97 protein-coding genes, 1 tRNA gene and 2 pseudogenes (1 of these 100 running past the window's edge) are annotated in these 115,343 nt (G+C 59.2%); 41 read left to right on the top strand and 59 right to left on the bottom strand.

The genetic code is table 11. The features are described 5' to 3' along the window. A protein-coding gene (fdhA, locus tag F568_RS0111635; RefSeq protein ID WP_019018902.1) for a formaldehyde dehydrogenase, glutathione-independent crosses the window boundary here: on the top strand, positions 1–645 show its 3' portion. It extends 543 nt beyond the left edge of the window; 645 of the gene's 1,188 nt are visible here — the last part of the coding sequence; its start codon lies off the left edge, out of view; it ends in the stop codon at positions 643–645. 148 nt (positions 646–793) lie between these two features. On the opposite strand, the gene gbcB is transcribed toward fdhA, so the two are convergent. Continuing rightward, positions 794–1,900 (bottom strand): glycine betaine monooxygenase reductase subunit, encoded by a 1,107-nt coding sequence (gene gbcB / locus F568_RS0111630; RefSeq protein WP_019018901.1) that lies wholly within the window; start codon positions 1,898–1,900, stop codon positions 794–796. A gap of 360 nt (positions 1,901–2,260) precedes the next feature. On the opposite strand from gbcB, the gene gbca reads away from it, so the two are divergent. After that, positions 2,261–3,547, top strand: a complete 1,287-nt coding sequence (gbca, locus tag F568_RS0111625) for a glycine betaine monooxygenase oxygenase subunit (RefSeq protein ID WP_019018900.1) — start codon at positions 2,261–2,263, stop codon at positions 3,545–3,547. 62 nt (positions 3,548–3,609) lie between these two features. Here gbca and F568_RS0111620 read toward each other — a convergent pair whose 3' ends face one another. Beyond that, positions 3,610–3,855, bottom strand: coding sequence for a hypothetical protein (locus F568_RS0111620; protein WP_019018899.1), 246 nt, complete (start codon positions 3,853–3,855; stop codon positions 3,610–3,612). Positions 3,856–4,064: 209 nt separating this feature from the next. Here F568_RS0111620 and F568_RS0111615 point away from each other — a divergent pair, with 209 nt between their 5' ends. The 3 genes from F568_RS0111615 (at position 4,065) to F568_RS0111605 (ending at position 8,538) form a co-directional block, all read left to right on the top strand. Next, positions 4,065–5,657: a BCCT family transporter gene (locus F568_RS0111615; protein ID WP_019018898.1), complete on the top strand. Its 1,593-nt coding sequence runs from the start codon at positions 4,065–4,067 to the stop codon at positions 5,655–5,657. A gap of 166 nt (positions 5,658–5,823) precedes the next feature. Next, a complete protein-coding gene (locus tag F568_RS0111610; protein ID WP_019018897.1) occupies positions 5,824–7,566 on the top strand; it encodes a sodium:solute symporter family protein in 1,743 nt (580 codons plus the stop codon). 78 nt (positions 7,567–7,644) lie between these two features. Then, on the top strand, positions 7,645–8,538 hold the full coding sequence (locus tag F568_RS0111605) for a DMT family transporter (RefSeq protein WP_019018896.1): 894 nt from the start codon (positions 7,645–7,647) through the stop codon (positions 8,536–8,538). Positions 8,539–8,584: 46 nt separating this feature from the next. Here the strand turns inward: F568_RS0111605 and etfB are convergent, their stop codons facing one another. From etfB to F568_RS0111530, 13 genes are all read right to left on the bottom strand, one after another. Further along, positions 8,585–9,394, bottom strand: coding sequence for an electron transfer flavoprotein subunit beta (gene etfB / locus F568_RS0111600; RefSeq protein ID WP_019018895.1), 810 nt, complete (start codon positions 9,392–9,394; stop codon positions 8,585–8,587). Continuing rightward, positions 9,384–10,667 (bottom strand): electron transfer flavoprotein subunit alpha, encoded by a 1,284-nt coding sequence (etfA, locus tag F568_RS0111595; RefSeq protein WP_019018894.1) that lies wholly within the window; start codon positions 10,665–10,667, stop codon positions 9,384–9,386. Before etfA ends, etfB begins: the two co-directional genes overlap by 11 nt. After that, positions 10,664–12,658: a (Fe-S)-binding protein gene (locus F568_RS0111590; RefSeq protein WP_019018893.1), complete on the bottom strand. Its 1,995-nt coding sequence runs from the start codon at positions 12,656–12,658 to the stop codon at positions 10,664–10,666. The genes etfA and F568_RS0111590 overlap by 4 nt, the downstream gene beginning before the upstream one ends. A gap of 175 nt (positions 12,659–12,833) precedes the next feature. Beyond that, positions 12,834–14,906, bottom strand: a complete 2,073-nt coding sequence (gene dgcA / locus F568_RS0111585) for a dimethylglycine demethylation protein DgcA (RefSeq protein WP_019018892.1) — start codon at positions 14,904–14,906, stop codon at positions 12,834–12,836. An 11-nt stretch (positions 14,907–14,917) separates the two neighbouring features. Continuing rightward, entirely contained in the window at positions 14,918–15,451 is a 534-nt protein-coding gene (locus F568_RS0111580; RefSeq protein ID WP_026300497.1) for a 4-vinyl reductase, read from the bottom strand. A 45-nt stretch (positions 15,452–15,496) separates the two neighbouring features. Then, positions 15,497–16,474 (bottom strand): dipeptidase, encoded by a 978-nt coding sequence (locus F568_RS0111575; protein WP_019018890.1) that lies wholly within the window; start codon positions 16,472–16,474, stop codon positions 15,497–15,499. Positions 16,475–16,717: 243 nt separating this feature from the next. Beyond that, positions 16,718–17,860 (bottom strand): choline metabolism transcriptional regulator GbdR, encoded by a 1,143-nt coding sequence (gene gbdR, locus F568_RS0111570; RefSeq protein WP_019018889.1) that lies wholly within the window; start codon positions 17,858–17,860, stop codon positions 16,718–16,720. Between the two features lie 527 nt (positions 17,861–18,387). Beyond that, the gene (coxB, locus tag F568_RS22805; protein ID WP_156817428.1) at positions 18,388–19,227 is read right to left on the bottom strand and encodes a cytochrome c oxidase subunit II; all 840 of its coding nucleotides are present in this window, start codon (positions 19,225–19,227) and stop codon (positions 18,388–18,390) included. Positions 19,228–19,954: 727 nt separating this feature from the next. Next, positions 19,955–21,712 (bottom strand): bifunctional diguanylate cyclase/phosphodiesterase, encoded by a 1,758-nt coding sequence (locus F568_RS22800; RefSeq protein WP_019018885.1) that lies wholly within the window; start codon positions 21,710–21,712, stop codon positions 19,955–19,957. An 828-nt stretch (positions 21,713–22,540) separates the two neighbouring features. Continuing rightward, the gene (locus F568_RS24985) at positions 22,541–22,801 is read right to left on the bottom strand and encodes a hypothetical protein (RefSeq protein WP_156817427.1); all 261 of its coding nucleotides are present in this window, start codon (positions 22,799–22,801) and stop codon (positions 22,541–22,543) included. A 361-nt stretch (positions 22,802–23,162) separates the two neighbouring features. Continuing rightward, positions 23,163–23,294 (bottom strand): putative transporter small subunit, encoded by a 132-nt coding sequence (locus F568_RS25420; RefSeq protein WP_019018883.1) that lies wholly within the window; start codon positions 23,292–23,294, stop codon positions 23,163–23,165. Between the two features lie 58 nt (positions 23,295–23,352). Next, positions 23,353–25,044, bottom strand: coding sequence for a sodium:solute symporter family protein (locus F568_RS0111535; RefSeq protein WP_019018882.1), 1,692 nt, complete (start codon positions 25,042–25,044; stop codon positions 23,353–23,355). Between the two features lie 604 nt (positions 25,045–25,648). Continuing rightward, a complete protein-coding gene (locus F568_RS0111530) occupies positions 25,649–27,610 on the bottom strand; it encodes a hybrid sensor histidine kinase/response regulator (RefSeq protein WP_019018881.1) in 1,962 nt (653 codons plus the stop codon). 610 nt (positions 27,611–28,220) lie between these two features. On the opposite strand from F568_RS0111530, the gene F568_RS0111525 reads away from it, so the two are divergent. Then, positions 28,221–30,794: a bifunctional diguanylate cyclase/phosphodiesterase gene (locus F568_RS0111525; protein WP_019018880.1), complete on the top strand. Its 2,574-nt coding sequence runs from the start codon at positions 28,221–28,223 to the stop codon at positions 30,792–30,794. 248 nt (positions 30,795–31,042) lie between these two features. Here the strand turns inward: F568_RS0111525 and F568_RS22795 are convergent, their stop codons facing one another. The 5 genes from F568_RS22795 to F568_RS0111495 all read right to left on the bottom strand — a co-directional run bounded on the left by F568_RS22795 (position 31,043) and on the right by F568_RS0111495 (position 38,474). After that, complete coding sequence (locus F568_RS22795) at positions 31,043–31,744, bottom strand: helix-turn-helix domain-containing protein (protein WP_019018879.1); 702 nt, start codon at positions 31,742–31,744, stop codon at positions 31,043–31,045. Between the two features lie 215 nt (positions 31,745–31,959). Next, complete coding sequence (locus tag F568_RS0111515; protein WP_019018878.1) at positions 31,960–32,250, bottom strand: hypothetical protein; 291 nt, start codon at positions 32,248–32,250, stop codon at positions 31,960–31,962. Between the two features lie 498 nt (positions 32,251–32,748). Then, complete coding sequence (locus F568_RS23940) at positions 32,749–36,117, bottom strand: cellulose binding domain-containing protein (protein ID WP_019018877.1); 3,369 nt, start codon at positions 36,115–36,117, stop codon at positions 32,749–32,751. An 851-nt stretch (positions 36,118–36,968) separates the two neighbouring features. Continuing rightward, positions 36,969–37,172, bottom strand: coding sequence for a cold-shock protein (locus F568_RS0111500; RefSeq protein WP_019018876.1), 204 nt, complete (start codon positions 37,170–37,172; stop codon positions 36,969–36,971). A 480-nt stretch (positions 37,173–37,652) separates the two neighbouring features. Beyond that, positions 37,653–38,474: a M48 family metallopeptidase gene (locus tag F568_RS0111495; protein WP_019018875.1), complete on the bottom strand. Its 822-nt coding sequence runs from the start codon at positions 38,472–38,474 to the stop codon at positions 37,653–37,655. A gap of 212 nt (positions 38,475–38,686) precedes the next feature. Between F568_RS0111495 and F568_RS0111490 the strand changes: the two genes are divergently transcribed. The 6 genes and pseudogenes from F568_RS0111490 (at position 38,687) to F568_RS0111470 (ending at position 42,387) form a co-directional block, all read left to right on the top strand. Further along, entirely contained in the window at positions 38,687–38,905 is a 219-nt protein-coding gene (locus F568_RS0111490; protein ID WP_019018874.1) for a hypothetical protein, read from the top strand. Positions 38,906–38,938: 33 nt separating this feature from the next. Continuing rightward, positions 38,939–39,166, top strand: a pseudogene (locus F568_RS24430) (lyase family protein); the annotation flags it as partial. A gap of 335 nt (positions 39,167–39,501) precedes the next feature. Next, positions 39,502–40,536 (top strand): ABC transporter substrate-binding protein, encoded by a 1,035-nt coding sequence (locus F568_RS0111485; protein ID WP_019018873.1) that lies wholly within the window; start codon positions 39,502–39,504, stop codon positions 40,534–40,536. Next, on the top strand, positions 40,533–41,297 hold the full coding sequence (locus tag F568_RS0111480; RefSeq protein WP_019018872.1) for an ABC transporter permease: 765 nt from the start codon (positions 40,533–40,535) through the stop codon (positions 41,295–41,297). Before F568_RS0111485 ends, F568_RS0111480 begins: the two co-directional genes overlap by 4 nt. An 11-nt stretch (positions 41,298–41,308) precedes the next feature. Further along, positions 41,309–42,061: an ABC transporter ATP-binding protein gene (locus F568_RS0111475; protein WP_051087963.1), complete on the top strand. Its 753-nt coding sequence runs from the start codon at positions 41,309–41,311 to the stop codon at positions 42,059–42,061. A gap of 26 nt (positions 42,062–42,087) precedes the next feature. After that, positions 42,088–42,387, top strand: coding sequence for a hypothetical protein (locus tag F568_RS0111470; protein ID WP_019018870.1), 300 nt, complete (start codon positions 42,088–42,090; stop codon positions 42,385–42,387). Positions 42,388–43,082: 695 nt separating this feature from the next. Here F568_RS0111470 and F568_RS0111465 read toward each other — a convergent pair. The 5 genes from F568_RS0111465 to F568_RS0111445 all read right to left on the bottom strand — a co-directional run bounded on the left by F568_RS0111465 (position 43,083) and on the right by F568_RS0111445 (position 47,079). Then, entirely contained in the window at positions 43,083–44,069 is a 987-nt protein-coding gene (locus F568_RS0111465; RefSeq protein WP_026300493.1) for an MBL fold metallo-hydrolase, read from the bottom strand. 227 nt (positions 44,070–44,296) lie between these two features. Further along, the gene (locus tag F568_RS0111460; protein WP_019018868.1) at positions 44,297–45,316 is read right to left on the bottom strand and encodes a zinc-binding alcohol dehydrogenase family protein; all 1,020 of its coding nucleotides are present in this window, start codon (positions 45,314–45,316) and stop codon (positions 44,297–44,299) included. A gap of 10 nt (positions 45,317–45,326) precedes the next feature. Further along, a complete protein-coding gene (locus F568_RS0111455) occupies positions 45,327–45,620 on the bottom strand; it encodes a putative quinol monooxygenase (protein WP_019018867.1) in 294 nt (97 codons plus the stop codon). Between the two features lie 186 nt (positions 45,621–45,806). Then, complete coding sequence (locus F568_RS25415) at positions 45,807–45,971, bottom strand: hypothetical protein (RefSeq protein WP_019018866.1); 165 nt, start codon at positions 45,969–45,971, stop codon at positions 45,807–45,809. 16 nt (positions 45,972–45,987) lie between these two features. Further along, on the bottom strand, positions 45,988–47,079 hold the full coding sequence (locus tag F568_RS0111445; protein ID WP_019018865.1) for an NADH:flavin oxidoreductase/NADH oxidase: 1,092 nt from the start codon (positions 47,077–47,079) through the stop codon (positions 45,988–45,990). A gap of 85 nt (positions 47,080–47,164) precedes the next feature. Between F568_RS0111445 and F568_RS0111440 the strand changes: the two genes are divergently transcribed. Continuing rightward, entirely contained in the window at positions 47,165–47,467 is a 303-nt protein-coding gene (locus F568_RS0111440) for an ArsR/SmtB family transcription factor (protein ID WP_026300492.1), read from the top strand. A gap of 230 nt (positions 47,468–47,697) precedes the next feature. Here the strand turns inward: F568_RS0111440 and F568_RS24420 are convergent. The 3 genes and pseudogenes from F568_RS24420 to F568_RS0111430 form a co-directional block, all read right to left on the bottom strand. Continuing rightward, positions 47,698–47,944, bottom strand: a pseudogene (locus F568_RS24420) (aldehyde dehydrogenase (NADP(+))); the annotation flags it as partial. A 207-nt stretch (positions 47,945–48,151) separates the two neighbouring features. Continuing rightward, complete coding sequence (locus tag F568_RS0111435; RefSeq protein ID WP_019018863.1) at positions 48,152–48,481, bottom strand: four-helix bundle copper-binding protein; 330 nt, start codon at positions 48,479–48,481, stop codon at positions 48,152–48,154. A gap of 440 nt (positions 48,482–48,921) precedes the next feature. Continuing rightward, a tRNA-Arg gene (locus F568_RS0111430) sits at positions 48,922–48,998 on the bottom strand. A gap of 247 nt (positions 48,999–49,245) precedes the next feature. Between F568_RS0111430 and F568_RS0111425 the strand changes: the two genes are divergently transcribed. Then, entirely contained in the window at positions 49,246–50,034 is a 789-nt protein-coding gene (locus tag F568_RS0111425) for a c-type cytochrome (protein WP_156817426.1), read from the top strand. A gap of 71 nt (positions 50,035–50,105) precedes the next feature. Here F568_RS0111425 and rep read toward each other — a convergent pair whose 3' ends face one another. The 4 genes from rep to pyrE form a co-directional block, all read right to left on the bottom strand. Then, positions 50,106–52,136: a DNA helicase Rep gene (gene rep / locus F568_RS0111420; protein ID WP_019018861.1), complete on the bottom strand. Its 2,031-nt coding sequence runs from the start codon at positions 52,134–52,136 to the stop codon at positions 50,106–50,108. A 5-nt stretch (positions 52,137–52,141) separates the two neighbouring features. Next, positions 52,142–52,660, bottom strand: coding sequence for a tRNA (uridine(34)/cytosine(34)/5-carboxymethylaminomethyluridine(34)-2'-O)-methyltransferase TrmL (gene trmL, locus F568_RS22780; protein ID WP_019018860.1), 519 nt, complete (start codon positions 52,658–52,660; stop codon positions 52,142–52,144). Between the two features lie 64 nt (positions 52,661–52,724). Beyond that, positions 52,725–53,276 (bottom strand): YfaZ family outer membrane protein, encoded by a 552-nt coding sequence (locus F568_RS0111410; RefSeq protein ID WP_019018859.1) that lies wholly within the window; start codon positions 53,274–53,276, stop codon positions 52,725–52,727. Positions 53,277–53,303: 27 nt separating this feature from the next. Beyond that, the gene (pyrE, locus tag F568_RS0111405; RefSeq protein ID WP_019018858.1) at positions 53,304–53,975 is read right to left on the bottom strand and encodes an orotate phosphoribosyltransferase; all 672 of its coding nucleotides are present in this window, start codon (positions 53,973–53,975) and stop codon (positions 53,304–53,306) included. 104 nt (positions 53,976–54,079) lie between these two features. On the opposite strand from pyrE, the gene F568_RS0111400 reads away from it, so the two are divergent. Beyond that, positions 54,080–54,847, top strand: a complete 768-nt coding sequence (locus F568_RS0111400; protein ID WP_019018857.1) for an exodeoxyribonuclease III — start codon at positions 54,080–54,082, stop codon at positions 54,845–54,847. Positions 54,848–54,931: 84 nt separating this feature from the next. Here F568_RS0111400 and rph read toward each other — a convergent pair whose 3' ends face one another. Beyond that, a complete protein-coding gene (gene rph / locus F568_RS0111395) occupies positions 54,932–55,669 on the bottom strand; it encodes a ribonuclease PH (RefSeq protein WP_019018856.1) in 738 nt (245 codons plus the stop codon). A 202-nt stretch (positions 55,670–55,871) separates the two neighbouring features. Between rph and F568_RS0111390 the strand changes: the two genes are divergently transcribed. The 7 genes from F568_RS0111390 to F568_RS0111360 all read left to right on the top strand — a co-directional run bounded on the left by F568_RS0111390 (position 55,872) and on the right by F568_RS0111360 (position 67,598). Further along, entirely contained in the window at positions 55,872–56,735 is an 864-nt protein-coding gene (locus tag F568_RS0111390) for a YicC/YloC family endoribonuclease (protein ID WP_019018855.1), read from the top strand. Between the two features lie 192 nt (positions 56,736–56,927). Then, positions 56,928–58,154, top strand: a complete 1,227-nt coding sequence (locus F568_RS22775; RefSeq protein ID WP_019018854.1) for a tyrosine-type recombinase/integrase — start codon at positions 56,928–56,930, stop codon at positions 58,152–58,154. Between the two features lie 215 nt (positions 58,155–58,369). Further along, positions 58,370–60,091 carry a class I SAM-dependent DNA methyltransferase gene (locus F568_RS0111380; protein ID WP_019018853.1) on the top strand — a complete coding sequence of 574 codons (1,722 nt, stop codon included), beginning with the start codon at positions 58,370–58,372 and terminating at the stop codon, positions 60,089–60,091. Then, positions 60,081–61,511, top strand: a complete 1,431-nt coding sequence (locus F568_RS0111375) for a restriction endonuclease subunit S (RefSeq protein ID WP_019018852.1) — start codon at positions 60,081–60,083, stop codon at positions 61,509–61,511. The genes F568_RS0111380 and F568_RS0111375 overlap by 11 nt, the downstream gene beginning before the upstream one ends. Continuing rightward, positions 61,504–63,717: a DUF8451 domain-containing protein gene (locus F568_RS0111370; protein ID WP_019018851.1), complete on the top strand. Its 2,214-nt coding sequence runs from the start codon at positions 61,504–61,506 to the stop codon at positions 63,715–63,717. The genes F568_RS0111375 and F568_RS0111370 overlap by 8 nt, the downstream gene beginning before the upstream one ends. Before the next feature lie 3 nt (positions 63,718–63,720). Continuing rightward, complete coding sequence (locus F568_RS0111365) at positions 63,721–66,876, top strand: type I restriction endonuclease subunit R (RefSeq protein ID WP_019018850.1); 3,156 nt, start codon at positions 63,721–63,723, stop codon at positions 66,874–66,876. A gap of 203 nt (positions 66,877–67,079) precedes the next feature. Next, positions 67,080–67,598, top strand: coding sequence for a tyrosine-type recombinase/integrase (locus tag F568_RS0111360; RefSeq protein WP_019018849.1), 519 nt, complete (start codon positions 67,080–67,082; stop codon positions 67,596–67,598). 683 nt (positions 67,599–68,281) lie between these two features. Here F568_RS0111360 and F568_RS0111355 read toward each other — a convergent pair. From F568_RS0111355 to F568_RS0111340, 4 genes are all read right to left on the bottom strand, one after another. After that, entirely contained in the window at positions 68,282–68,926 is a 645-nt protein-coding gene (locus tag F568_RS0111355) for a YagK/YfjJ domain-containing protein (protein WP_019018848.1), read from the bottom strand. A 244-nt stretch (positions 68,927–69,170) separates the two neighbouring features. Further along, positions 69,171–70,562, bottom strand: a complete 1,392-nt coding sequence (locus F568_RS0111350) for a Mu transposase domain-containing protein (RefSeq protein WP_019018847.1) — start codon at positions 70,560–70,562, stop codon at positions 69,171–69,173. 41 nt (positions 70,563–70,603) lie between these two features. Continuing rightward, positions 70,604–70,882 carry a helix-turn-helix transcriptional regulator gene (locus tag F568_RS26365; RefSeq protein WP_083933032.1) on the bottom strand — a complete coding sequence of 93 codons (279 nt, stop codon included), beginning with the start codon at positions 70,880–70,882 and terminating at the stop codon, positions 70,604–70,606. A 65-nt stretch (positions 70,883–70,947) separates the two neighbouring features. Then, the gene (locus tag F568_RS0111340) at positions 70,948–71,457 is read right to left on the bottom strand and encodes a hypothetical protein (RefSeq protein ID WP_019018845.1); all 510 of its coding nucleotides are present in this window, start codon (positions 71,455–71,457) and stop codon (positions 70,948–70,950) included. A 514-nt stretch (positions 71,458–71,971) separates the two neighbouring features. On the opposite strand from F568_RS0111340, the gene F568_RS0111335 reads away from it, so the two are divergent. From F568_RS0111335 to F568_RS0111325, 3 genes are all read left to right on the top strand, one after another. Then, positions 71,972–72,724 (top strand): glutathione S-transferase family protein, encoded by a 753-nt coding sequence (locus F568_RS0111335; protein ID WP_019018844.1) that lies wholly within the window; start codon positions 71,972–71,974, stop codon positions 72,722–72,724. Between the two features lie 85 nt (positions 72,725–72,809). Then, on the top strand, positions 72,810–74,012 hold the full coding sequence (locus tag F568_RS0111330; RefSeq protein ID WP_019018843.1) for a YbfB/YjiJ family MFS transporter: 1,203 nt from the start codon (positions 72,810–72,812) through the stop codon (positions 74,010–74,012). 76 nt (positions 74,013–74,088) lie between these two features. Next, the gene (locus tag F568_RS0111325; RefSeq protein ID WP_019018842.1) at positions 74,089–74,922 is read left to right on the top strand and encodes an inositol monophosphatase family protein; all 834 of its coding nucleotides are present in this window, start codon (positions 74,089–74,091) and stop codon (positions 74,920–74,922) included. A gap of 1 nt (position 74,923) precedes the next feature. Here the strand turns inward: F568_RS0111325 and F568_RS0111320 are convergent, their stop codons facing one another. After that, positions 74,924–76,135 carry an MFS transporter gene (locus F568_RS0111320; RefSeq protein ID WP_026300489.1) on the bottom strand — a complete coding sequence of 404 codons (1,212 nt, stop codon included), beginning with the start codon at positions 76,133–76,135 and terminating at the stop codon, positions 74,924–74,926. A 182-nt stretch (positions 76,136–76,317) separates the two neighbouring features. On the opposite strand from F568_RS0111320, the gene F568_RS0111315 reads away from it, so the two are divergent. Further along, on the top strand, positions 76,318–76,902 hold the full coding sequence (locus F568_RS0111315) for a histidine phosphatase family protein (protein ID WP_019018840.1): 585 nt from the start codon (positions 76,318–76,320) through the stop codon (positions 76,900–76,902). On the opposite strand, the gene pyrC is transcribed toward F568_RS0111315, so the two are convergent. Together pyrC and F568_RS0111305 are read right to left on the bottom strand one after the other, a co-directional pair. After that, positions 76,889–77,935: a dihydroorotase gene (pyrC, locus tag F568_RS0111310; protein WP_019018839.1), complete on the bottom strand. Its 1,047-nt coding sequence runs from the start codon at positions 77,933–77,935 to the stop codon at positions 76,889–76,891. The genes F568_RS0111315 and pyrC overlap by 14 nt on opposite strands. A gap of 18 nt (positions 77,936–77,953) precedes the next feature. After that, positions 77,954–79,162 (bottom strand): MFS transporter, encoded by a 1,209-nt coding sequence (locus F568_RS0111305; protein WP_019018838.1) that lies wholly within the window; start codon positions 79,160–79,162, stop codon positions 77,954–77,956. A gap of 114 nt (positions 79,163–79,276) precedes the next feature. On the opposite strand from F568_RS0111305, the gene gmk reads away from it, so the two are divergent. The 6 genes from gmk (at position 79,277) to F568_RS0111275 (ending at position 84,180) form a co-directional block, all read left to right on the top strand. Continuing rightward, the gene (gene gmk, locus F568_RS0111300; protein WP_019018837.1) at positions 79,277–79,909 is read left to right on the top strand and encodes a guanylate kinase; all 633 of its coding nucleotides are present in this window, start codon (positions 79,277–79,279) and stop codon (positions 79,907–79,909) included. Positions 79,910–80,010: 101 nt separating this feature from the next. Further along, entirely contained in the window at positions 80,011–80,271 is a 261-nt protein-coding gene (gene rpoZ, locus F568_RS0111295; protein ID WP_019018836.1) for a DNA-directed RNA polymerase subunit omega, read from the top strand. Between the two features lie 132 nt (positions 80,272–80,403). Next, positions 80,404–82,539: a bifunctional GTP diphosphokinase/guanosine-3',5'-bis pyrophosphate 3'-pyrophosphohydrolase gene (gene spoT / locus F568_RS0111290; protein ID WP_019018835.1), complete on the top strand. Its 2,136-nt coding sequence runs from the start codon at positions 80,404–80,406 to the stop codon at positions 82,537–82,539. A 103-nt stretch (positions 82,540–82,642) separates the two neighbouring features. Further along, positions 82,643–83,032, top strand: a complete 390-nt coding sequence (gene ridA, locus F568_RS0111285; RefSeq protein ID WP_019018834.1) for a deaminase RidA — start codon at positions 82,643–82,645, stop codon at positions 83,030–83,032. A gap of 16 nt (positions 83,033–83,048) precedes the next feature. Next, positions 83,049–83,582, top strand: coding sequence for an RNA 2',3'-cyclic phosphodiesterase (thpR, locus tag F568_RS22770; protein WP_019018833.1), 534 nt, complete (start codon positions 83,049–83,051; stop codon positions 83,580–83,582). Between the two features lie 79 nt (positions 83,583–83,661). Then, on the top strand, positions 83,662–84,180 hold the full coding sequence (locus F568_RS0111275) for an acyloxyacyl hydrolase (protein WP_019018832.1): 519 nt from the start codon (positions 83,662–83,664) through the stop codon (positions 84,178–84,180). Positions 84,181–84,231: 51 nt separating this feature from the next. Here F568_RS0111275 and F568_RS0111270 read toward each other — a convergent pair whose 3' ends face one another. After that, positions 84,232–85,110 (bottom strand): SDR family oxidoreductase, encoded by an 879-nt coding sequence (locus F568_RS0111270; RefSeq protein ID WP_019018831.1) that lies wholly within the window; start codon positions 85,108–85,110, stop codon positions 84,232–84,234. Between the two features lie 68 nt (positions 85,111–85,178). Between F568_RS0111270 and F568_RS0111265 the strand changes: the two genes are divergently transcribed. Together F568_RS0111265 and recG are read left to right on the top strand one after the other, a co-directional pair. Next, the gene (locus F568_RS0111265; RefSeq protein WP_019018830.1) at positions 85,179–86,105 is read left to right on the top strand and encodes a hydrogen peroxide-inducible genes activator; all 927 of its coding nucleotides are present in this window, start codon (positions 85,179–85,181) and stop codon (positions 86,103–86,105) included. After that, complete coding sequence (gene recG / locus F568_RS0111260; protein WP_019018829.1) at positions 86,102–88,189, top strand: ATP-dependent DNA helicase RecG; 2,088 nt, start codon at positions 86,102–86,104, stop codon at positions 88,187–88,189. The genes F568_RS0111265 and recG overlap by 4 nt, the downstream gene beginning before the upstream one ends. Before the next feature lie 12 nt (positions 88,190–88,201). On the opposite strand, the gene yccS is transcribed toward recG, so the two are convergent. The 4 genes from yccS to F568_RS0111235 form a co-directional block, all read right to left on the bottom strand. Then, complete coding sequence (yccS, locus tag F568_RS0111255; RefSeq protein ID WP_019018828.1) at positions 88,202–90,415, bottom strand: YccS family putative transporter; 2,214 nt, start codon at positions 90,413–90,415, stop codon at positions 88,202–88,204. A gap of 110 nt (positions 90,416–90,525) precedes the next feature. Beyond that, positions 90,526–90,885: a hypothetical protein gene (locus tag F568_RS0111250; RefSeq protein ID WP_019018827.1), complete on the bottom strand. Its 360-nt coding sequence runs from the start codon at positions 90,883–90,885 to the stop codon at positions 90,526–90,528. A 170-nt stretch (positions 90,886–91,055) separates the two neighbouring features. Further along, on the bottom strand, positions 91,056–91,331 hold the full coding sequence (locus F568_RS0111245) for an HU family DNA-binding protein (RefSeq protein WP_019018826.1): 276 nt from the start codon (positions 91,329–91,331) through the stop codon (positions 91,056–91,058). Between the two features lie 124 nt (positions 91,332–91,455). Continuing rightward, positions 91,456–92,616 (bottom strand): NAD(P)/FAD-dependent oxidoreductase, encoded by a 1,161-nt coding sequence (locus F568_RS0111235; RefSeq protein WP_019018825.1) that lies wholly within the window; start codon positions 92,614–92,616, stop codon positions 91,456–91,458. 77 nt (positions 92,617–92,693) lie between these two features. Here F568_RS0111235 and F568_RS0111230 point away from each other — a divergent pair, with 77 nt between their 5' ends. The 4 genes from F568_RS0111230 (at position 92,694) to phoR (ending at position 96,307) form a co-directional block, all read left to right on the top strand. Next, the gene (locus tag F568_RS0111230; RefSeq protein WP_019018824.1) at positions 92,694–93,227 is read left to right on the top strand and encodes a chorismate--pyruvate lyase family protein; all 534 of its coding nucleotides are present in this window, start codon (positions 92,694–92,696) and stop codon (positions 93,225–93,227) included. Between the two features lie 29 nt (positions 93,228–93,256). Beyond that, positions 93,257–94,147 carry a 4-hydroxybenzoate octaprenyltransferase gene (gene ubiA / locus F568_RS0111225; RefSeq protein ID WP_019018823.1) on the top strand — a complete coding sequence of 297 codons (891 nt, stop codon included), beginning with the start codon at positions 93,257–93,259 and terminating at the stop codon, positions 94,145–94,147. Positions 94,148–94,248: 101 nt separating this feature from the next. Continuing rightward, positions 94,249–94,938, top strand: a complete 690-nt coding sequence (gene phoB, locus F568_RS0111220; protein ID WP_019018822.1) for a phosphate regulon transcriptional regulator PhoB — start codon at positions 94,249–94,251, stop codon at positions 94,936–94,938. 10 nt (positions 94,939–94,948) lie between these two features. Beyond that, positions 94,949–96,307: a phosphate regulon sensor histidine kinase PhoR gene (phoR, locus tag F568_RS0111215; protein ID WP_019018821.1), complete on the top strand. Its 1,359-nt coding sequence runs from the start codon at positions 94,949–94,951 to the stop codon at positions 96,305–96,307. Here phoR and fhuF read toward each other — a convergent pair. From fhuF to F568_RS0111180, 7 genes are all read right to left on the bottom strand, one after another. Continuing rightward, positions 96,250–97,011, bottom strand: a complete 762-nt coding sequence (gene fhuF / locus F568_RS22765) for a siderophore-iron reductase FhuF (protein ID WP_169338674.1) — start codon at positions 97,009–97,011, stop codon at positions 96,250–96,252. The two genes, phoR and fhuF, sit on opposite strands and share 58 nt — an antisense overlap. A 71-nt stretch (positions 97,012–97,082) precedes the next feature. Then, the gene (cysZ, locus tag F568_RS0111205) at positions 97,083–97,808 is read right to left on the bottom strand and encodes a sulfate transporter CysZ (protein WP_019018819.1); all 726 of its coding nucleotides are present in this window, start codon (positions 97,806–97,808) and stop codon (positions 97,083–97,085) included. Between the two features lie 25 nt (positions 97,809–97,833). Further along, positions 97,834–98,562 (bottom strand): phosphate signaling complex protein PhoU, encoded by a 729-nt coding sequence (phoU, locus tag F568_RS0111200; protein WP_019018818.1) that lies wholly within the window; start codon positions 98,560–98,562, stop codon positions 97,834–97,836. Positions 98,563–98,584: 22 nt separating this feature from the next. Further along, on the bottom strand, positions 98,585–99,358 hold the full coding sequence (gene pstB, locus F568_RS0111195; RefSeq protein WP_019018817.1) for a phosphate ABC transporter ATP-binding protein PstB: 774 nt from the start codon (positions 99,356–99,358) through the stop codon (positions 98,585–98,587). Positions 99,359–99,414: 56 nt separating this feature from the next. Further along, positions 99,415–100,983, bottom strand: coding sequence for a phosphate ABC transporter permease PstA (gene pstA / locus F568_RS0111190; RefSeq protein ID WP_019018816.1), 1,569 nt, complete (start codon positions 100,981–100,983; stop codon positions 99,415–99,417). Beyond that, positions 100,980–103,148 carry an ABC transporter permease subunit gene (locus F568_RS0111185; RefSeq protein WP_019018815.1) on the bottom strand — a complete coding sequence of 723 codons (2,169 nt, stop codon included), beginning with the start codon at positions 103,146–103,148 and terminating at the stop codon, positions 100,980–100,982. The genes pstA and F568_RS0111185 overlap by 4 nt, the downstream gene beginning before the upstream one ends. Positions 103,149–103,219: 71 nt before the next feature. Further along, positions 103,220–104,182, bottom strand: a complete 963-nt coding sequence (locus F568_RS0111180) for a PstS family phosphate ABC transporter substrate-binding protein (RefSeq protein ID WP_019018814.1) — start codon at positions 104,180–104,182, stop codon at positions 103,220–103,222. A 114-nt stretch (positions 104,183–104,296) separates the two neighbouring features. On the opposite strand from F568_RS0111180, the gene F568_RS0111175 reads away from it, so the two are divergent. Continuing rightward, positions 104,297–104,701, top strand: coding sequence for an acyl-CoA thioesterase (locus tag F568_RS0111175; RefSeq protein ID WP_019018813.1), 405 nt, complete (start codon positions 104,297–104,299; stop codon positions 104,699–104,701). A 34-nt stretch (positions 104,702–104,735) separates the two neighbouring features. Here F568_RS0111175 and F568_RS0111170 read toward each other — a convergent pair whose 3' ends face one another. The 4 genes from F568_RS0111170 to hexR form a co-directional block, all read right to left on the bottom strand. Beyond that, complete coding sequence (locus F568_RS0111170) at positions 104,736–105,821, bottom strand: TRAP transporter substrate-binding protein (RefSeq protein WP_019018812.1); 1,086 nt, start codon at positions 105,819–105,821, stop codon at positions 104,736–104,738. A gap of 165 nt (positions 105,822–105,986) precedes the next feature. Next, positions 105,987–106,454: a phosphate-starvation-inducible PsiE family protein gene (locus tag F568_RS0111165; protein WP_019018811.1), complete on the bottom strand. Its 468-nt coding sequence runs from the start codon at positions 106,452–106,454 to the stop codon at positions 105,987–105,989. Between the two features lie 10 nt (positions 106,455–106,464). Next, positions 106,465–108,687, bottom strand: coding sequence for a DNA helicase II (uvrD, locus tag F568_RS0111160; RefSeq protein ID WP_019018810.1), 2,223 nt, complete (start codon positions 108,685–108,687; stop codon positions 106,465–106,467). Positions 108,688–108,792: 105 nt separating this feature from the next. Continuing rightward, entirely contained in the window at positions 108,793–109,647 is an 855-nt protein-coding gene (hexR, locus tag F568_RS0111155) for a transcriptional regulator HexR (protein WP_026300485.1), read from the bottom strand. A gap of 173 nt (positions 109,648–109,820) precedes the next feature. Between hexR and F568_RS0111150 the strand changes: the two genes are divergently transcribed. Continuing rightward, entirely contained in the window at positions 109,821–110,021 is a 201-nt protein-coding gene (locus F568_RS0111150; RefSeq protein ID WP_019018808.1) for a PA3496 family putative envelope integrity protein, read from the top strand. Positions 110,022–110,058: 37 nt separating this feature from the next. Here F568_RS0111150 and F568_RS0111145 read toward each other — a convergent pair whose 3' ends face one another. Both F568_RS0111145 and F568_RS0111140 read right to left on the bottom strand, forming a co-directional pair. Next, positions 110,059–111,399 carry a sodium-dependent transporter gene (locus tag F568_RS0111145; protein WP_026300484.1) on the bottom strand — a complete coding sequence of 447 codons (1,341 nt, stop codon included), beginning with the start codon at positions 111,397–111,399 and terminating at the stop codon, positions 110,059–110,061. Positions 111,400–111,831: 432 nt separating this feature from the next. Continuing rightward, entirely contained in the window at positions 111,832–112,689 is an 858-nt protein-coding gene (locus F568_RS0111140) for a DUF72 domain-containing protein (protein ID WP_019018806.1), read from the bottom strand. A 144-nt stretch (positions 112,690–112,833) separates the two neighbouring features. On the opposite strand from F568_RS0111140, the gene F568_RS0111135 reads away from it, so the two are divergent. Continuing rightward, a complete protein-coding gene (locus tag F568_RS0111135; RefSeq protein WP_019018805.1) occupies positions 112,834–114,837 on the top strand; it encodes a RecQ family ATP-dependent DNA helicase in 2,004 nt (667 codons plus the stop codon). Between the two features lie 147 nt (positions 114,838–114,984). Here the strand turns inward: F568_RS0111135 and F568_RS22760 are convergent. Next, positions 114,985–115,343, bottom strand: a 359-nt coding sequence (locus F568_RS22760; RefSeq protein WP_026300607.1) for an SIS domain-containing protein, incomplete at its 5' end; no start/stop codon positions are given.

Raw genomic sequence — 115,343 nt, 5'->3', positions numbered from 1 at the left:
GCCAAGGTCGGCGTGGGCTCGACAGTGTATGTGGCAGGGGCCGGCCCGGTGGGCCTGGCGGCGGCAGCTTCAGCTCGTCTACTGGGTGCCGCCGTGGTCATGATCGGCGATTTCAACCAGCAACGCCTGGCACATGCCCGCAAGATGGGGTTCGAGCCAGTCGACCTCAGCAAGCACGATCGTTTGGGTGAAATGATCGCTGCGATTGTCGGCGAGCCTCAGGTGGACAGCGCCATCGATGCGGTCGGCTTCGAGGCGGTGGGCCATGGTGGCAAGGAGCAGCCCGCCGTAGTCCTCAACCAGATGATGGAAGTCACTCGCGAGGCCGGTTCCATCGGCATCCCCGGGCTGTATGTCACCGAGGATCCCGGTGCGACGGAGAAGGCGGCACAGACCGGAAGCCTCAGCCTGCGTTTCGGCCTGGGCTGGGCCAAGGCCCACTCCTTCCACACCGGACAGACGCCGGTGGTGCAGTACAATCGCCAGCTGATGCAGGCGATCCTGCATGGCAGACTCAACATCGCCGAGATCGTCAATGCCCAGGTGATTTCACTGGAAGATGCGGCGCAGGGTTATCAGCAGTTCGATTCCGGTGCTGCCAGCAAGTTCGTACTCGATCCGCACGGCCTGCTGGGCGCGGCGTAACCGCGCCAACACCCCCGTTCAGCACTGACATACCGGTCGATATCGAAACAGCCCCCATGGCTATTGCCATGGGGGCTGTTTCGTTTGCCTACTCGCCAGGCAGAGCATTGCCAAGCTCATGCACGAATCGATAAGGCCTCAATGATTCCTAAAAGTCGACGACCAAATTTCCCTTGGGCCGACTGCAGCAAGAAAGAATATAGCCCTCTTCGATATCTTCTTCGGTAATGCCGCCGTTATGGTCCATCTCCACTTCACCGGATTTGAGACCGACTCGACAGGTACCGCAGATGCCCATGCCACACGCCTTGGGAATATGCAGGCCGAGCTTCGATGCAGCCGCATGCACCGTCTCGCTGGGCTGGATGCGCACACTTTTGCCAGACCCGACGAACTCGACACTAAGCATTTCGGCGTAATCGATATCTTCGGCAGCCGCCTCGGCCTGATCGGCCAGCTCCTGCACATCTTCACGCACATCAAGCGGCGTAGCCCCGAAGAGCTCTTCATGATAGTGACTCATGTCGAAGCCGTTGTTTTGCAGGATCCGCTTGATCGCGTTCATGTAGGGCGTAGGGCCGCAGCAGAAAATTTCACGCTCCAGATAATCGGGCGCCATCAATTCCAGCATCGGCTGAGTAAGATAGCCCCGATATCCGGCCCAAGCCTCGCCAACGTCATCCTTGTTTTCGCAAACGATATGCAATTTAAACTCGGGTATCCGAGAAAACATATGCACAAGTTCACGATGATAAATAACGTCACGTGGCGCCCTGGCACTATGAATGAACTCGACATCGACATTGGCATTGGTATCAAAGAACCAACGTGTCATCGACATCAAGGGCGTGATGCCCACGCCACCAGAGAGAAACAAGACTTTATCGGCGGGAAAGTCGATAGAATTGAAGTTGCCGACCGGTCCATGCACTACCAGCTTGTCGCCCGTTCTCAAGTTTTCATGTAGCCAGTTGGAAACTTTTCCACCCGGTATCCGCTTGACGGTAATCGAAAAGCTATAGGGGATCGATGGCGAACTCGAGATGGTATATGAGCGCATGACCGGCTCACCGTCGATCTCAAGCTCCAGGGTAACGAACTGGCCGGGCTTGAAGAAAAACAGCACGGGCTGCTCAGCCATAAAACAGAAGGTGCGTACATCCCAGGTTTCCTGGATCACCTTGACACAGCGTACCGAGTGGCGACCGTTGGTCCAGGTCTGGGTCGTGACCGGATTGAAAAAGTTCATTGTCATCGTCGTCTCTGCCTGGCAGTGCCGTGGCTATGCCTTCACCGGCCCGTTGCGTCCAAACGGTCCAGCGCCCTTTCACGCTCGCATTCTGGGTACGCGCAAAACGGCCGGCTTGCCTGTCAGCGACACACACATGCCTCCCACCCCCACTCCCTGACAAAGACCCAACCAACAGGTCGCCGTTACGCCACCTGAGGTCGTGAATAGGCAATTGACATCAGCGGGCATCTACCACAATCAGCCAACCATTACAGATGCCAGATCACGCCATGCGTCAATGCCAGGCCTCTCACGACAAGAACATCAACCCATGACCGTATCGCCGCTCTCGCGGGGAGGCGGCGAACAAAAAGGATATTTGGTATGGACCTGATAGCGACTCACGAACTGGACGATCCTTTGGGCAAGGCACGCGAGGCGACTGCCGACATGCTACAGTCAAGGGCGCGTACTTTTTCGCTTCCCCAGCCGTTCTACAACGATGCCAGGCTGTTCGCTCTCGACATGCAGGAAATCTTCGAGAAAGAGTGGCTATTTGCTGGCATGACGTGCGAGATCCCCGCCAAGGGCAACTTCATGACGCTCGATGTGGGGGACAACCCGATCATCATCGTGCGCGGCAACGAGGGGCAGATCCATGCCTTTCACAATGTCTGCCGTCATCGCGGTTCCCGCCTTTGCATGAAGGACAAGGGCAAGGTGGCCAAGCTGGTCTGCCCCTACCATCAGTGGACGTACGAGCTCGATGGCCGACTGCTGTTCGCCGGCAGCGACATGGGCAGCGACTTCGACCTTGCCAGCTATGGCCTGAAACCCGTCAATGTGCGAACGGCCGGCGGCTTCATCTTCATCAACCTGAGCGAGACCTCGCCGGCCATCGACGACTTCCTGGTAACGCTGGAGCATTATCTCGAGCCGTATCAGATGGACAACGTCAAGGTGGCGGCGGAGTCCAGCATCGTCGAGCAGGCTAACTGGAAGCTCGTGATCGAGAACAACCGTGAGTGCTATCACTGCAATGGTGCCCATCCGGAACTGCTCAATTCGCTGCAGGAATTCGATGACACCGACGACCCGCGTGCCACGCCAGCCTATAAGTCGCTGGTTGCTCGCAAGCAGGCGGACTGGGACAACGAGCAGGTACCTTGGCAGCTCAAACGCTTCGGCAACCGCAACCGCCTGACCCGCACACCGCTTCTGGACGGCATCGTCTCGATGACCATGGACGGCCAGCCGGGCTGCAAGAAACTCATGGGACGCTTGACGAGTCCGGACATGGGCTCGCTACGCATCCTGCATCTGCCCAATTCCTGGAATCATTTCATGGGGGATCATGCCATCGTGTTCCGCGTGCTGCCGCTGGGCCCGCAGCAGACGATGGTCACCACCAAGTGGCTGGTCCATAAGGATGCCGTTGAAGGCGTCGACTACGACCCTGAACAGCTGCGCCGGGTATGGGACGCTACCAACGATCAGGATCGGCGCCTGGCCGAGGAGAACCAGCGGGGCATCAACTCGAAGGCCTACCAGCCTGGGCCTTACTCCGAGACCTACGAGTTCGGGGTCATCGGCTTCATCGACTGGTATTCCGAACGCATGCTGGACAACCTGGGCTATGACGCGCCTACGCTGCACCTGGCGCAAGGCTGATGATGTCATGCATTTCACCCCCTGGCCCGCTCAAGCGGGCCAGGCTTCTTTCGGACATGAACCTAGCGCTGGCGCAATTCAGGTAGCAGAAAGGTGTCAATCGCCTGACGTACCGACGGCAACATGACATCGGTCTGCTCCATCAGTTCATTAACCAGCGTCTCCAGCCCCGGCACACCGACCTCGACATGCTTGCGCAGCGCCAATCGCGCACACGTCTCGGGACAGGCATCCTCGGGAATACGGACATCGAGCGCCACCAAGCGCGCCCGGAAATCATCACCATCGATCAACTCGACAATCATCATGGTTGGGGTCCTCTTGTAGTTGTCACCGCTGGGCTGCCACTCCCTGGAGTTTAACGGCAAGTGATAGACGGTGCGCTTCACAACGCGGCGGTAGCTACGTCGACGTCGGTTTCAAACAATCGCGTCATGCCGTCACATCCAAGAATGCAATACAGCCGTACTTGCCGTAATGGCATGCGGCTGACTGCACAACAACAAGAGGACCATTTATGGACCGTGAAGACCCAGTCCTGGCCCCTGGTCAGGACAACAAGCAGGTCATGGGGCTGGATTTTCATAGCCCCGTATTCCCACTTTCTGCCGCTGCCATCCTAGGTTTCATCATCTATGCCCTGGTCTATCCAGATGCCGCCAGTGCTCAGCTAGGGTTGGCCAAGAGCTGGTCAATCGAACACTTCGACTGGCTGTTCATGATTGCCGGTAATGTCTTCGTGGTGTTCTGCATCGCTTTGATCTGCCTGCCGGTGGGACGCATTCGTCTGGGTGGCAACGACGCCAAGCCGGAATTTTCCCGCATGTCATGGTTTGCCATGCTATTCGCCGCAGGCATGGGCATCGGGTTGATGTTCTGGAGCGTTGCCGAGCCGGTCGCCTATTACACCGATTGGTACGGCACCCCCTTGAATACCTCTGCCGGTACGCCGGAAGGTGCCAGTGCGGCCATGGGAGCGACAATGTTCCACTGGGGATTGCACCCCTGGGCTATTTACGCCGTGGTGGGGCTGTCGCTGGCGTTTTTCGCCTATAACAAGGGACTGCCGCTGACGCTGCGCTCGGCGTTCTTTCCCCTGCTGGGCGAACGTACACGCGGCTGGGCAGGCCATATCGTCGATATCCTTGCCGTTCTTTCGACAATCTTCGGCCTGGCCACCTCGCTCGGCTTCGGCGCCTCCCAGGCTGCTGGCGGCCTGGCCTATCTTTTCGACGTACCCAACACCATCGGCACGCAACTGGCAATCATTGTTGTCGTGACCGTCATCGCCCTGATCTCTGTTTGGCGCGGCATCGACGGCGGGGTCAAGCTGTTCTCGAATATCAACATGGTCATCGCCGCGGCGCTGCTGCTGTTCGTGATCGCCGCCGGCCCCACTCTCCTGATCATCACCGGCTTCGGCACCACTGCAATGGACTACCTGAGCCACATCTTACCGCTGTCGAACTGGATCGGCCGTGATGATGATACGTGGTACCACGGCTGGACGATCTTCTACTGGGCATGGTGGATTTCCTGGTCGCCGTTCGTCGGCATGTTCATCGCCCGGGTGTCGCGTGGCCGCACGGTACGCGAGTTCCTGATTGCCGTACTGCTGGTACCCACGTTGGTGACTCTGGTGTGGATGAGTGCCTTTGGCGGTACAGCGCTGTATCAGGCAGCCAACGGTATCGGTGAGCTGTCCAATGGCATCAGCGACGTCTCGCTGGCGATGTTCCATATGCTCGAACAGTTGCCATTGACCATCCTGACATCGACGCTGGCCATTATCTTGGTCCTGGTGTTCTTCATCACGTCATCGGACTCGGGATCGCTGGTCATCGACAACATCACCGCTGGCGGCAAGACGGATGCGCCCAAGAGCCAACGCGTGTTCTGGGCCACTCTGGAAGGCGCCATCGCCGGTGTCCTGCTGTATGGCGGCGGCAGTACTGCCCTGGGTGCACTGCAGGCTGGCGCCGTGGCAACGGGACTGCCCTTCACCTTGGTGCTTCTGGTGATGTGCTTCAGCCTGTACGTAGGGCTTCACAAGGAGCACCGGCAACTTGTGAGCTCGCCAAAAGCCGCCTCGTTGCAAGAAACCAAGTAAGTTCGGAACGTAAAGGGATCGCCCAATCCGTGGCGATTCCTTTCCTGTCTGGAGCCATTCCCATGTCGTAAATGTTTTATCCCGTGACGTTGTTAGCGATGACACCATTAGCGGCTCGCGGCATTATTATCGCCGTTACAACATTAACAACTCCACGGCTGCCTCCATGATCTACACAATCGCAATATTATTCAGCTTGGTCGGTTACTTTCTCATCGGTCATCTGGCTGGACGCCGGGTCAAGCATCTTGATGACTACCTGGTTGCCGGCCGCAATGCGCCGACCTTTTTTATCTTGGGTACCCTGGTCGCAAGCTATTTAAGTACCAGCGCCTTTCTCGGCGAAACCGGTTTCGCCTATCAAGGCTATCCCTTTGTAATGTTGATCTTTGCCGCTGTCAGCACCTCGGGGTGTTTGCTGGGAGCGCTGGCCTTCGGACGGTACTTGCGGCGCAGCGGTGCAAGAACGGTTCCTGAGTATTTCGGTAAGCGCTTTGCTTCCCGGCGTGTCCAGATCATCGCCGGCCTGACTACGATCCTCGGTCTCGGCGCCTACTTGTTAGGTGTCATGCAGGGGGCGGGCATCATGTTCGCCGAGCTGACAGGGATGCCGTATTGGGTCGGCCTGGTGCTGGTATGGCTCACCTATACCGGATTCATCCTTTATTCAGGCTCACCGGGCGTCATGCTGACCGACACGGTGATGTTCGTGATTTTCTCGCTGGCGGCCCTGGGTGGCTCGCTGTATATCCTGCAGGACTTAGGCGGCTGGCATGGGGTCATTGAGGGGCTACTGAGCCAGCAGGATAAGCCCGGCATTGCACTTTGGCACGGCGTCATTGATGGCCAGGAAGCCAGCTTTTCCACCCCCGGCGAAGCGCTGACCTGGGGCCTGACACTAGGCTTGGTATGGGCCGCAGTACTGGCAGCCAGCCCGTGGCAGTCCAGTCGCTACCTGATGGCACGCAACGAACATGTCGTCATGCGTTCGGCTATGCTCACCGCAGTGGCGCTGGCCATATTCTACGCACTGATGATGATGACCGGCGCAGCCATAAACCTCTACAACGATCTACTCGACCCCGAACGCGCCATGGTGTGGGTTGCGCTTAATATATTGCCGACATGGCTCGGGGTAATCATCCTTACAGGCGTTTTCGCCGCCGGGCTCTCGTCCTGCTCGACCTTCCTGTCAATCATCGGCTTCAGCCTCTCCAACGACATTCTTCCACCCTCACTGAACGAGGCATCGGCCATGCGGACCAGCCGCATCGCCGTGCTTGCTGCGGGCCTGATTGCCTTGGGGCTTGCCCTGTTCCAGCCGCCAGCGGTGATGTCTGTCGTATGGTTCGCAGCAACGTTGTTCGCTTCCTCCTGGGGCCCGGTAGCCCTAATGAGTATCTGGAGTCGGCGGATTACCGCGGCTGGGGCGGGCTGGGGCCTGGCGATAGGCTTTTTGAGCAACTTAGGTCTGTCACTGATGGTTCAGGCCGAATGGGTCAGCTTGCCGGTCTATCTGCACCCGGTGGTGCTCAGTACGCTCGCGGCGCTGGTAGCCATCTTGATAGCCTCACGATTGACTCACGTCAGCCAGGCCGAGAGGGATTATCGGGCTTTCCTGCATGAGCGCGACACGAGTCTGGAGGCCAAGTGGGTTTCCGGCACGCGCTGGGTGGCAGTGTGTACCATGCTGGCCGGAATCGCCGTGGGGTTATTTCTTTGGCGCCAGTATGCAGTCACTCTGGACGAACTCGCCGGGCGCTTCGCTATTCCCTACGGGACCACCTTGGGTGCCTACGTATTGGCCATCGGGTGTGGGGGGATGTTACTCATTGCCGGCGCCGTGGGGTATTGGGTTGTTCGCCCGAGGAAACTGAAAACGCAAGGAATGCGTGTTGCCAAGTACTGATTGTTCCCGCCAGTGATTTACTTGCCACCGCTAGCCTATTGCTCGCGGTGGCTTTTTCAGCCGACCAGGAGCCATGCAATGCCAATGCGTCCCTACCGGCGTGGTCTCGCCATGGTTTTCACAGGTATCGTCTTCCTCAGCTTCGATGGCCTGCTGATACGGCTTGCCGGCACGGAAGGCTGGACGATCGTATTCTGGCGCGGCATATTCATGTTCTGTGCACTCGGACTGCTGAGCTGCCTTGGAGGCCGGCTGGCCACGCTACGCAGCCATCCTGAAGCCTCGCTGGCATCCGCCGTGCTTCTCGGGTTGATTTCCAGTCTTTTCGTGCTTGCCATCATGCACGCCAGCGTAGCCAACGTCGTCGTGATCCTGAGTTCGGCACCGTTGTTTGCCGCCCTGTTCTCCCGTCTGTTCCTGCGTGAGCGAGTGCCGTATCGCACCGTGCTGGCGATTGCTGCCTGCATGGTCGGCATGCTGCTGGTATTCATGGGCTCGGAGACCGGCGGCATGCTTGCAGGTAACATTTATGCCCTGGCAGCTGCCGCCGCCGTGGGCGGCAACCTGACCTTGCTGCGCCGCTACCCCACGATCGATCGCATACCGCTCATTGCCGGAGGCGGCATCCTGGCAGCGGTGGTTGCCTTGCCCATGGCCAGCCCCCTGACACTCAGCGGGCACAGCTACGGTGTGCTGGCCCTCATGGGGTTGCTGCAGATGCCGCTGGCGACCGTACTCATCAACAACGCGACTCGCTATCTTCCCTCGGCCGAGGTGGCGCTGTTTTACCTCGTCGAGACCGTGCTTGGCACGCTCTGGGTCTGGTGGCTTTTGGGAGAGTCACCCACGGCAGCGAGCCTGCTCGGAGGTGCCGTGATCATCATGGCGCTACTGGTTCATGCCTGGCTTGGATTGCGCAGCGAAGGCAAAACCGCACCCACAGACAGTGTTCTAACAAAAAGCCCCACCTGAACCACGGCGGGGCACCATCATTCTTTGCTTAGCCAGTCTATCGACGTCAGCGCAGTACGCCTTCCTCCTTGAGCAGTGCAAAGATCGCTTCGGCACCCTGCTCAGGCGATACATCGCTAAGCAGTTGTCCGCTGCCGCTATCGGCCTTGGCCGCTGCCGCCTTGAAACGATCGCGGGCCGAGGCCGACTTGATGATCTTGAGCCGCTTGGGCCGCTTGCGGGCTGGCTGGACTTGCCACTGTGCCTGCAGTTCATCGGGCACACTGGCACAGGCGCGAGCCGCGAGCTCACCGCGTCGCGCCGGGCCGAACGCGCTCTGACGTGCAGCCGGCGCACTGCTATCCACCGTCGCAACGGCCGGCAGCCGCACCCGCAGGCGACGGCGCTTTCCTCGCGGCAACGCCTGCAGCACCGTAGCCACGCCTTGCTCGATGCTTTCTACCTGGGCCAGGCCATTGATCACCGGCCAACCCAATGCCTCGGCCAATAAATACGGCACCAGGCCCGAGCCCTCTCCCGTCTCGGCACGCGTACCGGTGAGTACCAGTTGCGGCGCCGTGTCTCGCAGTGCATTGATCAATGCCGGGACGACATCGGCTCCCGACGACTGCTTGATCAGGTTGACCTCGCCGATGCCCATGCCGAGATAGCCGCGCAGGGCCTCCTCATTGTCGGACCCATTGCCACCCGCATGGATAAGGTGCACGGCGGCGTCACTCATGGACAGTGCCATTTCCACCGCCCGGGCATCCTGATCGGCGCGCCGCGCACGTGCGGTCAACGGATGGCGCCCCACCGACACCAGAACGGCAACGTTGAGCCCGGCATGACTCGACGACTTGGCGTTATGCGGCATCGCGATTCTCCTGCTGTTGTTCTCGATAACGCTCGATACGGGTAACCAGCGCGGCGAGAATCTCACCGGCATCGCCGATCACGGAAAGGTCGGCGCGCTTGGCCATGTCGCACCCTTCATCAAGGTTGATGGCCACGACCTTGTCGCAGCTCTGAATGCCCTGAAGGTGCTGTATGGCGCCGGAGATACCCACCGCCACGTAGACCCGCGCGGAAACCCAGGTGCCGGTGGCACCGACCTGCCGATCCCGCGGCATGAAACCGTCATCGACCGCGACACGCGACGCGCCTTCGGTCGCGCCGAGGACCTGGGCGGCGTGGTGAAAGCCATCCCAATCCTTGACGCCGTTACCGGCCGATAGAATGAATTCCGCCTCGGACAGCGACACACTGGCCGGATCGACGGCGACCTCGCCCATGTCCTCGATGCGTCCCAGCACGTCAGGCAGCGCCTGGGCCAGTTCAACCGGCTGGGCGGCATGGCGCGTCTCGCTGACCGGTTCGGCGCACTCCGCCAGTGCCAGCACCACGCGCGGCAGGTGACGTATAATATCGCTCGTGCCTGCGGCACCGCGTGCCGTACAGCGCCATCCGGTCTCGCTGGCGGCATCCGCTTCGATCTGCCAGACCTGGGTCGCCGGACGCTCACCCAGCCGCACGGCCAGTCGTCGGCCCAGTTCGCCCCCGCCGAGCGGGGAGTCGGGCAGTAGCCAGTGGCGCGGCGCCAGCTCGCGTTCGACACTTTGCAGAGCGGCGATACGCGTTTCGGGCAGATAGCCGGAGAAGGCGTCTCCCTGCAGCTCCAGCAAGCGGTCCACGCCGGCCTCGTCGAAGACGGTTTCCTTGTGCGCTCCGAAAACAATTGCCAGCACCGCCCCTGGCCGTTCGGGATCGGCATCGGCCAACTGGCGCGCCAGCCCCAGCAGATCGCGATCGTGCGACGACAACCGCCCCCCCGGGAGGACAGGCACCACGGCGACCAAAAACGCTGGCGTCTCGATCTCGACACGGCGGCGCGTGTCCTTGGGCTGCGCCTGGCGGCTGCCGGGCTGGGTCGCGGCCTGTTGCGCGCCACTGCGATCGATGCGCTTGATACCGTTGGGACCAATGAAGCCCACGGCATGCGGATTGCGGCGCGTCAGCCCACTGGGGCCTATCCATTCGCTGTGCAAATCGCCACCGCCCATTTCCGCGAGCACCTCGAGATGCTCGGGATGCAGGCGATTGCGGGCAATCCATTCCTTGCGCGGATCACGACGGACAATATCGTTCATAGCGTCACCTCTTCCGCGGCGCGGCGTGTCTTTTCAGCCGCCTCATCCCGTGATGCGCTTTCCGCCGTGGCATCGACGATCAACGCATCGGCGACCAGTTCGGCAATGTCCTTGATCTCGGCCCTGGGTTCGACCACGCCTTCGAGCATGGCGGTGCATTGCGGGCAGCCCACGGCGACCAGCTCGGCGCCGGTCTCGCGCACGTCATTCATGCGCATATCGGGAATACGCTGCTTGCCGGGAATATCGGTAATGGGCGCCCCGCCGCCGCCGCCGCAGCAGCGTGAGCGGTAGCCCGAGCGAGCCATTTCCTCGACCTCGATCCCGAGCGCCTTGAGAACATCGCGCGGCGCTTCGTACTCGCCGTTGTAGCGCCCCAGATAACACGGATCATGATAGGTCACGGTACCGCCCTTCCATGCCCTCAGGGACAGTTTTCCGTTCACTAACAGGTGGTTGAAATAGGTACTGTGATGGAACACTTCATAATGACCGCCCAATTCTCCGTACTCGTTCTTGAGTACATGGAAGCTGTGCGGATCGCAGGTAACGATGCGTTCGAAGCGATACTGCTCCAGGGTGGCGATGTTGCGCCTGGCCAAGGACTGGAAAGTCGCCTCGTCGCCCAGGCGGCGCGCCACGTCACCGCTGTCGCGCTCCTCGTTGCCCAGCACGGCGAAGTCGACCTTGGCGGCATGCAGTACCGACACCAGCGCACGCAGCGTTCTCTGGTTGCGCATGTCGAAGACACCGTCGCCCAACCATAAGAGCACCTCGGCTTCGTGCTTGTCGGCCATCAGCGGCAGGTCGAGATCCGCTGCCCAGTGCATGCGCGAGCCGGGATCGAAGCCGCCGGGGTTATCGGTAGCAATCAGGTTATCGAGCACCTCGGCGCCCTTGTTGGGGGTATTGCCGTGCTCGAGCGTCAGGAACCGGCGCATGTCCACGATGGCGTCGACGTGCTCGATCATCATCGGACACTCTTCGACACAGGCACGGCAAGTCGTGCATGACCACAGCGTCTCGGCATCGACCAGCGCCGTACCCTGTCGCGCCACGATCGGCCCGTGCGGTTCGCCGGCGTGCTCACCTACCGGCTTGCCCGGATAGGGAGAGCCCGCATAGCGGGCATCGCTGCCGCCAGCCATGCCGACGACCATGTCCTGGATCAGCTTCTTGGGGTTGAGGGGCTGCCCGGCAGCGAAGGCCGGACACGCCGCCTCGCAGCGTCCGCACTGTACGCAGGCATCGAAGCCAAGCAACTGATTCCAGGTGAAATCGGCCGGTTTCTCGACGCCTAACTTCGTCGCGGGATCTTCCAGACGCAGCGCCTTGAGCCCCGTGGAACGCCCTTCGCCACCATGTTTGTCCGAAAAACGTTCGGGGCGGCGATGAAAGGCCAGGTGCAGGGCGCCGGCGAAGGCATGCTTCATCGGCCCGCCCCAGGTCATGCCGAAGAACAGCTCGCCCAGCCCCCAGGCCACCACGCCGGCCAGTACCAAGGCCAGAAACCAATTTCCGAAGTCTTCCGGCAGCACGCCGGCCGTCGGCAGTGTGACCAGGAACACGCCCAGCGAAAAAGCGATCAGGCTCTTGGGCAACCGCATCCATGGGCCCCTGGACAAGCGTGGCGGCGGATTGCGGCGCCGCTTGGCGACGAACAGGCTACCGACGAACATGCAGGTCGTGGCGGCAAGTAATGCCCAGGCCAGTATCGTACTGTCCAGCCCCAGGCCATGCACGGCGATAGCCAGCAAGGCCGCCAGCACGAAGCCACCGGCCGTGGCGACGTGGGTGTTGGACATCGCCTTGTCGCGTGCGACGACATGGTGCAGATCGACCAGGTAGCGCCGTGGCATCGCGGCCAGGCCCCGGATGAGCGGGACCGGCGAGGGCCGCCCCTGACGCCACAAGCGAACGCGGCGTACGGCACCGATCGCCGCCAATGCCAGGGCAGAAAAGAAAAGTATCGGCAGGAGGGTGTCGAGCATGATGCTCACCTCGTCTCAGGAGCAACCGTTGGCTTTGGCATCGGGGCTGTCCCGGCGGCAGGCCTCTGCGAGGGCGCTATGAACCCATCTCTGGGCGCTACATTTGCCATCCTTGGCAAATGACCCTCGCTGCGGCCTGCCCCCGGCGCCCCTCATCGTTGCAGCTATCGCTCAGTCAGAAGTCTTTGCATAACCGAAGCGCGTCATAGATTGCGGCGTGCGTATTGCGCGGCGCCGTGCAGTCGCCCAACCGGAACAGCAGGTAACCTTCGCCACTCTCGGACAGGCATGGCTGCGGCTGGATCGCGTACAGCGCCTCGATGTCGGTCTGCCCCTTGTTGCGGGACTGTCCCTTGAGGGCGTAATACAGCGACTCGTCGGGGCGCACGCCATTCTCGACGACGATCTGGTCGACAACGCGCTCTTCCTGGGCGCCGGTGTATTCGTTCTCCAATACCGCCACCAGCGAGTCGCCCTCGCGATATACCTTATGAAGCGCCAGGTCGGAGGTCATGATCACCTCCTTCTCGTAGAGGCTGCGGTAATAGGTCGGGAACGTGGTGCCCCCGACTGCGGCGCCGGGCTTGATATCGTCGGTCACGATCTCGACCTTGGCACCCTTGTCCGCCAGGTAATCGGCCGCCGATACGCCGGCGAACTCGCAGATGGTGTCGTAAATCAGCACATTCTTGCCCGGCGCCACCGCGCCACTGAGAATGTCCCAGGTGCTGACCACCAGGCTCTCGTCACGCGACTCGGCGTACCCCCACTCGGGCACCTGCGACAGGAACGGCTGCCCGCCGGTTGCCAGTATCACAATATCCGGACGCAGGTCGGCGATCGTGGCCTCGTCGGCACGAGTGCCCAGGCGTTGATCAACGCCGAGACGCGCCAGCTCCAGCTGATACCAGCGGGTAATGCCAGCAATCTGGTCGCGCTGCGGCGCCTTCGCCGCCAGGGCGATCTGGCCGCCGAGTTGCTCAGCCGCTTCGAACAGGGTGACGTCGTGGCCGCGCTCGGCGCTGACGCGGGCCGCCTCCATGCCGCCGGGGCCGCCGCCGACCACCACCACCTTGCGCTTGGGGCCCTCACTCTTCTCGATGATGTGCGGAACGCCCATGTACTCGCGCGAGGTCGCGGCGTTCTGAATGCACAGTACGTCGAGCCCCTGATACTGGCGGTCGATGCAGTAATTGGCGCCCACGCACTGCTTGATCTGATCGACCTGCCCCATCTTGATCTTGGCGATGAAGTGCGGATCGGCGATATGGGCACGGGTCATGCCCACCAGGTCGACGTAGCCCCCCTCGAGGATGCGCTGCGCCTGGTTGGGGTCCTTGATGTTCTGGGCATGGATCACCGGCACGCTGACCACTTCCTTTATTCCTGCCGCCAGATGCAGGAAGGGCTCCGGCGGATAGGACATGTTGGGAATCACGTTGGCCAGCGTATTGTGGGTATCGCAGCCCGAGCCGACCACGCCGAAGAAATCGACCATGCCTGTCGCGTCGTAGTAAGCAGCGATCTGCTTCATGTCGTCATGGGTCAGGCCGTCGGGGTGGAATTCATCGCCTGTGATACGCATGCCGACCACGAAATCGTCACCGACCTCGGCGCGCACCGCCTTGAGCACCTCCATGCCGAAACGCATGCGGTTTTCAAAGTTGCCGCCCCATTCATCGGAGCGCTTGTTGACGCGTGGGCTCCAGAACTGGTCAATCAGGTGCTGGTGCACGGCAGACAGCTCGACGCCATCCAGGCCACCTTCCTTGGCGCGCCGCGCTGCCTGGGCGAAGTCGCCAATGATGCGCCAGATATCCTCTTCCTCGATGGTCTTGCAGGTCGAGCGATGCACCGGTTCACGAATGCCCGACGGCGACAACAGGGTCGACCAATGGAAGCCATCCCAGCGTGAGCGGCGGCCCATGTGGGTGATCTGAATCATGATCTTGCCGCCGTGCTTGTGCACCGCATCGGCAAGGTTCTGGAAATGCGGAATGATGCGATCCGTGGACAGGTTAACCGAGCTCCACCAGGCCTGCGGACTGTCGATGGACACGATCGACGAGCCGCCACAGATGCACAGGCCACAGCCGCCCTTGGCCTTTTCCTCGTAATACTTGACGTAGCGGTCGGTCGTCATACCGCCGTCGGTAGCGTAGACCTCTGCGTGGGCGGTACTGACCACGCGGTTGCGGATGGTCTGGTTGCCGATCTGGATCGGCTGAAACAGTGCCTCAAATGCCATCTCGACAATCCTCAGTTCGCAGGCGTGACAACAAACAGGCCGTGATCGTGGCCCTCCTCGGCGGCGCTCTGCACCTGCTCGGCGACGGTACGCAACTCGCTTCCCCGGGCGCTGAGGATCTGATCCATGGCGCCCGCGAACCAGCCGGTGAACATGTATTCGACCTTTCTATCGACCTTGCCAAGCTGATAGACGAAGGCACTATGCTCCAGGCGCACCCGCGCCGTCCCTGCCTCCAGGTCGATCTGCTCGGTAATGAACCGGCCCCAGCCTCGCTGCGACAGGCGCGTCATGTAGTGTTCGAACACCGCCACGCCGGTCAGACCGTGCAGCTCAGCCTCCTTCTCGCACCAGTGCCAGGCACTCTTGTAGCCGGCGTGATAAAGGATCTCGGCGTACTTTTCGGCACCCAGCGCCTCTTCCACGGCGATGTGATTGTTGATGAAGAAGTGACGCGGCACGTAGAGCATCGGCAGTGCGTCGGTGGTCCACACGCCGGTGTCCGAGTCCACTTCAATAGGCAGTTCGGGGGCCATCTTGGTCACGGTGTTTTACCTCTGAAACGGTTGTTCTTGTAAAAGCGATTCGGCTCAGGCGCCCCATACCTCTTTTAAAATGCGTACCCAGTTCTCGCCCATGATCTTGCGAACCTGGGTCTCGGAGAGGCCGCGCTTCAGCAGCGCCTCGGTCAGGTTGGGGAACTCGCCGATGGTGCGGATACCCAGCGGGTTGACGATCTTGCCGAAGTTAGTCAGACGGCGGGCGTATCCCTTGTCGTGGGTCAGCCACTCGAAGAAGTCCTGGCCATGGCCTTGGGTGAAATCGGTGCCGATGCCGATGGCATCTTCACCGACGATGTTCATCACGTACTCGATCGCTTCGCAGTAATCGTCGACAGTCGAGTCGATGCCTTTCTTGAGAAATGGCGCGAACATGGTCACACCCACGAAGCCGCCGTGATCGGCAATGAACTTGAGTTCTTCGTCGGACTTGTTACGCGGGTGTTCCTTGAGCCCGGAGGGCAGGCAATGCGAGTAGCAGACTGGCTTTTTCGATTCGAGGATGACCTCTTCGGACGTCTTGGCACCGACATGGGAGAGGTCGCACATGATGCCGACGCGATTCATCTCAGCGACGATTTCACGCCCGAAACCGGACAGACCGCCGTCACGTTCGTAGCAGCCGGTACCGACGAGGTTCTGGGTGTTGTAGCACATCTGCACGATGCCGACGCCGAGCTGCTTGAAAACCTCGACGTAGCCGATCTGATCTTCGAAGGCATGGGCATTCTGAAAGCCGTAGATGATGCCGGTCTTGCCTTCCTCCTTGGCCCGGGTGATATCCGCCGTGGTACGCACCGGGCGTACCAGGTCGCTGCACTCGGCCATCAGCTTGTTGGAGGCAACGATATTGTCGACCGTGGCCTGGAAGCCTTCCCACACCGACACGGTGCAATTGGCCGCGGTCAGGCCGCCCCGGCGCATGTCCTCAAGTAGCTCACGGTTCCATTTGGCGATGATCAGTCCATCGATGACGATGGCATCGTCGTGCAGTTCGGCAGGGGTCATGGCTACGCTCCAAGCGGTGACTTATGCGGGGAGCATAGCCCTGCCTAGACATTGGCCGACTCTTGGAAGCGACGACGAAAATTCCAAAAACGTCATTGTTTCGCGAACACGACGTCCCTGGAGAACACTGCGGAGTCCTGCATGACGACAGGAAGCGGCGCGGCGAGAAAACGGAGCTGCCCCTAGGCTCGGGCAGCTCGCGTAACAAAAATGCAGGCTAGCGGGAAACCGCCTTGGCGAGCGTCAATTCAACAGCGGTACGCTGGCAAAGGTAGGCTCACCCTGCGCATGGGAAAGCGCCAGCAAGGCACTGGAGACAGGTTCATTAGCAGGAGGCTCGGTCGCCCATGATTTGGTCGTATACGGAGAGCTCCCATCACGCCCTTGTCGGCCTTGGACACCGGAGCGCTCATCCCGTGGCGGTACGCCGAAATACTCGCGATAGCACTTCGAGAAATGGGGCGTCGAGACGAAGCCGCACACCGAGGCGACTTCGATGATCGATAGGGAGGTCTGCTTCAGCAACTGGCGCGCCCGCACCAGGCGCAACTTGAGGTAATAGCGCGACGGTGAGCAATGCAGGTACTTCTGGAACAGGCGCTCCAATTGGCGCCGCGAGACGTTGACGTACCTGGCCAATTCATCGAGTTCGATCGGCTCTTCGAGGTTGGACTCCATCAACGCGACGATTTCCAACAACTTGGGCTGGGTCGTCCCCAGCACGTGCTTGAGCGGCACTCGCTGTTGATCCTGCTCATTGCGGACACGCTCGTAGATGAACATTTCGGAGATGCCCGCCGCGAGCTCACGACCATGGTCGCGGCTGATCAGGTTCAACATCATGTCCAGAGGTGCCGTTCCTCCAGACGCCGTGAATCGGTCGCGATCGATGGAAAACAGCCGCGTGGACAGAGCAACCTTGGGAAAGGCTTCCTGCATGGATGCCAGACACTCCCAATGGATACTGGTCTCGTAATGGTCGAGGAGCCCTGCCTTGGCCAAGGCCCAGCTTCCCGTGCATACCGCACCCAACCGACGCAACTGACGTGACTGTGACTGGAGCCAGTGAATGTGCTCACGACTGACGCTATTCCGCGGGCCTACCCCCCCGCAAACGACAACCCAGTCCAGCGATAGCGGGATAGTGATGGAGGCATCCGGCGTTACCTGAAGACCATCGCTGGCACGTACCGGCGAGCCATCCTGGGTCAGGGTATACCAGCGATACAGCTCACGACCTGCCAACTGGTTGGCCATACGCAACGGCTCTATCGCCGAGGCGAGAGAAATCAGCGTAAAGTTATCCAATAATAGAAAACCCAGGGTCTGAGGCGCCCCTGAACGGCTGGCCGACGCTGCCGAGCCTGTTGCCTGATCTGATGTCATTGTCGTGATCTCCACCACTTGTTGCTTTTGTCTTTTGACAGGTGCCGCTTGTGTCCTGTTGTTGTTTGCCTGTGAATCCTCAAGTCTCGTAAGGCTTAGGTAGGCTCTACTCAATGTCGCATATTGACACGAATATAGTGAGTACTGACGGGGTTATGCTTTATTGCAAGGCCTTGAGTGTCGCAAACAGGACGTTGAGCGTCGTAGGCGCCCAATAGCCTGGGTGGCTGCCCGCCTTGCTCATGGACATGGCAAGGAAAGGTGGCTTCGCTTACCGGTGACCCTCCTGTTGTTCCCTCTGCTGCTGTCCGCTGTTGGGCGGGACGGCGCTCGGCGTATTTCCCGGTTCTTGTCCGAGAGAAGCGTAATACAGCGCCAAGCTGCGCATCTGCGATTCATCCAGGCCTTTGGCCGCGCTGTGCATGATTCGCACATAGGCTGTGCCGCCACGCTTTTCCGACTTGAACAGGGACAGCTGGAGCGCGAGGTAATCGGCGTACTGGCCGGCAAGCTCAGGGTAGTAAGGATTATTCGGCCCAGAGCGCGGACCGTGGCAATCGGCTGCATGATGCCGGCGTGCCGCGGATGGTATGGCAGGCACTGCAACCATTTGCCAGAAACGCCTCCTGCCCCTGCCTGGCGATCGTGCTCTGGGGCGGTTGGGCAGGGGCCGCTTGCTGCTCGAGCCAGGCGGTGAATGCCTCCGGCTCCATCACGACGACTTGGAAGTTCATCAGCGCATGGGAAGTCCCGCAAAATTCGGCACAGGCGCCGCGATAAACGCCCACCTCGGTTGGCTCGAGTGTCAGCCGGGTGGTGCGTCCTGGAATCATGTCAACCTTGCCACCCAGGGAGGGAATCCAGAATGAGTGGATGACATCGGGACTGGTAAGACTGAATCCGACCCGTTCCCCTACCGGTAGGCGTACTTCGTTGGCTAGCTCCACGGTGCCGCCCGATGACGTTGGATACTGCACCCGCCACCACCAGCGCTCACCGGAGACAGCGATTTGCAGCCCGTTCTCTGCCGGGGCGCTCAACGAGGGAAGGAGTGGCAGGCCGAAGACCAGCAAGGCCCCCAGCACGACAGGAGGGAAGATAGCGCCACCACCGATGATCAACCAGCGAGCCGCTCGGCTATCATGGGATCCAAGGTTGATGTAGGTGGCATAAACGGCGAAGCCGATCACCAGCATCCAGATCAGGATGGCGGCCGCACTCATCCACCAGAATAATTGGGCGATCAGCTCGGCGTCGACACCGGCTGGCTGCAGAGCCGATTGGGGGCCACTGCACGCCGCGAGTACAGGCAGCACAGTCAGTGAAAGCAGAACCCACATCCTTGCGGAAGCCTTCGTCGATTCCATGGTCGAGCCGTGCTCGCTACCGGAGTGCATTTTTTCTTATTGATGGATGGAGTCCGCTGACTCTGTAAGTCTGGGCAGAATAAAGTGCTAATTATCAATCTATGTCAGATGCCGATATCCAGCCAGCGCGCAGTATTTGGCCATTTCAGGAAGCCACTCCTTACGGGGCCAAGGTAGGTCATGGCCAGCCGCGCCGGGGCGGCCATGCCTATCGAAAGCCGGCACAGCCCCTGCGTACTTAAGGTTTCATGTTCAAACATAAATAAAAATAAAAAGACCCAAAAAAACAAAACTCGAAGGTACTGGATCTACATTATTAATATCAGTGATAAAAATTACTGAATCATGTCAAGCGCAAGCCATCCACAGGATAAGTTATGTATACCAAGTACAAAGTCGTAAAAGGCGTTAAACCGCCGGAGTTGCAAGATGAGGAACTTTTGGCCCAGCAATCTTACGCAACCTGGTGGTGTATCAAGGATATGGAGACCCATGACCGCCTACCTGACGGGTTCGACTCTTTAACTGCAGCCCAGGCGTGCTGTCAGGACCTGAACGGTCGAAGTCAAAAGAACCAGAGATCATAGGTTGTCGGCGAAAGGGATTACCAGGTTTCTTGCACTAGCCCGGTCCGCTCTCTCCTGCCGGGCTTTCCGCGCTCATCGATATACTTAGCCAAAGATACACCTGCTCTGGCATAAGCATACGTGCACACTGACTGGATGCCCTAGAGCAGCGTGGCTGCACAGATGCCTCCGCCCGCTTTAGCCTCATGCTTGAGATCGGCAATCAGTACCGATAAGGCGTGGTCGGCACGCAACGTAGAATGCGGTACCACGTTAACGCTAGCGATGCTGAGTGACAGTAAAGGAAACCAGCACTTTTTACCCTCTCGACTGATGCCTTCCAGCCCCCCAGCGCTTCTATCCTTATCATCGTAGAATCCGGCCACATCGCTGCAGAAGACGCGCCTGAAAAATGCCAACTGCTGATACAGCTCCGTATATTCGACGTTATACAGCCCCATAAAAAAGTCATCTCCACCAATATGGCCCAGAAACCGGCTGTCCTGTCCGAAATGACGTTTCATCAGGTCGGCGCAGAACTGCAATACGCGATCCCCCCTACGGAAGCCATAGTTGTCATTGAATGCCTTGAAGTTATCCAGGTCGAAATACACCAGTGACATGAATTCGGCATTGGGCTGCAGTCCCTTGGCAATGAATTGCTCGATAGCGGTGTTGCCCGGTAGTCGGGTCAACGGGCTTTGGTCGCGCGCCTGCTGCAGGTTGCGGTCCTGCATGACCCGCAACATCGCATCGGCGCTCAGCACGCCGACGTAGCGCCCTTCCTGCGTCACAATAATGCCCTCTCGATTCTGGTTGGCAGTATATTGCTCCAGTACCGTTTCTATAGGAGTCGTTATTTCGGTAACGGCGCAGCGGCGCCGGAACTCTTTCAAACAATCGTCGATGGTCTTCCTAACCAGCAAGGCACGACCGTAAGGCGAGAAAATGTAGCCTTTCAGCTCGTTCTCGTGAACGATGCCTAACGGTTCGTAATTATTATTGAGCAAGGGAAAATAGCTGCGTTTTGCGTGGCATCGGAAGGCTTCCAGCACGTCAACCATAGGCATTCCCATCCTCAATACGGGGGCGGGATCCAGATCGCGCTGAAGCATCTGCCAATCCAGCCTCACCGCTCTGCGGTCCTGGTTGACAAGATCGGCTACCAACTCATAAGTGACTTTCAAGGCGGCCATATCACGTTCAGGATGCTGGATTAGATACCCTTGGGCCAGATCGCAGCCTATCTCGCGGCAAATATAGAATTCCTTTGCGGTCTCTACGCCTTCAGCAATTACCTTGATTCCCAGCGTCTTCGCCAGGCTAACTACATGAGAAACGAAAATCTTCTTCTTTGGGTCCTTATCGATATCGGCGATGAAGTACCGGTCGATCTTCAAGTAGTCGGGTGACATGTCATAAAGCAGGGAAAGTCCCGCATAGCCGGTACCAAAGTCATCGATTGCAATCTGTAGTGTCGAATCCTGATAAGTCTGCAAGATGGAGCGCGCACCCGCTCCTCTTTCGACCTGGTTTCGCTCCGAGACTTCCAGCACCAGGGCAGAGGGTGGAAGTTGAAACTCTTTCAATAAAGTCAGGGTGTGTTGCGGGTTATAGGAGGGGCTGGCAAGAAGGCGATTATCGAGATTGAAGAAGAGACGTAAGCCCGAATGGTGTGGCAAGCGGTGAAACTGACGAAGGGCTATCTTTCTCAGCGTCAGGTCCGTTTCGGCGAGTATGCGATGCTGATGAGCAAAATCGAGCAGTGCCCCAATGGAACGAAAGCCGAGAGCATCCCAGTTTCGCATCAACGCCTCGACGGCGTAGCAACGGCCACTATGCATGCTGACGATAGGCTGAAAAGCGAATATTATGTCCCGCTCAACCCGTCTGAAAAAGTCAATTTCGTTAACGACCATTCGGTTAACTCCGACCTCGTGGTTTGGGCATCAGCTTGTCTCGCGAACGAAAGACGGTCGCTCCCTCAATCGATATCGGCAAGAGGGGTTAAAACTTTAGCGCAGAGCGAACTTTTTTCTTCTAGCGGAGTTTATTCAAGATATATTTATATTTGATGAATCTAAATTAGATGCAACCCAAGCTTTCCTGCCGGGCGGGCCAGCCAGCGCTTCAAGGGCGCGACCGGCCTTGGCATTTCGTCGGAATAGACTTTGGCAACCCGCGGCACATCGCGCCTGGGCTGCTTGTGAATGAAAGCGGTCTTTGTTGGAGGTAACCACGACATGGCAGCGTTAAACGCGTAGGGACAGCAAGAACCGCCCTTCCTACTTATCTTCATGAAATTAAAGCCCGACCGCATATCGGACGGGCGCTACATGATTGGGCTAGGGGCGGTCATTATTTAGCTGGTAACAACAATCCCTAGCCTCAGACAATGATTCAAATCTTCCCGGGAGAAAAGAGTCCAAGGCCTTGTCGCGGATAAGGAAAACCTCCTTGCCACCTTGGGCGGGCGGCCTTTCAACGGAATCTTCGCTCACCCAAGAAACCACTTCATATTTTTCAAACATCGCTACTCTCCAATATATCTGTTTGGCGATGTAGACACCGTGCCTCCATGCACCAACGCTAATGATAAAAAAGGAATAGCGCAGAAGGTAGGATAGTTAGAAAAAAATGCCCTTATTTATTAGCCCCAGCGACGTGAAACCATGGCGGGTTCCCTGAAAAAGTATGAGGACCTAATTGGACAGCCACTTTCGCGTGAGGGCTCGCAGGCATGCGTGTCATTGCCCCTTTTCGTTGAGAACATCTATACACTGGTAGCCGGCGCCAAACCACTGTCCTCCTAAACTGCAGACAAACAGCGAATCGCCACTTCCTACAAGTGGTGCCAGCTCTAGATAGACTATATAAGCATTTTTATTCGTTGCGATAAGGCAGCATCCTTCCAAAGCCCAGCAATGCGGGTAGGATTCAAGCGCATCGTAAAACTCCGTGTATTCTTGCAACTCATGGAGTTCGTAACAAACGAGAAATAAAGCCATGGATTGGTTTCTTAACTAGCCCAGGAAAGCTATTGCATGTTTACCATAATCACTTGCAACACCTAGTCAACTAGAAAAAAACCGATTCTATAAAAGTTTGGCCAAGCCCATCATTATGGATGTGTTTATTTCTCCTATAAATATCGTTGCTGCATGAAACACCTATAACCAGTACGCCCCAACATGTCCGCTTGTTAAGCTATCGTTATCCGATATTTCAGCGATTACTCTGCACAGGCTCACCTAAAGGCATCAGCAGACAGGCAAGCCCTACACGCTGGGAAGCAAAGCGCCGCTCCCTTTCGGGCGGCGGCGCGTTGCTTCTACTAGCGGCTCAGGCTGCTTGTGAAAGCGCCGCCACTTATACCAGGTCTCGCTTCTCTGCTCTTGCCACTCGCATATCGCGCAACACGGCGCGGCAGATCAGAGCCAGCACGCCCAGGGTCAGGACGGGCCAGATCAGTACGTAGCTACCAAAGATCAAGGTCTGCATGAGAATCTCCTATTTCGTTGCTCGGCCGGGCACTGTCGTGCATTCAATCCCCGCCGGGTCATTGTTGGGATGCCACGCCACCGGGAATGACGCTTTCCGTAGTGGCGGTTTGATCCTGAGGATGATCGTAGTCACCGACCTTTTCCTTGATCGTGTCGAAGTCGAAGCGCTCCTTGCTGAGCAGGCTCATGACGGTACAGACCAGCGTGCTGGCACCGTAAGCGGTCAGTGAGGCGAGCAGCACGGTATAGTCACGCAGGAATCCTGTCGCCAGGATCAGCATGGCTATGAACGCGAGCGTGCCGGCAACAGCCCCTACGGTACGGCCCAGGAAGCCAAAGGCCATCAGGCCGATGATGACGCCACCACCGAGGCTGGCGAGCAGCTCGAAGATAAGGCCCGCCGCACCGGTCATTGTTATCAGCTCGAAGCGTGCGACGCAGAAAAGGAGCATGGCGACAATCACTGACGTGGTGAAAGCGGAGTTGGTGACTCGGCTCCAGAAGCAACTGGCGATGACGGGGAATACGATGGCCCCCCATAACGCACCGACGAATACCAGCATCACCAGGATATCCAGCGAGAAGCTGGCAAACACGATGCCGGCGACGGTCGCCACGATCATGGTCAAGCGACCAATGAGTAGCATACGGGCCGGGTCGGCCTTGCCCTTGGCGAGGTTCTTGCCATAGACATCCGCCATCATGATGGCGGAGAGCGCCGAGAGATCGGAATCGGCCGTCGAGGAGAGCGAGCCGATGACCAGGATAAAGAACAGCGCAATGAACACGGGCGGCAGGTAGCTGGAAACCATCTGGGGGATCAGGTTGTTCATGTCCCCATTCAGGGGTTCGACACCGAGGGTCAGGGCCATCAGGCCGATCATGCCCAATCCGATGACGATAGCGCCGTAGCCTACGGTTGCGGTAATGAAGGTCGGCTTGATGTGCTCTTCATTGACAGCAAATAGACGCTGGGAGATGGTCTGATTGCCAATGGCGTAGGCCAGCACCGCAACGAAGAAGGGCGCGCCCTGGTTAAGAATGGCCTCCATGGAGAACAGGTTGGCCTGCTCCGCGGTCAGGTTATCCAATCCGGCAACCAGCTCGCTAGGCCCACCCATGGCGAACAGGACAGCAGGAATGATCACGATAGCGATGGCCATGAGCGCGACCAGCTGGGCGAAGTCGGTAAGCACAGAAGCGCGAAAGCCCGACCATAGCGTATAGCCCAATACCCCAAGGCCCGCAATGATTACCCCAACCTGGAAGGACAGCGGCGACAGTACCGATACCAGAGCGCCAGCGGCGGTAAAGTTGACCATCAGGCTGATGATGCTGCCCAGCACGTTGGAGAAGGCGAGTATCAGCTGACTGGACGAACCGTGGCGGGCATGAATCAACTCGCCCAGGGTATGCGCATTGGGAGCCAGCTTGCGAAAGCGACGCCCGAAGGGGTAGATGAACAGAATCATCAGCGCTCCCCAAAAGCCATAGTGCAGCGGTCCAGAAACCCCGTAGGTATAACCGGACGTGGCAGCGGCGTAGAAGGAGGCCGCCCAGATCCAGGTAGCGGTCATACTGGCAGAGCCGATGCCGAAGCCGACCCGGTGGTTGGATACCATGAAGGCATCGGTGCCTTCCTTTTTCTTGCGTATCTTCAACGTCAGCAGGTAGGTACCGCCATAGAAGGCGAACAGCAATAACAGGACCGTCAGGGTCGAGAATTGATAGAGTTCGTTGGTATTCAAGTGACTTCTCGCAGTGATTCGGTGTGCCGAGCGCAAGCATGCATTCGACCGGCACAGAGTAGTGCCTGGCCATCAAAATGATGGTCAGAAATGAACCCGGCACGTGGAACTCAGCCTCAATGTTGTCGAGTGCAATACCAAAGGCGTGAACTGGGGTATGGCTCGACTGGGCGTCGCTCACTGGTGTGGGGCGGTGAAGGCTTACCGTGAGGTAGCGGGCAGGGTGCCCTTAAGGGTCGCCTTTATTGCGCAAGGCAATGAAGACTTTGGGTCGGGACAGAACAGGTGGTGCGTCGCTGCAGGCAGCGATGAATGTCGACATGGATTCCCTCTCTATCGATGGCGTCAGTGGACGTTCGAAAGCGCCGGTGATCCTGTCATCGTCAGGGCGAGACTAGGTTGCCCGAGTTGCTGGGCTTGGTATACAGATGGGGTACAACAGCGATGTATCCTACGGATACAGTTAGTTAATGTCCAGAAACTGCGGGAGCCGTCTGGAGCCGGTGTGTCTCCCGCCCCAGTGAACAAGGTATCAGCCAGTCGAAAAGGCTCCTGTTATCCAGCTGAGCCTATGGCACAGCTGGATAACAGGAGCGGGCTAGGCTTAGCCTGCTAGCGCTTCATGAAGCGCGTCTTTGAGCTCTTCCTGGCTGAACGGCTTGGATAGCTTGGGTAAGTAGCCAGGCAAAGTTAATTGATCGGTATATCCCGATGCCAAGATGAGCGGAAGCTCTGGCCGCTCGCGATGCAGTAATTCAGCCAGCTCCATTCCTGTCATCTGAGGCATGGCATGATCGGTGATTACTAAATCAACGGCGCTATCCTGTTTAAGAATTTCACATGCCTCTTTGGCACTCTCTGCATTAACAACCCGATGCCCTAAATCCTCCAGCATTGCTGTCACGCTGAACAGAACCAGACTATCATCATCGACAACCAGCACTTTTAGAGAATCAATCCGCTCATTTTTCTCGTTATTTTCGGTCTCTTCTGTCTGCCTATTCTGGGTAAAGTCATTGGTCTGATTTTCGCTTAATTCACGTTTGTTAATAGGAAGCCAGAGTTCAGCGGTAGTACCCTGGCCCTTGCAACTTGTTAGGTGCAGACGCCCTCCCAGCTGCTCTGCCATACCATGTGCCATGGATAGCCCTAGCCCAGTACCTTCTCCCGGCCCTTTAGTCGTAAAAAAGGGATCCCGGGCCTTTGAGAGTGTCTCTTCGTCCATCCCCTCACCCGTATCAATCACGGATAAACGCACATATTGGCCAGGCTTCAGGGCCATGGCACTCTCTGATGTGACAAGTTCGTTATTCGCCGCGAGAATGATATCTCCCCCGTTGGGCATGGCGTCACGCGCATTGACCATCAGGTTGAGCAGGGCCAGCTCCAGCTGATTGGGGTCCGCCATGATGGGATTCAGCGACATGGAAAAGCGGGTCTCGATATGTATTTGTGGACCCAATGCCCGCTGCAGCATCTCAGCCATGCCATGTACCAACGCCGGGATCTCAAGCACTTCGGGGTGCAGCTCCTGGCTGCGTGAGAACGCCAACATACGCTGAGTCAGCGAAACGCCGCGCTGAGCGCCTTTGATGGCATTCTTCAACAGGCGCGTGGCCTTCGGATCGTCACGCAGGTGGCGAGCGGCGATGTTCAGGCTGCCCAATATAACCATCAACAGGTTATTGAAGTCGTGGGCAATACCACCAGTAAGCTGGCCGAGGGATTCCATTTTTTGAGACTGGAATAGGGCTTCGCGCGCCTGCTCCAACGCTTTTTGGGTTTCTCTCGGCTTGGTGATGTCTCGAGTAATCTTGGCGAACCCGAGCAGTGTGCCGTCATCACTGTGGATGGCATCAATAACCACGTGGGCTACGAATAGGCTGCCATCCTTGCGCTGGCGGTACCCCTCCCTCTCGAAGCGCCCTGTAGCACGAGCGATAGAAAGCCCCCGGTCCGGCTCGCCCTTGGCCCGGTCTTCCTCCGTGTAGAAGCGGGAGAAATGCTGCCCGATAATCTCCTCGGGCGTGTAGCCTTTGATGCGCTGGGCGCCTTGGTTCCAGCTACTCACGAAACCTTCGGGATCAAGCATATAAATTGCGTAATCGGTCACCCCCTGCACGAGTAGCCTGAACTGATGCTCGCTTCTCGCCAGTGCCGCCTCGGCCTGTTTACGCTCAGTGAGGTCTCGGGTCACCTTGGCGTACCCTATGAGTTCGCCCGAGGGTGCCAAAATGGGATCAATCACGACGTTAGCCCAGAAATGGCTCCCGTCCTTGCGGACTCTCCAGCCTTCGCTCTCGAAGCGCCCTTCAGAAGCGGCAGTGTCCAGCGCGCGCTTCGGTAACTCTGCTTGCTTGTCTGCTTCGGTATAAAATACCGAAAAATGCTGCCCAAGTATTTCTGCCTCTTGATACCCCTTGGTGCGCTGGGCGCCATAATTCCAACTAGCAATCCGGCCCTCAGGGTCGAGCATGAATATGGCGTAGTCACTTACTGCATCAACAAGCAGGCGATAACGCCCTTCAAATGCCGAGGCTGCCTGGAGCTGATCCGGGGTATCCATATTCATAAATCCAAATTCGAGGAGAATTTTTATTAATTGTACAGACGATTCAATAATTTGACATTTAACAAGAGCGTCTCAGCTCCGCTAATAGACAGGCAGGCCAAAGCGGCGTGCTAATATTTCTGTAAGTTGTATATTTATGTCTGTCCAGCCTGCCTAGGCTAAATTACCAGGCGATTCGTGCCCAGCAATAAGATAACGATGAGTTGATCCACGTTTATCGCCCATAGCATTCTTGCGGCCTACCTCGCCAACTTACACGGTCGCTGGCTGCAGAGTGACACCAGCCACTTCTATCGAGGTATAGCCGACGCTTGGCACGGATGTGTACGTTACCCCCGGCCCATGCGCCATCCTATCTTCTGGATTGTATACCAGGCCGCAAGCTGAGCCGCCGGCTGCAGTCGCCTCGGCGGGTCTTGTAGTCGCTCACTACCCCAAAACCCAGCCACTTTGTCTCGCCACATAAATTTACAGCATATTACAAAAACAGGGATCTTGGGTCTAAGCTAAACGCATGGTGTGGATGACATGTTGAGGGTGGTTCCTGCCAGCCGTGTTCCGTCCAGCCACCTTAAAAAATAACACCTAATATCAGGATGAAGGCATGAAGGCGACATGGAAAGCATTGGAGGCGCAGCAGGCCATCCAAGACCTGATTGCTCAGGATGCACCCCTTGAGGACACCCTGGCCGGCATTTGCCAGATGATTGAACAGCAGTCCACGGGAGCGCTCAGTAGCATCATGCTGTGCGACACCAAGACGCAAACCCTCAGCCTGGCCGCCGGAAACTTGCCCACGGCATTCAAGGAGTGCCTGCAGTCGATTCCCATCGGTCCCGAGGTAGGTAGCTGCGGGCGTGCTGCGTATTGGCAAAAGCTCGTCGTAACCGAGGATATTCAACAGGACACATGCTGGGAGGGCTATCGGGCGTTGGCGTCGGCGTCTGGACTACGCGCCTGCTGGTCGTATCCGGTATTGTCCAAGGGGCAGCATCATCTATTGGGCACCTTTGCCATCTACTACCCGTTCCCCGGCCCGCCCAGCCCAGTCGAAATCGAGCAGATAAAACGCGCTGTCGGCCTCGTCGCACTGGCCGTCGAGCGTCGTCAGGATCATCGGACCTTGCGTGAAAACCGGCAACGCTACCGATCGCTGTTCACGCATCACCCCGACGTGGTTTTTTCCCTCGATCTTAACGGAGCCTTCACCAGCGCCAACCCGGCCACCGCCCTTATCAGTGGGTATAACGAAGATGAAATCCGGGGCCGTCACTATGCCGAGTTCGTGATTGCAGAGGATCTGCCAAGCGTGGATAAGGCCTTTATGCATGCTCGCCGGGGAACGCCACAACACTACGAAGCGAGAGCTATCGATGCCAAGGGAGACATTCGCTGTTTCGCCGTTACCAAGCTGCCTATCGTGGTCGATGAGGAAGTGGTCGGGGTATATGGCATCGCCCGAGATATCACCCAGCACAAGGCGTCTGATACCCGGCTACGGCTACTCCAGCGGAGCGTAGAGTCCAGCATCAACGGTATCCTCATTGTCGATGCCCAGCGGCCAAACATGCCGGTGGAATACGTCAATCGTCCATTTCTGACCATGACCGGCTATACGCAGGAAGAGGTAATAGGCAGGAACTGTCAATTCCTCTTGGGGCCGGACAGCGATCCACAGGCGGTCAGTCAGCTTCGCGAAGGTATTGCCGAGCAGCGGGATGTTCATGTCACTCTGCTTAATTACCGCAAGGACGGATCGACTTTCTGGAACGATATGTTCATATCGCCAGTTCCGGATGACACCGGCCGGGTCACTCACTATATCGGCATTCATCATGACGTCACGGAGCAGAAGGCGAACGAGGCCCAGCTAGCCTATAACGCCACCCATGATCCGTTGACCGGCGTAGCCAATCGGGCATTGCTCGAGCAACATCTGGAGCACGATTACTGCCTTACACTGCGCCATCAGGGCAAGCTGGAAGTGATCTTCATCGACCTGGACGATTTCAAGTCAGTCAACGATAGCTTGGGTCATTCGATTGGAGATCGCCTACTGATCGAGGCTGCCCAGCGCCTTCAAGGGCTGCTATCGCCCGGCGATACACTGGCACGCTTCGGTGGCGATGAGTTCGTTCTGCTGCTTCCCTCGATGGACACTGAGGGGCAGGGCAGAATGATTGCCGAGCAGGCTCGGCAGGAGCTGGCCCAGCCCTATCACTTGGGCCAGCATGTGGTGAATATCTCCGCAAGCATTGGCATTGCCAACAGCCAGGCAGAGCTCGACCTGCCGATTCATCTGATACAACACGCGGACCTGGCCATGTACCAGGCCAAGATGCAGGGAGGGGATGCAGTTCATTCCTTCGAATCGCATATCAAGGAGAGGGTCAATGAGCGGATCACGCTGCGGAACGACCTGGCCGTGGCATCGGAAAACGGGGAGCTTGATCTGCACTATCAGCCACTGGTACACGCGCAAAGTGGCGTAATCGAAGGCTTTGAAGCCCTGGTCCGCTGGAACCACCCTTCCATGGGGTATATTCCCCCTCCACGATTCACTTCCCTGGCTGAGGAAACAGGGCAGATCATGCCCTTGGGGGAATGGGTGTTGCGTCGGGCCTGCTGCGATATCAAGGCGATCAATGATCGGTTGGGTACCCAGTACCGGGTCGCGGTCAACGTGTCGCCGCTACAGTTCCATCGTAAGGATTTTCTTGCCCGCCTGCGGCACGTCCTCGAAGAGACCGGCTTGCCAGCGAGCAGGCTGGATATTGAACTCACCGAAGGCGTGCTGGTGAATCGTACCGAGGCGGCCATCGCCACGCTGCACACGCTACGCAGTATGGGCATCGGTACTGCCATCGATGACTTCGGTACCGGCTATTCCAGCCTGAGCTATTTGCGAGACCTGCCGATCAGCAAGGTCAAGCTCGACCGGAGCTTCCTTCAGGAATCGGACGACGGCTCACGCAATGCGGCGATAGTCCAGGGCGTGATCACCATGGCGCATTCGCTGGGTCTACAGGTTGTGGCAGAAGGCGTCGAGACTGAGGCACAGCGAGAGGACTTGAGAACGAGAAAATGCGACCTCCTTCAAGGGTATCTGTTTGCCCGCCCGATGCCGATGCCAGCCTTGAAGCAATTTTTACATGGCAGCACAGCCCATGCCGTATAAGCAGTAGGCAAGAGGCCACTTATGCGCACCTCGTACATGGCTTAGATGCAGAAATGCCTAGTCACGCCAAAACGATAGGCAGGCGTTGGCAGGCAAGCTCCAGGCATCGGGAGGGCTTCTGACAAGGATCCCGAAGAGACCATATGCGAAGCCAAGGATGCGGGGCGTGATCAATCAAGCAGCGATGACACGCCTCAGATTTATGGGGGATAGCCCCAAAGCACATATCGAACGAGAAATGCAGGTTGTCAGGGAGATGTCTCGGCAATGCTGTTCAAGCCGTGCATATTTTGAATGCAAAACTCACGCCCTTGGACTGACAAGACGTTCATTTTCTGGAGACGCCCGATGAGGCGGCTTATCGTTTCGTCCGCCATATATAAGTAGTTGGCAATTTCACCCCGCGTCATAGGCAGCCGGAAACAGTAAGGAGAAAATCCCTGTGCCTGAAACCCGGCAGACATGGACAGAAGGAAGCGGGCCAGGCGCACATCGGATGGCTGGCTCATCATGTGCCACATGCGAGTAAGCTCTCGCTGCATGGTTCGGCTCAGGTAGCATAGTAACTGCCGGTGGTCTTCTTGCAAGCCGGGAAACTTCTCAAGTCGCGTGAAAGGGATCTGTACGAGACTGACGGTCTCCAGCGCAGTGACTTTACCCAGATACCGCCTGCCTTCGATAGCATCCAGCCCGATCACATCTCCGGGAAGAAAAAAGTGTGTAATTTGATGACCGCATTCCTTGTCCCAGTAGCTCTGCTTCAACATGCCACAGTGCACGATATATAAGCCTTGAAAGAGCTCCCCCTGCTTTACAAGCACTTGCTTTCTTCTAAGCACCGGGAGGGCACGGAAAACACTCCGGAGCGCATTGGATGCCGGAAAACCGCTCAACTCCGATACTGGGTATTGGCTAGATTGGGGGGATGTTCTTACTTGTACTAATTCCATGCACGGCAATTCCTACAGGTGCCCACGTCTAACATGTTGCGCATCAGTCTTTTTCGCTAAAAAAGCACGTGGTCAATAAATGGCAGGCATTGAGCCAGTTTTCAGCAAGCGCACTAGTACGATTGACTCAGCTAAACACGGGCCACCAAGAGCGATATCACACCCTATCACTCACTATTAATTTACCCGTGCCAACCTCGCCACTCCCAAGGCCGCTACCGAATGACAGGCAGATAAGGCTTGGATACGCGTAGCGGTCTGGGAGGACGCTGCTGTGACAGGGCGTGCTTGAGCATGGCCAGGTCACGCTCGGAATCCGTCTCCATGAACTGAGCCAGCATGCGCGCCGCTTCTACACGAATAAAATTATGGATGTAGTCGTCGTAGGTCGTGATGAACGCGTTGCAGTACCGACAAGCCAACTCATCGGTAGGGGCGGGATCGCCCTTCCAGAAATTGTCGCCGTGGCAATGGCTACAAGCGATTTTCCGTGAACGATTGAACATTGTAAAAGGCCTCCTGCCTTTTCTCGTTTTTGCAGTACGCAAAGTAACAGAAGGATTATAACAATTTCGTTAAAAGTTCGTTTATTTGAACTTTTATTTTTCTCATGAAAACGGTTGTTTAAATTGAAAGTTTATTTAATGGCAGTAAGTCGGACATACGCTGTTAAATAGTTAACCCGTAGTTGCAATACGCAGCCATAACGCCTTCCACTTCTGAGCAGCATAGATGACATTATATAGCTTGCTAAAGGCTCAACGTATTCATGGCCGCCCACGAAGGCTTCAGAGCCACAATCATTGATTGGGTTAGTATCAGGTGTTCATGCGTGGCGTTAAGCTAACAAGTAAGCCTTTTGTGGCAGACTACCGTGACGAGTGATCCAACCCGCCAGCTTGGAAGCCAAGGCGACTTGAAAACACGCTCACCCCTTAGCAACACGGCCGCTTGAGCTTTCGTTGCTAAGGGGTGAGATTTCCGCCTACTAGGGCGGAGTGAAGTTATTTCTGTATTACCACATCGCCAGGAGCGAGCGAATTCACGCCAAGAACTTCAATTTCCAGGTCGACCACGCCGTCGCCATTCACATCACCTTGTAGGCTCGCCCCCGAAGTACGCAGTTCTCCGCCTTTGCCGCTGAACCCCTGAGTGCCCAGCCAGGTAAAGTTCTGCTGACCCTCCAGTTCGGTACTGGCATCAACCGCACTCACATCGATCCGGTCACCCTCTAGGCGATTGAAGTCCAGCAACGTGTCGGTGCCCAGCGGTGTAGAATCGAAGGTGGACAGGTATGCGAAGGTATCCGCACCGGCTCCCCCGGTCAGCTTGTCGGCGCCGCGACCACCTACCAAACGGTCTTCTCCATTGCCCCCGGTCAAATAGTCATCTCCACGCAGACCATTGAGTATATCGTCACCATCGGACCCGACCAGGGTGCTGCCGGGTTCGCCCGTGACAAGGTTGCCGTCGCTATCCACGTTGGCTTGGTACTCGCCAGGAACGGTTTTTGCCGGTTCTGCCTGACCCTCCACTACGACATCACTGGGCAAGGATTGTTGGTCGTCATAGACCCGATACGTGAAGCGCCACACATCACCGGGCTGGAGTACGTTAGAACTATCGTCCGATACCGTATATCGGTTTCCCTCACGCTCCATCATTCCGTTCCAGAGCGTATCGATATCCGCCGCAAGCTCGAAGCTGGCAGTAGGGTTGGCAATGGCGGTGGCCGAGGTGTTCTCGATCAACACTTCGGTGGTATATCCCCCCGACCAGGCACTGATAATGTTGGCCTGGGTCACGGCTGGTTCGCTTATTGGCGCTTCTACTTTGCCAACGACCTGAGGGTCGGTCGGCAAAGTCTGGGTAGCATCGTAGGATTTGTAAGAAAAACGCCAGCTTTCACCTGGCTGCAGCGTGGCAGGGTTGTCATCCGTGATGGTGTAACGGCTGCCCTCTCGCTCGACGACTCCATTCCACAGGGTATCGATGCCTCCTGGTAGATCGAAACTGATCGCCGGATCGACCAGGGCCAAGCTTGAGGTATTTTCCACAATGACTTCGGCAGTGTAACCACTCCCCCAGCTGCTGATAACGTTACTGGTGATCTTCGTTTGCGCGCTGAGTTCGGGCTCGCTATCGTCACCTGCGAATATCGCAGTCGTGTCGGTATCAACTATATGCTCGTTGAGCCGGAGTGTTTCTGGAAGGTGGCTTTCCGGGGCGTAGGCTTTGAAGGAAAAGTGCTGAGTCTCGCCAGAAGTTAGACGTTCGCCCTCCCCCAGATTAACCGTATACGTGTCTCCCTGCTGCGAAAGCAGGCTTGCTCCATAGAACTGGGTAATCTCGGTGGGCAAATCGAAGCTGACACGAGGATTCTCAATCTCCGTCTCGCCTGTGTTGGTTATCTTGACCGCCAGTACATAACCTGACGACCAACGGCTGACGCTTTCGAATCGAGCCGAAGCGGACACTTCCAAGGTGTCATCGACACCAGGCGGTTCCGTGAGTCCGTCACCCTCAGGTGGGGGCGTAAAGATAAGCTCGTCATCCGCCAGGATTGCCTCGGCGCTCGGAACCTCCATGGGCTGTCCCTGCGTGACAGTTCGGGAATCAACATCCAGGACAGCACCCTCTGCGAACACGGCACGTTCCATGTCGATCAGCAGATCGTCATCGTTGTTACCATCAAGGAAGATACTGCCGTCGTTCAATGCGCGGATCGTGTAGTTTTCGATACTCGCTAGCATAAGCGCCGTATCAGCACCTTCCCCACCCTCAAGGACATCGTTGCCCGCGCCTCCAGTCAAGATGTCATCAGCAGCTCCGCCCAACAATGTGTCATGGCCGCGAGCCCCGTCCAGATACACCCCAAGGTCCGAGCCCGGTATGACATCGTCGCGCCGGGAACCCACTACATAATTGAACGCTATCTGGTTCGCTGTAGGATCGGTAGGAGCACCGAAGGTTTCCCCGCCCTGATTGATCCAGAGCACCGGAGACAGGTTATCAGTCGCCGGATCACGTAGGGACTGGTCGACATGGACCGTATTGTTCTGGTCCTGCCCGCCATGGAAGTTGATATCGCGGTCAGTCGACTCGACATGCACGTTATTTCCGACCGAGGAGCGCCAGGAAGCAAAAAGGGCGCTATGTCGCATCCCGCTATCTTCCAGGTTCGTAAAGGTGCCGTCATAGCTCTCACGCAGTTCGTATGCATACCCGTTACCCCCGCTTCCTTTATTGAAAGCGCCGCTAGCACGCAAGCCATCTGCCGAAACATCCACGGAGCGTGAGAACTCGAAAGCCACGGAAGGGCCATTGATTATCTCGACATCTTCGATATGCCCCCCGAAGGTGCCATCGAACTCCACGGCATGATAACCCTTGAGTTCAGATAGCGTGTTGCTGAAGACGGCAGGGTCGGGCGTTCCTAGACGATAGCCGACCGAAAAGCCCTCCACGGTGATATTCTCAAGTGCATCAAAGCGCTGTATTCGCGCCTTGCCGCCCTCCATATCGAAATGGACGCCGCGATCTAACGTCGCCGTATTGCCTTCGAGCGCCACAATCTTGGCCATGCTGGTACGCAGCGGTGTATTGCTGCTGCCCTGCCAGGTCGTATTGCCGATCTCTTCGAAATACTCCGCATCATTGTCTTGCCATAGACGCACCGTATCGCCGACCTCAAGCCGGTGACCATTTTCGAGCGCCAGGGTCCGGTCTCCTTCGGACAAGTCAGCCTGCAGCGTTCCCGCGCTGGCAGTCTGGATTCCCTGGAAAAGAAGGCCTTGCCGATCATCCTTGGCCAGTGCTTCATCGGTAAAAGTCAGTATCGTTTCTCCGGAACCCGCCCCAACCAGGGAAACATCCGAGCGCGTTACCACAATCGAATCATTCAGCGCGAACTCGCCAGGAGCCAGACGTACGGTAGCGCCTTGGGGTGCCTCATTGAGCAACGTTTCAAGAGCCTCGGCGGTTATTCCCGGCTGGACTGAAGCGATGCCATCGACGAAGCGTTGGCTGACCTCACTGGCTGGATCCTCTGCCGCTGGGGCGTCGACGATTACCGGCTGATCATTGACCGTGAAACCAGTTGGCATTTGTGCACTACTGTTTAGCGCCTTGACCTTGAAACTGGTTGTTTCGCCAGGAGCAAGATCATTGCTCTCATCGTCATCCGCAATGAGGTAGCGTTCTCCCTCCTGCGCCGAGATACGTCCATTCCAGACCTGCGTGACTTCACCTGGGAGGTTGAAGCCGACCTGATAGTCATTGATAGTCCGGGTACCGCTGTTGGACAGTACTACCTCGAACACGAACCCATCATCCCACTGGCTCGTTACCCTGTATTCAACTTGAGCCACCATGATTCACCTCTCTTCGCTCCAGGCTTTGGTGTGATCGGATCAAACGAGAGGGCCGGCGGGCTGCAGGGCAGCCAGACTAAAGGCTCGGCTACATGCTCGACCCGAAGAACCAAAAGCTAAAATAAAGATCGCTAATAAAGGCAGCCTAGGTAATGCCTCGGAGCGCAGGCAAGCGAGGCGAAACGGCAGAGACTTCCAGACATTAGCGAATTGGCGGAGTCGTTAGCCAAGGGCAGGCGAAGCCACGTTTTCTTTAGCGGAGGATTGATTCATTGGCTGTATGCCGAGCATTGCAACCGCTGTCGAGGGTGATCTTGTACCACACGGCACGAATGGTGGCGGGCAAATCAAAACAGCCCGGCTCCCCTAGGGCGGGGAGACCGGGCTATGCAGTACGCAAGGGAACTACTGCAATTAGGTAAGCCGTTCCGGGATCCTTGGCGTCGATGGCTTCCTGCCTTTAATCGCCTACCTTCCCAAGCCTCGGTCATCCTGACCGCGCTCTCCTGAACTGGCAGCCTATCCTTGGCCGCTGCTTACCGTATCCAAGATACTAGAAGCATAGCGCCTTACATTCAATAACTGTAATGTTTAAAAAAGTAACTCCAATTAACTTGGGTTAGACGATTTCGGTACAAGGGCGCCTGAGTAGAGCTAGAGCCCCACGGTGTAGAGCCGCTTGTTGCATACGCTTCAGCTAGCGCTGTCGGGAGGCAGCCAGTACCTGGTTCTTACCGATATCCAATCACGGTCTATTAACTCAGAAATCAGACATACAAAAACACGAAAGCCCGCCTAAGCGGGCTTTCGTGCTCGAAGCCTTACGGCTCGAAAGCGCAGACTAACCGGAGTTAGAGAGGCTTGATGTTCGCAGCCTGAAGGCCTTTCTTGCCCTGGGTCACGTCAAAAGAGACTTGTTGACCATCCTGCAGGGACTTGAAGCCGTCAGCCTGAATTTCAGAGAAGTGGGCAAACAGGTCATCACCGCCGTCAGAGGGAGAGATGAAACCGAAGCCTTTGGAGTCGTTGAACCACTTAACTGTGCCAGTTGCCATGTTCGAATTCCTTACGCGCTAAGCGCTTTATGCGATTGCCGGGTGCTACCCCAGATGAAGTGGGCAAAACAAGGGATATAACCAGGCTACCGAATGATTCGAGTACAACTGACGATATGCGACTTGCTAACCAACTGAACGCATCATGCCACAGCACCTTTATCCTGTCAACCAAAATGCCGAGAAGCCTTGAGGAGGCGCCATGGCAGATTTTGTGGCCTGGCTCGACCCGGGGGTCGAGGTGGTCTAAAGGGCCGCCTGGCAGCGCTTATAAACGCTTATGGCAATAGTTGCGCTCATGCTTTTATGCTTGGCTTCTAATCCATTCGCCTCATGCCCGCTATGGGTTGACAGCAGCGCTACTCCGGTCTCATTTCTACAGGAGGAGGCTGGCATAATGGCTCAGTCAGCCCATGGCAAGGATAAATGCTACCCGTCACGATAATGTACCGAGTTAGCTGTCGGATCCCTAATGATTGACTACCCGGAACAATCAGCCGGGGTGGTAGCGCGATAGGTCGCCACGGCTTCCTCCATGGCCTGTTGCAATGCCTCGATGCGTGACCCGTGAGCGGGATGAGTAGAGAGGAACTCAGGGGGCTGGCCTCCACCAGCGGCTGCCATGTTGCGCCACAGCTCCACGCTCTGTTGCGGGTCGAAGCCCGCCCGCGCCATTATCGCCAGCCCCATCAGGTCGGCTTCCTCTTCGTGGGCGCGACTGAACGGCAGACTGATGCCGAGCCGGGCGCCGAGTCCCAAGGCCTGCATTAACTGTTGCTGCCCCAGATCGCCCTCCCCGAACAATCCCACCAGCAGTAACCCGGCCTTGATGCCGAGTTGCTGGGTAAGACGCTCATTGCCATGATCGGCCAGCACATGGCCCACTTCATGACCGATTACCGCCGCCAGCTGGTCCGGGGTCTCAGCCACCCGCAGCAGGCCGGCATGCACGCCGATGCGTCCCCCCGGCAGAGCGAAGGCATTGGGAGAAGCATCCTCGAAGACGACGACCTCCCAAGCGTCGGGCAGGTCGGCGGCGGGGTAGCTTGCCTCGGCGGCGGCCACCACATTACGGGCCACGCACTGTACCTGGCGGTTGGCGGCCGCGTCGCGTGACACTGGCTGATTACGACGCAGCTGGTCGAAGGTATCCTCGCCCATTTGCGCCATCAGGTCTTCGGGGACCAGTGCCAATTGTGAGCGCCCGGTCGGCGTCTCCTCGCAGCCGGCCAGAAGTACCAAGAGCAGCATGAATAACAGGCGCATCGCATCGTCCTTCTCGTCAGTGAACCAGACGAACATCCCACGGCCTTAGCCAAGAGGAAAGTAAACCTCAATCCAAGGCATACATACTAGGCGCCCTAAAGTATCTCTGATATGGAATGTGCCTTGGGCTCGTCCCTGATTCACCTTCTAGGGCAACCTCCTAGAGCAGGCGAGGCAAATATAATCCACATTATTCACAGATATCGCTCGGCGCGATAATCTACTCTCCCGCTTCAAGGATGAGTGATATGAAATGGACCTTTGCCTCGGCCGGCGTCCTGTCGGCCGTGATGTTGGCTCTCAGCTATACCACTGACGTAGTACCCGAGCCGCCTGATACCGTTGAGATCGAGCCTGAGCAAGTCCAGGGAGAGATTGAGGAGGTTGCCGAGGAAGCGAACGAGGCCGTAGACAAGATGATGCCAGGTGCGGTGGCCAAGGAAGGTGGGATAGGCTCACTGAATTAGTAGCTCCCCGCCGCTCGCTGCCCACGCGCCGGCCTAAACGAAATTATCTTGCCATCGGTGCAGCCAGATTCTTCCATCATGCCTGGCAAAGTCAATCCGGTCATACCCCAAATGGCCATCCAGGTTTACTTCCGAGTGTTAGGAAATGACCTGAGCATAACCCGAGCCTGCGAAGGCGAACTGGACTTGGGAATGACGAGGGTGTTATCCAATGACCGGTACAGAATCCGGCAGTGTGGGACGCCCCCCGTCCAGTCGTAAAACCCGCCTCTGGGGGCGGGGTTCAAAGTGTTTACAGCGCCGTGCGCTCAGCTGTCGTCGTTGCAATATTGCTTTCTAAGTCTCTTGGCGCATTAAAGAATAATTAACCATAAAAATACGTTACTGCAGCTCGCCGAGCTTGCCCGACAGGGTGCGGGGAATATAGCTGACCTGGATAATCCTTGCTGGAACGTGGCGTGGGCTGAAAGGATGCTCTACACGACCAGACTGGCTGCATCTCCATGGTTATAACGACAACTTTTCAATAGCTATTTAGCTATAAGTAACTAGGCGCTAAACTGAATATAGATACTTTCTGACGGAGACATGCTGCCATGTCACTTCGCAACTCCTTCGCGGCTCTGCTCGCCAGCTTGTTGGCCTTCTCTAGCCTGATACACGCCGATGATCACACCACTACCTTGGAAGTCGGCTACATGCCGATCCTGCCGGTAGCCCAGCTGTTCGTGATGGAGGGCGAGGGGTGGACCGAGGAGGCTGGCCTCGAACTTGAGCTGACCCGTTTCTCTAGCGGCCCGGCCATGGTCCAGGCATTAGCCTCGGGGGAGCTGGACGTCATGTATTTCGGCATTGGTCCCGCCATGGTCGCCCGAGCCAATGGCGTGCCGATCAAGGTCCTGGCGGCCAGCATCAGCGAGCAGATCGGCCTGGTAGCACGTGGCGAGCTGGCGGGCCATTTCGAACGCGCCAACAATGATGCGGCAAAAGCGATCGCCAGCTTCACCGAGACAGAGGGCCGCAAGCCCAAGATCGCCACTTTCCCCCAGGGCTCGGTGCCGGACACTGTACTGCGTTTCTGGCTGATCGAGCAGCTGGGTGTGGGTCTGGAGGCGGTGGAAATCGTTGCCATGGGCGCCGATCGTGTCCAGCAGGCGCTGCTCGCGGGTGCCGTGGATGCCGCCTCGATTCTCGAGCCGATCCTCACCACCGTGCAGCAGCGTGACGACAGGGCCCGCGTGGTGGCCCGCGCCGATGCCATGTTGCCGGGTCAGCCTGGCGCTGTGCTGGCCGCTCGCGAAGCCGCTCTGGCGGAGCATCCCGAGGCGATGCAGGCATTAATGGCACTGCACCTGCAGGCCACCAAGATGCTCGTCGAAGACCCCAAACGCGCCGCACCCCATGTGCGGGATTTCGTTGGCAAGCGCCTGATCCCGCTCGAAACCGTGGAAGCGGCCCTCGCCTCGCCCTCGTCCAACTATGGCAGCGATCCACATGCCATCCGCGAAGGAACTCGGCGGATGCATGATTTTCAAGTGGAACAGGGTTCATTGAAGAAACCCGTAGACCTCGAGGCCCTGTTCGATACGTCGTTGTATGACGCTGTGATCGCGGAGACCGAGCGCCCATGACCGAAGGCCTGACACGCGCGCAGCGCACCCTCTACAGTGCCCTGGGACTCATCGGCTTTCTGCTGTTCTGGGAGCTTTCGCTGCGTAGCGGCCTGCTGCCCGGCAGCTTGGTTCCTCTGCCGTCGACAATTCCCAGTGTGCTGTGGCTGGAACTGCTCGATGGCATCTGGTTCGAGGTCGTGCGCTCAAGCCTCAGCCACTACAGCGTGGGCGTACTGCTGGGCTCGATCCTAGGCATCACCGTGGGCATGTCGGCCGCGTTGCTGCCCAGGTTCAACGCCGCGCATGCATGGCTTGCCCGTTTGCTGCGCCCGATTCCGCCGCTGGCATGGATCCCCTTCGCCATCATCTGGTTCGGCATCAACCCCTCGGCGGCCGCCTTCATCATCAGCATTGGGGTGTTCTGGATCAATTATTTCGCCAGCTACAGCGCCGTACACTCGGTGGGCCCTGGCTATGAGGAAGTGGCACGCGCCTTCGGTCAGCAGCGCTTCCTGGCCCGTCTGACAAAGGTCAGCCTGCCGGCAGCGGCCCCGGGTATTCTCGGCGGCCTGCGTGCCGGCCTCGGCCAGGGCTGGATGACCGTCGTGGCCGCTGAGCTTTTCGGCATCCCCGGCATTGGCCAGCGCATGATGGAGGCCTCGAGCCTGCTGGCCACTGACATCGTGGTGGTTTACATGCTGACTATCGCCGCTCTTTACGCGACCTTCGACTTCCTGTTCATGCTGGTACAGCGCCGACTGCTAAGGTGGCAATCATGACCGCTTCCGGCATGACCAGCCCCCCGGTACTCAGCGCGCGGAACGTCAGCCTGGGCTTCGCCGGCACCTCCATCCTGGCCGGTGTCGACCTGACACTGCATCCTCAGGAGTTCGTGGCCATCGTAGGCGCCTCAGGGGTCGGCAAGTCGACCCTGCTGCGTGCCTTGGCCGGCCTGCTTGCCCCACGATCGGGCCGGGTGGAGATCCCCGCCGCTAACACGCCAGACACTCGCGCCTGGTCGATGGTCTTCCAGGCCCCGAGGCTCTTTCCTTGGCGCAGGGTTCGGAGCAACGTGGAACTCGGCCTGGAGGGCCTAACGCTTACGAGAGCCGAGCGCCGCCGCCGCGCCTTGGAACCGCTGGCGCTGGTGGGGCTGGATGAGCTCGCTGAACGCTGGCCCCGGACTCTCTCGGGAGGGCAGCAGCAGCGGGTCGGCATCGCCCGGGCGCTCGCCGTTCGCCCGCGGGTGCTGTTCATGGACGAGCCCTTCTCGGCGCTGGACGCCATCACCCGACGGCGACTCCAGCAGGAACTGGTCGATCTGCGTCGACGCACCGAGGCCGCGATCGTTTTCGTCACCCACGATATTGAGGAAGCCGTCCTGCTCGCCGATCGGGTGATGGTGCTGGGCGGACAAGCACCCGACCGGCCCGCCGGCGTGGTGCAGACCTTCGAAGTCCCGCTGCCGCTGGACGAGCGCCGCGACCATCCCGGTTTCGCGCCCTTGGTACAGCAAGTCGAGGCGAGCATCGGCAACCACTGACCATGGCTCCACTCAGGGAGATCTTCATGACAGCTCTTCATGTCCTGCTTCACGCGCCCTCGGCCGAGGCGCTGACCCGCGCCCGACGTAATGCCGCCAACTTGCGCAATGCCCGGCCCGATGCCGAGGTATTGATTATCGCCAATGCCGGCGCCGTGGCCGCCGCCTTGGCCATCCCCGATGCCACTGATCCGCTGCTGCGGCTATGTCGCAATTCACTCTCGGCTCAGGGCCTCGACAATACCCGCGAGCTCGTCGAGATCGAGGCGGCGGTGGTCACCCTCGCCGAACTCCAGGCCAAAGGCTGGGCCTACATTCGCGCTTGAGCCTTAGGGAATGCTGCATAAATTCCGCCGCAGCTACATGATCGCCACCGCTGACTGGAGGATAGCGCCGCTATCATGTCGCGCAGCTTCTGGTTGGCTGCCCTTAGCTCTTACTTTTTTGACTACCGATACATATGCGCTGCATAGCAAGGCTTCTTGCTCATCGCCCCAGTGGCTGCCGCTGCTATGAATAACAGTTTCCCTGAGAAGCTTATATGTTTGTTCGTTTCTTCCACTCAGGGCGCTCTAGGGCAAAACACCGATTGGTTTATCCCGAGCAATGGTAAAAAGCCCGAGAGATTTTTTGATAACCCGAACCTTTATTCGCGGGAGCAAATACAGACTTCCGGTGGGTAAGTGATACCGAGCATCGACGGGTGGTTGAGAAGCTCAACAGCCGGCCCAGGAAACGCTTGGGTTACTCAGGCGTATTGTCACAGGTGCTGCGTTTATTGGTTGATCCCAAGAATCATAAACCCTCCTACCCTAGAGTCTATACGGCCAAACACTTCGCTACATACATCAATATTTTACCTAACGCTTAGTATCTACTAATAAAGGGGCTAGGCATTTCTAAGTCAGTAGATAACCAAACATCCTTAGCTTCTAAATATTCTTTCATCTAGGCATGCCGGCTGGTTTACCAACAAAAAAGGCCATGGGTCCCATGGCCTTTCAAGGCGATGCAGTGCTAGTTAGCGTTCAGAGTTGATAGGATTTCGGTATTCAACAGGCACCCAGCTGTACCCCGTCTCTTCTTTCCGCAGGTGGCCTAGGCCAGGAAAGGGCAAATGCGCCGCTGCAACCAGCCAACGTTCATTAGCTGCCTCAGCTAACAGCCTAGTGCGCGATGCCATTGCAGCTTTCGGATCAACATCCACTGCAATCGTGACTTCTGGATGCTTCAACTGCACGGAGTGCATATGCACAATGTCGCCCCACAGCAGAAGCTTCTCGGCACCAGAACTCAGCAGGTAGGAGGTGTGTCCAGGTGTATGGCCATTTGTCGGTACCACTTGGATACCCGGAACGATGGAGTCTCCATCGCTGAAGGTCTTGAATTTACCTGCGTTATCATAGGGCGCAATCGCATTTTGCGCCATTTGGAAGAAGGGGCGCTGGCCTTCTGGAAGGGTGCTTTCCATATTATCGTTGAGCCAGTACTCCGCATCACGACGGGCTGCCCAAACAGTCGCGTTTGGGAAGGCTGGCTCACCATCAGGCAGTGTCACACCGCAGGCATGGTCCGGGTGCATGTGGGTCAACAACACGGTGTCGACTTCCTCCGGTTCGAAGCCAGCGGCCCGGATATTGTCGACCATATGCCCCATGGTCGAACCGAAGCAGTCCGAGGAACCGGAGTCAATCAAGACCAACTGCTCACCATCGTCGACTAGAAAAGCATTTACGGCAGTCTGCACGAGCGGAGACGCCTTTTGATACTCGTTGAAGATGTGCTCTTGAATCTTATCTTGGGACATGCCTGAGAGATGACTCGGATCGAGATCGGCATAGCCATCATAAACAGCGGTAACAACCGTCTCGCCTACCATTTGCCGATAGAAACCGGCCGCCTGTTGATACCGATCGGTTGGGGCTGCAAACGTCGCCTGAGTCGCAGCCAGCATTCCCACCACTCCCAAGGCACTCGCGAGCCACGGAAGGTTTTTAACTGCTTTCATAAATTTAGCTCCGGTATCAGGCTCTTTTAAGAGCGATGCTTTTTCAAATTAAGATCCCTTAGCGCCCTGCGCTTACGAACCTTGATAACCCCTTTGCCGAACGCGCTCGGGCCAGGTGTAAGTAGGCCTGAGCCATGCCCTGCTTGCCGGGCTCCAGGATAGATGGCTGGGATTGACTGGCGCTGTAGTTACCGGCCCGTACGGGCCGGCAGAAACTTCTATAGATATCAGAAGCCTTCCAGCACGATCTTTCCCTTCGACTTTCCGCTTTCCAGCAAAGCATGGGCACGACGAAGATTGTCTGCACTGATGCGCCCGTAATGCTCCCCAACGGTGGTGCGCAGGACACTCGCATCGATCTGCCGCGCCACTTCATTCAGGATGTTGTGCTGCTCCTGCATGTCCTCAGTCCCGTACAGCGAGCGGGTGTACATCAGCTCCCAGTGCAGCGACAGGCTCTTTCGCTTCAACGGCACGGCGTCCAGCGTGGCCGGGTCATCTATCAGGCCCAGCCTACCTTGTGGCTTCAGCGACTCGATGATTTGTTCATAGTGCCGGTCGGTCTGAGTCAGGCTTGCGACATGGCTGACTTCGGGGATACCGATGCGCCTAAGTTCTTCACTGAGCGGCTTGCTATGGTCGATGACATGATGCGCGCCAAGCTCGGTAACCCAAGACTGGGTTTCAGGCCGGGAAGCGGTGCCAATAATTGTCAGCCCGGTGAACTGCCGAGCCAGCTGCGTCAGGATCGAACCCACCCCTCCCGCAGCGCCGATGATCAGCAGCGTTTCGCCCCGGTCGGTGGTATCCCGTGCGACACCGAGGCGATCGAAGAGCAGCTCCCAGGCAGTCAGGGAAGTCAGGGGCAATGCGGCGGCCTGGGCGAACTGCAGAGACTGAGGCATACAACCGGCGATACGCTCGTCCACCAGTTGCAGTTCACTGTTACTGCCCGGGCGGACCAGCGACCCGGCGTACCAGATCTTGTCGCCGGGTTTGAATAGCGTCACTTCGGGGCCGACCGACCTGACCACGCCGGCAGCGTCCCAGCCGAGAATACGCGGCTGGCTTTCGTCCGCGTGCGGTACGTAGCCCTGCCGCACCTTGGTGTCCACAGGATTGACCGATACGGCCTTGACCTCCACCAGCAGGTCGCGTGGCCCCGGCACCGGCTCGGGTATTTCGATCTCCACCAGGGAATCGGGATGCTCCACAGGCAGGCATTTGAAGTGTGCAATGGCTTTCATTCAGATCTCCTCAGGAGACACGATACATCTTCGTGACAGAGAATTTTTCAGCGGCGCGTTCGATGACAGGTAGCGCTGCCTGGAAATGAGGTGTCGCTTCATGCATGGACAAAGCAGCTTCGTCCCGCCACTGCTCGATCATGTGGAAGGTGCGGGCCTGCTCGGCATCACGGTGGAAGTCGTACTGGATGCAGCCCGATTCCGCTCGACTGGGGGGCTGCAGGTCCTGCAGCGCCTGCTCGAGTTCAGTTTCGAAGCCGGTCTTGGCAACCAGTGTGGCGACCAGTGTTAGTGGGGCGGTCATCAAATCTCCTGTCTGCGTGGAATTAGGGGGCGTTGTTCGGTCGGCACGGGCCTATCGGAGATGTCCATGCCAGCCATGCGGGCAAAACCTAAACTCTGCTACGCGCGACAACGCCTCGGCTCGGTTGCTGCCGAGGGCTTTGACGCGGGCTTGCACCTCGCCCGCGCCGGGAGCGGGCACGTCGATCTACAGAACAAGCGCACCACCGATGCGATGAAAGCGTATGACGCGAGACATGGCATTACCCTCTCCAATGACATGGAGGGACCGAGTCAGGAAGTTGCTCAGCAGGTAAGCCACCAGCGCCTGCAGGCGCTGGTGCACCGGACGATAAAGCCAACTGATGGCCACCCTCGCCCCGACGGGATCACTTGTAGCGCTCTAGCCAGTGCGCGTAGGGAGCGGGCAAGGTCCAAGCTGCACGGTCGACGCCCAGTTCTCGGGCGGCAAAATAGGACCAATTCGGATTGCCCAGGTGGGCCCGGCCGATCATGGCCAGATCCAGCTGACCGCTCTTGACTGCTTCTTCGGCGACGCCCGGCGTGCCGAAGCCCCATGCCGAGGCCACGGGTATCTCCGCCTCGCGCCGCACACGCTGGGCAACTTCGCCCATGAAGCCGGGCGCCCAAGGAATATTTGTCTCGGGAACAGAGAAACCGATGCTGACGCTAAGCAGGTCCAGTCCACCCTCCTTGAAGCGACGTGTCAGTTCAATGGCTTCGGATAGCGTCTGTTCATCTCGGCCGTCGTATTCGATAACCCCGAGACGAACGGTCAGGGGCAGGTGCTCCGGCCATACTTCGCGCACCGCCGCCAGGGTTTCCAGGAGGAAGCGGCTACGGTTGTCGAAGCTACCGCCGTAGGCGTCATCGCGCTGGTTGGAGTGTGCGGAGAGGAATGACTGGGCCAGATAGCCATGGGCGAAATGCAGTTCCAGCCACTCGAAGCCGACATCACGTGCACGGCGAGCGGCGCCGACGAAATCCTCGCGCACCCGGGCGATGTCTTCCAGGCTCATGGCCTTAGGCTGCCTGGGCAGGTGGGCGCCAAAGGCGATGGCCGAGGGGGCAATGGTCTGCCAGCCGCGCGGATCATCCTCGCCGATATGGTCGTCGCCTTCCCAAGGGCGATTCGCGCTGGCCTTGCGCCCGGCATGGGCGATTTGGATACCCGGCACGGCGCCAGCAGCCTTGATCGCCTGCACCTCCGGCACGAAGGCTTGGGCCAGCTCATCATTCCAGATACCGGCGCAGCCGGGCGTGATGCGCCCTTCGGGCGCCACGGCGGTCGCCTCGACGATGATCAGTCCGGCCCCGCCACGCGCGAGGGAGGCCAAGTGCACACTGTGCCAATCGTTGATTAGACCATCATTGGCCGAGTACTGGCACATAGGGGGAACCGCGATTCGGTTTCGAAGCGTGACACCCTTAAGAGTGAAAGGTTGGAACAGCGCAGACATTAGGGTTTCTCCAGGGGCCACCTATTACGTTAATTCGATATTATTCGAACTATGAGCAATGAGCAAATCCGTGTATGATTCACTCATGCGCCCTTTCAAACACCCCCCCCTCAGCGAGTTCGTTCTTGAGCGCGTGCTGTACGCCTTGAGCGATCCTGTTCGCTTGGAGATCATCAGGCGCCTCGACGAGATGGGCGAAGCCAGCTGTGGCGAGTTGGACGGCGGCCGCCCTAAGTCCAGCATGTCCCATCATTTCCGGGTGCTGCGGGACGCCGGCCTGGTGCAGACCCAGAATGTTGGCACGACCCATATGAACTCGCTGCGTAGGGATGACTTGAATAATCGGTTTCCAGGACTGCTGGAAACGATCCTGTCCCAGCACGACTAAAGGGTCGTTAGTAATGCAACCATCAGGCCGTGATGCGCGTCGCTGCTCTTGTCTGCTGACTGCACATAACTAGAGTCATGGTTAAAAATTGGGTAAGCCTAACTAATTTTTGTATGAAGAGCTGTGCTGCAGGCGTGGTTCGGTTCTGTTACATGCTGCACTCATAGTTCAAGAAAACCGGCATGGGTCGCCCCATGCCGGCTCGGTCATTTATCGTTCAGCTACGGTAATCAGCCTTCGCGCTTGCCGCCATAGAGCCGCTTGAGCCCCAGCGGGTTGCTCTCCTTGAGCGGCCCCTTCCGGTAGCGCCTGGTAGCACACCGGGCGCAGGAAGCGGAAGATCGCCGCGCTACCCACCGAGGTGGTACGGCTGTCCGAGGTCGCCGGGTACGGCCCGCCGTGAACCATCGCATGGCACACTTCGACCCCGGTCGGCCAGCCGTTGACCAGCACGCGGCCTGCCTTGCGCTCCAGCGTATTACCTACTAACCGTGTATGCATGAGCGATAAGTAGCTTTGGTGGTCTGCGTCGACCCCTCCCTATTCCAACCCCTAGCCTCTCCCACTCTAAACTGCGCCGTCAGTCAAAATTTAAGCTGTCAGGTTGGGAAAACGAGTTTCTGGGTATAGCAATAAAAAACCCGGCCAATGGACCGGGTTTTCAACCACAAATGCTAGTGCCGATTAGGATGCCATTGCAGCGCATTCTTCAGCACAGCGATAGCATGCCTTGGCACACTCCTGGCAGTGGGTTGCCTCGTGCTTGGCGCATTCGTCGCCGCACTTCTTGCAGATTTCCGCGCAGATTCTGCAAATATCATTGGCATATTCACTGCCCTGGGCCATGAATGACGCGGCCAAGCGGCAAATCTGGGCACACTGCATGTCCAGACGAATGCACTCAGCCATCATCTTGACATCATCTTCTTGCAAGCAGGACGCTGCACAGTAGTCACAGTAAGTAGCGCAGGTATTGCAGGCTTCGATACAGGCCTTGAATTTATCGAGGTCCATCTCGCATCTCCTATAAATGTTGGTTTCGGCTGGCAAGCCCAGGCTCCCCAGAATCCGATTATTAGCAGGCTAAGCCGCTTTTAATAAAAGTAGCTGACAGATCCTGTTACGCAACCGAAAGCAGACTACCTAGCGCAAGCTAATGTGGCTATTAAGGTATATCCCATCCGGGTCTCTGGAGGCTCCAAATTCCTTACGGAAATGTAAGGATGATTAGGCTGTTACTCTGTAGGAGATTGCCCACATGAGTGATAGGCATTTCTAACTTAAGGCTGGCATCGGTAATTAAAATGTATGCTGGCGTTTCGTGTGTTTCGCCCAGCCTAAAGAAGCGCGATGTTGATCAGCGATTCGCTTGGACTTTCGATTACCAGCGTGATTACAGCCTGACGAACGGGCATGAAAAAGGCCTGCGATTACTCGCAAGCCCTTGGTATGACTGGCCCGCCCTATAGGATTCGAACCTATGACCTTTGCCTCCGGAGGGCAACGCTCTATCCAGCTGAGCTAAGGGCGGACACTGACCGGTAGACCGGCCCCACCTGCGACATGAGTGCGCAGACGACGCGCGTCATCCTACCCGTTACTGCTAGGCACTGTCCAGCCCGGACGCGGCTTCCGGCGCATCGAGTCATCATTCCAGCCCTCAAGCGGCGCGGTTTGTCGCATTTTCTTGCCCAGAGGCTTGTCGCTATACTGTCGGCGCGTTGCGCCTTCGGGCCAAGAGAAGAATACCAACGACAGGACCGAGCGAGGTGGTGAGAGTGACTTACAAGAAACTGATCATGGGGGCTCTGGCCACCCTGGGCCTGATTACCGGTATGGTGGCCTCGGCACAAGACGATGGCATGTCCCGTGAAGCCATCGCCGAACGACTCAAGCCGTTCGGCCAGCTCTGCCTGCAGGGCGATGAGTGTGGCGCAGCCGCTGTCGCCCAGGCCAGCCCTACCGGAGACGGTCGCTCGGCCGAGGACGTGTACACTAGCGTCTGCGCCGCCTGCCATACTACCGGCGCCGCCGGTGCGCCGGTGCGTGGCGAAGCCGCCGATTGGAGCTCACGCCTCGAAAAAGGCATGGATACGCTCTACGACCACGCCATTAACGGTTTCAATGCCATGCCCGCCAAGGGCGGCAATCCCAACCTGACCGGCCAGGAAGTGAAGGATGCCGTGGACTACCTGACCGACCCGGTCCGCAGCGAAGACGTGGCCGCCGATACGGGCGAAAGCGCAACGCCGGCAACAGCAGAAGGCAATGCCGCCCCTGCCCAGGACGAAGGCGATCAGCAGGCTGCCGCCAGTAGCGACAGCGATATCGACGGTGCCGCGGTCTATGGCCAGATTTGCATGGCCTGTCATGATACCGGGGCCGCCGGCGCACCCAAGTTAGGTGACGATACAGCCTGGGCAACGCGTATGGAGAAGGGCATCGAGACACTTTATGACCATGCCATCAATGGCTTCAATGCCATGCCGCCCAAGGGGGGCAACCCCAGCTTGTCCGATGCCGAGGTTGAGGCCGCGGTCGATCACATGGTTTCCAGCGTACAGTAACGACTGGCTCGTCTAGCCAAACGGGGCGCGTCTAGCGCCCCGTTTTTTGCATACTCAGCAAGCTTTCGGGCTTACCCCAGTAGCGAACGCAACCCGGCAATCGCATCCTTGCCACGCGCCTGCTTCTTGTCGGGGTCTTCCTTGTCGGCACGCCCCTCCCATTCGAGGTCGTCTTCGGGCAGCTCATCGAGAAAGCGGCTGGGAACGCAGTCCATCAGCTCGCCGTAGGCCTTGCGCTGACGGGCCAGTGTCAATGTCAGGGTCTGGCGAGCGCGGGTAATGCCCACATAGGCCAGGCGGCGCTCCTCCTCAACCGTGCCGGCCTCGATGGAGTTACGGTGCGGCAACAGTTCCTCTTCCAGCCCCATCAGGTAGACGTGAGGAAACTCCAGTCCCTTGGAAGCGTGCATGGTCAGTAGTTGTACGCGATCGGAGTCGTCTTCCTCGGCCTGTTGCTCAAGGATGTCGCGCAGCACCAGCCGCGAGATAGCTGACTGAACGTCATCGGTCTCCTCGCCGTCCTCACGCTCCATCGATTTCTCGAGCTGGTCGATCAACGTCCAGACGTTGGCCATGCGTCGCTCGGCCACAGTCGGCGCACTGGCGTTCTGGTGCAGCCAGGCCTCGTAATCCATGTCGCGCATCATCTCGCGAATCGCGGCGATGGCATCGCCTTGATCCATCCGCTTGCGCACACCGTCAATGAAATGCGTAAAGCGCGAAAGCCGCTCCACGGCACGGGCCGGCAGCACCTGCTCCAGGCCCAGTTCATGGCAGGCTGCAAACATCGAGATGCTACGCTCGGTGGCATAATTGGCCAGCTTTTCCAGCGTGCCCGGGCCGATCTCGCGACGTGGCACGTTGACGATGCGCAGGAAGGCGTTGTCGTCACCCGGATTGATCAGCAGACGCAGGTAGGCCATGGCGTCCTTGATCTCGTTGCGCGAGAAGAACGAGGTGCCGCCGGAAAGCTTGTAGGGAATCTGGTAGTGCTGCAGCTTGAGTTCGAGCAACCGGGCCTGGAAGTTGCCGCGATAGAGCACCGCGAAGTCGCGCCACTCGGCACGCTCCTTGATGCGCCGGGTGAGGATTTCGCTGGCCACACGCTCGGCTTCGGCCTCTTCGTGGCGATTGACGACGACGCGGATCGGCTCGCCCGGCCCCATGTCGGACCACAGGGTTTTCTCGTAGACGTGGGGGTTATTGGCGATCAGCGTGTTGGCGGCACGCAGTATCACCCCGGTGGAACGGTAGTTCTGCTCCAGCTTGATGACCCGCAGGCGCGGGAAGTCCTCGCCCAGGGTGACCAGGTTCTCCGGTCGTGCGCCACGCCAGGCATAAATCGACTGATCGTCATCACCGACCACGGTGAAGGTCGCACGCTCGGCCATCAGCAGGCGCACCAGCAGGTACTGGCTGACGTTGGTGTCCTGATACTCATCGACCAGCATGTACTGGAACTTGCGCCGCCAGCGCGCCAGCGCCTCGGCGTCACGCTGCAGAAGTACCACAGGCAGCAGGATCAGGTCGTCGAAGTCGACGGCGTTATACGCCTTGAGGTGGCGATTGTAGGCCTCGTAAAGGCGCGCCGCGTATTGCTCGTCTTCGTCCGCCGCCTGTGACAGCGCCTGGCCGGGCAGCACCAGATCGTTCTTCCAGGTCGAGATCTGGCCCTGCACACGATTGATCTGATCGGCGTCGACCTGAGCATCCTTTTGCATCAGGTCACGCAGCAACGCCTTGGCGTCTTCAGGGTCGAACAGCGAAAATCCCGCCTTGTAACCCAGCGTCTTGAGTTCGCCACGGATGATCGTCAGGCCCAGCGTGTGGAAGGTCGACACCGTCAGGCCGTACCCTTCCTTGCCCTTGAGCAACTTGCCCACGCGCTCCTTCATCTCGCGGGCCGCCTTGTTGGTGAAGGTGACCGCAGCGATCTTGCGCGCGCTCATCCCACATTCCTGGATCAAGTAGGCAATCTTGGTGGTAATCACGCTGGTCTTGCCCGAGCCGGCACCGGCCAGCACCAGACACGGGCCATCGATGTAGCGCACCGCTTCCTGCTGGCGCGGATTGAGCTTGGCAAGGCGTTGCTGGATCGACATAAGCGTTACTCGTGGCCCTGCTGGGCACCGAAGGGAGTGGATACGTCCAGAGCACCCGGATGGCCAGCCCCGGCGAATCCCAGCTGGCGCCACGCCTCGAAAACGAGAATGGCACACGCATTGGAGAGATTGAGGCTGCGGCTGTCAGGCAACATGGGAATACGCAGACGCTGCTCGGCCGGGAGTGCATCGAGCATGGCCTGAGGCAGGCCGCGGGTTTCCGGGCCGAACACCAACGCATCGCCGGGCCGATATGCCGGCTCATGGTAGCCGGTCCGTCCTCGGGTGGAAACGGCGAAGATCCGCTCGGGAGCGACATCGCGAACGAAGGCCTCCCAATCGGCATGCACCGTCACTCGGGCCCATTCGTGGTAGTCGAGTCCGGCGCGCCGCAGGCGCTTGTCATCGAGGATGAAGCCCAACGGCTCGATCAAATGCAGGCGGAACCCGGTATTGGCGCACAGCCGGATCAAATTGCCGGTATTGGGCGGGATCTCGGGCTGGTACAACACGACGTCGAGCATGGGAGTCTCCGTCAAACGCAATCGGGCCCCAGCCGGGGCCCGATGGGGGTGGCCGTTGGCCAGATCAGAACAACAGGTTAACGCCGACCAGCGGTCCACTATCCAGTGTCTCGCTATCGCTATTGTCGAACTCGGCGCCGATCCGGCGATAGCCGATATAAGCCTGCGCGTTTTGAGCCACGCGGTAGCGAGCCCGGACCCCGATTTCCGATCCATGATCGAAATCCTGATAGGTCAGCGCTCCCGGCGTGTAGAAGCCATAGCCGCCTACTGACAGCTTGGGCACGGCGGGCAGGGAAACATAGCCGTAACCGCCCAGCCCCAGACCACCGCCCTTGCCATGGTCGCTGTCGTAATGGCTCCAGCGCGGCCCCGCGCCGACTTCATAGGTGCGGGCGGTTTCGGTACCCAGCACCTGGACGCTGGCGGCGGTGAGATCGCCGTTGTCATCGCTGCTGAGCAGGCTGCCGCCCAGTTCGATGCCTGGCTTGAGCTCGCCGCTGGCCGCGAACCGGGCCGCTTCGTTATTAATGTTCACGTCAAGGCCAGAGGCCTGTGCCAGGGAGGCCGTCAGGGTCAGGCTGGCCACACCAGCCAGAAGGAAAACTGCTTTCATTGCGGACATTCTCTTGGATACGTTCTTCTACGCGCTGACGACACCGTAGCGCGCCCGGTAGTCGCGAATGGCCGGGGCGTAGGGCTTGTGCTCATCGCTGGCCTGGGTCTCGAGATACTCGAGAACCTGGTCGAGGGTGACGATGCTGATCACCGGCATGCCATAGCGGGCCTCGACTTCCTGGATGGCGCTTTGGCTCTTTATTTCGCCGTCAGCTTGCCCACGCTCCTGACGGTCGAGGGCGATGACTACGCCTGCCGCCTGTGCGCCAGCCGCATCGATGAGCTGCATGACCTCACCGATCGCGGTCCCGGCGGTGATCACGTCATCGATGATCAGCACCTTGCCGTTGAGATCGGCGCCGACAATGTTGCCCCCTTCGCCGTGATCCTTGGCCTCCTTGCGATTGAAAGCGAACGGCATGTCACGGTCGTAATGATCGGCCAACGCCACGGCAGTACTCGCGGCCAGCGAGATTCCCTTATAGGCTGGTCCGAACAGGACGTCGGCCTGGATGCCGCTATCGGCGATTGCCTGGGCATAGAAACGCCCCAGGCGAGCAAGGGCCGAGCCGGTGCGGAACAGGCCGGCATTAAAGAAATAGGGACTGACACGACCGGATTTCAGGGTGAATTCGCCGAATTTGAGCACGCCCTGCTCGATGGCGAAGGCGATGAACTCACGCTGATATGCTTGCATGTGACCGGCCACATTGCCTCCCTATCATATTTATTAACTAGGGCCATTTACCCAAACGTCGAAAGCTCGGGTATGATACACGCGCGACGAAAAAGGGACCATGTATGAAAATCGCCAGCATCAATGTTAACGGGATTCGCGAAGCCGTCGAGCGGGGCTTTCTCGACTGGCTGGCCGACCAGGATGCCGACGTCGTCTGCGTGCAGAACCTGAAGGCCAAAAGCTTCGACCTTGACGATAGCATCCTCTACCCCGAAGGCTACGAGGGTTACTTCCTCGATGCCGAGCAGGACAATTTCTCGGGCGTAGGCCTGTATTGCCGCAAGATTCCCAAGGCCATCATGTACGGCCTGGGTTTCCCTGAGTGCGACAACGAAGCGCGCTTTCTGCAGGCCGACTACGACCGATTCAGCATCGCCAGCTTCCTGATGCCCGATGGCAGCGACTACGCCGCCAAGCAGGCCTTCATGGCCCAGTATCAGGAGTACTTGAGCAAGATGGCCCGCAAGCGCCGGGAATATATCATTTGCGGCACTTGGCATATTGCTCATAAGACGGTGGACCTGGCCAACTGGGCCGACAACCAGACCACGCCCGGCTTCAAGCCGGAAGAGCGCGCCTGGATGGATCAGATGTTCGGCCCCACCGGCTTCATCGACACCTTCCGTGAGGTCAATCGCGACGCCGGCGAATACACCTGGTGGCCGAAACTCGACCAGGACGTGCCGCGCAGCCGCCAGGAAGGCTGGCGCATCGACTATCAGATCGTCGGACCCAACTTCCGCCGCCATGTAGTCGACGCCTGGATCGACCGTGAAGCGACCTTCTCCGAGTATGCGCCGCTGATCATCGAATACGATCTCGACCTATAACGACAACCTCGATCGATAAGAATCAGGTTCATCGTCGCAAAACGAGTAACGCCGGCCTGGGGCCGGCGTTGTCGTGTCCGCTGCTTACTCGCGCAGGCCCAACACCTCGCGCTGATGGGCAAACAGATCCGCACCGGCCTTTTCTGCTAAATCGAGCATGGCGTCGAGCTCGGCTCGTGAGAACGCCATCGCTTCCGCCGTACCCTGCACCTCGATCAGGCCACCGCCCTCGGTCATCACCACATTCATGTCGGTGTCTGCGCCACTGTCCTCGGGATAGTCGAGATCGACCACCGGGGTCTGCTTGAACACGCCCACCGATACCGAGCTGACCAGCTCCTTGAACGGGTCGGACTTGATCAGCTTCTTGCGCTGCAGATAGCGGATGGCATCAACCAACGCCACGCAGCCGCCAGTGATCGAGGCTGTGCGCGTGCCACCATCGGCCTGGATCACGTCGCAGTCGACGGTGATGGTGAACTCGCCCAGCTTCTTGAGATCCACCGCGGCGCGCAGCGAGCGGCCGATCAGACGCTGGATTTCCAGTGTGCGGCCACCCTGCTTTCCGCGGGTCGCTTCGCGGCCGCCGCGAGTGTGCGTGGCACGCGGCAGCATGCCGTACTCGGCGGTGATCCAGCCCTGCCCCTTGCCACGCAGCCAGCGCGGCACGCCGGGCTCGACGCTGGCGTTACACAACACCTTGGTATCACCGAACGCGACCAACACCGAGCCCTCGGCATGCCGGGTGTATTCGCGGGTCAGCGTGATCTCTCGCAGCTGATCGGGCCGCCGTCCGCTGGGGCGCTTGAAGTCCGTGGGCATATTATCTCTCGCAATCGCATCACTGAAAGGACGCCATTCTACACACTCCTGCCTTATCACGCGGACGAACCTGGTTACCGCTGGCGCTCGTTACGCGACAAATCCGTTACACTGGAGTTTTTATCACTGGGCGCACCGCCTTCAGCCTAAGCGCTGGCTGAACGCTCAGCGCGCGAGAGCACACCGGTTCGAGGAATCCTATATGACCCATAGCATGACCGCCTTCACCCGGCAGACCCGCGACGCCGACTGGGGCAGCCTGCAACTGGAACTGCGCTCGGTGAACCAGCGTTACCTGGAACCGCACTTTCGTCTGCCGGATAGCCTGCGCGATCTGGAGTCCGCCTTTCGCGAAGCGCTGAGAAACCGCCTGGCCCGCGGCAAGGTGGAATGCCACCTGCGCTTCGAGCCGGCGGCTACCGGCGAATCGTTGCGCGTCAATCGTGAACGCCTGGCCGAATTGGCCCGTGCCCTGCACGAGGTCCGCGCCGAACTTCCCGACGCAGCCATGCCCAACGCACTGGAGCTGCTTGATCATCCTGGCGTGGTGGAAACTTACGGTATCGATCTGGACATCGTTCAGCGCGAGGCCATGGCGCTGTTCGACGTGGCCTTGGACGACCTGATCGCCGGCCGGGCCCGCGAAGGCGAACGCCTGGCCGAATTGATCCGCCAACGCCTCGGCGGCGTGCGCATTCAGGTCGCCGAAGTTCGTGCTCTCTTGCCCGACATTCTGGCCCGCCAGCGCAGCCAGCTACTCGAGCGCCTCGAAACACTCAAGGCGGAGCTCGAGCCCCAGCGCCTGGAAGCCGAAATCGCACTGCTCGCCCAGAAGGCCGATGTCGATGAAGAACTCGACCGCCTCGAGACCCACGTCACCGAGGTCGAGCGTCAGCTCAAGCAGAAAGGCCCGGTTGGTCGTCGCCTCGATTTCCTCATGCAGGAACTCAACCGCGAGGCCAACACGCTGTCGTCCAAATCCGTGGTTGCCGAAAGTACCCGCTGCGCGGTGGAGCTCAAGGTGCTGATCGAGCAGATGCGCGAGCAGATCCAGAATATCGAATAATGACTCAGGTTGGCTCGAAGATTTACCGCCGTAATCTTCTACATTGATTTTGCTGAACTTTTATCAGCTTCTCGTTTCGCAATGTTGCACAACGTACTCACGTGTCACTCATATTGTGGTGGGTAGAAAGGTGGGCTATAGTTCGCGTCCCTTCAAAAGGGCACCTCCTACCCACCACGCCGAGAACCGCTAGTGGCAGCTATCAACCAACTCAACTCATCCACCTTGAAGTCACTGGAGCGCAAGGGAGTCCCTTGTCGCGCAGCCGACGGGGGTAACCTTTTTTTTGAGATCACCGAAACGGGCTTTACCCGCTGGATGATGCGCTACAAGAGCCCTGTCAGCGGGAAACGGCGCGAAGTTACTCTTGGCAAGTATCCCGACTTGCCACTTTCGGATGCGCGCGAACGCGCAGCTGAGTGGCGCAAGTTGCTCGCGCATGGGCAAGATCCCAAGGATGAACGGGATGAGAAGAACCGTACGCAGATGAACACTCTCGATAGCGTATGGGATAACTACTATGCGATTCGCTGCCGGCGGGTAGCTTCGCATCGAAAGGAGCTATCTCTTTACAAGAGAGAGATTCAACCTGAACTGGGGTCCATCAGCGTCAGTGAGGTAAAACCGAACCAAGTACAGAGGGTCTTGCATAAGATTGCCTTTGAGAGCCCTCAAAGGCCGACTGTCGCCAACGACGCGCTGTGGCTTATCAAGACGCTCTTCAACCACGCCATCAAGCTGGGCCTCACGGCGTTCAACCCTGCCTTTCCTTTCAAGGAGAGTGACGCTGGTGGCAAAGAGATCCCTCGGGACCGAGTACTGCTGGACGATGAGATCCAAACGCTGAAACAGTCGATTCGGCAAGCAGGCCTCTCTTTCTCTCGGCCTAACCATATTGCCATTGCTTTACTGCTGGTGCTGGGAGTCCGCAAGATGGAGCTCTTGTCAGCCCAATGGACGGCTTTCGATTTGGAGACAGGCATTTGGCAACTGGATCGTGGCAATACTAAAACACGGCATCCGATCACCATTCCTCTGGAGCCGAAGGTCATCGAGTTGATGAAAGAGCTAAAAGTGCACGGCTGTGGTTCGAATTACGTCTTCCCCGCGCATCGAAAGACCAAGCGGTTCGGGCACATGTCGCCTGATACGCTCAACGTCGCGCTCAAGAGCCTGAATCATCCGCTCAAGCCATTCACAGTGCACGATCTCCGGCGCACGTGCCGAACCAAGCTGGCCGAGTTGGAGGTGGAGCCACACATCGCTGAGCGTTACATCAACCACAAAATCAATACGTACGATCGACACGACTATGTGGAGCAACGGCGGCAGGCCCAGCGTTTATTAATTGATGCGTTCTGGCCATTGATCGTGACAGAACCCGACGCACGCCCGGAGCGCGTTCAGAAGGCTTCTTAACGAGAGGCCCCTCTTGGGTATGGGCAAAGTGCTTTCGATCCTTCAGAGCCCGTTTTGGCCGCCTTACGCAACTAAACAGGGCCTCGGCAGCCACCTGCCGAGGCAGCTTTGCGCAAACCGATAGTTACACGTGCGCTAGAACAGCGATACCCTGCTACGCCATAACCGAACACGCTTACCCACGCAGGACAAGCACCGCGAATCGAGAGAGAGAGATGGATCACGCCGAGCAGCAATTCCTGAAGGAACTCGACGACAAGCTCTGGAAAGCCGCCGACAAGCTTCGAGCCAACCTTGATGCAGCGAACTACAAGCACGTAGTGCTGGGGTTGATCTTCCTGAAGTACGTATCTGACGCCTTCGAGGAACGCCAGCGTGAGCTACGCGAGCTGTTCCAGAAGGACAGCGATGACAACATCTACTATCTGCCTCGGGAAGACGTCAACAGTGACGATGAGTACCAGCAAGCGCTGGACGAAGAGCTGGAAGTGCTCGACTACTACCGGGAAGCCAACGTGTTCTGGGTGCCGAAGGAGGCGCGCTGGAGCACGCTGAAGTCTAAGGCGGCGCTGCCCACCGGCTCCGTACTGTGGCAAGACGTCAACGGCAATGACGTCAAGCTGCGCTCGGTGTCGTGGCTGATCGACAACGCACTGGACGCCATCGAGCGAGAGAACGCCTCCAAACTGAAAGGCGTGCTCACCCGTGTCAGCCAGTACGAGGTCGATAACGACAAGCTCATTGGCCTGATCAACTCGTTTTCCGACACGTCATTCGCGGCCCCCGAGTTCAAGGGCGAGAAGCTCAGCCTGCAGAGCAAGGACATCCTCGGTCACGTATACGAATACTTCCTCGGTCAGTTCGCCTTAGCGGAGGGCAAGCAGGGCGGGCAATACTACACGCCGAAAAGCATCGTCTCGCTGATCGTGGAAATGCTGGAGCCCTACAGCGGGCGCGTCTACGACCCCGCCATGGGCTCAGGCGGCTTCTTTGTTTCCAATGACAAGTTCATCGAAGGGCACGCCAAAGAGTGGCACTACGATCCCAGCGAGCAGAAGAAAAATATCTCTGTTTACGGGCAGGAGTCCAACCCCACCACGTGGCGCTTGGCGGCCATGAACATGGCCATACGCGGCATAGACTTCGCGTTTGGCAAAAAACCGGCTGACACCTTCCTCAACGACCAGCACCCCGACCTGCGTGCCGACTTCGTGATGGCCAACCCGCCGTTCAACATGAAGGACTGGTGGAGCGAATCACTCACCGAGGACGCCCGGTGGAAGTACGGCACGCCACCGAAGAACAACGCCAACTTCGCGTGGCTACAGCACATGCTTTATCACCTCGGCCCAGCGGGCAGCATGGCACTGCTATTGGCCAACGGCTCCATGAGCTCGAACACCAACAATGAAGGCGAAATTCGAAAGCGGCTGGTGGAAGAGGACTTGGTTGAGTGCATGGTCGCGCTACCGGGTCAGCTGTTCACCAACACGCAGATCCCTGCCTGCATCTGGCTACTGACCAAGGACAAAACAGGCGGGTTATCGCCGAACGGGGTTAAAAAGCGCGCGCGTAAAGGCGAGGTGCTATTCATCGACGCCCGCCAGTTGGGTTACATGAAGGACCGCGTCATTCGCGATTTTACAGCCGATGATGTTGCCAAGGTCGCGGATACCTTCCACGCGTGGCAGCGTGACGAGGGCTACGAGGACATTGCCGGGTTCTGCAAATCCGCCACCCTCGCTGATATCCAAAAGCACGACTTTGTGCTGACACCGGGGCGCTACGTCGGTGCAGCGGAACTTGAAGACGATGGCGTGCCCTTCGCCGATAAAATGGCCCAGCTGACCGGGCAGTTACGCGAGCAGTTTGATGAAAGCGACCAGTTGGAAGCGGAGATCAAGCGCAACCTTGGGGGGCTGGGGTATGGAGTTTAATTGGCCGAAAGTCCGCTTGGGCGATCACGTTGACTCTTGCTTGGGGAAGATGCTGGACAAGCAGAAAAACAAAGGCGTTGAACAACCTTACCTCGGCAATAGCAATGTCCGCTGGGGAGAATTTGATTTATCTGATCTTGCTCAGATGAAATTTGAGGAGCATGAACATGAGCGCTACGGAATTAAACCCGGTGATCTAATAGTGTGTGAAGGAGGCGAACCGGGGCGCTGTGCAATATGGGAAGGTGAGCTTCCAGAAATGAAAATCCAGAAAGCACTGCATCGTGTCCGGGCTAAACCATCTTTTAATAACCGCTACTTGTATTACTGGTTTCTTTATGCTGGTCAACATGGCTTACTCGAACCTTACTTTACCGGAACAACGATTAAGCACTTGTCTGGAAGGGCCCTAAGCAACCTAGTGCTTCCGCAACCCCCAATAGGCCATCAGGAATTCATGGCCAGCATATTGGGTAGCATAGATAAAAAAATTCAGCTCAACCACCGCATCAACAACACGCTTCAGCAGATGGCCCAAGCCCTCTTCAAAAGCTGGTTCGTCGACTTCGATCCGGTCAAGGCCAAGGTCTCGGTGTTGGAAGCAGGTGGCAGCGACATGGACGCGTTACTAGCCGCCATGGAGGCGATATCAGGCAAAACTGCGGATCAGTTGGCCTTGCTACGCACCGAGCAGTCTGAACGCTTCGCTGAGCTGCGCGCCACCGCCGCGCTGTTCCCCTCTGCGATGCAGGAGAGCGAGCTAGGCGAGATACCTGAGGGATGGGAAGTAACTTCTATTGGGAAAATAGCGGAAGTCATCAAAGGAAAGTCGTACAAAAGCGCCGAGCTTTCATCATCAAATACTGCGCTTGTTACACTCAAGTCCTTCAATCGAGGCGGTGGGTATAGGCTTGATGGACTGAAAGAATACACAGGTAAGTACAAACCTAAGCAGGAGGTCTTTGCCGGGGACCTCATTATTGCCTACACCGACGTAACACAAGCCGCTGATGTTATTGGAAAGCCGGCACTGGTAGTCAGTGATAGTAGATACGAACACTTGGTTGTCTCACTGGACGTCGCTGTAATCCGTCCGTTTGAGGAGAAGTTAAAACCATATTTGTATGGCTTAGCTGGGACGGATGGTTTCCAGTCCCACACCAGAGCGTACACTACGGGAACAACCGTACTGCATCTGGATAAAAACGCTGTGCCAGACTACCAATTTTCTATGCCCTCGAAAGCACTGGCAGAAGCCTATGAAAGGCAAGTAAGCCCTTTGTTCTCTTTGATCGACCAGAAAATCCAAGAGGCTCGTTCGCTTGCATCGCTACGCGATACCCTGCTTCCCGAATTGCTCTCGGGGGAGCTAGAAGCCCCCTCCGCTGAGACTAAGATCGCGGAGGTAGCCAATGCTTGAGCTTGGTTCGCTAGAGGACATCGCGGCTCTACGCGAAAGCGAGGATATCGAGTGTAAACTCGCCCAAGGCCGCGATGGCAAAGGTGCGTTACCGAAAGACTTCTGGGAGACTTATAGCGCCTTCGCCAATACGCAGGGTGGCGACATTCTCCTCGGCATCCTTGAGAAATCGGGGAATCGCTTCGAGCTGGCCGGTGTTGCCGACCCACAAAAAGTGATTGATGAGTTGTGGACAGGGCTCAATAACCCTCAAAAGGCTAGCATTAATATTTTACATAACCAGTGCGTAAGAAAAGTCGAGATCGACGGTAAGACACTGGTGCAGGTCCATATACCGGCTGCGACACGCAAGCATAAACCCGTCTTCCTTAAGGGCAACCCACTGACCGGCACCTACCGGCGCCTTAACAGCACCGATCAGTTACAGAGCAGTGAGGTGGTACGCCGGATGTTGGCTGAACAAGCCGAGGACGAACGCGATGCACGCATCTTGCATGGTTTCGGCTGGGAGGATATCGAGCAGGATAGCTTTCGTGTCTATCGCCAGATGCTTAAGGATGCGAAGCCGGGCCACCCTTATCTTGAGCTTGATGACCGAGAATTCCTAAAAAAGCTACGCGGCTGGCGGCGTGACAGGTCGACAAACGAAGAAGGGCTGACATTAGCAGGCCTACTTATGTTTGGACGCTGGGAAGCTATCCAAGAGGCCGTACCCCATTATTTCGTGGATTATCAAGAACGGCCCGAAGCCAAAGCAGAACTTCGTTGGGTGGACCGGCTGGTACCGGATGGTAGTTGGTCCGGTAACTTATTTGACTTTTATCGGCGCGTCTATCGCAAGCTGACAGAAGATCTTAAGGTGCCATTTAAGCTTTCAGAAGGGCAGCGCAGGGAAGATACCCCTGTACACGAGGCGATTCGCGAAGCACTGGTCAATACGCTAGTGCATGCTGATTACATGGGAAGTGTACCGATATTGGTGGTCAAGCGCCCAGACATGTTCGGATTCCGTAATCCCGGCGACATGCGTATTCCACTGGAAGATGCTGTGCAAGGCGGCCTATCGGACTGCCGCAACAGGATAATGCACCAGATGTTCCTGCTGATAGGTCTCGGTGAGCGGGCAGGCTCAGGGCTGCCCAAGATCTACAGTGGTTGGGATTGGCGCCATTGGCGGCGCCCTGCGCTCTACCAGAAGCTAGAACCCCAGCAGACTCTTCTGGAGTTGAGGATGCTGGAATTATTCCCAGAAGGAATATTGAACCAGCTGACTGAGATGTTTGGCGAAGCATTTCTGCATCTTTCCAAGCTTGAAAGGCTGATTCTAGCTACGGCAGCCACCGAGCAAGTGATTACACATACAAGGATCTGCGAAATCACCACCCAGCATGCTCGTGATGTGACTGCAACGCTGCAGCAGCTGGCGAGACTGGACTTCCTGAGACCAAGCGGTCATGGCCGAGGCACCGTCTACCATTTACCGGGGGAGAGCCTACCGACACCTGAGCAGGTATTTGGCGGTACCGTAGAAGTCACGGTATCCGGTAGCAGCCTCGATGAAGGCGAAAGCGATATTTTCCTTATTAATCAACCAGATGTTGAGCTATTTGATAGCAGAGAGAGCTCCGTAGATAGCGAGCAGAGCTCCGTAGATAGCGAGCAGAGCTCCGTAGGTAACGAGGAGAGCTCCGTAGGTAACGAGGAGAGCTCCGTAGATAACGAGGAGAGCTCCGTAGGTAACGAGGAGAGCTCCGTAGATAACGAGGGGAGCTCCGTAGATAACGAGGGGAGCTCCGTAGATAACGAGGGGAGCTCCGTAGATAACGAGGGGAGCTCCGGAGATGGGCACTACGATGAGTATGGACGATTCGTCACCCCGATTCTTTCGGCGCCCATGATCCACGACCTAGAGCAGTTATCTCCAAGTTTTCGGGAAACACTGGAAGCCGTTGCCAACTTACCCCGCCGCAAGAAGCGTGTAGCACCTGAAGAGTTCGAGCAAATAATCCTAGAACTGTGTAACGGTCATTACATTACGCGCGTCTGCCTAGCCCAGCTGGTACAACGAGAACCAGACACCTTACGCAACCAGTATCTCAAGAAGATGTTGCAAAATTATCTGCTTGTTCAGGCTTTTCCCCAAGTCCCGACACATAAAATGCAGGCATACATGACACGGGCACCAAGTCGTGGCTCAAGGGAGTAACAGATGAACGAAGATATACTTGAGCAGTTCTGTCTTGAGTGGTTTGCCGAAGGAGGCTGGGAGATCGGCCACGGCCCAGACATTGCTCCCGACGGCTTAGCACCGGAGCGCAACGATTATCGGCAAGTACTGCTACTGGCAGATCTGGAAGCGGCTATCTTCCGCATAAATCCCCATCTATCTTCAGATGTAATTGATCAGGTAGTGGCGCAGGTACGTAAGCCAGAAAGCCTCGACCTCACCATTAGCAACCGCGCCTTCCACCAATTGCTGCTCGATGGCGTGCCGGTGAAGTACAAGAACGGCGACGACGAAGTTCGCGACCGGGCATTTTTAATCGACTTCACCCATATTGGTGAAAACCGCTTCCGCGCAGTCAATCAGTTCACCATTGAAGGCACCAAACAACTGCGACGCCCTGACGTAGTGTGCTTCATCAACGGCCTGCCTATCGCGGTGCTGGAGCTCAAGAGCCCCAACGCTGAGAACGTGGACATCTGGGATGCCTACAACCAAATTCAAACCTACAAAGACGAGGTCAGTGAGCTTTTCGTGTACAACGAAGCCATCGTGATCAGCGACGGCTTCAACGCACGTATGGGTTCGCTGACCGCCAGCCAAGAACGCTACATGCCGTGGCGCACCATCAAGCACGAAGACGATAAGCCGCTGCTGGAGTGGCAGCTAGAGACCATGGTGCGCGGTTTTTTCGATCGCACACTGCTGCTAGATTACATCCGCTACTTCGTGCTGTTTGAGACCGATGCTGATCGGCTGATCAAAAAGGTTGCCGGGTACCACCAGTTTCATGCCGTACGCGAAGCCGTGCGCGCCACGGTGATCGCGGCTCAGGCACCGGCAGTAAACACACAGGGCGAGAAGCGCGCGGCCTACGACGATGTACTGGTGGCAGGCAGTAAAAAAGCGGGCGTCGTCTGGCATACCCAAGGCTCCGGCAAGAGTATTTCCATGTGCTGCTACGCCGGAAAGCTGCTGCAGCAGCCGGAGATGCACAACCCGACGCTGATTATAGTCACCGACCGAAACGACCTTGACGGGCAGCTTTTTACCACCTTCAGCAACGCCAAAGAACTACTGAAGCAGACACCCGTGCAAGCTCACGACCGAGACGAGCTGCGCCAAATGCTCGCCGAGCGCGAGTCTGGCGGTATTATTTTCACTACGGTGCAAAAGTTTGCGCTGCTGGAGGGAGAGGTTGGGCATCCCATCCTCAATGACCGCCACAACATCGTGGTGATTTCCGACGAAGCCCACCGTAGCCAGTATGGTTTGAAGGCCACGCTCAAAAAGGACGGCAGCTACAAGTTCGGCTATGCCAAGCACATGCGCGACGCTGTGCCGAACGCATCGTTCATTGGCTTTACCGGCACGCCCATCGCCAGCGAAGACAAGAACACCCGTGCGGTGTTCGGCGACTACGTCTCGGTCTACGACATTCAGGATGCCGTCGATGACGGGGCGACGGTGCCGATTTACTACGAGTCACGCTTGGCTAAGCTCGATATCAACAGAGGCGAGATTGCCTCGCTGTCGGATCAGGTCGAAGAGGTCTTTGAGGACGAGGAAGACGTCGGCACGCGCGAGCGCGCTAAGGGTAAGTGGAGCCAACTGGAAAAGCTCGTCGGTGCCGGGCCGCGCTTGGGGGAAGTCGCTGCTGATCTGGTCAAGCACTTCGAGATGCGCAACGCGACCATCGAAGGCAAAGCCATGATCGTGGCCATGAGCCGCGATATTTGCGCCTACTTGTACAACGAAATTGTCACGCTCAGGCCCGGGTGGCACGACCCCGACCCAGAAAAGGGCGTGATCAAAATCGTGATGACCGGCTCAGCGTCGGACAAGCCGCTGCTGCAGCCGCATATCTATAACAAGCAAACCAAGAAGCGGCTGGAAAAACGCTTCAAGGATGCCAACGATCCGTTCAAGTTGGTGATCGTGCGGGATATGTGGCTGACCGGCTTCGACGCTCCTTGCTGTCACACCATGTACATCGACAAGCCCATGAAGGGCCACAACTTAATGCAAGCCATTGCCCGGGTGAACCGCGTGTTCAAGAACAAGCCCGGCGGCTTGGTGGTGGACTACATCGGCATCGCCAACGAGTTAAAGCAGGCGCTGAAAACTTACACCGACGCCAAAGGCAAAGGCGCTCCCACGCATAGCGCCGAAGAAGCTTACGCCGTGCTGTTGGAAAAGCTCGACGTCATCCACGGCATGTTTGCCAAAGGCCCCAACAGCGAAGGCTTCGATTACAGCGGCTTTGCAGACAATCCCAACAAGCTGCTGATACCGGCAGCCAACTACATCATGGGACTGGAAGACGGCAAAAGACGCTTCCTCGACACCGTGCTAGCCATGAACAAGGCCTACTCGCTGTGTGGCACCCTCGACGAAGCCCGTGACCTGCACAAGGAAATCGCCTTCCTATCAGCGGTTAAAACCGCGATTACCAAGGTCACTAGCGTCGACAGCAAGCTTACCGAGGACGAGAAGAACTCGGCGCTTAAGCAGATTCTAGACAATGCGTTGGTTTCCGAAGGCGTCTCCGATGTGTTCGCTCTGTGCGGTCTCGACAAGCCCAACATCGGCCTGCTCTCCGACGAGTTTCTCGAGGATGTCCGCCAGATGCCCTACAGGAATTTCGCGGTCGAATTACTGGAAAAACTGCTGAAAGACGATATCAAGGCCAAGACTCGCAGCAACGTTGTACAAGAGAAGAAATACGCGGACCGTCTGCAGGAGACGCTGCGTAAGTATAACAATCGAGGTATCGAGACCGCACAGGTGATCGAAGAATTGATCCAGATGGCCAAGCAGTTCCAAGCGGAGCTGGAACGCGACGCGGCACTGGGCCTTACCCCGGACGAGGTCGCCTTCTACGATGCGCTGGCCAACAACGAAAGCGCAGTGCGTGAGCTCGGCGACGAGACTCTAAAGAAGATCGCCGTCGAAATCACTGAGAAGCTGCGCAAGTCCACCACCGTCGACTGGCAGGTACGTGAAAGTGTGCGCGCGAAGCTGCGTATTCTGGTGCGGCGCACCCTACAACGCTACAAGTACCCACCCGACAAAGCGCCTGAAGCTGTCGAGATGGTACTCAAGCAAGCCGAGGCTCTGTCGAACGGCTGGAGTCAGTGAAAATCGTATGACGGCCTCATCACCACGCGGTATAATAACTGTCCGGGTTCTAGCTGGAATCCGGACAGTGATGCGCCTGAGAATGAGATGAGTCCATGAGCAATGCGGTTAAGGGAAACGTGGTTGTGCTACGTCCAGCCACTGAAAGCCGGACAGTTAACAGCCGACAGGCAAACGATGAAGCTCGGGGGCGCAAATACCTTATGCGCGACGAAGTCCATCGGCTCATAAGGGAAGCGAAGCACAACCGCCATGGGCACCGTGATTCCTTGATGATTCGTATGGCTTTCGAGCATGGGCTGCGCGTCTCCGAGCTAGTTAGCCTGACTTGGCAAGCTATTGACCTCGACAGTGGTCATCAGCTGAGCGTATCGCGAGCGAAAGGAAGTCTTGATGGTACGCATCCTGTCCAAGGCGAAACGATCCGGGCATTGAAGCGCTATCAGCGAGAGACCAAGCGCTCGCATGGCCTCGTGTTCGTGAACGAGCGGGGCACCCCAGTCAGCGCAGACGGCTTCCGTCGCATGTTCCACCGTCTTACGGAGCGCGTACTCGGGGTAAAGTGGCATCCCCATGCACTACGTCATGCCTGTGGCGTCCACTTGATCAACAGCGGTACGGACTTGCGCACCGTGCAGCAGTATATGGGCCATGCCAACATCCAGAACACGGTCGCGTACACGGCTCTTACGGGGCGCCCGTTCGAGAAGCTGCGCTTCTAGTCCCTCTTCAAGCGACTTCCAGCCTACAAGCCTGCCTATCTGGCTTGCACCCGACAGCTCAATTCGTTGTACAACCCAGCAAGGCAGCGCGCGCCTTATTCAAAGCCTCGTTGTACAACACCCGAAGCCATGCACTCCCACTAGAATGCCACCGGTGTGTCGGGACAGAGAGCTTAAAGGCTCTGAAATACTAACCTGCTGAAGCGACCGCTACCCTCTAAGTACCTACCTGAGCGCAGGTCAATCAGCCTGCGCCACACCAACTTGCGTTGACAAGGCGATTGGATTTTTGCCTACGCATCGTGCACAACTTGCCATTCCGCCTCAGTCTATAGTTGGCAACGACCGCTCTGCAGTGGCGCGAAAGGCACTGGTACGTACTGGAGTCCGATAGTTCGTTTTCGCACCCCCGGCCTTCGAGCTAGACCGTGATAGTTTTTCTGCCACAGCGAGTTACAAAGTACGAAATGAGGCCATTAACCCTTACTGGCAGGGGCACATCACGCAGGCCAGAAGGTCCTTTTAAGGGCCCTCTGGCCTGCGCGGCAACAGGTTTGGACACAAGCAGGGCCCATTCGACAGGAGGTAACACCAAGTACTGGGGTAGTACGTAGTTTGGGATAATAGGGGGTAGTCAAAGGGAGCCGTTGTGGAGGGCCCTGCCGCTGGTAAGCCGTTCTGCCCTATGTGCAGCTCTTTGAGGCCTCGTTCTTGAAACCCGTCCACGAGGTCGAGGGGCTGGGCTGGATGCGGCTGGTACTGTAGTCGTTGGCTGTGGCCTTTCGACCATATTTGCTGTGTTCTTTAGCCCCATAAGATAAGCGGTACAGGCATGCCAGATAGGCATCTTTGTCCTGCCGATCCAGCCGGCAGGCCCTCTCATAAAGCCAAGCGGTGGCCCCCAGCCGCTCGGCTGCAGGCTTTAGGACGCTATCGAATATACGTTGTGGAGCTCGTACCACGTTGCCGTCGAGCATGATCGCCATGTGGTAGTGCTGCTTCCTCGCGCGGTCCATTTCGCGGAACCAAGCGAATCCAACACGGCGAAACGCAGGTCTACATGAGGCGGCCCTGCTGCTCGGCTTGGTTGTAAGCATCTTCCGAACTGACCGCACATATTGGGACATGACCGCATTGTCCGGCGTGTACGTGCTCACGTGTACGCCGAGGTAGATGGTCAGCACCTTGTTATGGTGGGTCAGCATGGCGTCTACTTGGCGTTTAGCTGCACCCAGCATTTCCATACTGCATCCCGATCCCTTCAACGTGTTCAGGTATACAGTTAGACCGTCCATGGTCGCAGTGGTCTCTGTGGTATAGGTTTTCATCGCCTCTCGCAATTCTAGTTGTTTCCAGCATCGGCCCGGCTTCCTGTGGACACTATTAAAAACCTAGTGGACACGGCTTTTGCCTCATTACAACTCAGCTGTGCCGGAGTTAGTTTCAACGCCGTTCATACATCTTTTCAGGGTACAATTTCGGGAGACAGCCCATTTGCACTCCATGAAGACCTAGGCTGATTCCAGCCATTGCGAACAGGCGCCCTACAACTAAAGGCACCCTTGCTGTACGCTAGTCAGCTCTACTAAGTATCTTCCTGATATCATCCATCGTTCGGACACCCCGCCTCCCACAGGCACGCTCCAGCCTCTTAGGGCCATGGATATTGGCCAAACTGAGTAGCCGGCGACAGCTCTCATAAGCATGCTCAGGGTACTCAGCCTGATCCATCCTTGTCCGAACCCACTTGGTGGTGTTACGCCCGATTCTAATTGCCCAGCTCATGAAGCGATCTCGTGACCGCTCTCGGGCAACCTGAGCACCACGCGTCCTCATATGAGCAGGCTTCGTCTGGTAATATGTGCTTGCCTGTCTTGGATGGTCTGCAACCAGACGCTGTCCGTTATAGACCCGCACACGGTCTGCTGAGGCTTCAACCTCGACAGCTTGACCGACAAGTGCGTATGGCACCGAATAAAACACCATGCCGTACTTGACGTGACTGCTGAGCCCGACCTTTACTGACTTCCGATGCGTGAAGGCATCGGAAGTCTTGATAAGGGCGTTAAGCCTGCAGCGTTCGACTCTTTCCAATGCTCGCTGAATTGGTTCAGCCGGATAGTAGTCAAGCCCTGAGCTATTCCACTCTGCTGCTAGTACTTGAAGCTTCACTTTCATCAAAGCGAGCTGAGATTTTCGATACGCAGCAAGCTGACTAGCTACCCAGTTAAACGCACTCGAAGCAAGGTCACTACCCGGCCCGCTCCACTGTTTTCTAGGCACGCTCACGGTCACACTCGTGCCAAGAGTACGTTCCAGCAGCCGATAGTCCTCAATACCTTTAATCGGGGGTATTACCACCTGTTGCGGCACTCCACCGACATGTGCAAACAGGCGTGCCATGCAGTCGAACAATTCAAATGGACTGCCATTAGGCACATAGGCGTCGAGATATAAGTAGTTCGATGCTGGGAGCAGCCCCACAAACAAACTCATTCTTGGGGAGCGTCGATCTGCTACCGTACACTCGATGACCGACACAATGCAGGTATGGGCTGGCATGCAGTGGACCGATGACGAAGCAGGCTGTGCGGATAACCATTCGTTGTACAACTCGCAAAACCGCGAGTAGCCGAAAAAAGCCTTTTCCTCACTGCGCAATTGCTCGAAGCAGAACTTGCGGGTCATGCCGCTCTGGAGCTGATAGTGTACTCGGGCCCAGTCCGTATGCTTGGTATGGGAAGGGTTGGGATAAACCCACTGCAATAGCATGGCATCAGTCACTTCGCTGCCAGCCTGAATCGCTTCAAGGAAAGGTCCGTACGCAGATTTCAGTACCTTGTGCGCACTGGACGGACCTACCCCCACCTGCTGGGCTATTCGACGGCAGGAGAGGGAGCCGCCACTATGTCGCAGCTCGATCACGTTACGAATATCGGCAGAAGATAATCGCTGCTTGGGCATACGTATGATCCCTCACCTCGCCTTGGCGATGGGGCCACACATCAGCTCGCCCTCTGGCTCGCGCCTGTCGCAAAGGCCTCTGGGTCTTTGAGCCACTCCATTAGCTCGCTGAGGAGCCAGTAATGGCAGCGCAGACCGGTGCGCCGGCGGCGAGGGAAGCGTCCTTCTTGCTCAAGACGCCAACGGTACGAGCGAGAAATGCCTGTCAGCTCGTAACACTCGCGCTCACGAATGCCGCGATCCAATGGGATAGGCTGGCAGAATAGGGGGGTAGATGACGACACTACGATGTCTCCGGGATTCACAAGTCTCCCAGACATCATTTCGTGTCTTGACTATAAAGGGGTACAGATCGACGAAATGTAATACACGACGTCGTTAGGTATCACTTCTGCCGGGGTTTTCCAAATGAACGCGGCAAGATCCCTTCTGCCGCAAGTTCTTGTGTCGCCTCGGACATGTCTCGATTAGCGTTTATCGAGAACTCGACGCCAGCCATCTGACAGAAACGAACCAGCATAGACCTCGCCTCACGGGGCGATGCAGCTCTGATCGCAGGCTTTTCCGTCCAAAAGTGCATCACGGCCTGCTTGATCGCATCAATTCTTGCCTGCTTCTTATTCCTGCGAGCTTCGTTGGCCGGCTGGACTTGCTGCTGCCTGAACCGCTCAGCTTCTGTCTGATCGATCACATGAAATTTACCTTCCCAGCCTGAGCGACCTGCTGAGGTTCTCTCAAGATCATCACTGTTGAGATGCTGAAGCAGTTTCCCAATACGGGTGCTCGATTCCTCAGATGCGGTATCCCAGCCCTCTCGTTCGGCAGCCTGCCCTTCACGTTTGGCAGAGAGAGCCTCATAACGCTCAAGGATTCGGCCAGCACGAGACTTTTTCATGAGTAGAAGCCCTATCTGAATCGTAGTCCGAGGGAAGCTATAGCGTATATAGCTGCGCCGCAACAGGTCTCACCTGAAAGCATCCTCCGTGTGCGTTGTGCCGAGCCCTTTTATATCCTGCTTGCAGTTAGGTTAATACTGTATGCCAGCAATGTGGTGGGTAGCTTGGCGGGTTGAGGTTTACATCGGCGACCTAAACAGCTCCACCCCCTGTGCTGCAGGGATTTATCATTTTTATTGCTTATTCAGATCCAGAATATTGAGTGAATACTCTCCTTCGGGATGCCCGTCACGCACCCCGACCCTTTCCTCTCATGCGCTACGCTGAAAGCTGCCCCTTCACCAATGGCCTTTGATGTCAGCTTAGGGCTTGTCTAAGCATCGGCGAGCGAAGCCCAGACAAGGCAAAATCGGTGAAAGAACGGAATCTACATGGTGTAAATGCGCATCTTGAGCGGGTTGTTAACAATGTGATCAAGCGCAGACATTTTCAGACAGACCGTAGGAAGCGCTCATGGCCATCACCCTCTACGCCCATCGCCTCTCCCAGCCCTGCCGGGCAGTCGAAATAACACTGCGTGAGTTATCAATCGATTACGGCTTCCACGAAATCGACTTTGCCGGTGGAGAGACACGCATGTCCTGGTATGCGCAGATCAATGCATTCCAGACCGTGCCAGCGCTGGAGGTAACACAGGGGGACGATGGGAAAGGGCTCGTACTCGGCGAAAGCCAGGCCATCATGATGTATCTCTGCCGCACGGCCCCGGATCAAGAGGCCGCACAGCGGTGGTACCCAGGCGATCAGGACGCGGCGCGTGCGGCACAGATCGATCAGTGGCTGGCCTGGTATCAGGGCAACCTGCGCCGCTTCGACATGTTTCACCACATCATGAACCTGCACCTGACCCTGCCGATGCTCAAGCGTGAGATTCAGAGCACCTTGATTACGTCTTTACAGGCGGGGCTGAACCAGGGGCTTGCCACCCTTGAAGCGCATTTGGAGCGCCAGCAGCACGACGCGCACCCGCCGACAGCACTAGGCGACGAACACCCCACGCTGGCCGACCTCGCCATGAGCTGCGAGCTCCATCAGATCAAGGCAGCGGGTTACCGGTTTGGGCGCTATCCGCTAGTCAACCAGTGGCTGGAGAGCATGGCCGAGCGGGTCCATTTCCGGGACGTGTCAAAGGAGGTCGATACGTTGGGGCAGGAGATCCGAGAGCAGAGCGGGGCGTATCTGGCGCTGGATGAAGCGTTTGGGTGAGATCAAAGATCAATATCGCCAAGTGTGGCGCTAAGCGACTCTATACCGGCTAAGCTCTCGAAGCATCCAACTCACCGAGGCCCTTATGGCAGTTACGGAGTCGCCCCTCCCCACCACATCCAACCTGGCACGTTACAAGGTCATTCTTGCCGGGATCAGTGCACTTATCCTGACGGTCGGGCTGGCCCGTTTCGCCTACACTCCCATGCTGCCTATCATGCGCGACGGCGCCGGGCTGTCCGATGTTGCCGGGGGCTGGCTGGCGACAATCAATTACCTGGGCTACATGAGCGGCGCGCTGCTGGCGTCCTGCATTGGCCGGCTGTCGGTCAAGTTCACGCTCTATCGCATGTGTCTGGTGTTGGGAGTGGTTACCACACTGGGCATGGGGCTGACCGACAATGTGGTGCTCTGGGCCATCCTGCGTTTCGTGGCGGGGGTCTCCAGCATCGCCGGGTTGTTGCTGGCCTCGGGACTGGTGCTCAATTGGCTGACTCGCCACCATCACCGGCAAGAACTGGGCCTTCATTTCACCGGTCTGGGATTGGGCGTCGTGGTGTCCGGCCTGGCGTTGGCGAGCATGGTCGAGTGGACGAACTGGGCCGAGCAATGGATCGGGCTGGGCCTGCTGGGCCTCGTGTTCTTCGTGCCGGCGTGGCGCTGGCTCCCTGCGCCACCGCCCATCTCCGCCAAGAACACCGCCAAGGCGTCTCAAGGGCCATCAAGGCGCTGGCTGGCGTTGATGATTGCTGCCTATTTCTGCGGCGGGTTCGGCTATGTCGTCGGGGCCACCTTCATTGTCGCCATCCTCGAAAACCTGCCCTTACTGGCTGGCGAAGGCAGCTGGGTATGGGTGATCGTCGGGCTGGCTGCCGTACCATCCAGCTTCCTCTGGGACCGGGTAGCCAGAGCATTTGGCCCCATCATGGCGCTGCTGGTTGCCTATGGACTGCAGACGGTGTCGTTCGTGTTGCCGGTGGTAAGCAACGACACCCTGATCAACCTGCTTAGCGCCGTGCTCTTTGGCGGCACCTTCGTAGGTGTCGTCAGCCTGACGCTGACGTTGATCGGTAGCCGCTACCCTAACAACCCGGCCCGCGCCATGTCGCGCCTGACACTGAGCTACGGCGTTGCGCAAGTGGTGGCGCCGGCCATGACCGGCTATATCGTTGCCTTTACCGGTAGCTATCATGGGGCTCTGCTAATTACGACTGTGGTGATGGTCGTCGGGATGGGGCTACTGCTGGCCCTGAGACAGATAACGCCGCCTCCGCCTGGAGCGGCTTGAACGCTTGGCCCGATTACCCCGACGACGCCATTACCGTTATGCTGATTGGGGCATGCCACTGTCAGGGAGAGACACCATGACCATAGATTCAGCCACCACCGCCGAGCTCATCGACATCGTCCGCCGCGCCGCCAAGGCGGAGATCCTGCCGCGTTTTCGCAACCTGGACCCAGAGTCGATCCAGACCAAGACATCGCCAGAGGACTTGGTGACCATCGCCGACCAGCGCGCTGAAGCCTTCATCCAGCGTGAAGTCGCCGAGCGTTTTCCCGAGGCGACAATCGTCGGTGAAGAGGCGACCTCCGCCGACGCGGCAATACTCGAACATATCGCCGAAGCCGAGATGGCGGTAATCATCGATCCTATCGATGGAACGTGGAATTTTGCCAGGAACCTGACCCAGTTCGGCGTGATTCTGGCCGTGGCCAGCCGGGGCGAGACGGTATTCGGCCTACTCTACGATCCAGTGATGGATGACTGGATCATGGCCCACCGTGGCCAGGGCGCATTCTATATACGCCCGGACGGCACCGAGCGACGAGTGGCGGTTTCGGCCAAGGAAAGCCTGGAAGAAATGACCGGTTTCACGTCACTGCGCCTGTTCCCGAAGGATTTGCAGTACCGGCTGGCGGCGACGTTTCCCGATTTCAGTCGCATGATGAGCATCGGCTGCGCCTGTCACGAGTATCGTACCCTGGCCAGTGGCTTCGGGGACTTCAGCCTGATCGGCGCCCTGATGCCATGGGACCATGCCGCCGGCGTGCTCGTGCATCAGGAAGCCGGCGGCTATTCGGCGCTGCTCGATGGACGGCCATACAAACCGACGATTCATCAGGGTCGGTTACTGCTGGCCAATAGCCGTGAAACCTGGGAACAGTTGCGCGAGCGTTTCACGTTCATGGCAGAGTGACTTAGGCGCCTTCAGGCGACGCCACAGCCTTGGCCCGCTCGATACGCAGCCCTATCAGGAAGATCAGCAGGCCACCCACGGCGAGTACTGCCCCTACCAGGCCGGTGGTCGACCAAGCGAAACCGAGCTTGATCGTGACGCCGGCCAGCCAGGCGCCGAGCGCATTGGCGCAGTTGAACGCCGCATGGTTGAGCGACGCGGCCATGGTCTGGGCATCTTCCGCCACGTCCATCAGGCGCGTCTGCAGGGCCGGACCGAGGGCCATGCCAGTCCCCACCAACCCCACGAACAGTATACCCAGCCACACCGAGTTGGCAGCGAAATAGAACCCGCCCTGGACGATGACGCACCAGATGAGGATCACCGGAATCGCACGCAGCAGGTTTTTGTCGGCAGCCCGCGCCCCGACCAGGTTGCCGATGATAGTGCCGATACCGAAGACCGCCAGCACCAGCGGCCCCAGCGATTCCTGCATGCCGGCCTGCTCGGTGAGCGTGGGTACCACGTAACTAAACACGGCGAACATGCCACCGAAGCCAATGCAGGCCACCCCCAGGGTGAACAGCACGCGTTGCTTGATCATTGCGGTCAGCTCACGCTTGGGGCTGGCCTGGGCATCGCCAGGCTGCGAGGGCACCCATAGCAGAATCAGCAACGCCGTTACCAAGGCGATGATACCCACCCCGGCGAAGGCGATCTCCCAGCCGAGCAGGTTACCCGCCCAGGTGGCCAGGGGCGCACCGGCCAGAATCGCCACGGTAAGCCCCAGGATGACCCGGCTCACGGCCCGGGCGCGCTGCTCGATGGGTACCGCCGCCGCGGCAACCAGTGCCGCCACGCCCAGATAGGCGCCATGCGGTAGCCCGGCGATGAAGCGCAGCGCCACGAAGGACCAGAATCCCGGCGCGAAGGCACTGGCCAGGTTGCCAATAGCAAACATCAGCATCAGACCGATCAGCAGCGCCCGCTTAGGCACGCGCGCAGCCAATGCAGAAATGATCGGTGCCCCTACGACCACGCCCAGCGCATAGCTGCTGATCGCATAGCCGACGTCGGGCACCGCCACATGCAGGTCATTGGCGACACGGCTCATGAGTCCCATGATCACGAACTCGCCGGTTCCGATACCGAAGGCACCCAGGGCCAGGGCCAGCTCGGCCAGGCGGGGATGGGCAGCAGCAGCGTCACGCATCGCGCGAGTGACAGCGTTCATGAAATCGACCCTTACGTAGAATGCTCAGATGCGGTCGGCCGTTGGGCCGACGACGCGAAACGATGACCCGGCAGGCGTTCGTGCCCGAGTGGCAGCGTTGCATGCCGGAAAAAGCGAAGATACTCTCAGAATAAGACGAAAGTATAAAAGAACTTCTACCTATCGCGTGATTGAAAATCCTCATGCCCGAACTCATTCGCCGCCCCTTCGTCTTCCTGCGCCACGGCCAAAGTGTCTGGAATCGCGAAGGGCGTATCGCCGGCAGCCAGGATGTGCCGCTGACGCCTCAGGGCGAGGACGAGGCACGCCGGGCCTTTGCGCTGCTCGGCGAAATCGACTGGCCGCTAATCGTAAGCAGTCCGCTCGAACGCGCCCGACGTACCGCCGAACTGGCTACCGGACGCCATCCTCACCAGTTGATCGAGGGGTTGAAGGAGCGCCACTGGGGTCATTTCGAAGGCCAGCCCGCCCCTCGTCCAATGCCTTACCTGCTCGAACCCGAGGAGGGTGAATCCTGGGAGACATTTGCCGCGCGCATTGTCGTCACTCTCAATACGATTCTGGAGAGCGAAGCGACACCTCCGCTGGTGGTGGGGCATTCGGGGCTGATCCGGGTGATTCGATTCGTGGCCTGCGGCTCGCCGGAGGGGCCGCGCACGGCCAATGCACAACCGCTATGGGTCGCGCCCGAGACACGGGCACAGTGGGAAATGCGCCCGCTCTCGTTATCGGATATCGCGCACCTGCCGCGCCTTACGCGGTCTTGACCGACCAGGGCAGCGTTTCGCCGGCGCGGAACGGCACCAGACGATGTTCATCCCCAATGATCTCTGGCACCTGACGCGGCGAGCGAACCAGCTCGATGGTGTCCTCGTTGGGCGCCAGCCCGTAGAAGCGCGGGCCGTTGAGCGAACAGAACGCCTCGAAATGCTCGAGGGCATTCTCCTCCTCGAACACGCTGGCATACACTTCCAACGCTGACGGCGCGTTGAAGACACCGGCACAGCCACAACTCGTTTCCTTGGCTTCCACCACGTGCGGTGCCGAGTCGGTACCCAGAAAGATACGTGGGTTGCCGCTGGCTATGGCCTGGCGCAGCGCCTGCTGGTGGGTACCACGTTTGAGAATCGGCAGGCAGTACAGGTGCGGACGAATGCCGCCGACCAGCATGTCGTTGCGGTTGTGTGCCAGGTGCTGCGGGGTGATGGTCGCGGCGAGATAGTCGTTGCCCTCGCACACGTACTGGGCGGCCTCGGCGGTGGTAATGTGCTCGAAGACGATCTTGAGCTCGGGGAACTGACGACGAATCGGCTCCATGACTTCGTCGATGAATACTTTCTCGCGATCGAAGATGTCTACCTCGGCGTGGGTCACCTCGCCATGGATCAGTAGAGGCATGCCCAGGCGCTGCATGGTCTCGAACAGCGGATAGATCGCCTTGACGTCACGCACGCCATGCGCGGAGTTGGTTGTGGCATTCGCCGGGTAGAGCTTGGCAGCGGTAAACACGCCCTCAGTGTGACCCGTCTCGAGTTCCTGCGCGGTCACGCTCTCGTTGAGGTAGCAGGTCATCAGCGGCGTGAAGTCATGGCCAGCCGGCAACGCCGCCAGAATGCGTGCCCGGTAGTCGCGGGCCGCAGCGACCGTGGTCACTGGCGGTGCCAGGTTGGGCATGATGATGGCGCGGCCGTAGAGCCCGCTGGTGTAGGGCAGCACCGTCGCCATCAGGTCGCCGTCGCGCAGGTGCAGGTGCCAGTCATCGGGGCGGCGGATGCGTAGCGTGGTGGCGGGGGCTGTCATATCGGGCTCCGTAGGTAGTTAAGCGGATGGCGCCAGCGCCTGGCGTCTCACCAATAATACCAGCGCCACGGCCGAGAGTAGCCCCACCAGCACGGCAAATCCCATTCCGGTCGTCGCCAAACCGATGGCACGCGCTGTCAGGCCGATACCCACCACTGGAATCGAGATAGCCACATAGGCGACGAAGAAGAACGTCGAGGTCACCGTACCACGCTGATCCTTCGGGCTCGCCGCCGTAACCATACCCAGCCCGGCGCGAAAGCCGATGCCTTGGCCCAGCCCTACAATCACCGCCCCGCTCAGGAACACCGATAGCGAGGCCAGGCCGATACCGGCACCGACCAGACCGACACCGAGAATCACTACAGCGCAGCCGGTCGGCAGTCGCCACGCCTGGGGGAAACGGCGCTCCATCAGTTGGCCTACCGTCGAGGCGAAGAACACCACCCCAGCGACAACCCCTACCAGCGCCCGATTGTCGTGACCCAACACCTCGTTCATGAAGGCCGGCGCCGTGGCAGTGAAGAAGCCAAGCACCGCGAATCCGGCAAACCCGGCCATGGCCGCCGGCAGAAAGGCTCCACGCACCTCCTGGGGTATAAGTAGGCGCTGCAACTGGAGTCGTGGATGTGCGGGACGCTCGACCGTCTCGTGGGCCAGCCACACGGCAATCACGGCGATCACCAGCAGCCCGAGGTGCACGGCGAACGCCAGGTGCAGCGGCCACGGCGCATACTCGCCGAGAAAGCCGGCAACCACCGGACCCAGCCCCAACCCACCCATGTTGGCCGCGGTCGCCATGAAAGTGGCCATGTGTTTCCAGGCCCTGGGGGCAAGCTCGATGACCGCTACTGTAGCCGTACCGGTGAAGATGCCTGCAGACACGCCCGAGATCATGCGCCCGGCCAGCAGCATGACCAGACTATCACTGTTCAGGAAGATTACATCGCTGAGTGCCGAGGCGAGTAATCCCCCGAGCAGCAACGGCTTCCTCCCGACCTGGTCCGACCAGCGCCCGGTGGTAATCAGCGCGGCGATCACGCCGACAGCGTAGGCGGCGAAGATGATGGTGATCATCAGTTGGGAAAAGCCGAAGCGCTGCTGATAGACCGGATAAAGCGGTGTCGGCAACGTGGTGCCCAGCATGGTGAGCAGAAAAGCGAAGGCAACGCCCAAAAAGATCAGGCGTGACGAGGCTGCGTCGGCATGGGACGAGGACGGTGACATGGCGCATCCTTGTGCATGAGCTTATGCAAGAGACTGTCGCGACAGTGTAGGGCGAGCGGGACAATATGCGATAATGCGCGTTTTCCTTGTAGCGTCTCAATCGGACACCCGCTCATGTCCCACGGTACCCTCTACATCGTTTCCGCGCCGTCCGGCGCCGGCAAGACCAGCCTGGTTCGCGCCCTGCTCAACCGCGTCGAAGACATCCAGGTCTCGGTATCGCATACCACCCGCGCCATGCGCCCCGGCGAGGTCGACGGCGTCAACTACCACTTCGTCGACGAAGCCACCTTCAAGCGCATGATCGAGCGCGGCGATTTCTTCGAACACGCCCAGGTCTTCGACAACCACTACGGCACCTCGCGCCCGGCGGTTCAGGCCCTGCTTGCTGCGGGCACCGACGTGATTCTGGAGATTGATTGGCAGGGGGCTCGTCAGGTCCGCGAGCAGATGAATGGCGTGGTCTCGGTGTTCATCCTGCCGCCGTCGCGCGAAGCCCTGCGCGAGCGCCTGTCGGCCCGTGGCACCGACGATGCGTCGGTGATCGATCGACGCATGCGCGACGCCATCAGCGAGATGTCGCATTTCGACGAGTATGAACACATCATCGTCAACGACGACTTCGAAGATGCGCTCGCCCAACTGGCTGGCCTGGTGCTGTCAGAGCGTTCGCGGCTCGAACGTGTCCGCGAACGTCAGGGCCCACTCATCCAGGCGCTCTTGTCACGCATCGAAGGCGTCGAGTAGACTGCCATGTCCTACCCCGCGATCATGCGTATCTGTCCCCCTCGGACGGATGCCGATCACGTTGCCGTTTCACGTTTGCACAGCAAATCAGGATATTTCCCATGGCGCGAGTTACCGTTGAAGATTGCCTTGATCACGTCGAAAACCGCTTCAAGCTGGTGATGATTTCAACCCAGCGTGCACGCCAGCTGGCGCGCGGTTCCCGCGATGCGTTGCTACCGTGGGAAAATGACAAGCCCACGGTCATGGCACTGCGCGAGATCGCAGCCGGCAAGATCGACGAGAACGTTCTCGACGAGCCCATCGAAGCGCCGGTGCGTTCGCGCCCCGAACCGCCCCATATTTCGGACAACGAAGCGTAAGACGCGCGCGTGCGACTCCGACACGATAACGGTACCTGCCGTCCCCGGCCTGTTGCCGGGGTTGCGGCGCGGGCCGTACGGTTGCAGGATAACGTAATGATACGACCCGAGGTTTCTGGATAGGCGCGCTGAATGTTCACCATCGATGACCTTGCCGACCGCTTGGCCGGCTACCTTCCCCAAGACGAGATCCAGCAGGTCAAGCGCGCCTTCTATTACGCCGAGCAAGCCCACGACGGCCAGCGCCGTCGCTCCGGCGAACCCTACGTCACCCACCCGCTCGCCGTTTCCAATATTCTCGCCAACATGCACATGGACCATCAGAGCCTGATGGCCGCCATGCTGCACGACGTGATCGAGGACACCGGCGTGTCCAAGGTTGCCCTGGCCAGACAGTTTGGCGAACCGGTGGCGGAACTGGTCGACGGCGTCTCGAAGCTGACCCAGATCACCTTCGAGGACAAGGCGGTCGCCCAGGCCGAGAATTTCCAGAAGATGGTCATGGCGATGTCTCAGGACATTCGCGTGATCATCGTCAAGCTCGCCGACCGCCTGCACAACATGCGCACGCTGGGTGCCCTGCGCCCCGACAAGAAGCGTCGAATCGCCCGCGAGACGCTGGAAATCTATGCACGCATTGCCGGCCGCCTGGGCATCAATACCATTCGTGTCGAACTCGAGGATCTGTCGTTCCAGGCCATCCACCCGATGCGCGCCGAGCGTATCAAGCGTGCCGTATCCAAGGCCCGCGGCAATCGCCGCACGATGATCCGTCAGGTACAGACCAGCCTGCAGAACTGCCTCGACGACGACGGCCTGCCCGGCACGGTGGTCGGCCGCCAGAAGCACCTGTTGTCGATCTATCGCAAGATGAGCGACCAGCGCAAGCCGTTCGCCGAGATCATGGACGTGTTCGGGTTTCGCATCATCACCGACGACGTCGACACCTGCTATCGCATCCTCGGTGCGGTACACAACCTCTACAAGCCGGTCCCGGGGCGTTTCAAGGACTACATTGCCATCCCCAAGGCCAACGGCTACCAGAGCTTGCACACCACGCTGTTCGGCGCCAACGGCATGCCCATCGAGGTGCAGATCCGCACCCGTGAGATGGAGGCGATGGCCAATAACGGCATCGCCGCCCACTGGCTCTACAAGGCCGGTCAGACCGAGCGTCCCATCGCTGCCGGCAGCCATGCACGCGCCCGCGAATGGGTGCGGGGCCTGCTCGAGATGCAGCGCCATGCCGGCAACCCGCTGGAGTTCATCGAGCACGTCAAGAACGACCTTTTTCCCGACGACATCTACGTGTTCACGCCCAAGGGCGACATCATGGAGCTGCCGCAAGGGGCCACGGCGGTGGACTTCGCCTATACGGTGCATACCGACATTGGCAACAGTTGTATCGCTTGTCGCATCGACCGCCACCTGGCGCCGTTGTCGACCCGCCTGGAAAGCGGCCAGACCCTGGAAATCATTACTGCTCCCGGCGCCCGGCCCAACCTGGCCTGGCTGAATTTCGTGATCACTGCCAAGGCGCGCTCGGCGATTCGCCATGCACTCAAGCATCAGCAACGCACCGAGTCGATCCAGCTTGGTCGCCGCCTGCTCAACAAGGCCTTGGCGGACTACGAGACCAGTCTCGAGGAGTTGCCCAGCGAGCGCCTGCCTCGTGTGATCGAGGAGTTCGAACTCAAGCACGCCGACGATCTTCTGGAATCCATCGGCCTGGGAACGCGCATGGCCTATGCCGTGGCCCGGCGCCTGACCGAGAGTCAGGCCAGCGAACAGCTCCCCGGCGACATCAGCGGCCCGATAAAAGGCCCGGTGGTGATCAGCGGCACCGAAGGCATGGTGATCAGTTTCGCGCGCTGCTGCCACCCGCTTCCCGGCGACTCAGTGGTCGGCCACCTGTCGGTGGGCAAAGGCATTGTCGTGCATCGCCTCGATTGCCGTAACCTGGACGAGTTGAAGCGCGACGATCCCGACAAGCTGTTTACCCTGGAGTGGTCCGCGGATATCAGTGGTGATTTCCCGGTGGCGCTGCGCATCGAGATGGAAACACGCCGCGGCCTGGTTGCCGAACTGGCCAGCCTGGTCACCGACGCCGATGCCAATATCGAGCGCATCGGCATCGAGGAACGCGACGCTCGCCTGTCGATCGTCAACCTGATCCTAGCGGTACGCGATCGCGTACACTTGGCCCGCATCATCAAGCGGATTCGCAACCTGCCCCACGTCGGCAAGATCCACCGCGTCCGCAACTGAAACCCTGACTCGCCCTGCCGTGCCCCTCACGGCAGGGCGAGTGTTTTTCATCGATACCGGAACCCGGTCCCAACCGGAACAACGACAACGCAAGGAGCTACCCATGAGCAACAAGGCCGTCATTCACACCGAGAAGGCCCCTGCCGCCATCGGCCCCTATTCCCAGGCCATCAAGGCCGGCAACACCATTTACCTGTCGGGCCAGATTCCTCTCGACCCACAGACCATGGAACTCGTCGAGGGCGATATTGCCGTCCAGGCCCGCCAGGTCTTCACCAATCTGCGTGCCGTCTGCGAAGAGGCTGCCGGTTCTCTGCAGGATATCGTCAAGCTCAACCTCTACCTGACCGATCTCAACGACTTCGCCACCGTCAATCAGGTCATGGAAGAGTTCTTCCAGGCACCGTATCCGGCACGCGCCGCAGTTGGGGTCAAGGCGTTGCCCAAGGGCAGCCAGTTCGAGGCCGAGGCGGTAATGGTGCTGGGCGACTGATGCTTCACTGAAATTCATGCTTCAGCGACTGTTCTTCGCCCTGTGGCCCGATGACTCGGTGCGTACCCACCTCGCTGGGCTGGCCGAACAGGCCCGCCATCGCTGCGGAGGGCGGCGGACCGCAGACGACAAGCTGCACCTTACCCTGGCCTTTCTGGGTGACGTCTCGCCGCCCCAGGTAGACGAACTTATTGCATTGACGCAGCAGTTGACCGGTCCCGAGGGTACCTGGACCCTCGACCGGCTCGGCCATTTTCCTCGTGGCGGTATCGTATGGGCAGGCAGCGAGGCAGTGCCCGAGCAGCTGCTGGATTTCCAGGCGGAGCTCTGGGCATCCCTGGCTACGCTGGGTTTCATCCCACCCCAGCGGCCCTTTCGTCCCCACGTGACGTTGCTACGCCAGGCCCGGCAGCGTGCCTCACATGATATCGCCGCCGGGCATCTGCCACTCGCCTGGACGTATCACCGCGCCGCCCTGGTCCATTCGGCCGTCGACGGCCCAAGGCGTCGCTACGTCACCTTGGCGCAGACGCGGGGCCCCGACCAATGAGCGATTGCCGACGCGTTATGCGCCTGCCATCGTGGGGACAGCAGGAAGCCAGGAACTCAAAGAAGAAAGGAATGGAATCATGGTAAAATCCGTCAGCCCCCGGGCCCTGTGGGGAAGCCTACTACTAGGCGCCATGCTGGGCATGCCGACATTCGCCAATGCGGATCTCTATGTGGCGGTGGGCAAGAACAGCGAATCCGAATCCACCGTTAAACTCGAACTCGACCGTGAGTACAGTTTGGCTCATTGGCAGCCAGGACTGTCCCTGCGCCTGGCCGGTGGCGTCCTGCTGCTGCCCGGCAACGAGGGCGATGACAATGCCGCTCTGATCGTTACGCCGGCGTTTCGCTACACGTTCGCCGACACCGCAACGCAGCCCTTCGTCGAGGCAGGCATTGGTGGCGCCCTGTTTTTGAATACGCGCTATGAGGGACGCAACCTGTCCACCGCGTTCCAGTTCGAGGATCGTGTGGCAGCAGGCCTGCATGTAGGCCGGGGCGAAGTGGCACTGGCCTTCACGCACTACTCCAATGCCGACATCAAGAAACCCAACAACGGTCTGGATATGGTCACGCTGGGGTATCGCCACCCGCTATGACTCGGCATGGCAGGTGCGCAGCACCTGCCGTTCGCTTGCGGGTCAGCCTCTTCAGGCCTTTTCCGGCTCGGGTGTGGAACGCTCGCAGGAAAGCACGTGGGCGTAGCCCTCGCGATAGGTCGGGTAGCGAAAACGGTAGCCCGTCTTGCACAGCCGGGTGTTGTCGCAACGCTTGCTGGATCGACGACGCAACGGCGACTGGATGGTCTCGATGGACTCGACCTTGAGGCGCTTGGCCAGCCAGGCCATCACGTCATGCAAGGGCACCGGTTCGCAGTCGCTGGCCAGATAAATGTCATCCAGCGGCTTGCCGTTCAGCGCCATATTGATGAAGTGCGCCAGGATGCCCACGCAGTCGTCGCGATGGATGCGATTGGAATACATCGGCGGGTTGGACGCTGCCATGCGTCCCTCGCGGACCTGACAGATCAGTCGGTCGCGCCCCGGGCCGTAGATACCCGAAAATCGCACGGCTGTGCCCGGCAGTTTATGCTTGATGAGCGCCTGCTCTGCCTTGCGCATCAGTTGGCCCGAGAAGCCGCGTGACTTGGTTTCGGAGTTTTCATCGACGATTTCGCCGTCCTGCTGGGCATAAACGCTGGTCGACGACACGAAGAAGACCCGGGTAGGCTTGTGCTTGCGTCCGCCTAATTCATCGAGCACGGCCTTCAGGCCATCGACATAGGCTGCCTGATAGGACTGCTCGTCGAAGCGATCGGCACTGGCCACATAGACGACGATATCTGCATCAGGCAGCGTCGACAGCCCGGCAGGATCGGTAAAATCCAGCGCCAGTGGCTCGATGCCGGTGTTGGCGAGGGGTTTGGGATTGCGACGCACGCCGATCACGCGATGGCCGGCGTCGACGAGCTGCCGGCCGAGCGACGTTCCGATGTCGCCACAGCCGAGGATCAATGTTGTGTTCTTCACCTTTACCTGGCTCCTTGGTAAAACGAACATATCCATATTTGTGACAGGAAGCCCTTGCGGGCCCAACCATGACTCTAACAGAACTCAGGTACATCGTAACCTTGGCACAGGAACGTCATTTCGGGCGAGCCGCCGAGCGCTGCTTCGTTTCGCAGCCGACGCTGTCGGTAGCGGTCAAGAAGCTCGAGGAGGAGCTTGGTGTGGCCCTGTTCGAGCGTTCCAAGTCGACCGTTCAGGTGACCCCCTTGGGGGAAAAAGTCGTCGAGCAGGCCCAGCGTGTGCTCGAGCAGGCCAGCGTGATCCGCGAACTGGCCAATGAGGGCAAGGACCAACTATCCAGCCCGTTGCGTATCGGCGCTATCTATACCATCGGCCCCTACCTGTTCCCGCACCTGATTCCCGAGCTGGCCCAGTCGGCGCCGCGCATGCCGCTGTACATCGAAGAGAACTTCACCGCCGAGCTGCGCCGCAAGCTGCGTAGTGGCGAGCTCGATGCAATCATCGTGGCACTGCCCTTCACCGAGGCCGATGTGGTCACGCGCCAGCTCTACGAGGAACCCTTCGAGGTGCTGATGCCCAGCGATCATCCCTGGACGGCCAAGACCACCATCGACAAGGATGACCTGCTCGACGAGCGCCTGCTGCTGCTCGGCGAGGGCCACTGCTTCCGTGACCAGATCCTCGAGGCCTGCCCGGCCATCAACGCACATCTCAACAGCCCGACCAACACGCTGACCGCCGAGGGCGGATCGTTGGAGACCATCCGGCACATGGTCGCTTCCAAGCTGGGCATCACCGTGCTGCCGCATTCGGCGATCGGTACCGGTCATTACGAGTCCGGCATGCTCGAAAGCCGCCCATTCACACCCGAGGCGCCAAGCCGTGCCGTGGCAATCGCCTGGCGGGCCAGCTATCCACGGCCCAAGGCCATCGACGCCCTGATCAGTGCCATCGACCAATGCCGCCAGGAACGGTCAGTACCCGCCCCGGCATGACAGACACGCTGCTGTCACAGCCGGTCACCGGCCTGGCCGGCGTCGGTGAGGCACTGGCTGCCAAGCTGGCCCGAATGCGCATCGAACGGGTCGCCGACCTGCTGTTCCATCTGCCATTGCGTTACCAGGATCGCACACGCATTACACCGATCGCCACGCTGCGCGCCGGCCAGGAAGCCGTCATCGATGGCGAAGTCTCCGCTGCCGACATCGTCAAGGGGCGTCGCCGCAGCTTGCTGGTCCGCCTCAAGGACGGTTCGGGCATTCTCAGCCTGCGCTTCTTCCACTTCTCCCCGGCGCAGCACAAGCAGTTCACGCGTGGCGCCCATGTGCGCTGCTTCGGTGAAGCCCGCGCCGGGGCTACCGGGCTCGAAATCTACCATCCCGAGTACCGCCTGCTCGGTCAGGGCGATGTCCCGGTCGATGAACACCTGACGCCCATCTATCCGACCACTGAAGGTCTCGCCCAGCCGCGCCTGCGCGGGCTGATCCGTCAGGCATTGAAGGCGCTCGACGAGGCGCCCGAGACGCTGCCGGACGGCATTCCCGAGCCGCTGCGCGAACGCTTCCGCCTGCCCGGCCTGCATGAATGCCTGCGCTATCTGCACGAACCGCCGCCGGACGCCGATATCGAACGCATGGCGGCCGGCACGCATCCCACCCAGCGTCGCCTGGCCCTGGAGGAACTGCTGGCTCATCAGTTGAGCCTGCGCCAGGTGCGCCTACGCATTCAGACTGACGGCGCGCCTGCGCTGCCGTCGGGACGCGGCTTGCAGGCACGCTTTGTCACCCAGTTGCCGTTCTCGCTGACCGGTGCCCAGCGCCGTGTGCTCGACGAGATTGCCCGCGATCTGGAAACCTCGGTTCCCATGCTGCGCCTGGTCCAAGGTGATGTCGGCTCGGGCAAGACGGTGGTCGCGGCGATGGCCGCCCTGCAGGCCATCGCCGGCAATTACCAGGCGGCGGTGATGGCGCCCACCGAAATCCTCGCCGAGCAGCACTTCCGCAACTTCCGCGACTGGTTCACCCCGCTGGGCATCGACGTGGCCTGGCTAGCCGGCAAGCTCAAGGGCAAGGCACGCCTGGATACCAAGGCGGCCATCGCCGACGGACGCGCCCAGGTGGTGGTGGGCACCCATGCGCTGTTCCAGAGCGACGTACACTTCAAACGCCTGGGCCTGGCCATCGTCGACGAGCAGCATCGCTTTGGTGTGCATCAGCGCCTGGCTTTGCGCCAGAAAGGCGAGGCGGGTGGACTCACTCCGCATCAGTTGATCATGACTGCCACGCCCATCCCGCGCACCCTAGCGATGAGTGCCTATGCCGACCTAGACCTGTCGGTGATTGATGAGCTGCCACCGGGCCGCACCCCGGTACAGACCGTCGCGGTGCCCGACGAGCGCCGCCCCGAGGTGGTATCGCGCATTCGCAATGCCTGCGCCGAGGGGCGCCAGGCCTATTGGGTATGTACGCTGATCGAAGAATCCGAGGCCCTGCAATGCCAGGCCGCCGAAGCGACCCGTGACGCCCTGACCGAAGCCCTGCCGGAACTCGCCGTCGGCCTGGTGCACGGGCGCATGAAGGCTGCCGAGAAGGCCGAGGTCATGGATGCCTTCAAGAGCGGTGAACTCGATCTGCTGGTCGCCACTACGGTGATCGAGGTCGGAGTGGACGTACCCAACGCCAGCCTGATGATCATCGAGAACCCGGAACGGCTGGGCCTGTCACAGCTCCATCAGCTACGTGGCCGGGTCGGGCGCGGCGGTACCGAAAGCTTCTGTGTGTTGCTCTATCATCCACCCTTGTCGGCTCACTCCCGTGAACGCCTGGGCGTGATGCGCGAAACCACCGATGGCTTCCGCATCGCCGAGAAGGATCTCGAACTGCGCGGTCCCGGTGAAGTGCTGGGCACTCGCCAAACCGGCCTGGCCCAAATGAAGATTGCCGATCTGGAGCGTGATCGTGACCTGCTTGACCGTGTCAGTCCGCTGGCCCGTGCGCTATTGGAAGAGGCACCGGACGCCAGCAAGGGGCTGATTCAACGCTGGCTGGGTGAGGAGGCGGGGCGCTACGGCCAAGTATAAGGCTGAACATGGCTAGCTTTGTGCTTGCGGTAACAAAGCCGCCGGGCTGATGTTGGCTTCTTGTGCTGCCAGTCTGGCGGCGGTATCGCGTAGCGGCAGCAGCTGACGGCTGATCAGGGCCAGTTGTGTCTGTACCAAGCGGCGTTCATCGCTGGGCTCTTCAGCCGCCATGGCCTCCAGCGCCATCGCACGCGCCTCAGCCGATTCGAGGGCCGGCATAACGGTGCGCTTTCTCAGCCGGTCGGCGATCGCCTCGATATCGTCGACGATGGCTTCAGCCAGGGCCCGCAGCTCGGTATCGTCAGCCAGTGCCCGGGTCTCGCCGCGGTGGGCGCCGAGCGCCGACAGGTAGCTGAGCAGCGTATGGGAATTGCCTAAAAACCGGAAGCCGACCTCGGCGTCCTTGCGAAAGTGGCCCGGTTCGAGACGCACGTTGGCCAGCAGGGTCGACAGCGCGGCGTCGGCATTGTGCGCGTTGCGACGCGCCAGGCGATAATCGAGATCGTCCTGCTTGCCATCGACGTACTGGCTGAGGATCTCGCGCAGGTAGCGGCTGCTGGCCTCGAGAGCCGATGCCCCCTGGCGATGCAGACGCCGTCCCTGCCAGTCAGGCAGGACCAGCATGACCGTCAGACCGGCAATCAAGCCGCCCACCAAAGTGTCGAACAGCCTCGGCCAGATCAGCCCGAAGCCATTGCCCACTTGATTGAAACAGCACAGCACCAGCAGCGTGATGGCCGCAGTGGCAATCACGTAATGTCGGGCCCGGTTGGCAAAGAACACCACCCCCGCCGCGACGGCGATCAACAATTGCACCCACTGGCTCGGGAACAGCGTAATCAGCGCCCAACCGGCGACCAGACCAATCACCGTGCCCAGCACACGTTGCCACAAAAAGCGCCGCGTGGCGCCAAAGTTGGGCCGGCACACAAACAGACTGGTCAGCAGGATCCAGTAGCCCTGCTTGGGGTGCACGAGCAGCAGCACGCCATAGCCGACCACCAGCGTTACCGCCAAGCGCACGGCGTGGCGAAAGATCGGCGACGAGGGCGTCAGGTGCGACTGCAGGCGATCCCGGATGTCGCGCAGCCCCTGCGGTGACCGATCATACAGGCTGTTGTCCTCCTGCTCGGAACGCACGTCAGGGGTTTGGGCCCGGGAAAGCTGCTGTTCCAGGGTTGCCAAGTTGTCGGCCAACGCCTCCAGCGAACGTAGCAGGCCGCGCCATTCGGGACGCTGCTGGGCTCGCAGGTAACCTAGCGAGGCGTGCAGGTCATTGAGTGCCTGTTCGCTCTGGCCATGTTCGAATGCCTGTCGCATTAACAGCGCCCGCGCCAGGGATCGGCAGGCATGGCCCTGCTGCTCGAGCAGGCGCTGGCAGCGGAACAGCACGTCGTGGTGAAAGAACGTCTCCGCCAGCTTGCCGTAGGGGTAATGGGAGGAACTGGCCCGTTCGTGGATGTCCTGGGCGATGAAGTACAGCCGTAAGTAACGATTGAGCTTGTGTGCGCTGCGCTGCCCCTCCAGGCGACGAAAGATCATCTCCTTGGCCTGGTTGAGCGCATTGACCACCTTGCCGTTCTGCTCGGCCAGCGCCAGGCGCCGGGCCTCGATATCGACGCCGCGTACCGGTTCGAATAGCATTGCCTTGAGCTGCAGATATTTGCCCAATTCACGAAACAGCAATGCCATGCTCAGCTTGAGCGGCTGTCGCGAGAACAATGCACTCCAGACGACCGAGATTATCCCGTACCAGGCCGCGCCGGTGACCAACAACAATGGCTCGCGCCAGAGCTCGTCGAAGGCCACCCCTTCATGGCGCTCGATGGCAATCATTGTATAGATCGCCAGGATCAACGTGGCGTAGGCAATCGTGCCGTAGCGCTGCCCCACCGCGCCGAGCATGGTCATGCCGAACGCAGACACCGCCAATCCGAGTGCGAACGCCCAGGGATGACCGAACAGCAGTTCCACGGACAGCGAGGCGATGATGAAGCAGGCCAGGGTCACGCCCAACGCCTTCAGGCGCCCCTGCCAGTTGTCGTCGGTCTCGGCCAGGGCACAGGCAATGATCCCCAGAATCAGCGGGATCAGCAGGGAAACGTCGCCCAAATGCCAATTGACCAGCATGGCGCCCGACAGGGCGATGAATACTCGCAAGCTATAGGCGAAAGTATCCAGGGTCCAGAGACGTCTCAGCGGCTGATCGATCAGGCGAGGCAACATGCGTGGTGGTCAGGGCCTTGTAACTGGCGATGGGATCCCTTCCGGGATGTTACGACTTTAGTATAACTACAGCAATCGCAGAACGAGAACGGTTACTTCTACGCTCCGTCTCAACGCATGACCGCCAGCAGGCGCTGCAGACGCGTCAGGTCACGGGAATCTCCCACCAGGCGAACACGGCCGTCCATAAGGCCGTCGAGAAAGGCACGCTGGGTCGGGCGACGCAGGATTGCCAGTGCTGCCTCGCTGTCACGAAAACGCAGCTCCAGGTCGAGGTCTACTGGCAAGCCGGGCGCACTGCTGATGGCCGATGGTGACATGCGGTAGTGGCGGGCAATACTCAGGTCCTCGGTAGCAATCCCCCAGTCCAGCCGCTGCAGATCACTGAGCGTTTCACGAAAGCGGCGATTTCCACGACGAGCACGCTTCAGCATCAAACCGAGCAGCCATAGCATCAAACGAAGTTTCATGCGGCCTCCGAGCATGGCGGAATCGCCCCGTAGCCTACACGAACACCACGTGAGCCGATTCGTGATAAATGAAATGGATGGCAAGGGAAGGAAATGCCGGTGATAAGCCACCGGCATGCGCCGAGAGTCAGAACCATCCTTCTACCGACTCCCGGCGCCATCAAGCGACCTTACTTGGACACGGCATCCTTGAGCGCCTTGCCGGCCTTGAAGGCCACGGTCTTGCTGGCCGGAATGGTCAGCGACTCGCCAGTCTGGGGGTTCTTGCCGGTACGTGCTGCGCGCTCACGCACAGTGAACGAACCGAAACCGATCAGCGACACATCCTGGCCCTTGGCCACGGACCCGGTAATCTCATCGAGAATGACATTGAGGACCTGGCTGGCCTTGTCCTTGGAAAGATCGGCACGCTCGGCAATTGCCGCGGCGAGTTCTGGCTTACGCATAAGAAGGAGCCTCCTGATTTGGCTGTAGCAACGGCGGAAACAGTCCGCCAATTCTTGTTCTTCGGCAAAAAGGATAAAGCTAAGCCTTCGCAGCATGAGGACGCTCACGAAGGTTAAGACGACACTAGACTAGCAATGCCGGCGCGGCTCGCGCCAGCTCGACTTTCCTCCGCACGCAATCGCCTGTCAACGCAAAACCAATCAAACGTCCGTCCTTGTCCTCGGCGAGGGCACTCATGGCATGCCCCTCGCCCTCGATTCGCCAACGCTCCGGAGTCGTCTTGGGCGGCAGGGCCACCACTGGACAGGCCGGCGTCTTTACCAGGATCGGCCACGCGCCGTAGCTGACCGGGGTCGGCTTGCCGCTCAGGGTCGCCGCCAATGCCCGGGCGCTGGCCTGCAACGGCTGGACATACATGGCGTTGACGCCATCGACACAAGCTGCGTCACCCAACGCGTAGATTGCCGAGGCGGAGGTCCGCAGGTAACGATCGGTGTGAATACCCGAGGCGCTGGTCTCGAGCCCCGCTGTGAGCGCGAGTTCGCTGCGCGGCGCCAGGCCGGTGGCAACCAGTACCAGATCGGCCTCCACCCCGTGGCCGTCGTCGAGCGCCAGCAGAACATCGCCGCCTTCCTCTGCCAGGGCCTGAAGGTTACGCCCCAAGTGCCATGCTATGCCGATATCGGCCAGGCACTCGCCCAAGACCCGGCCCAAAGGCTCAGGTAGCAGGCGCGCCAGAGGCGTGGCTTCGGGCGCAATCACCGCCACCGCATGCCCACCGGCACGCAGATCGTTGGCAAATTCGCAGCCCACCAGACCGGCGCCGACGATGGCGACCCGCGCTGGACGTCCCAACGTCGCGAGCGCAGCGTGAAAACGGCGATAGTCGTCAAGGTCGTTAATGGTGAACACTCGTGACACGAGCGCATCGGGAATGGCGAATGGTGCCCGAGGCATCGCGCCGGTGGCCAGTACCAGCTCACCATAGGCGAGACGTTCGGCGCCGATTACGAGTTCGCCGGCCTGCGTGTCGATCGACTCTACCCAGGTATGCGTGCGTACCACGGCATTGAGCTGCTCGGCGATTTCCAGGGCCGAGCGGACCGCCAGGCGCTCGGGCGGCATGCGCTTGCCGAAACCGGTGGACAGCAACGGCTTGGAATAGTCATCGCCGCTGTCGGCGGTGATCAGGGTGATCGGACGCTCGAGATCGCGGCTGCGCAATTGACGGGCCAGGCCCAGGCCGGCCATACCGGTGCCGAGGATGGTCAATGGTGCGCTCATGACGCTCCTGGAGGTGGCTAATGGGTGCAAAACCCGCATGTTACACTACCGCCCGTTGTTTGGCCCGGGAGCCCACGGTGCATCACCACGCGTTCACCTCCTCATCCATGTTCGTCTGGCGTCCTGCCGCTGCCTGGCGGCCGGCCATGAGTCCCGCGTGGTGGCGCTGGGTGGCTTCGACCGACTCACTGACGGCACGCTTGGTCGACGCGGCGGGTGAATTGCAGGTACGCCTGATTTCACAGCGCCTCACCCGGCCTCACCGCGATGAGGCACTGGCGCTGAATATTTCCCCGGCGCGCTACGCCTGGTGTCGCGAGGTAGCCCTGTGCGCCGGTGGGCACCCCTGGGTCATGGCCCGCTCCGTCGCTCCCCTGGATGCGCTACATGGTCAGCGCATGAGGCAGCTCGGCGAACGTTCGCTAGGTTCCTGGCTGTTCCGCCAGCCAGACTTGCAGCGCGGTCCGATCAGCGTGACCTCGACCAGCGCCTGCGCGCTCCCCAGCCTGTGGGGGCGACGCTCGGAGTTTCGTCATGGATGCTTCCGGGTGCTGGTACAGGAGTTTTTCCTGGCGCGCATGGCGGATGAATTGGGTCTGCCTTCACGCTAGACTGGCCGCGACCGTTTCCGGAGGCCTTCATGACCCAAGCCCAAGCCACGCATCCCCGCGGACTCGCGCGCCTGCCCGACTTCCTGCACCTGACCCGCCTCGACCGGCCGATCGGAACGTGGCTGCTGATGTGGCCGACGCTATGGGCTCTGTGGATTGCCTCCGAGGGCCTGCCGGAAAGGAGCACGCTGCTGATCTTCGTCGCCGGCGTTTACCTGATGCGCGCCGCCGGCTGTGTGATCAACGATTACGCCGATCGCCACTTCGACGGCCACGTCAAGCGCACCAAGTCGCGCCCGCTGGCCACCGGGCGTATCAGTGAGCGCGAGGCCAAGGGGCTATTCATTGCGCTGGTCGCCGCTGCCTTCGTGCTGGTCTGCTTTACCAACCTTTTCACCGTAATGCTCTCCTTCGGCGGCGTGGTACTGGCTTTCACTTATCCGTTCATGAAGCGCTATACCCACCTGCCCCAAGTCTTCCTGGGCGCGGCGTTCTCCTGGGCGATTCCCATGGCCTTCGGCGCGGTGACGGAGTCGGTGCCCATGGAGGCCTGGCTGCTGTTCTTCGCCAACGTGGCCTGGACGGTGGCCTACGATACCGAATACGCCATGGTCGACCGCGACGACGATTTGAAGATCGGTATCAAGTCCACCGCCGTACTGTTCGGACGTTTGGATTGGCTGATGATCGCCTTGCTTCAGGGCATAACGGTGCTGCTATTGACCATCGTCGGTGGTGAGCTGCGCCTGGGAGGCTTCTATTGGGCGGGGCTGGCCGGCATGACGGCAATCTTCGTCTACCAGCACTGGCTGATTCGCGACCGTTCGCGGGAGCGCTGTTTCCAAGCCTTTCTCAACAATCACTGGGCGGGGCTGACATTGTGCGCTGGGCTAGTGCTGGATCTATGGCCGGCACTGTAGACATGTCATATTGTTGTCATATTGTCGCGGTGTAATCGTCACTGTCCTGTCATTACGGATACGCAAGGAAACGCATCCGTCTACTGCTCGAGGCCAGGTGAATGACTTCGAAGACCGTTCTTATCGTCGATGACGAAGCCTCCATTCGTGAAATGATCGCTGTGGCCCTGGAAATGGCCGACTATCGCGTGCTCGAGGCGGACAATGCGCAGGCTGCGCATGCCATGGTGGTCGACGAGAAGCCCGATCTACTACTGCTGGACTGGATGATGCCCGGCACCAGCGGCATTGAACTCGCCCGCCGTCTCAAACGCGAGGAAACCACTGCCGAGCTTCCGATCATCATGCTCACCGCCAAGGGCGAGGAAGACAACAAGATCCAGGGCCTCGAGGCCGGCGCCGACGACTACATCACCAAGCCATTCTCGCCCCGCGAACTGGTGGCCCGCCTCAAGGCGGTATTGCGTCGGACCACGCCACGCGGCATCGAAGAAGCCGTGGAGGTCGATGGCCTGTTGCTCGATCCCGCCAGTCACCGTGTCTCCTCTCACGGTCAGGCACTGGAGATCGGGCCCACCGAGTATCGTCTGCTACAGTTCTTCATGACGCATCAGGAACGTGCCTATACGCGTGGGCAATTACTCGATCAGGTATGGGGCGGTAACGTCTACGTCGAAGAGCGTACCGTCGATGTACATATTCGCCGCCTGCGCAAGGCGCTGGGCGATCCTCACCAACAGTTGATCCAGACCGTGCGCGGCACCGGCTACCGCTTCTCGGCCAGGGTCTGATCGGAGCGCCATGTACTACTGGACCAACGAACTCTGGCGACTGGCCTATCTGGTTGGTGGCCTGGGACTGTTGGGCTGGGTGCTGGGCGAACCGGGCTGGGGGCTGGCAGCCGGCCTGGGGCTGTTCGTATTCATCCACTTGCGCCATCTGCGCCAGCTCTACGTGTGGCTGGCGCTGCATCCCGGCCAGGAGCCACCGGCAGGCACCGGCGTGTGGGGCGACCTGTTCGACCGCCTGTACCGTTACCAGAAGGGCCAGCGCCAGACACAGGAGCGTCTGCGCGACATCATCCGCCGCGTGCAGGACTCCTCGGAAGCCATGCGCGACAGCGTGGTCATGCTCGATAGCCGTGGCGATCTGGAATGGTGGAATTCCGCCGCCGAACGCATGCTCGGCCTACAGACCCGTCACGACCGCGGTCAACACATCACCAACCTGCTACGTGACCCGCGTTTCATCGAGTACTTCAATGCGCGTGACTATCGTGAGCCTCTCACGCTGCCCTCGCCGATCCGCGAAGACCTGTTCCTGCAATTCCAGATCACTCTTTATGGCGACAATGAACGCCTGGTGATGGCTCGTGACATTACCCGTCTGCATCGCCTGGAGCAGATGCGTCGTGATTTCGTCGCTAACGTGTCCCACGAGCTCCGTACCCCTCTGACCGTGCTCGCCGGCTATCTGGAGACATACGGCGAGTACGCTGATCAGTTACCGCCACGCTGGCAGCGCGGTATCAGCCAGATGCAGCAGCAGACTTCACGTATGCAGAACCTGGTTACCGACCTGCTGCTGCTGTCGCGCCTGGAAACCGACCATCAAGTCGAACAGGCCGAACCCATCGATATCGCCGGGCTGCTCGACAGCGTGCGCCAGGATGCAGAGTCCCTGTCGGGAGGAAGGCACACCCTGCGCGTCGACGTCACGGAAACCGCCCGCCTGTCAGGTGTCGAGCAGGAGATCCGCAGTGCCATTTCCAACCTGGCCTTCAATGCGGTGCGTTACACGCCGGAGGACAGTACGATCACGCTGCGCTGGAGAGCGTATCGCAATGGCGCCGCGCTAGAAGTCGAGGACGACGGTGAGGGCATCGACCCGGTACATATCCCGCGCCTCACCGAGCGCTTCTACCGTGTCGACAAGGGGCGAAGCGCAGAAACCGGCGGTACTGGCCTGGGTCTGGCCATTGTCAAACACGTACTGCTGCGTCACGACGCCCAACTGGAAATCGATTCCCGTCCCGGAGAAGGCGCACTGTTCCGTTGCGCTTTTCCAGACGAACGATTGGTGAAGGATACTGGCGAGTCGGCTCAGACCGCCTCTCGGCGCATGGCACAAGCCGCCGGCAGCGGGCAGTTGCCGCAGTAATCGAGGCCTGGGAGCTTGTAACGCACGCAGCAGACCCGACGCAGTGATTCGATATCACCTTCTCTACTCTCGATGTAACGCACCGGTTGATAGAGAGGATTTCGCTCGCCGTCGGCGAAGCACGGCAAGGTCATCAGGCGAGCCCCATCATCGACTGCGGGCGGCGGGGTGGGTTGCCCCTGAAGCTGGCCGATCAGATAGGCGTAGTAATGGCCGACGTTGCTCCATAGCGCCTTGCCGCCGATGCCGGTATGCGCCGCCATGCTCGCAATGGCCGGGCTCAGCAGATTGCGCATCAGCGGGCGCAGTCGCGCTTCCACATCGCCCTGTGCCACCTCGATGTCGGCTCCCTCATGGGGGATTACCAGTCGCTCCACCAGCCCCAGCTCATCGAGCTGTACACCCAGCGTGTCGAGCGCCACCGGCAAACGTCGGTCGAGCAGTAGGTTGGCGCCTACCGGCACATAGACCGCCTGGGCCAGGAAATACTTCGACCATTGCGACATCAATGCACGGCGATCGGGGCGTCGATAGACCGGCGTCTTGAATTCGTCGGCATAGCGATCCAGCACACCATCGAGGCCCTGCGGGGTGAACAGGCGCCGAACGGGCACTACCTCGCCACTGGCCTGTGACGATAACAGGACCCGGTCGTGAAAAGCGGCAAGTGGCCCCTGAAACAGGGCCGCGAGTGTGGGCAGCATGGGCGCAGTCTGATCGGCAAATGCCATTGCATGCTAGATGAAAAGCATTCTCAACACAAACGCTCGCCAGATTAACGTATCACCGGTAACTGCCGATAATGTTGCTGCCACATCAGCACCGAGCCGGCTACCGCCCCGGGCAGGAGGATGAGGTTGGCCAGCGGTATCCAGGTTGCCGCCAGGACCCAGCCGCCAAAGGTCAGCGTCGGCCACCAGCGGGCACGTAGGCGGCGCCGCATATCCTTGAAGCTGACCCGATTGTTGTCCATCGGGTAGTCAAGATAGGTGACCGCCATCATCCAGGCCGAGAACGCCGCCCATAGAAACGGCATGATCAGGTTGAAACCAGGCACGAAGCCAAGCACGAACAACAGCGCCATACGCGGCAGGATGTACCCCAGCTTGACCAGTTCACGCCCCAGTGCATCGATGGCCGAGCGCGTGAAGCTGCGGTCGTCGCTAGGCGGCTGCCCGGTGACGCGCAACTCGACTTTCTCGGCGAGAAAGCCGTAGAACGGTGCAGCGATCAGGTTGGAGACCAGCGTGAAGGTAAAGAACACCACCACGATCAGGCTCAGCACCAGCATCGGCCAGATCAGCCACTCGAGCCAGTCCAGCCAAGCCGGTACCTTGAGCATCCAATAGTCGATCCAGCCACCAAAATTGTTGAGCAGGTAGACGACCGTGCCCGCATAGAGAACGAGGTTAACGAGAATCGGCAGGAAAACGTAGCGGCGCAGGCCCTTCGACAATACCAGTCGGGTTCCCTGCGCCATGGCGCCAAACGCATTGAGCATATGAGCCTTTCCGTTGCAAAAAGGCCTAACTCTTATGCTTGCTGACCTGATCGTCAAGCTTATCGCTCGCCGTATGGCGCACATCGAGCCCCTTGACCAGGTAAATGACGTACTCGGCCAGGTTGTCGGCATGATCGCCGATCCGCTCCAGCGCTCGCAAAATCCACATCACGCTGAGAATTGAGCTGATCGAACGAGGATCCTCCATCATGAAGGTCATCAGCGAACGCATGGCGGTGGTGTACTCGCTGTCGACGGCGTCGTCCTCATGAACCACCTTGACGGCCAGTTCAGTATCGAAACGCGCAAAAGCGGTCAGCGCGTCGCGCACCATGCGACGAACATGCTCACTGATGTGGCGTACCTCGATGAAGCCGTGCGCGTTGCGTCCGGACTCCACTAGGGCCAGGGCATTGCGGGCGATCTTGTTGGCTTCGTCACCGATGCGCTCGAGGTCCGAGGTGGCGCGAATCACCGCCAGCACCAAGCGCAGGTCGGACGCTGCCGGCTGGCGGCGGGCCAACACGCGGGTCGCTTCCTCGTCGATCTTGATCTGCATGTCGTTGACGGCCTTGTCATTGTCACGCACACGCTCGGCCAGGCGACTGTCGCCTTCGAGAAGTGCTTCGATGGCATCCTGTACCTGCTTCTCGACCAGGCCGCCCATGGCCATCAGATGGGTCTTGAGTTCCTCGAGTTCATGGTTGAACTGCTTGGAAATATGCTGGCTGTGAATATCGTTGGTGATGTCCATGACTGCCTCCTCGGCCGCAATATCAGCTCATGCGGCCCGTAATGTAATTTTCGGTACGACGTAGCCGGGGGTTGGTGAACAGGTTGTCGGTGGCGGCATACTCAATGAGCTCGCCATCCTGCAGAAACGCCGTGTAGTCCGAGACCCGCGCGGCCTGCTGCATATTGTGGGTCACCAGGACCAGGGTCAGCCGTGACTTGAGCGAACGGATCAGCTCCTCGATCTTGAGTGTCGAGATAGGATCGAGCGCCGATGCCGGCTCATCAAGCAGTAGAACCTCGGGCTGCACTGCCAGGGTCCGGGCGATCACCAGACGCTGCTGCTGGCCACCGGACAAGGTCCAGGCCGAACTGTGCAGACGGTCCTTGACCTCGTCCCACAAGGCTGCTGACTCGAGCGACCACTCGACGATCTCATCAAGAACGCGCTTGCGCTTGATGCCTTGCAAGCGGACGCCGAAAGCCACGTTGTCGTAGATCGACATCGGGAAAGGGTTGGGGGTCTGGAAGACCATTCCCACCCGACGCCGCAACTCCGCCACGTCGACGTCCGGCGCATGGATGTCCTGCCCCGCCAGAACGACCCGCCCCTGGCGGCTGACATCCTCGTTAAGATCGTGCAGGCGATTCAGTACCCGCAGTAGGGTCGACTTGCCACAGCCTGATGGCCCGATGAACGCAGTCACCCGCTGTCGCGGGATGCGTAGTGTCAGGTCGCGTAGTGCCGGCTTGCCGTCATACGCCAGGGAAAGCCCCTCGACCTCGAAGCAACTGGCCTCACTGGTAAAGTCGGTCATTGCCGATGTCGGTGGCACTCGGGAGGACAAGGTGGCTGACAACGTCAAATGGCCTCTTAACGATCCAAGGCACGGTGCCGTGCCCGCAGATGATGACGCAAGGATATTGCAGTTAGGTTAAGCACTACGATAACCACGACCAACAACAACGCAGTGGCATAGACCAACGGCAGGGCCCGCTCGACGTCGCCCCCTTGAAAGCCGATGTTGTAGACATGGTAGCCCAAGTGCATGAACTTGTTATCAAGATGCAGGAAGGGAAACTCGCCGTCCAGGGGTAGCTGTGGCGCCAGACGCGCCACCCCCACCAGCATTAGCGGTGCCACCTCGCCGGCGGCCCGTGCCACGGCCAGGATTACCCCGGTAAGCATGGCCGGAACGGCCATGGGCAGAACGACTCGGCGAAGCATCTCGTAGCGGGTGGCGCCCAGTGCCAGAGCGCCTTCCCGCTGCTGGACGGGAATCCGTGCCAAGCCTTCCTCGGTGGCGACGATAACCACCGGCAAGGTTAGCAGGGCCAGGGTCAGTGATGCCCATAGCAGGCCTCCGGTGCCGAAGGTCGGCGACGGCAGACTATCACTGAAGAACCAGCTATCGAGCTGACCACCGATACCGTAGACGAATACTCCGAGGCCGAACACGCCATAGACGATAGAGGGCACTCCGGCCAGGTTACGCACGGCAATGCGCACCAGGCGAATCAGTGGTCCCTGATGGGCGACCTCATTGAGATAAATGGCGGCCAGGACACCGAAAGGCGTGACGATCAGGGACATCAGCAGCACCATCATCACAGTGCCGAAGATCGCCGGCCATACTCCACCTTCTAGATTGCCGGCCCGTGGCCCCTCACTGAGAAAGGCTCCCACACCACGCGCCCAATGAAACAGTTTATCCATCCATGTCATGGCATTGGGTTGCCAGGCGGCCAGCACGCCGGCCAAGGGCTGTTCTAGCCGCCGCCCCTCTACGCTCTCCAGGATCAACGTATCTCGCGACAGGGCGGCGTCGAGTTCGGCCAACCGCTGATGGGCCGTCTCCCATCGTTCTATCAACGCGGCCTGTTGTGCCGGGTCCGCTTTCCCCGCGCTGCGCAATGCCACCAGCCGTCTCGCCACGGGCTCGATGACCTCGTCGCTCAGTTGCCGATGTTGATCGCGTAGCGCTTCCACGCGCTCTAGCCTAGCACTCAGGACCTGCCATGCCTCATCGCCCGACAAGGGCAGCGGCGTTGCAGCATCCGACTGGCGAATCGCCACCAGGCGCCCCAGGAATTCCCCCCAATGCTCGCGTTCCAATACCAGCATATTGTCGGGACGCTGGCGTGTATCGATCACATCAGCATCGACCCAACGCCAATAATTGCCATCAAGGTCACGATTGCCGGTTCGGTAGAGCACGTCAGTCTGGGGATCGCCGGCAACACGCTCCTGACGCATCCGCTGCCCGGCAAAGCGCTCCCCTGAATCCAGCGTGACGACCTCGACCGGCGCTGGCCAGAAATGCACCAGCCCGCGGCTACCGAGAAGAACCAGCAACGCCAGGAGAGCCAGCAGGGACAGCGCTACGCTGCCCGCCGCCAGCCATGGCCAGCCACCTTCACTCCCCCGACTCCATAGCCTCATTTGCCGGCCCCCAGGTGACGATAACGGCGCTTGAGACGCATGCGCACCACTTCAGCGAAGGTATTGACGCAGAAAGTGAATACGAACAGCAGCAGGGCACTCAGGAACAGCAGCCGGTAGTGGGTACTGCCCACGGCCGCCTCGGGTAGTTCGATAGCCAGGTTGGCTGCCGCCGAGCGCAACCCCTCGAAGGGACTCCACGACATCAAGGCAGTATTGCCTGTCGCCATCAATACGATCATGGTCTCGCCGACGGCGCGGCCGGCGCCGATCATGACCGCCGAGAATATGCCCGGGCTCGCTGCCGGTAGCAGCACTCGCCACAGCGCCTGCCAGCGGGTCGCACCCAGTGCCTGGGCCCCTTCGCTCAAGCTGCGCGGAACCCCGGACAAGGCATCTTCGGCCAAGGCGTAGATGGTGGGAATCACCGCGAAGCCCATCGCCAGCCCCACGATCATGGCGTTGCGACTGGCGTAATCGAGACCCAGCCGAGTTTCCAGCCAGGTTCGCAGGTCACCGCCAAATAGCAGTGTTTCCAGTCCTGGTGCGCTCTGCATGGCTAACCAGATCAACAGTGCCAGCCAGGGTATCAGCCAGATACCGGCCCAACTCAGTGGCAATCGTGCGCGCAGGCCATGGGGCAGGCGTGCCCAGAGAGCGCCGCCCAGTAGCATGCCTAGCGGCAGGATGACGACCAAGGCCAACGACCCGGCCAAGTGCCTTTCGACGTAGGGTGCCAGCACCAGCCCGGCAATAAAGCCAATGACAACACCAGGCAATGCTTCCATCAGTTCGAGTGCCGGCTTGATACGCGTGCGCAGACGCACCGACATGTAGACGGCGCTGTGCGCGGCGGCGCCCAGCGCCAGAGGGATCGCAAACACTAATGCCCAGACCGCTGCCTTGAGCGTGCCCCAAGCCAGCGGTGCCAGCCCGAAACGAGGCTCGCTCTCGACACCACTGGCAGCGACCTGCCAGCGATGCAGCGCTTCGTCGTGCCCTTCGTAGTGCACCGGCGTCCATAAGCTCTTCCAACTCACTTCAGCATGTTCGTCACCGATAATGAATCGGGTCAGGTTCGTGTCGCCCAACCACCAGATAACACGGCCATCAGCGCTGAAGTCCACGGCTTGAGACGGCCCATCCGGGACCTGGCCATGCCAGCGCCGTCCCGCCACGGCCTGGTAGAGACCCAGTCGCCCCTCGGTATCCATGGCCAGCGCCAGGCGTCGCTCAGGGAATGCCAGCAGAGAGACTATTGGCGCATCGCCCATGCCTCGATAAGGCTCGGTGGCGAGTAGTGGCATCGTCTCGCCACGCGCATTCAGCCAACGCCGTATGCCACCGCCGCTGTCACCAACCAGCAGGGTCTCGCCGCCAACCAGATAGGTCAGGGCAGTGATCCGGCGACCCTCTGAAACGCCACGTACCTGGCCCAATATCTCCGGCACGGACGGCGCCAGCGACCAGACCGAAAGCTGTGCGCCTTCGGCGAGCACCAGCCGCCCCTCGCCGCCCAACGCCAAATGGGAAGCGTCTTGTGGAAGTTCGTGGCGCCGCGTCCTTGCATCATCCCGGGTTCCGATGAGCGCGGCCACGTTACCCGCTTCGCTGCGTCCGGCCAGCCGCCAGTGACCATTGTCATCCCCTTGCAGGGCCAGTTCGGCAACTGGCTGGCCGGAAAACAGGGTATGACGATTCGCCTGGGACCACACCGGACGGGCCTCGTCGTCGCGTGGCACCAGAATGACATCTCCCTGATCCAGACCTAGCGCCAAGCGGCTCGCCGTCTGGGCTGTGCTTGTGATGGTCTGCCCTTGAAATAGTGCATCCGCTAGCGATGCATCTGCTATGAACGCTTGCCCAGACGTGCCTCGCCATACCACGCCACGTTCATCCAGCAACGTGGCCTGCCCAGGGCTGCCGATATGCATCCAAGCCACCCGATCAGCCTGCTTCTTGCCCGGGGGGAGCGGTGAAGTTTCGGAATCGACTCGGGCCGGAGAGAACAATGGTGCGGCTTCCAGTGCCAAGAACACCCCGATCGCCAAGACCGCCGCAATCACGCCGATTCCGCCGGCGCTGATCAACAGCGTCGCCAGACGGTCGCGCGAGTGCCGCAAGCGGCGTCGCAGACGCAAGGTAGGCGTGGAAAAATCGATCATGACTCAGGAGTCCGGCGCACAAGCATGGATCAGCAATTTACGACAGTTTCATGTCAGTCGGATGACATGCGCTACATTGGTGTTTCCAAGCCCAGCGTACGCCGGGCGTTAGCCAATGTCGCCTCGGGCAATGGCACGAAGCCCGACTCGCGTACCAGAGCTTGCCCGTTGGGGGATAGCACCAGGTCGAAGAAGGCGCGTTCCAGAGACGGCAGTTGCGTTCCGGGCGGCAGGTTGACATAGAGATAGAGTGGCCGTGCCAGCGGGTAGCGATCACTGATAGCGGCTGCCGTATCAGGCTCGATACGCTCCCCTTCGGCGTTGATCAGTGCCAGTGGCTTCACGGCCCGAGTTAGATAGCCCATGCCCGCATAGCCGATGCCGGCCGGGCTTTCCCCCACGGCCGCCACGACCGCCGATGAGCCGGTGTACTTGTTGACTCGCGGCCGAAAGTCGCCATGGCACAGCACGTCGCGCTTGAAGATCGCATAGGTACCAGACGCCGAAGTTCTGCCATGCAGCTCGATAGGAAGATCCTTCCAGCGTCCCGACAGTCCCAGCCCGCCCCAGTGCGCAAGATTCGGGTACCCGCCGCAGCGGTGAGTATCCGAAAACAAGGCATCCAGCTGGGCCAGGCTGATAGCCTGTAACGGATTCGTGCGATGGACGAAAACGGCTAGAGCATCGATGGCGACAGGCACCGCCAGGGGAGCGTAACCGTAGCGTTCGATGAAGGCCTTACGCTCGGAGGCGGTCATTGGACGCGACATCGCACCGATCCGGCTGGTGCCCTGCACCAAGGCCGGAGGTGCCGTTGCCGACCCGGTGGCCTGCAATTGCACACGTACGCCGGGGTTGCGCTGCTCGAAGCGTTCCCCCCAAGACATCATCAACTCGGCCAGGGTGTCCGAGCCGGTAATGTCCAGGTTACCGGCAATGATATCGGAGCGTCCTGCCTGCCCCAGGGCAGGCAGCGACACTGCCAGCCAGATCAGCAGCAACCACAGACTAGGGGCTCGGCGCCGTTCGGCCATGAATGCCTCCATGGATATGGTTCGCCATGTCGGCCTATGGCCGAGGACCATGACGAGAGTTAAGATGGCCGCACTTCAGGGTGACAATAACAACCGTTTGAAAGCGAGCCGACCATGACCGACCTCGACGACGTACCTGCCCCTCAGGGCGACCTGACCCTCAAGCTGCTTGCAACCGGCCAGGACACCAATATCTATGGCGATATCGCCGGGGGATGGCTGGTCAACCAGATGGACCAGGCAGCCGAACTTTGCGCGGGACGCCTGGCACATGGGCGCACCGCCACGGTGGCCATCGAAGCCATGGATTTTCTGTGCCCGGTGCGCGTGGGATCCGTGGTCAACGTCTTCACGGCCGTTCGCGACGTCGGTCGCAGCTCGATCAAGATCGATGTCGAGGTATGGATCCGCCCGCCTCACGAACGCAGCCCCGATGAACTTTACAAGGTCACCGAGGCGCGTTTCGTGATGGTGGCACTGGACGACAACGGACGCATCCGCGCCGTCCCGAACCGGTAAACGCCTTCGCTTTCCGCGACGTGTACCGGTTGTTTTACCTCACCATTTCACGATTCTTGAGGTACGCGAACTCGCCCACGTCAGTGTAGGGTTTGACGAACTGCTGGAACTGGCGATACGAATCGTAGATCTTCTTCGAAGCGGGATCGTTGCTGGCCTGTTCGTCGAGTACCGCCTGCGAGGCCTCTGCCAGCGCCTTGACGACGTCATCCGGCAGTTGCTTGAGCTGAACACCATGTTCGTCGACCAACGCCTTGAGAGCTTCGGCATTGCGGTAGGTGAATTCGTCGATCATTGCCAGATTCGCCGAACGGGCCGCTTCGGCCACTACCGCCTTGAGGTCGTCGGGCAGCGAGTTCCAGGCATCCAGATTGACGGTCCCTTCTAGAATCGCGCTGGGCTCGTTCCATGCCGTGGTGTAGTAGTAATCGGCGACTTGGTGCAGGCCGAAAGCCAGATCGTTGTAAGGCCCAACCCAGTCGGCAGCATCGAGTACCCCGGTCTGCATCGAGGTGAAGATCTCCGAGCCCGGCATGTTGACCGCCGTGGCGCCGATACGGTTCATGACCTCACCCGCCAGGCCGGGCAGACGGATCTTGAGCCCCTGCATATCTTCCAAGGAGCTGATTTCCTTCTTGAACCAGCCCGCCATCTGGGTGCCGGTATTACCGACGGCGAACGGCTTGAGGTTGTGCTGGGCATAAAGCTCGTCCCACAGCGCCATGCCTTCGCCCTGGTAGAGCCAGGAATTGGTCTCGGTGGTGTTCATGCCGAATGGCACCGCGGTGAAAAACTGGGCCGCCGGAACCTTGCCACGCCAGTAGTAGGAGGCGGAGTGCCCCATCTGCGCGGTGCCACTGGAGACGGCATCGAAAACCTCGAGCGCCGGGACCAGTTCACCGGCCCCGTACACATCGACCTGCATGCGGCCACCGGACAACTCGCCGATGCGCTTGGCGAAGTCGTTGGCGCCGGTGCCCAGAGCGGGGAAATTCTTTGGCCAAGAGGTGACCATTTTCCAGCGAATGGTGTCCTGGGCACGGGCCGTGGAAACGAAGGGCGCGGCGACAGCACCGGCCGCACCGGCACCGAGAACGGAAAGGAACTTGCGGCGTTGCATGCGAACGTGACTCCTGACAAGCGTTATTGTGTTCCGAAACGGAAAGCATGTGTCCAACAAAACACCTGGCAACGGCCGGGTAACGGCATCGCCGGGCTTACAATCAAGCCGGACAGTATGCTCGAAGGCTGAATTGGCCGACAAGGCGCGTCTTATGGCTCAAGACTATTTTTTGTCGCTGTCCTGCCGACGATTGCCATGGCGTACCAGCCAATAGCAGACCCCCAGGCCAAGCACGCCTGCAGCCAGGGCAAATATCTTCACCGGCTCGATGGCATCGAGATCCATGACCATGAACTTGCGCACCACGGCCATGATCGCGATCAACACCACAATCTCGACATGGATGAAGCCGCCGCGCTCGCTCATGGTACGCACGATGGAATTGTTGAACTCCATGGCAATCAGCACGGTAAGGATCATGTCGAAAACCGCCTGGAAGACCCGGTAGTTGAAGGGGTCACGGGTCTGCACGAACAGCAGATCGAAAACATGGAGGACCAGATAATAGATCGCCACCATCACCACACCGCTGATGGCAACGGTCAGCACCAGCGACACCAGGCGCTCGAAGCGCTGATAGCCGGAGAGCTGTGACCAGTTCTCGAGTAATTCGGGGAACCATTTCTTCATACCGGGCACCTCATAGCGGGGTCAGTTTGGCGAAACCCAGCACCAGCCACTTGTCACCCTCGCCTTCGAAACTGACCTGGACCCGGGCCCGCTCCCCTTCGCCTTCCGCGTTGAGGATAATGCCCTCACCGAACAGCGGATGACTGACCCGCTGTCCCAGCGATAACGACGGCAGGTCACCGCCCGGCGAAACTGAAGTCTGCTGCGAAAGCCCTCGCCCGGGGCGTGTTGCCGTGACCGGCCGTGACACCTGCCCTCGCAGGCGCACCTCTTCCAGCAGCTCTTCGGGGAGTTCGCGCAGGAAGCGCGACGGTCGCTGGAAAGTTTCCTTGCCGTGCAGGCGGCGCAGCTCTGCATAGGTCAGGTATAGCTTACGCATAGCGCGGGTAACGCCGACATAGCACAGCCGGCGTTCCTCCTCGAGTCGACCGGGTTCCTCCATCGACATCTTATGCGGGAACAGACCTTCCTCGACCCCAGCGATGAATACGACGGGGAATTCCAGACCCTTGGCAGAGTGCAGCGTCATCAGTTGTACGCCATCCTCGAATTCGTCGGCCTCGTGATCGCCGGCGTTAAGCGCTGCCTCGGCCAGGAACGCCTCCAGGGCCGCCATGCCCTCGCCGGCTTCTGGCAGATCGAACACGTTGCCTTGAGTGAAGGCACGCGCAGCAGTGACCAGCTCTTCCAAGTTCTCGACCCGCGCCTGACCCTTCTCGCCTTTTTCGCTGCGGTGATGCTCGACCAGCCCGGACATCTCATTGGCATGATCAATGATCTCGTGCAGGGCCATGCCAGCAGTATCGTTATCGAGCCGCTCGATAAGGTTGGCGAAGGCGGTCAGGGCATTGCCCGCACGCCCCTTGCAGGTGCCGTCGCTGACGCTGTCATGCAGCGCCTGCCACAATGAGATGCCTTGGTCGCGTGCGCGTTCGCGCAGGATCTCCACGGTCCGCGTTCCGATACCGCGAGCCGGGACGTTAATCACTCGCTCCAGCGAGGCGTCGTCCTCACGATTGAGTAGCAGACGCAGGTAGGCCAGCGCATTCTTGATCTCCAGACGCTCGTAGAAACGCTGGCCACCGTAGATGCGGTACGGCATGCCCTGGCGGATCAGGGTTTCCTCGATGACCCTCGACTGAGCGTTGGAGCGATAGAGAATGGCGATTTCGCGGCAATTGAAGCCCTCGTCGACCTTCTCCTTGATGGTATCCACGATGAAGCGAGATTCATCCAGATCATTGAAGCCTGCATAGACGGAAATCGGCTCACCCTTGGCCCCGGCCGTCCACAGCTCCTTGCCCATGCGCCCCGCATTATGGCTGATCAAGGCGTTGGCAGCGTCGAGGATGGCGCTGGTCGAGCGATAATTCTGCTCCAGGCGCACCGTGCGCGTCTCGGGGAACTCCTGCTCGAAGCGGCGGATATTCTCGACCCGGGCCCCTCGCCAGCCGTAGATCGACTGGTCGTCGTCGCCGACCACGGTCAGCCCGGCACTGTCACCGGCGAGCAGCTTGAGCCAGGCGTACTGCAGCGTATTGGTATCCTGAAATTCGTCGACCAGCAGGTGGGCAAAGCGTTCACGGTAGTGAGCCAGCAGTCGCGGATTGTCGCGCAGCAGCTCGAGGCTACGCAGCAGCAACTCACCGAAGTCGACCAGCCCGCCGCGCTCGCAGGTCAGCTGATAACGCTCGTAGAGCTCGACCATCTGGCCCATATAGGCGTCGCCATGGGTTTGCACCTGATGCGGGCGCAACCCTTCTTCCTTGCAGCTGGAAATGAAATACATCACCTGACGCGGCGGAAAACGCTCGTCGTCGATGTTGTAATCCTTGATCAGGCGCTTGATCAGGCGCAACTGGTCATCGCTGTCGATGATCTGGAAGTGCTGGGGCAGTCGGGCGTCCTGCCAGTGCGTGCGCAGCAGCCGGTGAGCGATGGAATGGAAGGTGCCAACCCAAATGTTGCGCAGCGACAGACCAAGCAATGCCTCGAGGCGCGTACGCATCTCGCGAGCCGCCTTGTTGGTGAAGGTTACCGCGAGAATGGCATAGGGTGAGAGCCGCTCGACCTGCATCAGCCAGGCGATGCGATGCACCAGCACACGGGTCTTGCCCGAGCCGGCGCCGGCCAGTACCAGCATGTTGCCCAGCGGCGCACTAACGGCCTCGCGCTGGGCGGGATTGAGATCGTCGAGAAGCGACGAAACGTCGCCCGGAGAAACATCGTCCATGGAACGGCAGTCGGCGTGTCGAAGTGGACACTCAGCTTACCATATCCACCACTGGCGACGCTGGAGCCGATTATTCACTCATTAGACTGAGCGAGCGCAGCCAGTCTACTCCGACTCGGGAAAGCGCAGCGGATTAAGACTCCGTTTCACCGCCTTCAACTGCTCTGCCAACTTGGGCCCTCGTGTCTTGGCCACGCCTACTGCCAGTACGTCGATCAGCACCAGATGGGCAACGCGCGAACTCATCGGTGTGTAGATCTCGGTATCTTCATGCACGTCGATATACAGCGGCAGTGTCACCTCGGCAGCCAGCGGTGAACCGCTCGGGCACAGGCCGATTACGGTCGCTTCGGCATCGCGTGCCATGCGCACGCTATCCACCAGCGCCCGAGTACGTCCGGTCTGCGAAATCGCGACCACCACATCGCCTTCCTTCAGCGTCGCCGCGGACATGTTCTGCATGTGCGGATCGGCATAGGCCGACGTCGATATCTGCAGGCGAAAGAACTTGTGCTGGGCATCGAAGGCAACGGCACCGGACGCGCCGAAGCCGTAGAATTCGACGCGGTTGGCCATGGCCAGGGCATTGATCGCTTTGCTCAGCGACTCGATATCCATCCGATCTCGCACTGATAGCAACGTGCCCACGGTGGAATCGAAAATGCTGTGGGAGAACTCGGCCACACTGTCGCTGTCGTTCATCGAGAACTGGGCGAACTGACTACCGCTGGCCAGCATCTGGGCGAGGCGGAGCTTGAAGTCCTGAAAACCACCGCAGCCCAGCGCGCGACAGAAACGCACTACCGTGGGTTCGCTGACCTTGGCCTCGGTGGCCAGGTCGACGATCCGCATGTGGATAACTTCTTCGGGGTTTCGCAGTACGAAGCGCGCCACTTTCTGCTCGGAGCGACGAAAGTGCTCCATGCGGCGTCTCATTTCATCGAACAAGGCACGGCTCACAATTCGCTCCCGAGGCTTTGGAATGGCATGGCGCAACTGCAGTATGCCTAAAATGGGCAAATAGAGGGAAATTTTGCGCGGCTTGGCGTCAACGTAATGCTTTTGTCAACTGAGTTATAGTAAGTAATGACGTGTCGTCAACGACACCTCTTCGTAGAACAGGAGAGTTGATCATGCGTAACGCCGAACCGCTGGCCTCCGTGAAACACGAACTCCTCGACATCTTCATGTCCATGCAAGTCGCTGAACACGAAGCGCGTAAAAAGCATGCTGCCGTGCGTCACTTGAGAGCCCGTCGTGGCATAGAACTGCACAATGAATTCAAGCGCCTGGAACAGGACATCGCCGACCTGAACGACGATGCCCCGGGATAACAACGCCCTGGTGTTTCCCAGGGCGTTATAGCATCGGTCAAAGGCTGCCGACGAACACCACGATTACGCCGATCGGGGCGATGAACCGGGCGGTGATGGACCACAGCGTGGCTCCGGTACCCGAGAGTCCCAACTCGCGGTGCACGCTGTCACGATCCAGACACCAGGCGGTGAAGACAATCGCCCCGAGGCCGGTCAGTGGCAGCATGAACTTGCTAGTCACCGTATCGAGCAGGTCGAATGTGTTGAGGCCGAAGACCAGCGGGTCGCTCCAGACGTTGAATGAAAGCAGCGCGGCGATACCCAGCGCCCAGGCAGCCACACCCGCTACCAACGCAGATCCGACACGGCCCAGCGGTGACCGCTCCTCGACGAACTCGACCACCGGTTCCAGCAGCGAAATGGCCGAGGTCAGTGCAGCGAAGGTCAGCAACAGGAAGAACATCAGCCCCAGAATCGTGCCGCCGGCCATGTTGCCGAACGCCAGCGGCAGCGTCACGAAGATCAGACCCGGGCCGGACGCCAGATCGAGACCATTGGCGAACACGATGGGAAAGATTGCCAACCCGGCGCCCAGTGCGATGACGGTATCCATGATCACTACGGTACGCGCAGTCTTGAGCAGGCTGACGTCCTCGCCGAGGTAGGAACCGTAGGCCATCATGATGCCCATCCCCAGCGACAGGGTGAAGAAGGCGTGGCCCAGCGCGGCCAGCACGGTACCGCCAGTCAGCTTGCTCCAGTCCGGATTGAACAGATAGGCCAACGCCTCGCCGAAGTGCCCTGTGGTCATGCCATATCCGACCAGGATCAGCAACAACACCGCCAGTGCCGGCATCATGGTGCGCACCGCACCTTCCAGACCTTTGGTGACACCGCGGGCGACAATACCGATGACCAGCAGCATGAATGCCGAATGCCAGGCCAGCATTATGCCCGGATTGCCCAGCATGCCTTCGAACAGCGCGCCGATGCCATCGGCATTCTGGCCGCTGAAGTTACCGGTGACCGAGCCAAGCGTGTAGGACAGCGACCAGCCACCGATCACGCTATAGAACGACAGGATCAGGAAGGCCCCCAGCACCCCGCTGATACCGACCACGGTCCAAAGACCACTGCGACCGTTGAGTCGTGCCTGCTCGGCCATGGCGTTGATCGGGTTCTTCTGGCCTCGACGGCCGATCAACCACTCGGCAACCAGGATCGGCAAGCCGATGAAGGCGATACAAATCAGATAGATGAGTACGAAGGCGGCGCCGCCACTCTCCCCCACCATGTACGGAAATTTCCAGATATTGCCCAGACCGACCGCAGACCCTGTTACTGCAAGAATGAAGGCCAGTCGAGAGGACCAGTGCGCGTGGAGCTGTTTAGACATAGTTCACCCTGAGAGTACGTGACGTCATCGATCGATCGGATGCAATGACGGCTTGTCTTTGTTGGGTCACGTCTTCTGTTTCACGGATCGCGCGAGACAGACAAGGCATGACAGGATCCTGCAGCCCGAGGTCATCGGTAAATCATGGGCGAAAGGCAAAATTGAGCGGCGCTCCTTGCATGGAGTCGACCCGTTTGCCCCGACTTGCCCGTCGGACTGCCTGCCGCAGGCAGGATCACCGCCGCGTCGCACCGCTTCATGCGGGTCCGGGTATGGACACGGCCTGACACGGTGCATCGCGTCTACCGGCTACCGAAAAAGGAGGAAGTACACCACCATCCCAGCAAGAATCGCCAAGTAAACGCAAGAGGCCGACAAAACTATCGGAATGTTGCGTTAATGACCAGCCTCGATGTCGTTAGCATCGATAGGCTAGAAGAGGGTGTTCTGGCGTGCGCCGGGAAATTCGTTCAGGTCGGGTAGGCCAGTAGCCGCTATCAGACGCAAGTAGAGATGGCGGGCCAATTGCGGGGCCTGCCGGTTGTCCGGAGTATGCACAAAAAGAAAAGGGGTTTTCCCCTGTTTTATCCACAGGATGAGACGGTCAATCCACGGTTCGAAATACTGCTCGTTGATCGGCCAATCGAAGTGGCCAATGAAGCGAACGATCGGGTTCGATGCCGTGGAAAGTACGTGTAATGGACGTCTTGGCTTTTCCTGCTGGGCACGGTAGAGGCGTGGATCGTTTTCCGCTGACGTTGAAAACAACGGCCTGACATCCAGCATGACACGGTCCACATTATGACTTATCAACAGGCGGTTGAGTTGCTGTTCGGCCGTCCCCTTGTGGAAAAATTCACTGGCACGGACCTCGACGGCACAAGGAATGGATTGTGGCCAACGCGCCAATAGATTTTCCAATTGCGGCAACTCATCAGGGCCGAAATCCCGAGGTAACTGGATCATCATCGGGCCAAGTCGGTCATGTAATGGGGACAGGCGATCCATGAACGCCTCGAGATCGTTTTCGATACCGACCAGGCGATGCTCATGAGTCAGACTGGCCGGCAGCTTGAAACAGAAGCGAAAGTCGACGGGTGCCTGACGTGCCCAGGCCTCGACCGTCTCCGGGCGCGGGGCACCACTGTAGAACGTAGTATTGCCTTCGACGCTGGAGAAGACTTGAGCATAGTCCTCGAGAAACGCCTCCGCCGGGGCGTGGCGGGCGTATAACCCGCCACGCCATTCGGCATTGGCCCACATCGGCAATCCAAGAAAGAGTTTGGCCATGCTCTGCTCCCGCACCCCGGTATTGATCCAGACGTGTTTATATAACCTGTCCGTCCCTGACAAGTGCGGATTGGGCTAGACAGACTTCACAGTAGCGTCAGCATCGACACCTCTACCTTATCGCTCGACAACGCAAGGCAACCCATGGCAACCGACTATCAAAGCGCCATTTCTTCCACGCTCCAGCGCATATTCGGCTACGACCGGCTGCGCCCCGGCCAGGAAGCGGTCATTTCGGCAGTAGTCGCGGGCCGTTCGGCAGCGGCGATCTTCCCCACCGGGTCGGGCAAGTCACTATGTTATCAGTTACCGGCGCTGTTGCTGCCCCACCTCACGCTGGTTGTCTCGCCGCTGCTGGCGCTGATGCAGGATCAGCTGTCTTTCCTCAACAGCCGTGGCGTGGCCGCCGCCAGTATCGACTCGGCACAGAGTCGCGAGGAAGCCAGCGCGGTGATGGCAGGCGTGAGGCGCGGTGAGATCAAGGTACTAATGATCTCGGTCGAGCGGCTCAAGAACGAGCGCTTTCGCGAGTTCATCGCCCAGGTGCCGATCTCGCTGATGGTGATCGACGAGGCGCACTGCATCTCGGAGTGGGGCCACAATTTCCGCCCCGACTACCTCAAGTTGCCGGATTATCAACGGCAGTTCGCAATACCTCAGGCACTGCTGCTGACTGCCACCGCCACGCCGCAGGTCATCGCCGACATGCAGACCCGCTTCGCCATCGCTGCCGACGACGTAATCATGACCGGCTTCTATCGCGCCAACCTCAATCTGCTGATCGAACCGGTGGCGAGCGACGACAAGCAACATCGCCTGGTAGAGTGGCTCAGTCCGCGTCTGCAGGAAGGACAGGAACAGCCAAGCATCGTCTACGTCACCCAGCAGCAGAGCGCCGAGCAGCTCGCTACCATGCTCACCCACCATGGCCTTAACGCTTGTGCCTATCACGCCGGCTTGCCCGCGGAGACGCGCGATACGATCCAGCACCAATTCATGGCCGGCGAGGTGGCCTGCATCGTTGCTACCATCGCTTTCGGTATGGGCATCGACAAGGCCGACATTCGCAACGTGGTGCATTTCGATCTGCCCAAGTCGGTCGAGAACTACAGCCAGGAGATTGGCCGCGCCGGGCGTGACGGTCGGCCCTCCGACTGCTTGGTGCTGGCCAATCGCGATGCGCTCAATGTGCTGGAGAATTTCGTCTACGGCGACACCCCGGAGCGCGACGGTATTCGTCGCGTACTTGAGGAAATCGCCGCGGTGCAGGACGGCTCAGGCGAGTGTCGCTGGGAACTGATGCTCACCGCGCTGTCCCAGCACAGCAACATTCGTCCGCTGCCACTCAAGACGCTGCTGGTTCAGCTCGAACTGCGCGGCGTGATTGCCCCGCGCTTCAGCTACTTCGCCGAGTACCGCTTCAAGTACCTGCGCGACCCAGAGGCTTTGATAGCAATGTTCGAGGGCGAGCGACAACGCTTCGTCCAACTGATCGTCGAGACTTCGAACCGTGCCAGGACCTGGTGCAGTCTTGATTTTGACGCTCTCTATCGACGTGGCCTCGAGTCTGGCGTCAACGCCGAGCGCAGCCGCGTAGTCAGCGCATTGGAATACTTCAACGATAAGGGCTGGGTCGTGCTCGAAAGCAAGCGAATGACCGAGGTCTACGCGGTCACGCCGACGCCGCTTGATATCGATGCACTGAGCGATGATCTTCATGGCTACTTCAAATCGAAGGAAGAGAGCGAGATCGCCCGACTCAATGCCATGCTGGCGCTGTTCGAAAGTGATACCTGCCTGAGTCATCGCCTGGCGCGCTATTTCGGCGATATGCAGGCTCCCGAGCGCTGCGGCCATTGCTCGGTGTGCCACGGTCATGTCGCCCGGTTACCATCGCCCGCACCGCTGCCGCCTCTCGAGTCACAGTCGTTTGTCGAGCTATGTGATCAAATCATCGAACGCTATCAGGCGGCGTTCGAGGGCCAGGTACCCGGCGTCGATCTGTTGACGCGTTATCTCTGCGGAATCACCGCCCCGCTATTCACGCGCTTGAAGGCGCGCCAGAGCAAAGGTTTCTCCCGGCTGGAAGCCTACCCCTACGCCGAGGTACGCCAGTGGGTCTCGGTTCATCTCACAGGCGATCAGTAAAAGAAGGCATGGTGAGCGATAGTCGAATTACGCACCTAGGCGAGCCCCTTTCAGCGCTTGGCTTAGGATGACCTCCCGTCGTTCAACCTCGGCTGATGATGTAACAACCACCACAGCCGAGGTTGAACGAGCATGGCGTTACGCCACTTATTCGACGGTGACCGATTTGGCCAGGTTGCGGGGCTGGTCGACGTCGGTGCCCTTGAGCACGGCGACGTGATAGGACAGCAGCTGCAGGGGCAAGGTGTAGAGAATCGGGGCCAGCGCCTCGTCGACATGCGGCAGGCGCAGCACGCGGATGCCCTCGGCCTGGGCCAGCGTCACGTGCTCGTCAGCGAACACGAACAGCTCGCCCCCGCGGGCACGCACTTCCTGCAGGTTGGACTTGAGCTTTTCGAGCAACTCGTCGTTGGGCGCCACCGAAATCACCGGCATCTCGCTGTCGACCAGCGCCAGCGGCCCGTGCTTGAGCTCCCCGGCAGGGTAGGCCTCGGCATGGATGTAGG

Source organism: Modicisalibacter luteus DSM 23508 (assembly GCF_000378505.1).
In the GTDB taxonomy this organism is placed as follows: Bacteria; Pseudomonadota; Gammaproteobacteria; order Pseudomonadales; family Halomonadaceae; genus Modicisalibacter; species Modicisalibacter luteus.
This window is presented reverse-complemented; position numbering and strand designations above follow the sequence as displayed.

Excerpts from the sequence above, each read along its gene's own strand:
- F568_RS0111465 (WP_026300493.1), bottom strand. The coding sequence starts at position 44,069 with ATGAAAGCAGTTAAAAACCTTCCGTGGCTCGCGAGTGCCTTGGGAGTG.
- F568_RS0111575 (WP_019018890.1), bottom strand. The coding sequence starts at position 16,474 with ATGACCCCTGCCGAACTGCACGACGATGCCATCGTCATCGATGGACTG.
- F568_RS0111265 (WP_019018830.1), top strand. The coding sequence starts at position 85,179 with ATGACTCTAACAGAACTCAGGTACATCGTAACCTTGGCACAGGAACGT.
- F568_RS0111340 (WP_019018845.1), bottom strand. The coding sequence starts at position 71,457 with ATGAAAAAGTCTCGTGCTGGCCGAATCCTTGAGCGTTATGAGGCTCTC.
- F568_RS0111170 (WP_019018812.1), bottom strand. The coding sequence starts at position 105,821 with ATGCAACGCCGCAAGTTCCTTTCCGTTCTCGGTGCCGGTGCGGCCGGT.
- F568_RS0111380 (WP_019018853.1), top strand. The coding sequence starts at position 58,370 with ATGGATCACGCCGAGCAGCAATTCCTGAAGGAACTCGACGACAAGCTC.
- F568_RS0111610 (WP_019018897.1), top strand. The coding sequence starts at position 5,824 with ATGATCTACACAATCGCAATATTATTCAGCTTGGTCGGTTACTTTCTC.
- F568_RS0111440 (WP_026300492.1), top strand. The coding sequence starts at position 47,165 with ATGCGCCCTTTCAAACACCCCCCCCTCAGCGAGTTCGTTCTTGAGCGC.
- gbdR (WP_019018889.1), bottom strand. The coding sequence starts at position 17,860 with ATGACATCAGATCAGGCAACAGGCTCGGCAGCGTCGGCCAGCCGTTCA.
- etfA (WP_019018894.1), bottom strand. The coding sequence starts at position 10,667 with ATGAACGATATTGTCCGTCGTGATCCGCGCAAGGAATGGATTGCCCGC.
- F568_RS0111495 (WP_019018875.1), bottom strand. The coding sequence starts at position 38,474 with ATGTTCGTCTGGTTCACTGACGAGAAGGACGATGCGATGCGCCTGTTA.
- F568_RS0111480 (WP_019018872.1), top strand. The coding sequence starts at position 40,533 with ATGACCGAAGGCCTGACACGCGCGCAGCGCACCCTCTACAGTGCCCTG.
- F568_RS0111180 (WP_019018814.1), bottom strand. The coding sequence starts at position 104,182 with ATGGCCGAACGGCGCCGAGCCCCTAGTCTGTGGTTGCTGCTGATCTGG.
- F568_RS26365 (WP_083933032.1), bottom strand. The coding sequence starts at position 70,882 with ATGTCTGGGAGACTTGTGAATCCCGGAGACATCGTAGTGTCGTCATCT.
- rph (WP_019018856.1), bottom strand. The coding sequence starts at position 55,669 with ATGCCCACGGACTTCAAGCGCCCCAGCGGACGGCGGCCCGATCAGCTG.
- F568_RS0111525 (WP_019018880.1), top strand. The coding sequence starts at position 28,221 with ATGAAGGCGACATGGAAAGCATTGGAGGCGCAGCAGGCCATCCAAGAC.
- phoR (WP_019018821.1), top strand. The coding sequence starts at position 94,949 with ATGTACTACTGGACCAACGAACTCTGGCGACTGGCCTATCTGGTTGGT.
- dgcA (WP_019018892.1), bottom strand. The coding sequence starts at position 14,906 with ATGGCATTTGAGGCACTGTTTCAGCCGATCCAGATCGGCAACCAGACC.
- gbcB (WP_019018901.1), bottom strand. The coding sequence starts at position 1,900 with ATGACAATGAACTTTTTCAATCCGGTCACGACCCAGACCTGGACCAAC.
- F568_RS23940 (WP_019018877.1), bottom strand. The coding sequence starts at position 36,117 with ATGGTGGCTCAAGTTGAATACAGGGTAACGAGCCAGTGGGATGATGGG.
- fhuF (WP_169338674.1), bottom strand. The coding sequence starts at position 97,011 with ATGCTGCCCACACTCGCGGCCCTGTTTCAGGGGCCACTTGCCGCTTTT.
- uvrD (WP_019018810.1), bottom strand. The coding sequence starts at position 108,687 with ATGGACGATGTTTCTCCGGGCGACGTTTCGTCGCTTCTCGACGATCTC.
- F568_RS0111245 (WP_019018826.1), bottom strand. The coding sequence starts at position 91,331 with ATGCGTAAGCCAGAACTCGCCGCGGCAATTGCCGAGCGTGCCGATCTT.
- trmL (WP_019018860.1), bottom strand. The coding sequence starts at position 52,660 with ATGCTCGACGTCGTGTTGTACCAGCCCGAGATCCCGCCCAATACCGGC.
- recG (WP_019018829.1), top strand. The coding sequence starts at position 86,102 with ATGACAGACACGCTGCTGTCACAGCCGGTCACCGGCCTGGCCGGCGTC.
- F568_RS24985 (WP_156817427.1), bottom strand. The coding sequence starts at position 22,801 with ATGGCTTTATTTCTCGTTTGTTACGAACTCCATGAGTTGCAAGAATAC.
- F568_RS0111360 (WP_019018849.1), top strand. The coding sequence starts at position 67,080 with ATGCGCGACGAAGTCCATCGGCTCATAAGGGAAGCGAAGCACAACCGC.
- F568_RS0111490 (WP_019018874.1), top strand. The coding sequence starts at position 38,687 with ATGAAATGGACCTTTGCCTCGGCCGGCGTCCTGTCGGCCGTGATGTTG.
- gmk (WP_019018837.1), top strand. The coding sequence starts at position 79,277 with ATGTCCCACGGTACCCTCTACATCGTTTCCGCGCCGTCCGGCGCCGGC.
- cysZ (WP_019018819.1), bottom strand. The coding sequence starts at position 97,808 with ATGCTCAATGCGTTTGGCGCCATGGCGCAGGGAACCCGACTGGTATTG.
- F568_RS22800 (WP_019018885.1), bottom strand. The coding sequence starts at position 21,712 with ATGGTCGTTAACGAAATTGACTTTTTCAGACGGGTTGAGCGGGACATA.
- F568_RS0111335 (WP_019018844.1), top strand. The coding sequence starts at position 71,972 with ATGGCCATCACCCTCTACGCCCATCGCCTCTCCCAGCCCTGCCGGGCA.
- F568_RS0111475 (WP_051087963.1), top strand. The coding sequence starts at position 41,309 with ATGACCAGCCCCCCGGTACTCAGCGCGCGGAACGTCAGCCTGGGCTTC.
- pyrE (WP_019018858.1), bottom strand. The coding sequence starts at position 53,975 with ATGCAAGCATATCAGCGTGAGTTCATCGCCTTCGCCATCGAGCAGGGC.
- pyrC (WP_019018839.1), bottom strand. The coding sequence starts at position 77,935 with ATGACAGCCCCCGCCACCACGCTACGCATCCGCCGCCCCGATGACTGG.
- F568_RS0111185 (WP_019018815.1), bottom strand. The coding sequence starts at position 103,148 with ATGATCGATTTTTCCACGCCTACCTTGCGTCTGCGACGCCGCTTGCGG.
- F568_RS0111140 (WP_019018806.1), bottom strand. The coding sequence starts at position 112,689 with ATGGCCAAACTCTTTCTTGGATTGCCGATGTGGGCCAATGCCGAATGG.
- F568_RS0111620 (WP_019018899.1), bottom strand. The coding sequence starts at position 3,855 with ATGATGATTGTCGAGTTGATCGATGGTGATGATTTCCGGGCGCGCTTG.
- F568_RS0111515 (WP_019018878.1), bottom strand. The coding sequence starts at position 32,250 with ATGTTCAATCGTTCACGGAAAATCGCTTGTAGCCATTGCCACGGCGAC.
- F568_RS0111530 (WP_019018881.1), bottom strand. The coding sequence starts at position 27,610 with ATGGATACCCCGGATCAGCTCCAGGCAGCCTCGGCATTTGAAGGGCGT.
- F568_RS0111500 (WP_019018876.1), bottom strand. The coding sequence starts at position 37,172 with ATGGCAACTGGCACAGTTAAGTGGTTCAACGACTCCAAAGGCTTCGGT.
- F568_RS0111435 (WP_019018863.1), bottom strand. The coding sequence starts at position 48,481 with ATGGACCTCGATAAATTCAAGGCCTGTATCGAAGCCTGCAATACCTGC.
- F568_RS25420 (WP_019018883.1), bottom strand. The coding sequence starts at position 23,294 with ATGCAGACCTTGATCTTTGGTAGCTACGTACTGATCTGGCCCGTCCTG.
- F568_RS0111325 (WP_019018842.1), top strand. The coding sequence starts at position 74,089 with ATGACCATAGATTCAGCCACCACCGCCGAGCTCATCGACATCGTCCGC.
- thpR (WP_019018833.1), top strand. The coding sequence starts at position 83,049 with ATGCTTCAGCGACTGTTCTTCGCCCTGTGGCCCGATGACTCGGTGCGT.
- F568_RS0111165 (WP_019018811.1), bottom strand. The coding sequence starts at position 106,454 with ATGAAGAAATGGTTCCCCGAATTACTCGAGAACTGGTCACAGCTCTCC.
- F568_RS0111145 (WP_026300484.1), bottom strand. The coding sequence starts at position 111,399 with ATGTCTAAACAGCTCCACGCGCACTGGTCCTCTCGACTGGCCTTCATT.
- F568_RS0111315 (WP_019018840.1), top strand. The coding sequence starts at position 76,318 with ATGCCCGAACTCATTCGCCGCCCCTTCGTCTTCCTGCGCCACGGCCAA.
- F568_RS0111370 (WP_019018851.1), top strand. The coding sequence starts at position 61,504 with ATGCTTGAGCTTGGTTCGCTAGAGGACATCGCGGCTCTACGCGAAAGC.
- F568_RS0111455 (WP_019018867.1), bottom strand. The coding sequence starts at position 45,620 with ATGACCGCCCCACTAACACTGGTCGCCACACTGGTTGCCAAGACCGGC.
- ridA (WP_019018834.1), top strand. The coding sequence starts at position 82,643 with ATGAGCAACAAGGCCGTCATTCACACCGAGAAGGCCCCTGCCGCCATC.
- pstA (WP_019018816.1), bottom strand. The coding sequence starts at position 100,983 with ATGAGGCTATGGAGTCGGGGGAGTGAAGGTGGCTGGCCATGGCTGGCG.
- F568_RS0111375 (WP_019018852.1), top strand. The coding sequence starts at position 60,081 with ATGGAGTTTAATTGGCCGAAAGTCCGCTTGGGCGATCACGTTGACTCT.
- F568_RS0111235 (WP_019018825.1), bottom strand. The coding sequence starts at position 92,616 with ATGAGCGCACCATTGACCATCCTCGGCACCGGTATGGCCGGCCTGGGC.
- F568_RS0111615 (WP_019018898.1), top strand. The coding sequence starts at position 4,065 with ATGGACCGTGAAGACCCAGTCCTGGCCCCTGGTCAGGACAACAAGCAG.
- phoB (WP_019018822.1), top strand. The coding sequence starts at position 94,249 with ATGACTTCGAAGACCGTTCTTATCGTCGATGACGAAGCCTCCATTCGT.
- F568_RS0111135 (WP_019018805.1), top strand. The coding sequence starts at position 112,834 with ATGGCAACCGACTATCAAAGCGCCATTTCTTCCACGCTCCAGCGCATA.
- phoU (WP_019018818.1), bottom strand. The coding sequence starts at position 98,562 with ATGGACATCACCAACGATATTCACAGCCAGCATATTTCCAAGCAGTTC.
- rpoZ (WP_019018836.1), top strand. The coding sequence starts at position 80,011 with ATGGCGCGAGTTACCGTTGAAGATTGCCTTGATCACGTCGAAAACCGC.
- pstB (WP_019018817.1), bottom strand. The coding sequence starts at position 99,358 with ATGACCGACTTTACCAGTGAGGCCAGTTGCTTCGAGGTCGAGGGGCTT.
- F568_RS0111355 (WP_019018848.1), bottom strand. The coding sequence starts at position 68,926 with ATGAAAACCTATACCACAGAGACCACTGCGACCATGGACGGTCTAACT.
- spoT (WP_019018835.1), top strand. The coding sequence starts at position 80,404 with ATGTTCACCATCGATGACCTTGCCGACCGCTTGGCCGGCTACCTTCCC.
- coxB (WP_156817428.1), bottom strand. The coding sequence starts at position 19,227 with ATGGAATCGACGAAGGCTTCCGCAAGGATGTGGGTTCTGCTTTCACTG.
- F568_RS0111330 (WP_019018843.1), top strand. The coding sequence starts at position 72,810 with ATGGCAGTTACGGAGTCGCCCCTCCCCACCACATCCAACCTGGCACGT.
- F568_RS0111400 (WP_019018857.1), top strand. The coding sequence starts at position 54,080 with ATGAAAATCGCCAGCATCAATGTTAACGGGATTCGCGAAGCCGTCGAG.
- F568_RS0111305 (WP_019018838.1), bottom strand. The coding sequence starts at position 79,162 with ATGTCACCGTCCTCGTCCCATGCCGACGCAGCCTCGTCACGCCTGATC.
- F568_RS0111445 (WP_019018865.1), bottom strand. The coding sequence starts at position 47,079 with ATGTCTGCGCTGTTCCAACCTTTCACTCTTAAGGGTGTCACGCTTCGA.
- gbca (WP_019018900.1), top strand. The coding sequence starts at position 2,261 with ATGGACCTGATAGCGACTCACGAACTGGACGATCCTTTGGGCAAGGCA.
- rep (WP_019018861.1), bottom strand. The coding sequence starts at position 52,136 with ATGTCGATCCAGCAACGCCTTGCCAAGCTCAATCCGCGCCAGCAGGAA.
- F568_RS0111390 (WP_019018855.1), top strand. The coding sequence starts at position 55,872 with ATGACCCATAGCATGACCGCCTTCACCCGGCAGACCCGCGACGCCGAC.
- F568_RS0111150 (WP_019018808.1), top strand. The coding sequence starts at position 109,821 with ATGCGTAACGCCGAACCGCTGGCCTCCGTGAAACACGAACTCCTCGAC.
- etfB (WP_019018895.1), bottom strand. The coding sequence starts at position 9,394 with ATGCCGCATAACGCCAAGTCGTCGAGTCATGCCGGGCTCAACGTTGCC.
- F568_RS0111350 (WP_019018847.1), bottom strand. The coding sequence starts at position 70,562 with ATGCCCAAGCAGCGATTATCTTCTGCCGATATTCGTAACGTGATCGAG.
- F568_RS0111460 (WP_019018868.1), bottom strand. The coding sequence starts at position 45,316 with ATGAAAGCCATTGCACACTTCAAATGCCTGCCTGTGGAGCATCCCGAT.
- F568_RS0111590 (WP_019018893.1), bottom strand. The coding sequence starts at position 12,658 with ATGCTCGACACCCTCCTGCCGATACTTTTCTTTTCTGCCCTGGCATTG.
- F568_RS0111410 (WP_019018859.1), bottom strand. The coding sequence starts at position 53,276 with ATGAAAGCAGTTTTCCTTCTGGCTGGTGTGGCCAGCCTGACCCTGACG.
- F568_RS0111275 (WP_019018832.1), top strand. The coding sequence starts at position 83,662 with ATGGTAAAATCCGTCAGCCCCCGGGCCCTGTGGGGAAGCCTACTACTA.
- F568_RS0111605 (WP_019018896.1), top strand. The coding sequence starts at position 7,645 with ATGCCAATGCGTCCCTACCGGCGTGGTCTCGCCATGGTTTTCACAGGT.
- yccS (WP_019018828.1), bottom strand. The coding sequence starts at position 90,415 with ATGTTGCCTCGCCTGATCGATCAGCCGCTGAGACGTCTCTGGACCCTG.
- F568_RS0111470 (WP_019018870.1), top strand. The coding sequence starts at position 42,088 with ATGACAGCTCTTCATGTCCTGCTTCACGCGCCCTCGGCCGAGGCGCTG.
- F568_RS0111365 (WP_019018850.1), top strand. The coding sequence starts at position 63,721 with ATGAACGAAGATATACTTGAGCAGTTCTGTCTTGAGTGGTTTGCCGAA.
- F568_RS0111485 (WP_019018873.1), top strand. The coding sequence starts at position 39,502 with ATGTCACTTCGCAACTCCTTCGCGGCTCTGCTCGCCAGCTTGTTGGCC.
- ubiA (WP_019018823.1), top strand. The coding sequence starts at position 93,257 with ATGACCCAAGCCCAAGCCACGCATCCCCGCGGACTCGCGCGCCTGCCC.
- F568_RS0111250 (WP_019018827.1), bottom strand. The coding sequence starts at position 90,885 with ATGAAACTTCGTTTGATGCTATGGCTGCTCGGTTTGATGCTGAAGCGT.
- F568_RS22795 (WP_019018879.1), bottom strand. The coding sequence starts at position 31,744 with ATGGAATTAGTACAAGTAAGAACATCCCCCCAATCTAGCCAATACCCA.
- F568_RS0111320 (WP_026300489.1), bottom strand. The coding sequence starts at position 76,135 with ATGAACGCTGTCACTCGCGCGATGCGTGACGCTGCTGCTGCCCATCCC.
- F568_RS0111175 (WP_019018813.1), top strand. The coding sequence starts at position 104,297 with ATGACCGACCTCGACGACGTACCTGCCCCTCAGGGCGACCTGACCCTC.